Consider the following 84,286-nt stretch of genomic DNA (forward strand, 5'->3'; position numbering starts at 1 on the left):
ATCTCCTGCTCGTGTCCCAAACGGCGCGAAACGTCCGAAATCGAGTAGAATCAATGTCATGCAACCTGTCCAGCCAATTTAACCGGACAGCAGTGAGCCTGACGCAGGCATCTTCATCAAAATCCCGAACTCGACTTTGCTGCGCATGAAACGGCAGGCTTTGTTGCGGACAAGCTGGCCTCGTTTGGGATCAACCATATAAAAACGGGCATAGCCGGCATTGGCATAGTCGCTTTCATCCAGGGGCATAGTCGCTCTTATCCAGGGCGAAGGCGGCGAAGGGCCGACCATTGGCCTCCGTGCAGAGATGGACGCCTTGCCGATCCATGAAGCGACGGGAAAGAATTGAACGTCACGGATCCCCGGCAAGATGCACGCCTGCGGTCACAACGGCCATACGGCAATGCTGCTTGGTGTTGCAAAGTACCTTGCCAGGAGACGGAATTTCAGCGGGTTTTCGATGAAGCGACGCAGTTGGGATCTGCTGCGGCGTTGATCGCGTACTCCCGTAGATCTTCTCCAGCTTGATGGTGAGGAGACGGTCAAACGCATGATCGAGGTGGCCGCTGCGATCATTTGGAGCCGGAAAGAGCTACCCACCACATTCAGGTGGTGGGTGAGACGCTCATTCGTGCTTCATCAGAGGCTTACAACTGACGCCGAAGGGGACCTAGCATGCTAGCGATGCTGAAAACTTTATTTCTTTTTGATCGAGCTCGCGTCGTCCACTTAAAGCTTAAGCCCAAGCAAGAACAGTATTGTCGACCCGTTGGATTTGGTGTTCTCCGGCTTCAAGTAACGCGCGCCCGGACCTGGCGCACCATTTTCAATCGTTGTCCACCATGAGATCATTGGCTTCCTTGTCCTCGGCAAAAAGCAGCCTTGCTTGAATGGGCCCTTTCCAGGCATTATTACTTTTCACTACTTGCGGACCGGCCGGAAGATACCGAGGTTACGGGTAAAAAAAAGCGGAGACTGGACTTCCCTCCCAATGGATTTCGAGAAATCGCCCATCTGTTCGCCGTTCTATGCTTACCGCTGAAGAAGGTAATATTATCGGTAAGGCATTTTCAATCCAAAGTTCGTTTTTACACGATATCGATTACTACGGCGAATTTATCTTCCAAAATGTTTCTAACGTGATATAGATGCCGTCTGAATTTGTGACTTCCTTTGCCGGCGTTTGCCTGATATCGCAGCGGTCAAGTCGTTCATGCTATACCGTTCACACTCTCCAACTGCCCCACCACCCTGAGCATGGAAAGACGAAGCCGAGGGTCGAGGTGTCGTGTAGCGATAACTATAGCGGAGCTGTGACGGCTGACTTTACCTTTTCCATTACAACAGAAGCTCGAAAGCTTTTCACGTTTCCGTCTGTCAAAAATAATTGTCTTGCAATGGCAGTATACTCGTCTATATTTCTGGTATTAATAATAAGAATGAAGTCTGATCCTCCAGTAACATGGTAGCATTGCTGCACCTGATCGCAGTTCATGAACCGTCTTTTCATCTCGTCGAGCAGTTCCAGTTTTCCGTTTTTAGCGGTCACCTCGACGAAGACCGTCTGAGGACGCCCTACCGCTCTCTCGTTTACGATGGAAATGTCCTTTCTGATTATCCCAGTGGAACGAAGCCGTTTTAAACGTCTCGCTACCGCCCCTGCTGAGAGGCCAACGCGGTCGGCAATTTCGCGCTGCCGCATGAGGTTGTCGAACTGGACCAATTGCAGGATTTTTATGTCGAAGTCGTCGAGCCGCGTTTTACCAGCCTGTATCATGTAGGCATTCTCCAGATATACGTAGCTCTCAGCGCAAATTCTGCGCCATGATAGTAGTCGTGTTGGAACGTCTGGAGGGTAAGGAGCGCCGAATTTGGAGTCTCTAACGGCATGAGGCTGCTATATCAGGTTCTGAACCACGCGGCCGAAGAGTGGAAACGGCCACCGCGCGAATGGTTCGAGGCCAGGAACCAGTCGCCGGCGAAAGGTTCGTTCAGTCATTACGAAAACGGCCTCGCGCACTGAATTCCTGCCAGTCCCGAGAACCGTTGACTTGAACATGGGAGGGGACCCTGAACCGCGCAAAACCTGCCTACGAACCCACAACGGATACCGTCCTTCACGCAAAGTCAGTGATGTCGTTCAATCCCGATACGATCAGGTCGGTTAGCGCTCCGAAGGGCAACCCCTATCGGTCCCCAGAAACCCGCCAGACTCTGTCCACATACTCCACTCCTTCAAGTGGATCGGTGTTTATCGATGAGTTCTTTCACCCTCCCTTCGCAGTGCGCCTTGGCGTGGGCCCTGCGTTCCGATATCTCAGCGCATTTCAGCTGCATGTCCCGAAAATGCGTTTTTGCTACGGAAAGCTGGTCATCGGTTGATCGTTTTCCGGGCCCTCCTCCGAACTGCAGAGCATCCCTGCACTCTTCAAGACTCGCCGGGAATACGCCAGCGAGTTGGCTGGCAAGCTCGCTTCGGCGCCGTGTGGCGCAGCTATCCTGAGACAGGCGCTGGGCCATCTCGCCAATTTCTGTATGGGCCTTCCTGAAGGGGATGCCTCGCGACGCCATCCGTTCGGCGGCGATGGCCGTCATTGATGACCCGTCTTCCAGATGTTCGCGCATCGACCTCACGTTGAACGACATGTACTTCACGATAAGCGATGTGAGGATGATGGCCCTCTTCAGGGCGTCCTCTGAAAGCCTGAGAGGAGAGCAGCCGTAGTTGCTTGCTTCAATCGAGTTGCTGAAAGGCGCTTTGCAGGTAGCCGTTACCGCAGAAACGTATGCGCCAATTACGGTGCTTGCCGACCCCTTGATGTGTTCAAGTAGGAACGGGTTCTTCTTTTGCGGCAGCATGGACGAGCCGCCGGCAAGATTTCGAGGAATCTCGATAAGAGCGAACTCACGAGTCGTCCAGACCTGTAGATCCTGGGCCACACGACTGAGCAAGGTTGAGATGCTAGCAAAGATTGAAAGCCCGTGCAGGTGATGGTCTCGGCTCGCGACCGCATCAAGTGAGTTGAACGACGGCAGTTCGAATCCCAAAAGATTCGCGGTCTTCAAGGGATCTATAGGGATGCTGGTGCCTCCGCCAGCACCAGCTCCCATAGGACAGTTACTGATGTCTTCCAGCAGGCTATGGAGGCGCTGGCGTTCGCGCCCCAGAGCGAAGAAGACGCCAAGCAGATAGTGCCCTGGCGATCCGGGAAGTGCGATCTGGTACTGACTGTACAACGGAGCGACAAGGCTCGATGCTTCCTCCACTCGCTGAAGCAGGGCATCTTGTGCAGTTCCTATCTGGTGTGAGATGGAACATGCAGCCTCCCGAAGCACCAGGAGAGAAATGGTCGCATTCAAGTCGTTACGGGACCTCGCAAGGTGCAGCCAGCCGGCCTTTTCCGGGCCAGCTCTGGCCGCAAGTTCGGCCTCATAGGCCAGATAGACGCCACGCGGGGCATCGCGGCCCTCCAAAGACTGAAAGCCCTCGTCCCGGAGTTCCAAGATGTGCTTGAGGAGATCAGCAGCGGCGGCCTGGCTGACCAAGCCCTGGTCCGCAAGCATCACCAGATGTGCTTCGTCTATGGCCGCCTGGTGTTGCAGAAGGCGGCCATCGCGCGAGATTTCGATGGGCGGAGCGAGCAACTTCATTGCTTCGGGATGTAGGTTCCCCCCGCCCTCGTTTGACCCAGCGACTTGCATGTTGGCCGTTTGGTCAGTAGCTGTCTCGATTTCGATTACAATAGAATCGATCATCCGTTGCGCTGCCGCGACGGCGGCATTCAGTTCATCAGCGACGCCTACGGAGTAGGCTACTCGGTCTCTGAAGTCGCCATTTATTTTGACTTCCGCACCCTCAGATTTCAGGAGCCCCGCCTCGGGCACTGTCGGGTCTGGATTTCGTGAAAAGCCCAGGCGTATGAGCTTACCGGATTTATGAACGAGTTGGAAACGAATGGCTCCCGCCCTTGCACTCCTGCGTGGAGGCGTGAACCCTTCTCCCGCGTAGAGTCTAATCACCATGTCAAGGATTGACGTACCCAGGGCGTGGGAGAGCATGACTGGAATCATCCCTCCAGCCAGCCTTGGGTTGACCTCGATGATGACGGGGCCCGATTCCGTTATCACGAACTCCACATGAGCCGGCCCGAAATTCAGGCCCAGAGCCGAGACCGCGCCTGCGGCAAAAGAAGCCAATTCCTTGAGGGATGGCTCCGGTAGCGGGGCCGGGAAGTCGTGCCCTACCTCGACGAAGCAGGGAGCCGGCCCTTTGTGCTTGGCAAGAATTCCAAGGCAATGCAGCGTCCCATCACACGCAATTATCTCTGCAGAGTATTCCTTACCCTCCACATACTGCTGGATCAGGATGTCTGGGCTGGGCAGATCCACTTGATCGAGCAAGGCACCCCTTGCACTCTCAAACGCCTTGATGGCGGCTGCGGCACTGTCGCACAACCTCACGCCGCTACTACCACTGCCGGACACCGGCTTGACGACCACCGGCAGAGTGGATTGGGCAAGTATATTCTCGACGTCTCTGGCGGAAGTGGCCAGCCGAGTTTCAGGGACCCTGATTGATTGTCGCCGCAATTCGGCCGCCTGCTTCCATTTGTGGCGGCACGTGGCTATGGCCTCCGAATTCGCTGCTGGCAGCCCGATCGCCGTCGCGACACGTGACGCTGATTCCACAAAATAATCCGACGACGAGTATATACCTGCCAGCCTGCCTAATTTGGCGGCGACCCCGATGAGTTCATCCGGGCTGCGGGTCTCAGCTTCGATCACTTGGGCGACTGAGCCCTTAAGAAACGGATAGCGCGCAGGATCGCGCGTGACGAGATAGGGCTCGAAGCCTAGGACTCGGGCCCGCTTCATCAACAGTTCGCCAGTGCCCGTCGTGTTGCTTTCCACGAAAAGGAAGCTACCTCGGTTCATCATGACGCGTCCTCCAGAAGGTTTAGGACAGCTTCCAGGCTTCTCCGCTCCCAGAGATATCGGTTCCATGGTGGGAGAGCGGTCGAAGGGTGGTCTTCGGTTGCCGGCGCGTCCAGCAGAACACCTTCGTGTAGACATCCGTGCTGCTTCAGCCACTCGCGGTCGTAAACGGCTTCGACGTACCGGTGACCTTCATCAGGACATATGACGATCACGGTCTCTTCTGGATACCGCCGAGCACGCCAGCGCCCTACGATGTAGCTCGCTCCGGAGGTCGGACCGGCGAAAACGGCGTGCCGCTCGTGGAGCGTTCGCGTTGCAGCAAATGCGAGTCGTGCCGAGATGAGATGCACCTCGTCATAGAGTTCATGTTTCACGTTTTTGGGGACAAGACTGTTCCCAAGCCCCCGCAGTTTCCGTTCGCCGTCGTGTTGACCAAAAATGACGCTATTGAAGGTGTCCACTCCAACCAGGCGCGCGCCATGGGCCTTTTGGCGGAGGCGCTCTATCGTTCCGCAAGTAGAGCCGCCTGACCCAACAGAACCGACCAATGTTACGTCGGTACCCAACATTTCCGATATCTGATCCGCAAAGAGTTTATACGCTGCGGGGTTGTCGGGTGTTTCGTATTGCTGCGGCCAGAAACAGGAATTCCCCAACTTTCTCATCCTAGCGTGTAATGCGTCGAGGCGGCTTCTTTGATAGCCACCCTGCTTCGCCTTTTCAGTTATTATGAACACTTCGGTTCCCAAGGAGCGCAACCTGTTTTCCAGACCTTTGTCCATCACTGGGTCCGTGAAGATTTCGAGCTGGAATCCACGTTCTCGGCAAACCACGGCCAAACCCAGCGCGAAAGTTCCGCTCGAGGTCTCGAGAACTTTCATGCCGTGCGTCAGGGTTCCTCGAGCCAGCGCCTGCTCAATGATGTACTTCGCAGGGAGAAGCTTCATGAATGCGAACTGCGCAATATAGAGGTTTTTCTCACACCTAATAACGCTGGGAAGAGCATAGGCGTCAGAATAGGTGGTGAATGGCAGGCGTTTGCGGGCGGCGTCCATATTGCTTACCTCACCGGCAGCCAGTCATGGTCAGATATATTTTTGGCGAGTTGTCGAACGGCGATACATGGGCGAGCACGGATCGAAGCTTCCTTGGGAAGTCAGCCGCTGTTCGCTCAAGCAGGATTCCAATCATTGTGCCGCTGTGCGCGACTATGACCCCGAGAGCGCCGGTGGTCTCGGATGCCTCCAACATCGAGTTCAAAAGCTTCTTTGGAGTTCGCTCCTGATGCAGGATAGCGCTGGCCGTAGCTATTCTGCCTATCGCGGCCGTGTCACCCTGCGGAATTGCTACCCGTGCACGGTCGAGTAATTCGTGATATTCTGCTCTGCGACTGGCGGAGATTTCACCTCGCCGTTGATCATAGTCGACGGTTTCGACCATCCCTCCTTCGTCGATTCCAACGATTGCAAGCGGTGGCATTTGCCCAAGGAAGGAGAGAAGGCCACATGTTCGCTGTTGATATGCGACCACGCCGGGATACATCACCCCGTCGGATGGCTCTATCTCCGCCATTAGCTTCTCGATCAACGATGTCCGGATTCTACGCTTGAAGCAGCAAGCGATTGACCGTGCCGTCGCGACAAGATCTGCGGACGAACTCGCCAGCCCTTTGCCTTCGAGGAGCTCAGATTGCAAAAGGAGGATTCCTCCCGAGGCACCGAGCGCAACCACGAGATTCTCAGCCAGTCGTTTTGCTTTGACTTTATGTGGCGGATAAACGGTTACGGAGCGTGTGCCTCCAACCGGCATGAAGTGAGCTCGCGCAAAGAGCGCAACGGGCATCGTGACCAAGAAATGGGAATCGCGGGAAAGGGTGCCAATCGATAACTGGCCTTGCAGCAACTCGCCGAATGTGCCGCAACAAAGAGCGCTACCCTCGCCGGAATGGTTCCCGGGCTTCTGCCCATCCTCCGGGATGCTTTCAATGGTACCTGCGCCATCGAACGTCTGGTGATACAGGTAGGGCTTCCAGACTTCATCCGCGGCTGCTTTTTTGAGTTCTGCGGTGGTGCTCGTCCTGCTGCCTGCAGGGCCGATGGGATGGGTGGGATTCTGGATTGGCATATCGCCTCCCCTTCAGGTTATTAAATGTGATTTGCCGCTAGGAGGCGAGATCCGGATCATTGGAAGAGGCTTGCGTTTCGGCGTCGACCACTGCGCTACGCTTGCGGCACTTGACTTTTCTGGCTGGATCATACCGGGTCACCTGCCGTATCGGCGGGCTTGACGCTCTGCTTATCGATTGCTGTCGCCGCGGCCCTGACCTCTCTGCAGATCCGCTCGTGATCAGCCACGACGAGGCGGTGGTGACACTCCGCGCTCGCACCCTCCACACGCGAGAGGAACCAATGCCGCTGCTGGGGGAATGACAGCGGGGCCCGTGACGCACGCCGCAAAGGTCCATTTGGCTGGACCCCACCCAGGAATGGAGCGACTGTCGGATCGATTTGAATCGTTCGAGCAAGTTTCTATAGACCTCCTCGGCCAGAGACGGATCATTCACCCTATTCGACGCAATCGGCGTGCCACCTGAGAGGCCGTGCGTGCAAGAGGCGCAAACGCTATGGTTCGCCCGCGCCGTAATGTCGGAACACATGCGCCTTAATGGGTCGGTTCCGAACATGGACGTCTTGAACCGGACAGGGCTGTCACAGAAGGTAACATCCGGGACCTGGAGTAGTTCTCACAGCACGGTGGTCATCGTTCTGGCGCCGTCCCGGGAGTGGTTGGAATTGGGAGTTGGCGTTATCTCTGGATGTCAAACCTCGACCAATCCGGACTTACAGCGCCGGACAGCAGACTACGCCATGACAAGGACTAGAGGTCATGTTCCGAGCGCCTGAGATCGGTGGCCCGCCCTTTCGTGCGGTTAAGAGACGAGGGTTGCATGGATAAGGCCGAGCCGATCCTCACGCAGGAGGACGAGCCATGGGAGAGTATAGCGAAGCACTTGTCGCGTATGATGTAGCCAAGAAAAAGCATGCTGTGGCGATCGCCGAGGGCGGCCGTATGGGCGGGCCCGGTTTCTCGGTGAGGTCGCGAATAGGCCGGCACCGATAGAGCGGACGATCAATGTTGGGAAAAGGCACAATGGGTTACGGACTTTGCCGTCAGGTCCGCGATCCTGGTCACAGCTGCATGGTGGTTGCGCCGGCCCTGATTCCGAAGCGGGCGGGCGAGCCCATCAAGACGAGCGACGGGACGTGGTCACTCTGGCGCGGGTGCATCGGGGGGCTAACTGACCCGAGTGTGGGTGCCGGACGTCGTCCACGAGGCTGTCCGCGATCTGGTCCGGGCTCGGGAAGCCGGAGCCGACGACCTGCGCCGCAAACGCCAGCAACTATCTCCTCCTTCTGCGCCATGGTCGGATCTACGAGGGCGGCGGTCATTGGACATTGGCGCACCGGCGCGGCTTGCCTGCAAGAGCTTCGAGAATCCAACGCAGCAGATGGTGATCCAGGAGAAGATCGACGTGAACCTGATGTCCATGGCGCGGGTCGTCGAGGCCTATCAGGCGATCCGCGGTGCCTCGTTTCTGGTCGCAGTGGTCTTCGCGGCCGAGATCGGCGATATACGCCGCTTCGATACGCCGCCGCAGTTGTCCTCGGCCTGGTTCCGGGGGAGCGTGCGACCGGCGACACGGTCCGCCGGTCGAGTCTTACACTCGCCGGCAATCGACGTGCCGCCGCGCCTTGGTCGAAACGGCCTGGACTTGCCGCTATCCCGCCAAGGTCAGCGAGGCCCTGAGGCTCCGGCTCGAGGGGTTACCCAAAGCTGTCCGCGAGATCGCCTGGAAGGCGCAGGTCCGGCTTTGCGCTCGCTATCGCCGCCTCAACGCTGCTGGCAAGCCACCGGTGGTGGTGGCCGCGATCACTCGCGAGATGGCGGCCTTCCTGTGGGCCGTTGGGCAGGAGATCGAAGCGAAGACGAGTCTCGACCCTGCGCAGTTCCATCCAATCCGACTGCTTTGCACACTCGCGCCAAGCAGTTGTTCCCTCTCGACTTCAGCCTGACCTGGCTCAAACAGATAGGAGACGGATTGATTGAAGGGAGGGGTTCTCCGAAGCTCGGGTTGCTGACTCGAGAACAAGGAGAACCCCATGCAGGTTTTTAACCTGCGCGGCCATGTTACACGCAACGGCCGGCGTGCGTCGCGTCTTCTCGACGCTGAGCCCCCAAATATCGAAATCGAGAGAAGACGCGACGCGGTGGCACGATGGCGTGGCGCCAGGCGAGCTGGCTTGACGGCCTACCAAGCGGCCGCGGCGGTGGGCGTGCCGCGAGCCACGCTCTACCGCTGGCAGAAGGCGCCGGTTGCGAAGAGCCGGAAGAACTGGAGCCCGGCGCTGCGCGCCGAGGTCGAGCGGCTGCGGCTCGACTTTCCCATGTGGGGCAAGGAAAAGCCCGGCCGATCCTGCGCGGCCAGTGCTTCACCGCTTCCAATGCCACCGTCGGCCGCATTATCGAAAGTCTTATCGCCAGGGGGCGGGTGCCGCGCGTCGGCGATCTCATCGGCAAGGCGACGCGTAAAGCGTTGCCCAAGCAGCGGCCGCATGCCATCCGCAAGCCAAAGAAGGTCTCGTTCGAAAAGCCCGGCGACGTCGTCCAGATCGACACCCTTACCGTGGCAATGTCCCCCAAGCTCGCCGTCAAGCACTCGACGATTACGACGTTCATGCCAAGTGGACTGTCGCCAAGCCCTATCGCCATGCCACCGCCCAAAACGCCGCCGACTTCCTCGACAAGGTCACAGCTGAAATGCCATGGCCCGTCAAGGCCATTCAGATCGACGGCGGAGAGGAACATGGTGGGCGAGACGACCGAGGCTTGGCGGGCCGCGCCCGGACGGGACAGGGCAATTGCCGCGCTGTGGGGACGGGGTGCCGATGCAGAGACGCACAGTTCACAAGCACAGGAATCCGCTTGCCCATGCTCCGGAACGGCTGCACGAGGAGACATGATCTAAGCGGCCACGCCGCAGGAGATCGACACCCGCCGCAAGGCGTTCCTCCGCAAATGGCGGCTCAAGTGCTGCGCGGTGGCCGATAGCCTCGACGAGGCCGGCGAAGGCTCTTCGCCTTCACCGGCTGCCTCCGAGTCAATGGAAAAGCGCCAGAACAACAAATGCGGTCGAGCGTTTGCATGAGGACTTCAAGCGACGCATCAAGACCCAGACCGTGCTGCCTTCGGCCGAAACCGCGGCCATGCTTTTCTGGGCGTTGATGGCGTCCGGCCAATCTCGATGCGAAAGATCGACGGCTGGCAGACCCTTCCTACCAAGCGACTCGATCAGCTGATTGACATCGCCCGCTGAACCGATAATCTCAAATTATCGGTGGCTGCTTCGCCGAATCCCCAACACGATCCGCTACGGCACCATGGTTCTTTCTGGTACCGTACGTGCTTGTTGATGCCGACCGGATGCAGAGACCACCGGACCGACGCCATGATAACCTGCGGGAAGAAGAGCATGGATTTCATCTTCTACGCGCGATGATAGCCTATGCCGCCAGGCCCCTGATGGACTCGGAACGCCAGTAGTGCGCGTCCTCGTTCCCGATGTATCTTCCGTTGCTCAGGTATTGTACTGGTGTAAGAACGCCCGCCTGATGGAGACACAGCACCTCATGTTCAAACGATGTTGCCTCCAAATAGCTCCTTTCAGTACTTATCACTACAAATCCTTTCGAGCGGGTCACGCGGGCCAACTCGCGCAGCCCATGCGGGCGGACATGTCCGAGTGTGAAGACGCCGGAGCACACTGTCATATCATAGCACGCGGTGGAATAGTCCGAGAGTGGTCTATTGAGGTCAACATCCCCTTCGACATTGCGATAGGTGCCGGTTTGCCTTGCCATTTCGGCCATCGTCTCGCAGAGATCAAAGCCGTCGATCAAGCGGAAGCCGAGATGATCCAGTTCAATGCCAACTAGGCCTGTACCGCAGCCAGCGTCCAGGGTCGCCATAGCTGCTCGGTCTCTGCCCATATAGGCCGCTTGCACGGCGCCCGCCAGTTCGGCCACGATCAAGGGGCCGCGGTAGTCTTCGCGCTCGAGGTCGAACTCGTAGGACCCAGCCCATTCACGATAATATCGGACCAAACGTTTGGCGTCACCGTCGAGCACATGTGATGCCTCGATCCGTTTCTGCGCGGCTTGGTGAAGTGCGTTTTGTCTGGCCAATGTGTTCATAACTTTCCTCCGTGTAGAGTAGGTGCAAGCTGGTCACCGTCAGAAGCTGAGGGCCAAGAACTGCCAGTTCACAAAACATGCTTGCTCAGTACTTGGTCACCCCTGCTTGAAGCTCGTCGTTGCCAAATTTGAAACCTGCCTTTGCCAGCCTCTTTCCTTCGCCATTGCCCGTCCTTCCGTCTACAAGCGAAGCCGGCTCAAGAGCGGACTTTGTCGAGGATTGCCACCTGCGCGCAGCCTATCGTCCAGCTGTGGGACATTTCATTGGTTATTTCGTTTAATGCTGAGTTCGTCTCCGAGTGAACGGCACTACGCTACAACGACAGACGCCGCGCCAACGCCTCGCGCGCCGGACCACCCATGGCCGTCTCTCGAATCCAAGGAGGCGCCGTCGCTAGCGCTCGCCGGTCTCAACTTCGACAAGCCGTCATCCAGCCGCTGATCTCCGACAGGCCGCGGACGTTGACTGGCAAAATTCACGGCAGCAAGTTGCATGCATACCTCGGTCGAAGACCAGATGCTGCATCGGAACCACCAATCGCTGATCTAATCCCATCAGCCGCTCTGCGCGACGCTTTGCCTCGGGCGTTCGGTGTCAACGGTTGTGCCAAATTCTCGAGGGTGAGTAGCGCCCCGAGCAATGCGGTTTGGTCCCAGAACTACTGATCTCGATCGAATTCGGAATCTTTGCAATCGAAGACAAGTAAACTATCGGCTTTTACAGCCGTCGACGGAGAAATCTCCAAACGTCGCGATCTACCTGTTTTGTAAGTTACGTCCCCGACATAGACGAAGCCGATCTTCATATTTTTTACAATAGAACGTGTGTTCTTTTGGCGTACGAACGAAGTCACTTTCTCAAGCTTTAAATGTTCGAAAGCAAATTGGACTACTGCCCTGCCGGCCTCGACCGCGAACCCCTTCCCGGAGGCCGCAAGGTGGAGGCAGGTCACGATTTCCACGTTATTTGGATCTTCGGCCAGAGAATTCGGATCTTCGGCCCGATACGTGCCGATGCACATCAATCCACAATAGCCAGCGAACTTTCTAGCTTGGTCTTCATTTTTGACGAACACCATCCATAAGCCGAAACGATTGCGCTGCCAATGATTGATGAACTGAAGCAGTGCAGCTTTCGACTGCTGTATCGTCGGATAGACTCCATCCCTCATGGCGTTTACCACGAACGGATCGCTATGAAGTTCATGTAGACGAAGCTCGTCACTGTGCGACGGTGGCCTTAGGATTAGGCGCGGTGTTTCTAGGATGTGCATGAGTAGATTCCCTTTCTGAGCCGACACCGAAAAACGTGGGACTATGATCTCCTAGAGTGCGTGTTCCTTGGGTGAAATTTTTTAGAAATCTCTGCAAAAATCTTGTTTCCGCGATGCTGAAGTTCCTTTAAGAGGCGCGGCCATTGCGCGCTGATGATGTTGCTGAAGCACCCAAGGAGGTTACATGCCCTGCCTGGGCGCGAAAAGTCGAGAATGGCACCTTTGTAGGCGACTATGTCGAGGGCATGTGGCCCATCCTGCAGCACCCGAGCCTGGCGATTTTGTGCTTGCAACCGGCGAGACGCATTCCATTCGGTCCGCACTTTTGTCGAGGCTGCTTTCAAGCGAGCCGAGGTCGTCTGGGAGGTGAAGGCGTTGATGGGCTGGGCCGCGAACGGGGAGTAACCAGGCAATGATCCGTATAGACAAGGGTTACTTCGGTCCGACCGAGGTTGACCTGCTGATTGGCGATGCCACTCCCCAATGAAGCAACGTGAGGGCACGCGCCATTTTTACGGCAACGATTCTCTCTTGGATTTACCGCGTGTGTGCCGCCAGTCAACTGACTGGTCGAGAACGTAGGACCGTCATTTCCCGTCACCGCGATCGCAAAGAATGCTCTCAGAAGGTAGCAAACGTAGGTAGACCGGCCTCTTGGTCGATGCGTCAATCCAGCCGCCATCAACGCGCTGACAGGGGAAGACAAGTGGGTGTAGACCGTTTCGATCCATGACCGCGGTTCGAGACCCCGGTCGAAGGGGCGCTGGAAATCAGTCTCTACATTCGTCTGGTTACACTGCCAACGCTTCATATTGTTCCGGCTCAAGATGATGCGACGGTGTGCCCCGAAGCGGACGCCCGGCATAGCCATGAGGCGGGCCTTGCCTGTCCGGCTTTTCAGTTTCGATCCGCCGCACACTTGGCGATGGACACGAGGCAACCTTCCTCAATGCGGCCAAAAAATATCTGAGGACAAGCAAAATCTGCGACTAGGTTCCGCCGACCGGGGTTCACGCGAAACAGGTGGTTGAGGCGGCTCGCCTTATGCAGTCTCAAGAGGATCAACATTCGCTCGCGCGCTTTCAGACGGTTGCCGACCTCCAGTCAGCATAAGGACGCCTTTGAATGGGCATATTCGCACATCCTACAAAGCAGAAGCCATCCGTCCCATTCATGCGGTCGACGATTTGGCTAGACTGGCCCTTCAAAAAGATCTGCGTATTCGTCGCGCAGAAGATTGCCCAATACGTGGCGCCGTTCAAAATCCGTGCAGCAGAGCGTAACGTCACCGTTTGGGAGAAGAACATTCCGATACTGCCGTGACGTCAACGCATATCAGCGCGCCGCCGACTGGCTGCCGTGGTTCGACGACCTTCGGATTGACGCTTCCACCCCTGCTGCTCAGAGGCCGCGCGCGAGCTAGCGCTTCGGCGGGAATTTTCCCGGCGATATCCGGATGGACGTCGCCCAGGACTATAAACCTCATCGAGGCGATGTCTGTGTAGACCACTTGACGAATCAAAGTGAGATACTTGTCTCCGACAAGACGGCTATTCATGTATGCGCCATCACCGAGAACATGGACCACGAATACCGTTGAGCGCGGCGCTTTCAAGCGGTTTAGATCACGCCCCTTCATTCCTACAAGCGTCGTGAAAATCCGGATGCCATGGCTTCTGGCGTAAGCGTGCTCGATCATTTCGGTGCAATCCGGATTGAGCCAAGGCTCGGAGTACCCGGCGAAACTAATGTCGACGGAAGTTGGTACGCGCGCCAGGCACCGCTTGAAATCTTCAAGACGAAGATGCTTCACATGAGAGACCGCTCTTTGCCGATGGGCGAATTTGTCCTGCGGACAATAAGAACATTCGACGATGCAGCCGGTGGTCGTGGTTATTTCTAAAACGCTGCCGCCCGGGATGGCAGAACCCAGTTCCTATAAGATTATCGGATATGCCTCCTTTTTTAGCTCAGTCACCTTCGCGTTGGGTGGCAATTACCCCCTGCTAGGTTTGCTGGGCGGCCCTCGCACCTAGTTTGGGCGCTTCGCCGGGGCACGGCAGGACGGCGAAATCGCAATCTGCCGAGGCGTCGGCCGTTGCGGAAGGTGTAGCTGTAACCGTTGATAGCCGGCGCGCCGCCGAGACGCGCGTAGAGCACCCTCGATCCCTCTGGAAAGAAGCCGGACGAGGTCGATCATCCCTTGCATGGATTTGCCCTCGTAGACGGGGATCGGTAATTATATCCTCGAGCCGCGCAAACAGGCGGATGGCCTGCTTCGTAGCCTCGGAGGGAAGGCCATAGCCGGGAGACGCGCAACCCTCAAGCAGCACCACATCATCATCCACGATTTCCATGCCGAGCTTGACGAGCTTCGCAGTATACCGGGCAATACTTAGCACCTGCGCCTTGGTCGATACCGACCACATTGCGCTGTCGACCGTGCTTGGCGAACCCGACCAGCATGCCGGCATGTGTCGAGCCCGTGACCGTGCAAACGATGATGTAGTCGAAGCCAAACCCAAGCTGTTTCTCCTGGGCGCGCACCTCCTCCGCGAACCCCACGTACCCAAGCCCGCCATATTTGTGAACTGAGGCCCCGGCCGGTATCGGGTAGGGCCTGCCGCCCCTTGATTTGACTTCATCGAGCGCCTGTTCCCAACTGCGGCGGATGCCGATATCGAAGCGCTTGTCGACGAGGCGCACCTCTGCTCCCATTATGCGGCTCAAGAGAATGTTCCCGATCCGGTCGTAGACGGCATCCTCATGTGGTACCCAGCTCTCCTGAACCAAAACATTTCATGCCGATCTTAGCGGCGACCGCGGCGACCATCCGCGTATGGTTGGATTGCACGCCCCCGATGGCGACGAGCGTATCAGCGCTTGACGCGATCGCGTGAGTTTCAATCCTCGCGTTTGGCGTAGATTTCCAGCTTGCCCCCGAGATGCTTGGAGAGGCGGTCGAGCTTCTCGATGGGCGTGGGTCCAAATGTGAGCGGATAGCGTTCGTACTTTTCCAGCATTTTCTATCCGGCAAGACGCGATGGAGCTGAATGAACCATTCACGATTCATACTAGTTGCGTCGTTGATTTGACTTCATCTGCGTTATCTGCCGCCAGAACAGTCCCATTACTTTTTTCAGCGCCTGATTCGTCATCGAGAGGTTGCAACCGCACGCCGGCGTGGGAGAGACTATCCGAATGCGTATGGCATTCGAGAACTGTATCTCCTTGATTAAATCAAATAAGCTGGATTGCGGTCGCCATCGACTTCTCGAGCACACAATACCCGTTCAATGTTTATTTGGTCCAAAGTGTCTGCGCCAGCTTGACCACTGACCTTGTCATCTCAAGGCAGCAGCAGCGATATGGCCAGCGTTTGATCCCGCTGGGCCAACTCTGGGGATTCATTCGTCACCTCAAGGTTTGGAGGCTCGGATCCAACGTCCTTGCAACTGCCGAAATGCTCAGCCCTTTGGCCAGCTCGGCTATCGCAGCCAGACCGCCAGATCAGAAAGAGCACGCTTGCGAAATAGGCCAACTGAAGGAGCAGCGAACAAGCCAACGTCGTGACGACTACTGTGCTGATGGAATGAGAAGCGAAGTAGACAATCAGAGCGTTGTTGCACAGGACCAGCCCCATGACGCGACAAAAGATTTTTAACGACAACGCCATTCTCCTGGTTTGTCTCCTCAGATCATGCTGCGACCTGGTCGGCCGCAATACGGGTCTGGCAGTTCTTCGGGCAGACGCGGCCGCAGGCTCCGCAGCCAATGCAGCGGCCGGCATGGTCGACGACCATGATGACGCGATTGAGCTCGCCGTCGAAATCGTCGTCTTCGCCGTCGCAGGGGCCGAGGATTTCACCCGCGTCATCGACGCCGTAAAGATGCATGACCTCGCGCGAGCAGACTTTGAAACAGCGGCCGCAGCCGATGCAGGTCGTGCCGTCTATAGCGGTGAGATATTCCGGCATCCATCGGGAGCCGTCGCGGGTGGTGAATGTGCTCCTCATCGAAACTTCCTCATTGCAGTGAGCTCTCGCTTGGCACCATCCAACTCGGCAAAAACGGCCGACGTTTCCTCGGCAACTTCCTCTATCTCCGTCCATTTTCCCGGGAGATTTTCTGCAAGGTCGCGCAATTTCATCTTGGCAACTGCCGCGCGCAGCTGAAGCTTTCGGACTTTCTTCCCCATCTCATCTAGCTTTGACATAAATCCTTCCTCGAAATCGGTTTCATCACGCCGGCGCCACGCCGGGATAGGCTTCAATGGCTGCAGTCGCATCGTCGACCAGTTTCGTACCGGCCTCCGCGAGCTTCCTGAAGGTCTCGAAGCCGAACCGGTGGATGTCTCGACAGAGCGACCAACCGCCCGGCCGTGAACACCAGGCGTCCGAAGTCCCCATGGGTTTCATCTCCGTCATTGGCGATGTCATCAGACCGGAGCGCTCCTCGATCGCGAGCCCGACGGTGGTGTAGAACATGTCGAGCCTCCACAGCACGTCCGGCTCGGGATCGCCGATGACAGGCATCGCACGGCGCTGTTTTCTGGTGACGATGAAGTCGGCCAGCAGTTCGGCGTCCGATTTGCCTTCCCGCGAGCGTCGGAGTCTTGAGCACGGATCAGCCGCACAAGGTATCTGACGAGCGGTATGGCAAGGGCCGCCTCGTCCTCGTTGACGGTAGGGCTCATTGCGGTATCAGACATTTCGCCTTCTCCTCATTTCAGTCCTCTTCCTCGAAGCACGATGTCTGGAAATGGATGAACCGGCCAGTAAAGATTCCGACCATATTCTTCTCGCCCGGCCGCGCTTTGGCACCTCCGGGAGGCTTGTTTTGTGGAGTCGCACAGAGAGCGCCGTAACAAACCTTGCCGCTTCTGTACTTGGCCAGGGCCTGCAGCAATCGAGCAGCTGCTGCTCTTTCTGTTCGTCCGGGGCAGGCTCCGGACCGTCCAACGACTGCAGTGCCAGTTCGACCAACTCGATACGCGATCGTTGTTGCCGTTTTCGTGGTAGTACCTGCGACAGCCGGATAAGACCGGTACTTAGGGCTGTCGCCTTGCGGGGGATTCAGTGCCAGAATGTGTTCGGACAGTTCCTTGCCCATCGCGAAACGCTCAGCAGGGGGAAGGCGCGAATGGTCATTGGCCGCATGGAAAAGTTGGTCTAGCGCCGAAACCATCCAATCCTCGGAATTTTTGTCGATCGCGTCGCGAACCAATTGGCGCATCACGGGCAAGCCGTTCCACACATCTTATATTTTGTGAAGCAACAGATGTGCTTGAGCCAGGCGGAATTGAGCTCGTCCGGCATCAAGGCAATGCCCTCTTCGATCGCCCAGAGCGCCGTCGTCCAATCTTCCAACTTCACCGCCGCCCAGAACCTGTCATCGATCGGCTTCTTCAACGCTTGTTCACGCGCCATGGATACGCTTCTGGCGATCCGCTCCTCATCGGCGGCTTTCGCTTTGTCGCTGGTGCGCCAACTGCCGTTGAGCACCTTCGGCAAAACCTCGTCGAGTTCCATCGGATGACCGGCAAAGGCGATGTGGCCGTCTCGGTCGACCACGAACGAGGTCGGAAACCCGACAGAAAAGCTGGGTTTTATCCAAAGCTTGTTCATTTCGCCTGTGTAGTCGAACGCGATCCGATAGTTCAGATTCGAGCACTTTTCGGTCAACCACGCGTCCAACTTGGTACGAGCCTCAACGGCCGTTGGAGCGTCTTCATTAGCCGCGACTGCGACGACCTCAAGTCCGCTGTCCCTGTATTTCTCCTGCAGCCGCATCAAATGGAGCATCTCCGCCACACCTGGTCGGCACCAAGTTGCCCAAAATTCGACGATATAGACATTGCCGGGCTGGAAGTTCGCAAGGGGCTCGCCACGCAGCCAGTCCTCCACTTTGATCGAAGGAGCCGGTGACTCCATCCGCAACACCATTTTGCTCTCCAAAGCTGTTGCCAAAGGTTGCGTGACCTTATGCGCAGGCTTGTTCCCCTTTGAGACGGGGCACGAGGGTTCAAGGGACGTAGAGCATCGCTCGTTTTGCGCATCTGCGTGCAGTCAGCCTTCACTTAGTGTTGCTGAGTCTCAGTTCGCAAAGGCCGTGCCAACGCGCTCAGCGCGCAGTAAACGCTTGGTTACACTTTAAAAAACTTTAGGGGTGCCCAAAATAGCCGGTTGTATTGGACAGGACATGTTTTCTGCCACTGTCAGGTCTTGAACACGCATCACGCGCTTCGCGTCGCCCGAGAAGCGTGGCCACGGACGACTCGACAGGATATTCGGCGGAGGGACGTGATGGACATTATGACTGTGTTGGTTACCGTCAGGCTCGTGATCATCGTCCGCCTCAAGCCTTGCTTGAGCTTCTTGCCGTTTGGGTCGCTCAGGTGGTAGCGGAACGCCATTGCGATTGCAGGGGAGCTCCCTCCGAGCATCGCCTCTGCCCTACCTCTTCCGCTTTGCGATTGAAATTAATGGCTGGCGACGCCGGAGTTCTTCACGTCGAGGTCATGTCCCGCTGCGGGTCGCGAGTACCGTGATCAGCAGATTGACGAAGATGATCTTAGCGAAGAGGTGCGCCGGCCCGGTGAACTCTCCCGGATTCCTGCTTTTGCGTTCTGTGTCCCTGTTCACAGGCCCTACAGGGACTGTTAACAAGCCCTACAGGGACCGCCTGGTGCGAATGTGAGCGTTGTCGGAATTGACCCGGCCAAAGACCACTCGGGCGCCACGCGGGTTGGACCGGACCGAGAAAAGGCTGAAGATGCGGCCGTACTCACCCCTAACCCGCCTGCCATTCCAGACCATGGCAACGTGATTATGCGATCGATTCCCGCCGACCGCGGCAGGAGCTCGACCGTTCCGATTCGAAGTGGAGGGCGTCGGCCACGGCACGGTCGTTGCGTTGTTAAGCTCCCGGCTGGTAATGAGGAGATCGTGATAGCGCGCATACGATGCCGCTACGGGTCCGAACTCGGCCTGTTGCGCTGAACGACTCTCTTTGACCTGACGCCGACCTGCGCCGTGACTGTGGCTGCATTGAGGACTGCCCATACCTCTGCCCGGCCGTTGGTCTCAGCATCACGGACCAACTCGGGCGAGCAGAAACACCCCGCGCGCGCGTTAGCGGCGTTCGCGGATGTTCTCGGGCGGCGCGTGCAGATTGGCTCCGAGAAGCTTCGCGAAGCTTGCACGTTTGCCGCGATCTTTCTCCGACTTGGCATCAGGGCTCAGTGGGTAGAGTTCGAACAGCGTCGGTGCTGCTTCGGAAGCCGTCAGCGAGCCAAAAACAGCGGCAATGACGGCTTCCCAACTATCCATTTTGTCACGCCGCCGAAGAGTCGCGCACGTAGCCTGCGCTTGCCATAAGCGCCCATGACTATCATGCCGGCAGACATGACGATTGCGTGCTGCGTGAGCACCATAGCCACCGTTTGCCGGCGCTCGCCAGCAGGTCAACCGACACCCGAGCACCGTGCTTAGTGAGATAGGCAGCGATATCGGCTCCGGGCTCGGAACCGTTCCGGTGCAGGTCGCCTCAGGATCGACTAGTGCGACATGAACTTCCTCAGCACCGGCTAGCAGATCCAGCGCTTCCCGAACCGAACGGGACGCCTCGACTCGAGAACCCCAGCCGACCAGCACGCGCCGTGGAGACAAAGTCGCGTCAGTGCCCTCCGGCACGACAAGCACCGGCTTTCCGGTGTCGGACAAGCTGCCGTTGATAACAAGGGGACCGACGTTGCTGTCGTTGGAAGTGCGGGGCCTACGATTGTCAGGTCGTTGCAGAGCGCCCGCTGTCGCACCGCGTCACCGATGCTGGCCTGATCGCAGTTGGCAATATCGCATCATAGCACCGCCACGTGGCTCTTAGCAGTTTGTGAATTTCCCTGGATGTTTTTTCCAAACTGGCCGCGTGCTGTGAAAATCTCTCGATTTGCCTATACCGTTTTTCCAGTGCGGCGATGGCGTGGGCGCGTTGTCTAGGCCATTCGGGGATGCCATCACCCAGCGGCGGAGGCGACATAACGAGAGGCGGAGGCGACAAAATCAGGACGGACAAATGTGCGCCAACCTCGGCGCACAAGCTTGCAGCTGTTCTGACGTCCCGATCGGAGTGGTCAGCTCCCGCTACACTGAGTAAGGCTTTTGTAGGCCATCTGACTGCTCCCCTGAGTATGCCGCGCCCCTAGCGCGTTTCGAAGCCGCAAGACTTGCCTTCGCACAACGAAGATACACCATCCTTCGCCATTCAGTCGTCCGGCTTCTCGAGCGAGTAGCCGGCAGACCTGACGGTACGAATGACGCTACCTGGCGAGGCCGCCTTCAGCGCCTTTCTGATCCGGCTGATATGGACGTCGACAGTGCGTTCACCGATATGGATATTGTCCGGCCAGGCCGCGTCGATCAGCTCGTCTCGGCTGAATACCTTGCCGGGAGCCTCAAGAAATTGCCGCAGCAGGTTGAATTCGAGAGGTCCAAGATGGATGTCGTGGCCATTGCCTCGAACCCGGTGAGCATCGAGCTTCATCTCAAGGCTACCGCAACGGAGCCAGCTGCCGTTTTTTATCCCATTTGAACCCGGCTGCGGCAGCGCCAGCTTCGTGCGGAGACAGTCAAGCAGCTTGGCCGGCGCGAAGGGCCGCACAAAGCTCTCGTCAATACCTGCCTTCAAGAGATCGAGGTGCTGGTTCTCGGCGCCGGGCGCGATCAACGCAATGACGGGCAGGCGGCCGGTCCGGGGCTCCTCCTTGAACCGGGCGCAGATTGTGGAGCCTGCCGCGCTTGCTGGCCCGCAGTCCAGGACTACCGCCTGGAGCTCCCGTTGATCGGCCAATGCAAGTGCTTCCTTCACGCCGCCTGCCGGCTCGCTCGTGAAGCCATCCACCCCCAGAATGTGGCTGAGGAACAGATACAACTCCGCATCTTGCGAACAGATCAGCACCACTGGCTTCATCAGCGCTACCCCAAGAACCACATCGGCCTCGACCGCCTCGATTGAGAGGGCTGGCCATCGCATGTCCTCAAAACCTGACATGATCCCCTCGACGAAAATCGGTTCCATCACGCCCGCGCCACCTCGGGATAAGCCTCAATGGCTGTGGTGGCATCGCCGGCCAGTTGGGTACCGGCCGCGGCGAGTTTCCAGAACGTCTCGAAGCCGAACCGATGGACGTCGCGCAGGGTCTTGGACAGAACGACCAGTCGCCCGGCCGTGAAGAGCACGCGCCCGAAGCCCTCGTGGCTTATCTCCATCATCGGCGATGCCATCAGGCCGGAGCGTTCCTCAATCGCAAGCCCGACGGCGGTGTAGAACTTATCGAGCCTCCACAGCACGTCCGGATCGGGATCACCGATGATTGGAATTGCACGGCGCTGTTCCCTGGTGATGATGAAGTCGCCCAGCAGCTCGGCGTCCGATTTGCCTTCCCATGACCCGTGGGAATCATTGGCACGGATCAGCCGCACGAGGCATTTGACGAACGGGGTGGCAAGGGCCGCCTCGTCCTCGGTGGCGGCAGGGCTAACAGCGGCTTCAAACATTTCGCCACTCCTCATTTCAGCTTTCGTCCTCTAAGGAGGGTTTCTGTTCAGCGACACCTGCCTGCGCCAGCACCTTGCGCAGCCAAGGGGGAGGACACGTCCTGAGCATCATCTGCGTGCGCAACAGCACCTCTTGGATGGTCTGGGGCTGCGGCACTTTGATCGGATGGATCTTTGCGGAAACAAGTTTGGCTGCCGAAGGTCCGCCGATCGCCAGACAAAACAGGAGATGACAGCCCTTCAGCGCCTCCACCTTCGGGGTGATGCGGTCATCGCCCTCGGTTCGGTGCTTCCCGCTCTCGTCGGAAACGTCGTCGAAGGCCACGGCTTCGACGAGATTCCACTCCTCGCGCATCACGTCGTAGACAGCAAAGCGCCTGGCCGACCCGAAATGGGCGTTGAGGTTCTTCATGTCCTGCGTGGCGATTGCCACGCGCAATGCGCCGGCTTGGCGTTTCGGCGCCGGTGCGCGAACCTCGTCAGTGACGAGCGAGAGGCGACGAACGGAGCTCATCTGGGATTTCTCGCTTACGGAGTGGATCAAGCGCCTCAGGCGTTGGCGCGTGCCGGTTGGCTTCAAAAATGTTGGCAACCTCGAAGATCAGGTCGCGGGTCCCCTGGTAGAGGATTGTGAGCTTGTGCTGGCTGCCGAGCCGGTCGAAGATCGGGAAGCCGACCCGCATGAGCGGAATGCCGAGGCGCTGCGCCGCCTGGCGGCCGTGGGAATGAGTAACGAAAAGATCAGCGCCGGCGCCAAGAGCTTCCAAATCGCCGAGATCGCCAATTTGAACCGACTGCGCCGGTACTTCCTCCAGAATTTTCGACATAGCGGCCGTTGTGACGGCCGCCGCGATTTCGGAGCCCATGCCGGTGAAGAAGCTCGCGAGTTGGTAGAGTTGGTCTGGTTCTGCAGCGATCGCAATTTTCTTGCCTCCAAAGTGGAAATGTCCGTCGAGCAACGCGTCCTGCAACTGCGCCCGGTGACGTCGCACCCCAGCCGGCGCCGCCTCGCCCGAAACCGCGGACAGCAGCGAGACGAACCGGTCGGCATCCTTCAATCCAGTCAGCGACCGGAACAGCACGTATGGCACGCCGGTCAACCTCTGCAGCAGCTCGGCCGGGCGGCGCATATGCTCACCGATGACGATGCATTGCTCGGCCGTGCCAAGCTCGCGGATATCCTCGACACTGGTGCCGCCATAGGTGGTGGTGACCCAGCGGTTGGGCACCGTACCGTCGAGCGAGCCGGAGACGTCCGGCAGAATCACCGGCTTCAGTCCAAAGCTTTCAACCATCTCACGCAAATGCTCGATATCAGCCACAGTGAGGTTCCAGCCAGGCAGGATCACGATCTTCTTCGACTGCCGCGCCTGCTCGCCGGGCCGCGTAATCCTTTCGATCATCGCTGTGACAGCCTTGGCCCAGCCCTCTTCGATCGCGCCATCGAAATCCGGTGTGTTGGCCAGCACCACCTCCGTACCTGCGAGTTCTTCCGTGCGCTTCAGCCTGATATTGGCGATATCTCCTGCGCAGTCTTCGCCCCGGGTTTCCACCAGCGCCGTCGTGCAGACCCCGATCAGCGTTGGCTTTGTGCGGGCCTTGAGGTTGAGGATCGCCTCTTCCAGATGGTCTGCCCCGCCAAGGATCGTCGCCACCTCGTCCATCGCCGTGGTCTGCAAGGGGATGGCTTCCTTGAAATGTCGCACGAAGAGCACGAGCGCGAAGCTGGTGCACCCCTGGCTGCCGTGGAACAACGGCATCGCGCCGTCGACGCCAAGAAAGGCCAAGGCGGCACCCAGCGGCTGCGATGACTTCAGCGGATTGACCGCTGCCGCTTTGGTCTGGGGAAGGATGCGGCCCATTGGCTTCCTCAACACTCGCCGAAATCAGCGGCCGTCGTGCCGGAGAATTCCTGGACAGCATGCAAGGTCACGGTCTCGCTTTTCGTGCGCGGCAGTTCCTCCCTCACCGCAGGCTGGCAATCCCATGGTGCCGGCTCGCGTACCTGGCACCAGATGGGGTTTTGAATGGCCAGGTCGATCTGGCGTACGAGTTCCACCATGCCGTCATAGCCGGCGTAAGGGTGTTGGCGCTCCTGGTTGATATCGAGCCAGGGTGTCTTGGCCTTCAGAGCGACGAATTGCGTGCGCCCGCCTGATAGCAGGATATCGGCCTTGTGTTCGGAGAGCATGGTGTAAAGCTCGCGCGCTGCCATCTGCTCGAATATATGGTTGTCGTCCTTGAGGATCTGCTTGACCCGCTCTTTGTCTTCGACGGTCGACTTCTTGACAGAGGTGCCGACGATCTCGATCCCGATCTCCATCAGCGCATGGACGACCGACCAGGACTTCACGCCGCCGGTGTTGAGCAGCACGCGCTTGCCTTCGAGCCTCGGCCGGTAGGCGGCTAGCTTCTTCCAGGCGATCGCCTCTTCCTCTGCAATCAATAGCTCGGTGCGGCCGAGGATCTCCGGATCGGCACCCTGCTTCACGAGCAGCTCAGCTATGTTCCGGAGTGCATCCGAGGTATCGGTGATGCCGTAGAAGGAGCCCTCGAAAAACGGGATGTCCCAGCGCTCGTCCATTTTGCGGGCGAGATTGATGAGCGCGGTCGAGCACGCCACCATAGCCGCCCGGGCGCGGTGCGCGCAGGCAATGTCGACGTAACGGGCGTCACCCGGAATGCAGGCGCGCACCCGGATCCCGAGCCGATCCAGCAGCGGCTTCACCAGCCAGAATTCGCCCGAGAGGTTGAATTCGCCAAGAATGTTGATGTCGTAAGGGCCGGCATCGTCGGGCTCGACCGTGCCGATGACATGCTCGAGCAACGTCTCGCCGGCAAGCTTGTTGCCGAGATTCTTGGAGCCGACGAAGCCCGGCGAATTGACCGGTACAACGGCCAAGCCGAACTTTTCCGCAGCGCGCTTGCACACGGCCTCGATGTCGTCGCCGATCAGCGCCGTCACGCAGGTCGGATAAACGAAGATAGCCGGCGGCCCATACGCTTCCTTGATCTCGAGGATCGCTTTGAAAAGCTTCCGCTCGCCCTGCCCCATCACGACATCGAGTTCGGTGAGGTCGGTCGTGAAGCTTGTGCGCCACAGGGCTGGCCCGGACGAAGCCGCACCGCGGTTGTCCCAGGAATTGCCCTCGCAGGCGAGCGGCGCATGGATCAAATGCGCAACGTCGGTGATCGGCTGCAGCACGATCTTGGCGCCATCGAAGGCACAGCCGCCGGCCGCCGCCCCGGGGGTCAGTGGCTTCGAACAGCCCTCCTTGCGCGCCTTGGCATCCTTGCCGCGGTTCTTTTCGCAGCCAGGCTCGTTGAAGACATCCTGGATTTTGGCTCTGAGCAAGGACATTGCGTCGGTCTCCAAAGTCCCTCGGGAAGATGACCGGCCAAAGCCGACGGTCAAGCTTAGCGGGTGAGGTCATACGAATAGTCCGTCACGCCCGTCTCGCTTGTCTCGCGATCGAGCTTGTCGAAGATCTTGTCGAGGATCGTCGTCAGCACGCGCAACCCGCCTTGGTAGCCCATCAGCGCAAACCGATGGTGATGGTGGCGATCGAAGATCGGAAACGTCAGCCGGATCAGCGGCGTGCGGGTGTCGCGCTCCAGATACTTGCCATAGGAGTTGCCGATCAGCAGGTCCACCGGCTCGGTGAAGAGCAGCGAGCGCATCGCCCAGAGGTCCTTGCCCGCCCAGACTTGAGCATCCTTGCCGAAGGGCGATGATGCAAGCAGTTCCTTCAACTCCGCTTCCCATGCCGAGGTGCCGTTGGTGGCAAGGCAATGGGTCGGCTCGCCGCCCGTCTCCATGATGAAGCGGGCCATGGCGTAGACAAAGTCCGGATCGCCGTAAATGGCGTATTTCTTACCGTGCAGCCAGGATTGGCTGTCCGCCATGGCGTCAACAAGTCGGCCGCGCTCCAGGCGGATTGCCTCGGGGATTTGCTTGCCGGAAATCGCGGAGACCTCCACGAGGAAGTCGTCGGTTGCCTGGACTCCGAGCGGGTAATGGAACGAGGACGTCGCCTGCCCCACCCCCTCGCAATACTCCAGTGTTTTTCGGGTGTTGTAATGCTGCAGCGACAGCGTCGCCTCGGCGTTGAGTGCCTTCCTCACGTCTTCGATCTTCGTGCCGCCGTCATACATGCGGTATTCGCCGTCGGACGGCGTGTCGAACTGGTCAGAGGCGTCTTGGATGAAGGTGTAGGATACGCCTATCAGGTCGAGCAGGCGCTTGAGTTCCCGGTTGTTGCCAACACAGAATCCGTCGAAGCCCGGAATGACGTTGATGGTCCCCTCGGCTTCCGTTCGCTCCTCCCCTTTCCAGAAATGCTCCAAAATGCCCTTGACCGTAACGTCATAGCCGTCGACATGGCTGCCGACGAAGGCCGGCGTGTGGGCGAAAGGCACGTCGAAGTCGCGCGGGACCGAGCCTTCGTCCTTGGCGTTCTCGATGAAGCTGTGCAGATCGTCGCCAATGACCTCCGCCATACAAGTGGTCGAGACGGCGATCATCTTCGGGCCGTAGAGTTGGTACGTGTTGGCGAGCCCATCGACCAGGTTCTTCAGGCCGCCGAACACTGCCGCGTCCTCGGTCATCGAGGAGGAAACCGCCGAAGCAGGCTCCTTGAAATGGCGCGACAGGTGCGAGCGGTAATAGGCGACGCAGCCCTGGCTGCCGTGGACGAAGGACATGGTTCGCTCGAAGCCTGCGGCCGCGAACACCGCGCCGAGCGGCTGGCAGGCCTTGGCGGGGTTCACGACCAGGGCTTCGCGAGCAAGGTTCTTTTCGCGGTATTCCCACGTCTTGGTGAATTCGCCTTGGTCGGTAACGATCTGGTCCGGGTGAGGACATTCGAAATTCAGCCTCTTCTCGGCGAGCATCTGCCTGTATTCCGGCTCGCGGAACAGGGGGGCGTGGTCAAGAACTTTTTCAGCCGACTGCGGCATGGGTGGTACCTCTTTCCATCTGGCCCCGCCATACGGCGGCACAGGGACGTCGAAACGTTTCAGGTCTCCCGCGGACAAAGGGCCACAGGCGTTAAACGGCCTCCCGGCTTCCGGGAGGCCAGGGTTTCATTCGGCTGCGATCGCCGCCGACGGCTCGGCTTTTTTCTTCCAGGGGGCGTCGTAGAGGTTCCAGACCGGGTTGTTGATGGCCAGATCCATATCGCGCGCGAAGATGGCGAACCCGTCGTAGCCATGATACGGGCCGGAATAATCCCAGGAATGCATTTGACGGAACGGTATGCCCATCTTCTGGACCGGGTACTTTTCTTTGATGCCGGAGCCCACGAGATCAGGACGGATCCCCTCGATGAACTTCTCCAGCTCGTAACCAGTCACGTCGTCATAGATCAGTGTGCCCTTCTTCACGTAGTGGCCGGTGCGCTGATAGTCGTCGTTATGGCCAAATTCGTAGCCAGTGCCGACGATCACCATGCCGAGGTCCTCATATGCCGTGACGACGTGACGGGGGCGCAGCCCGCCGACATAGAGCATCACCGTCCTGCCTTCGAGGCGCGGCCGGTACTTGGCTATGACCGCTTCGACCAGCGGCCGGTATTTGGCGATGACCGCCTCGGCCTTGGCCTCGATTTCCGGCCCGAAGTAATTGGCTATCTTGCGCAGAGAGACTTCGGTCTGGGAGGGACCGAAGAAATTGTACTCCATCCAGGCGATGCCATACTTTTCCTCCATGTGCCGGCAAATGTAGTTCATCGACCTGTAGCAATGGATGAGATTGAGTTTCGCCTTTGGCGCTCGCTCTATTTCGGCCAGCGTAGCGTCGCCCGACCAGTTGCCGACCACGCGCAGACCCATCTCCTCGAGCAGGATGCGCGAAGCCCAAGCGTCGCCGCCGATATTATAGTCGCCGACCACATTGACATCGTACGGGCCGGCCTCGAACTCGAGATCCTTCTTCTCGAACACCCAGTCGCGGATCGCGTCGTTGGCGATGTGGTGGCCGAGGGATTGCGAGACGCCGCGGAAGCCCTCGCAGCGCACCGGCACGATTGTCTTTTCGTGCTCCTTGGCCTTGTTGCGGGACACAGCTTCGGTGTCGTCGCCAATCAGGCCAATCGGGCATTCGGATTGCACAGTCATGCCCTTGTTCAGCGGAAACAGTTCCTCGATCTCGTCGATGATCCGTTCGAGCTTCTTGTCGCCGCCGAAAACAATGTCCTTCTCCTGGAAATCGGAGGTGAACTGCATGGTGACGAACGTATCGATGCCGGTCGTGCCGACGTAGTAGTTGCGGCGCTGAGACCAGGAATATTGCCCGCAGCCGACCGGGCCGTGCGAGATATGGACCATATCCTTGACTGGACCCCACACCACGCCTTTCGAGCCGGCATAGGCGCAGCCGCGAATTGTCATCACGCCGGGGATGGACTTGATGTTCGATTTGACCTCGCATTCGGAAAGGACCTCGCTTTCCTCGCCAGCCTCGTCGCCGCTTTTTGCGACGCTGAGGTGCTTTTTGCGGCGCTTCGCCGACTTGTCAGGATATTGCGACAGCACTTCCTCGATAAGCCTCGCATGGAGGCCACCGTCATTCTCGTATTCCAGGCTCATGGGACCCCTTTCAAGGTTCAGGGTGACGCCTCACCGACGAGGCGCCGTTCTTTGAAAGACGCACCAGATCAGGCGGCGCCTCGTGTCGGCAGCGGTCGCTACTGTGCGGCCGCCTTAGCCGCTTCCTTGACCTGAAGCTCGGCAAGCATCTGCTCGTCCGTCTTCATGATGCCGAAGTCGAGCAGCATGTCCTCGAGCTCCTCCATGGTGATCGGGGTCGGGATGGTGCCCTGGCCCGAATTGCCATGGATCTTCTCGGCCAGCGCCCTGTATTCCCCGGCCTGCTTGGAGTCCGGCGCATACTGGATCACAGACATCTTCCTGAGCTCGGCGTGCTGGACGATGTTGTCGCGCGGCACAAAGTGGATAAGCTTGGAATTGAGCCTGGAAGCCAGCGCTTCGGCGAGGTCGAGCTCGCGGTCGGTTTGGCGCTCGTTGCAGATCAGGCCGCCGAGCCGCACGCCGCCCGAATGGGCGTATTTCAGGATGCCCTTGGCGATGTTGTTGGCGGCATAGAGCGCCATCATCTCGCCGGACATGACGATATAGATTTCCTGGGCCTTGTTCTCGCGGATCGGCATCGCGAAACCGCCGCACACCACATCCCCGAGCACGTCGTAGGAGACATAGTCGACATCGTCGTAGGCACCGTTCTCCTCGAGGAAGTTGATCGAGGTGATCACGCCGCGGCCGGCGCAGCCGACACCCGGCTCAGGGCCGCCCGACTCCACGCATTTGATGCCTTTGTAGCCGACCTTGAGCACGTCCGCGAGTTCCAGGTCTTCCACCGAACCTTCCTCTGCCGCGAGATGCAGGACCGTATCTTGCGCCTTCGCGTTCAGGATCAGGCGGGTGGAGTCGGCTTTGGGGTCGCAGCCGACGATGAGGATTCTCTGCCCGAGGTCGACCAGGGCGGCGAGCGTATTTTGGGAGGTGGTGGACTTGCCGATGCCGCCCTTGCCGTAAAAGGCGATCTGACGCAAACCTGACATGTAGCTTTCCTTCCTTCGTTCCCATTCATCGCGGCTGCCGCGACTTGAATGCCGGTCGGGCAGCTGTAGCCGCCTCGCACCCAAGGATCTCAAGACTCATGCCAATTTGGCTGATCCAACCGAAGAATAATTTCATGGTTGCTTTTCAGGGGTTTAGCTTGAGTTCCAAGAAAGGATCGTCGGAACAGCCCGTGTAGCGGACGCGACATTGGCGACACAAAGCGTCGGATCGCGATCCTCAGTCACCGCATTCGGTTGAACCGCATCGTTGTATTGAGGTGGATGAACAGCATCTCGACCCTCTGCGGGATGCTGCGAACTCTTCTGTGCCCGCGAGCTGACGTGCTTGCTCAACGCGTGTCCAAGTGGACACTCCGCCGACTTTTGCGCGCGATCCTAGCATGCCACCGATCCACGGCCACTCATCCGGGGCACGGGCGAATAGTTCCGCTATATCAACCCGAGGGACTCGGTTTACTTCTCGGCGCAGGAGTTCAGTATCGGCGTCATCGCCTTCACATGTTCGTCGATCCGCTCGAGCACTTTCGCTGCGACGACATCACGCTCAGGCAGATGCCACCAGTGTTCGTTGACGAGTTTGACCGTCTCGACCACTGCCTTCAGGACTGCTGGCTCCGGAAGCCGTGCACGGTTCGCAAATGCTTTCCATCGCGGTGCTGCTAGCGCCTTAAACGAGCGCTCTCCTCCAAGCGACAGCGCCATGGCGTCGGCGGGAATATATGGCACGGTGGACAGGAGGTCGTAGATTGGTGCAAGCGCCGGCTTGTCGCCGTTATCGGGATAGATCAAAGACCAGTTCTTCAGGTGCATGTCGCCATTGCCAGTAATGGCGGTCAGTGCCAGGCGGCGGACGAACGCGAGAGCCGCCGTAGGCGAGACGGCCACGCCAAGAGCCAAGGCTATGTCGTGATAAGCAGCCCCCTCATATTTGCGCGAGGGGTAGATACCGAAGACCTGAGCGAAATCCTCGATGTGTATCCTCTCGCCACCGGCGCCGCGATCGAAGCGTTTGACGAGAAGGACCTTGCCGTCAGACAGCGTGTTGAATTCTTCGGGAACGCCGTCAAAATCGGACTTCTCGACCAGTTCGCATTCAGGAACGTCCATGCCGATTGCTGCTGCCAGCGCCAGGTTGGCGAATTCGTTCTCGGAAACGCCCGGAAAGGCCGTCGAAGGGAACTTGGCAATGTACCGGCCCTGCTCGTCGTCCATCGGCAAGGTAAGGCCGCCGCCTTTTCCAATGTTCTTCATGACCGACAGCTTCATCTGCACGCCGGCAAGCGAGAACCGTGCCTTGGGCTGATCCTTTGAAGCGTCCTTCGAAACCGCTATCGCGCCGTCACTGGGCAACGCCCGTACGGCTCCCGGCAGATCGGCGCCCAGTGCCGCTAAAAGGTCGAAATCATTGCCTGGCCGCACATTGCCTTCGTGGTGCCTTTCCATCGCCTCGCGCAATTTCTCCTCGGGCAGGAGGTTCGCGAAGAAAGCGGGCAAGGCGCTTGCCAGAGGCTTCGGATCTTTCCGCAATCCTCCCGTCGCTGCCCGGAACGACAGGCTGAAAACCGGAAAGCCGCCCGTCGCGCGGTAGGCCTCATCGAAGTTGAATGCATTGAAATCGCCCGGCGTCCTGACGATCGTGCCGATCTTCACTGCGTTCAAGAGCACGTCCAGCGACGGGATCGTCTTAGGTGCGCGAAAGACTGGAGGCATGATCGTCATCGTCAGGTTGAGAAACAAAGGCGGGTCGATCGTCATCATCATGCGGACGCAATAGAGCCTGGACAGCCGGCACCATGACTTGCGGAACCAGCATCATTTCCAGACCGAGCGCGCGAGCGATATTCATGAGGGTCGTCGCACGCGCCGCTGCGGCTCCCTTTTCGATGTCGCGATATCGGGGACGGGATATACCCGCCAAGTCAGCGACCTGCTCCTGCGTCATGGCAGCGGCCAGCCTCGCCTGCCTGAAAAATCCACCGATTTCGCGCAGAACTTCCGATTGAGAGTCCATATGATACGTAAACGATCCATTCCAATGCTAGATGATATGGCAGAGTACCTTATCCAGCGATCGAGTCAACACGTTACGATCTGTTCGAGTATCATGCATCAGCTCTATGACACGAAAAGAGATCAATTATCCTGCATTTAGCGCCGCCCGACGGTGGACGCCGTCCGAAATTAGCGCCCGATCAGCGCTCCGAAATTCGAAATGTTAAATCAAGGCGGGTCCGGCGGCTGAAATCGGTTCCCTCTTCTCGTTCATACGGCCGACCGCGCTGACTCGGGGTCAATGTGGATCGCGACTCCTTTATTGCAATGGATTTGCACCATCTACTCCCTGCCGGCCTCCCGGCGCACCATGTTCCGACCCCTTCAGGGGCTCGGCTCGGTCGGCGTGACCGATCGCCCTGATCAAAGCATCGACATAGCCTTCGAATACAGCTTCACTCTCGGCTGTCCAGTCCGGCATGGCGGGGCGACTCCCTGATCACGAAGCAGCACCCGAACAAATCCGCGACCAGCGCGAATCCCCCGCGTCCGAGACTCTCTGACTCAGTAAGACTAGGCGCCCGCCGCACGTACGGGCGCCGCCGGCGTCAACCGGTGGGCAGGTGCGCCGAGGGCAACAAGCGCGCCTGACGCAACGCCACCAGATCAGCCGAGCCGGTGCAGAAGCAGGCGACGGCCAACTGGCGGATGACGATCTCGAAATGCGCGACAACGGCCTCGGTGGATACCGTAGCCGCGCGCAGCACGCCGGCTGCCTGCCCGGCGATGTCCGCGCCCAGGCGGATAGCCTTGGCCACGTCGACGCCGTCGCTGACCCCGCCCGACGCGATCAGCTTCACCGCTGGCAGCGCCCGACGTACCGCCTGCACGCTGGCCGGGGTCGGGATCCCCCAATCGGCGAACGCCATCGCGACTGTACGGTCGGCGGCATCGGGGGCCCGCTCGCCCTCCACCGCGGCCCAACTGGTGCCGCCGGCGCCGGCGACATCGATCACGGCCACGCCCGCCTGAACGAGCGCACAAGCCACCGAGGCAGAGAGGCCCGACCCCACTTCCTTGGCCACGATCGGCACCCCCATGCTGCGCGCGGCGCGAGCGATCTGGGCCAGGACGCCGCGCCAGTCGCGGTCGCCCTCCGGCTGTACCGCTTCCTGCAGCGGATTGAGATGGACGATGAGTCCATCGGCCTCCAGTGCATCCACCGCCCGGCGCGCCAGGTCCAGGCCGTCGGCCTCACGCAGTTGCGCGGCGCCGATATTGGCCAGCAAGGGAACGTCTGGGGCATGGCGGCGCAGCGCGAGCGTCAGCCCTTGTGAGTTGCGGGATTGCAGGCTCACGCGCTGCGATCCTACGCACATGGCAATCCCCAAGGCTTGCGCTGCCTCGCTTAGATGCCGGTTGATGGCCTCGGCGCGTGGCATGCCGCCGGTCATGGAGCTGATCAGCAGCGGCGCGCGCATGGTCTTGCCCAGCAGCGAGGCGCTCAGGTCGATCTGCGTCAGATCCAACTCGGGCAATGCGCAGTGTTCGAAACGGATGTACTCCCAGCCGGCGGCCTTGGCCCGTGCCGTTCGCCGATTCAGCACTATGTCCAGATGGTCGTCCTTGCGCCGGCTCAACTTGGTGTCGCTGATGCTCGATCCATCCGCGTCATCGGGCGACGGCGTTGCGTCGGGTCGGACCGACGGCAGCGGGCGCACGCCGCCGTTTTCCGCTCGTTCAGGCCGGCGCACGCTGGGCTGCCCCCGCAGCGTCGCTGCGGTAGCGACTGTTTGAGGTCTGGTAGTACTGCACGCGGATGGCCGCCATGGCTTCGATCAGCGGTCCCCACGGCGGGGGAAAGCGTTCTTGCGCCATCACCCGGTGCAGCATGCGTGTGTGGCCGACCAGCTCGTCCTTGAGGAACTCCACGACAGGCATGGCCGGATAGCGCTGCAGCAGCAGGATCGCCGCGTTGTCGGCCTCGCCGGCCGACCTATCCTTTTCGCGTCCATGCAGATCGTTCTGCAAGCGCCCTATCGCGGAGATGAGCCGCAGGACCTGGCGAAACGCCGGATGCGCGCGCAAGGTCGCCATGTCCAGCCCCCACAGCAACGACAGGCAACAGAACACGTTCGTGTAGGCGATCGAGTCAACGCCGTTCTGCAAGTACTCGGCGTAGGACCATCGCTCCGCCCCTACCGCCTGCGCGTGTCCGGTGCGCAGCGCCGCGCAGTAGCACCGGGTATCCTCGAGAAGCTGGGCATAGTCGCGACGATCGTAGGCGAGCGCGGCGAGCGAAGCGCGCAGCACAGCACAGCCCTCGAATCCTGGTAGCGCGCACGCCACGCCCTGCCCCAGCGCCTGCTCCACCGCGGCGAGCTGCTCCGGCGCGATCAGGCCAAGGTCGTTGCAATCGTCCAGCCAGAACAGCAGCGCCAGTTCGCGATAGAACGCCACGATCAGCGTTTCGTCCAGCGGATCGCGGCCGGTGCGGGCGCTGGTGTCGCGCAGGCTCGGATGGATGCGCTGCAGGATGTACTGGCCGCCCCGGACTGCTTCCACGCCATGCTCGTCGGTGAACCCGGTCAGGGAACGCCCCCATTCCAGCACCTGCTGCAGCGCGCGATGGGTCGGGATCATGGCCCGGCTCCTGTTCCCTCGGCCGAAACACGCCGCCCCCAACGAAGCGCCAGCCACAACCCGGCGAGTTCGGCCACGCGCACCACCCGGGTCGGGCAATACAGTTCCTTGCCGATCCACAGCGGCGTCTGGGGCAGTGAATGCGCCGCGTGGCGGGCGAGCATCCACTTCAGCGCCCGCGCCACCGCCTGCGCGATGCCCCGGCGCCGGGTCGGCTCTTCGCTCCCGTCCATCACGTCTAACGCGAACAGCGCATAGGCGGTTTCCTCGAATGTGGACGCGCGACCGGCGCCCCAGCCGCCGTCGTCGCGCTGCGCCTGCAGCAGCGCTGCCAGCGCGCGCTCGTCGCGCCACTGGGGGTTGCCTTGCGCGAGCGCAGCGACCGCATGCGCGGTTGGATATAGCCACGAAACGTGCCATTTTTCGTTGTCCCATAGACCGTGCGGGTTGCGATTGGCCTCGACGTAGGCGCTGGTGCCGGCGGCGGGTTTTCCCAACATTCGCAACGCATGCAGGGCATGGATGTTGGTCGACACCGAGGCATTGCGCTCACCGGGGAAGGTGACGAAGAGCTCGCCGGTTTCGAACTGGCGCAACGCGTCGGCCGCCGGGTCGCGGCCTGCAAGGCTAAGGACGCACAACGCAACGGCGGTGTCGTCCGCATCGGCCGCGAAGTGCAAGGCAGGGCCCAGACCGCGCACGCCGAGCCGGGCGTCGAGCTGCGCGATGATCACTTGCACCGCCTCGGCGAGCGCGGGATGCGCGAACAGACCGCCCAGATGCAGGGTGTACAGCGACCAGCATGGCTCGAACACATTGATTGGCCAGACGTTGGGAACGACACCTTCGATGCCGGTGCGCGTCGCCCGCGATGCAGCCTGCAGATACCCGCCCGTGCGCCCGACGTGCGGCGTGTTCCCCTGTGTCACGGCGTGCGCACGCCACGCGGCGGTGGCCGCCGGACTGATGCCGATGCTGCCGTCGTCGTCCGGGCATGCCGTGGCCGAAGACGTCCCCCAGGCTTCCCAGGAGTGCAGCAACGGATGGCCGCTCGGCAACGTCGCCACAGCCCCCAGCTTGACCAGGCGTGCTTGCCGCAACGGCAACAGCGCCGGGTGGTGCGAAAACGCCAAGCCGCCCAGCAAGGATGCGGCCTCGTCGCACAACTGCGGCAGGATCAGCTCCGCGCCGATGGGCGCGTCTTCCGGCACCGCATGCGCGTAGGGATCGGGCTGGCGCTCGAGGAATCGGGTTGCACCCTGGACTGCGTCGGCAGCGCCGGGAAGAGGATCGGCACGCTGCAACGCCAGCAACGCCGCCCACGTGGGCGCATGGCGAAACAGCGGGAAGTCCGCACTTCCCCATCCGCCATCGGCCTGTTGCTGCGCAATGAGCCACGCGTATGCGTCGTGCCGACCGGTGACTTTGCCGTCGAACTGCAGAGCTCGCGCCGTGTCGTATACGGACGGACCGACGCTGCCGCCGTCGCTCATCTCGCTCAGCAGGTGGCGCAATTCGGAAAGGATCTGTTCGGACAGCGCGTTCACGCGGGGGTTCCTTCTGCAGAGGGCTAATGAGAACAGAAACGGGCAGACGCCGCGCACGTCGCCGCCGACACGGACACAGTGCAGCATGCAGCGCCCGCCGGCCGATCGCAGCAGCACAGCGGCGAGTTCTTAGAGATGGGCGCGCTCATGCGTATGGCCCGGACAGATAGACGTTGGCCCGCTGCAGCATCTGCGCCAACCCTTCCGCACGCGCCCCCAGAGGGGCGATGGCCTCCCCGGCGTCGTGCAACAAATATAGCGCGAACTGGCGCGCTGCCTGCAGCCCCATGATCGACGCGCAGGTCGGCTTCTGCGCGGCCGCGTCCTTGCCGGGGGTCTTGCCAAGAGTCGCGGTATTCGCCGTCGCGTCGAGAATGTCGTCGGCCACCTGCAACGCCAAGCCAAAACAGGCGGTGTAGCGATCGAGCGCAGCATACAGCGCAGCGTGCGCGGCATCCTCCGTGATGGAGTATAGCGCGCCCATGCGAACCGACGCGCGCACTAGCGCTCCGGTTTTCATCCGGTGCATCGCCAGGATCCTGTCCAGCCCGGCGTGCTTTCCGACCAGCGACAGATCCATGGCCTGCCCGCCTGCGGCACCCTCGGCGGACACCGCCTGCGCCAGTTCGCGCACGAGCGCTATACGATTGTCGCCCGGCGCATCCAGGCTCGCCAGCGTCAGGAAGGCGTGGGCCTGCAGCGCATCGCCGACCAGGATCGCAGTGGCTTCGCCGAACTTTACGTGCACGGTCGGAAGGCCGCGGCGAAGCACGTCGTCGTCCATGGCGGGCAGGTCGTCGTGGACCAGGGTACAGGCGTGCATCATCTCGATGGCGGCGCCGACGTCGTCGAGCATGTGCGCCGGCGTGCCCGCCAGTGCGCCGGCAGCCAGACAGAGCAAGGCTCTGGTGCGCTTCCCGCCATGCAAGGTGGCGTAGCGCATGGCTGCCATCAGCTCTGTCTTACCGTCGTCTTCGGCGCAGAGCAGACGCGCCAGCGCCTGTTCGACCCGCTTTGCGCCGTCCTGCATCCAGATCTCCGGGAGCAGCCCGCCGGATGCGCCGCGCGCCTGCGCGCCCAACCCGCCGAATGCGGAAACGCCAGTTCGGTCATCGTGTATTGTGGAACCGGTTTGCATGTTGTTCATGTCCTTGTAGCTGAGACGGCCACGGCGAGCGCAAGTCGTCACACGAGTGCGTGCGCTGAGTGCAGCAATGCCGCGCCCCGCCGGCGCCGCTGCCTTGCCACACAGGGCGTGCGACGGCAGCTCATGAGAAGCCTATGCGGATTGCCATGGACGGATGTGCGGTCGGGTAATAGCGCCGGCCTTTTTCGACGTCGCTCAGCAACTGCGGCCGCACCCCGGCCTTGTGCATGATCAGCGCCAAGGCGATGCAGAACTGCACCATTTCCAGCCATACCAGGTGGTAGCCGATGCAGACGTGTGGGCCGGTACCGAACTGCAGCATGTCCACGGGCCGGATCGGTTCTGTGCGTAGCAGCCACCGCGCCAGGCGGAACTGATCAGGCGCCTCGTGCAGCAGCGCCGAGGTCGAGAAATGCAGCAGCGGGATGCATAGGTGGGTGCCCGCGGGAATGCGCCGTTGGCCGAGTTGCAATTCCTGCAGCGCGCGACGCGGCAGGAGCGTGGTCGCCGGATGCAGGCGCAGTGTCTCGCGGAACAGCGCCTCGGCGAGCGGACACTGCGCCAGGTCCGCGTGCCGGGTCGGCACCGCGCCCACGCGTTGCGCCTCCTCGACCAGGGCGTCCCACAGCACAGGCTGCCGCGCCAGCTCGATCACGATCCAGGCCATCGTCGAGGCAGTGGTGTCGTGACCGGCAAGCAGCAGCAAGCGAATATTCGCGACCAGGACGTCATCGGAGAGCGGACCGTCGCTGCTGTCAAAAGCGCTCACCATGTCGTTGATGAACCCGGTGCGCGCGGCATGCGCGCGCGCATCGCGGACGAACCGGCGCAACTGCGCGTCGATCCAGTCGCGGGCGGAGCGGCCGCGCCGCAAAGGCAATCCGGGCAGGTCGACCGGTGGCGCGATGATCAACTGCAGCAATTGCCGGTACTTGCGATGCCATCCCGGCAGGTCCTTCGCGGGGATTCCCATGAGGCTGAAGATGAGCTTCAGCATCAGGTCGCCGGTCTCGCGCAGGATGGTTACCTCGCCGTGGGCGCGCCACGCCTGCACCCGCGCCTGGATGACCGGTGCGAACAGGTCGCCGATCCCGGCCTGGGTCAGCCCCTTGGGCAAGAACGCTGCCTTGATGGCATCGCGCGCCTGCCGGTGCGCGCCGCCGTCCAGGGCAACCAACGTTCCGCCAAGCAATTCGGGCGCGATCTCTTCGATCAGCGCCGAGGACACGTCCTTGTGCTTGAGCAGAGAGAATGCGTCCGGATCCACACAGGTCATCAGATGTCCGGCAGGGCCGAAATCCAGCCAGAAGTGGCTGCCCAGCGTCCGTTCTGCGCGTTGCAGCAGGCGCGGCAGGTCGCAGACAATGGCGGGAAGATGCCCGACCAGGGGGAAAGCGCCGGGCATGACCGGAATGTCGGATCGCAGCCGGTGCCGACGGTTGAGTGGGTTGAGCAGTATGTCCATCAGCAGCGCGCCGCCGTCGCCGATTCGGTGTCGCCGGCAGGGCGCGCGGCGCAGCTGTTGCCACCGTCGGCGTATGTCGGCACATGCGCCAGCATGCCGCCATCGATGCACACGACCTGGCCGGTGATGAACGCAGCATCGGCGGAGAGCAGGAACGCCACGAGCGCGGCCACGTCCTCGGGGCGGCCCACGCGCTGCAGGAGCTGGTGCCGGCGCAGATGCCGTTGCATGCACTCGTCCAGCTTGGCGAGGAGACGCTCGGTCATGATAAGACCCGGCGCAACCGCGTTGCAGCGAATCTGCGCATGACCGTACTGGGTGGCGAGCGAAGCCGAGAGCATGTTCATCGCCGCCTTCGACGCGCCGTAGGACGTCTGCGCCGTGTCACCGCTGAGCCCTTGGCACGACGACATGTTGACGATCGCGCCACCGCCGCGGTCGATCATCCGTGGGATGGCCTGCCGGCAGCAGAGCAGCGTGCCGCGCAGATTGGTCGCCATGGTCTGGTCCCAGACTGCCAGGTCCAGGTCGAGGATCGCGCAGTCGCGCGGGGTCAGATGCATGGCGCTCGCATTGTTCACCAGCAGGTCGACCCCCCCGAAGTGCCGCTCCGCCGTCTCGAACAGCGCTGCCACCGCCTGCTCATCGGCGATATCCATGACTATGGGCAGCGCGTGGCCTGCTTCGGCCGCGATCTGCGCGGTGCAGGCGATGGCCGCCGAGCCATCAATGTCGGCCACCACCACTCTGCCGCCCCCGCGCGCGATGGCGAGAGCGCATGCCTTGCCGATGCCGGCGCCGGCGCCGGTCACCACGGCCACCTTGCCTTCAAACCTTGCCATCGTGTCTCCTGAATTGCATTGTTCTTTCGCAGCATGCCGCTCGGCCTGCGCCGGAGAAGGCGCAGGGTCCGCGCTGGCGCGCTCGTCATGGCCAGCATCGCTTTCGATGACCCGAATGGCGGCGACCGGGCACTGGTTGGCCGCAAGCCGCACGGCGGCGTGCAGCGCCTGCGGGACCGTCGCCACGCACACTTCGGCCACCCCGTCCGGTTCGCGCTGGCGAAAGGCGCCCGGCAGCGTCAGCACGCACTGCCCGGTAGTTCCGCACAGATCCTGATCGACCACGACGCGCATCTCAGCCCTCCTGCCGATGCAGCCGCACCGGCAGCGCGCGGAACGTCCTAAGGAACGCGGAGGGCTCCCGGGTCGGCTGCTCGGCCAATGCCAGCGTGGGGAAGCGCGCCTGGATCCGCGGCAGGCTCTCGGCCAACTGCACCCGGGCCAGTTGCGCACCAAGGCAGAAGTGGATGCCGTGGCCGAAGGCCAGCATGATCTTCCCGTCGATCGAAATCCCAGGACTGGTGCCGTAGAACCGCACGGGATCGAAGCGGTCCGGATCGGCGAAGGCGTCCGGGTCGCGATTGCCGGCCGCGATCAGAACGCGCACGTCCGCGTTCTTCGGGATCACCACGCCGCCCAGTTCGATGTCGCGCTGGGCGATACGCGGAATGGAGCTGAACATGGCGGGCGCGTCGTAGCGCAGGGCTTCTTCGACGAATGCCTTTACCCCCATGGCATCTCCTTTCAGCCAGTGCCGCTGTTCGGGATACGCCAGCATCGCCAGGACAGCATGGCCGATGGCCGCGGCAGTGGTGGCGAAGCCGCCCAGCAACATGCCCCAGAGCATGCTGATCAATTCCGTATCCGACAGCATCTCGGCATCGCCGTCGTGTGCGCCGACCAGCATTGACACGATGTCGTGGCTGGAATCGGAGCGCTTGCGCTGTATGAGGTCGCCGAAGTAGGCCTGAACCCTGGCGCTGGCCGAGTCCGCCGCGGCGAGCTGGGGATCGCTGGCGTGCGGGCTCAGGCCTTCCAGAATGGCGCTGATGCCGGTGACGAGCCCGAGAATGTCGTCCGGGGGCATGCCGAACAGTTCGCCGAAAACCAGCATGGGCAAGGCCAGCGCGAATTCCTGATGCAGGTCCACTGCCTCCCCGCGCTCCAGTGCGGGCGCCATGCCGTCCAGGCGCGCTGCGACAATGCGAGCGATGGCCGGCCTCAGCTTGTCGATCTGGCCGATGGTGAAATCGCGCGAGATCAGCCGGCGCAGACGCGTATGCGTTGGAGGTTCCTTCATCGCCAAAGTGGACGCCAGCAGACTTAGCGACAGGCTGGTCGCCGCACGCGGGAAATAGCGCGCCAGTTCGCCTGGCGCCGGCCCCCGAAAAGCATCGCCCGTGGCCTTGAGCGCCCAGTAGATGTCGGCGTGGCGGCTCAACAGAAAGAGGCCCGACGCCGCGCGATGTACCGGATCGTGCTCGCGCAACCACCGCATGAATGGATACGGGTCCTGAATGCACGCTGGCGACGCCAGTTCGGCGAAGGCGTCCCGGCATGCTGCCGTGGTTTCTTGCACGTCCATCTTGGTCACCTGTTGGTTGGCTGATCTGATCGGCGCGCGGCAGTCGCGCGGGCAATTCGAGGACATCGCGATTCCTCGTGGCGTCCGCGCATCACCAGAGCACCGGGAACTCCTCGAACCCGCCAGTGATGATCTCCTTGCGCAACTTCAGTTCTTCGGGCGCCACGGCCAGGCGCAGCGCGGGAAAGCGCTGGAAGATCGAACCGAACACCGCCTTGAGTTCCAGCCTGGCCAGCGCCAAGCCTACGCAGTTGTGGGGTCCGTAGGAGAACGCCAGGTGCGGGTTTTCGTCACGTCCGATGTCGAAGATTTCCGGGTCGTCGAAATGGCGCGGATCGAACGACGTCGCCGGCAGGCCGACCAGCACCTTGCTTTCCGCGGGAACATGCACGCCCGCGATGGTCACGTCGGTCCTCGGATAGCGCATGATGCCGTCCCAGCCGGCGCCCGGCGGGTACATGCGCAGGATTTCCTCTACCGCCTTGTCCACCAGCGATGGATCGCCGACCAGGCGTTCGCGCTGTTGCGGATGGCGGAACATGGCCAGCAGGCCGAATTCGATCTGCGCCACGGTGCTCTCGTGCCCCGCCACCAGCATGCCCGCCGCCAGGCCGATCGCCTCTTCCTCGGTCGCCCTGCCCTGGTCGACCGCCGCGAGCAGATCCGTCAGCACGTTGTCACCCGGATCCTGGCGCTTGTCCCGCATCTTGCCGCGAATGTAGGCGCGGAGTTCTTCCCAGGCCAAGCGCGACGCGCTTCGCGGGCCGCTTTCATGCTGGTGCGTCATCACCTCGTCGGACAGCCCGGCGAAAAAGGCGTGATCCTCGTAGAGCACGCCCATCAGCGCGCCAATGACCATGGCGGGAAGCGGAAAGGAGAGGTGGCGCCGCAGATCGGCGGGCTGGGGCTGGGCCGCCAGTGTCTCGAACAACTGCGCGGCGATCGCCTCGACCTGCTGCGCGAGCAGCTTCACTCTGCCGTTGCTGAAGGCCGGCGCCACGATCGTGCGTAACCGCGTATGCTCGCCCCCCTCGTGCGAGACCAGCCATCCTGGCGAACCGAGAATCACCGAATCCGGGGTGAATGCCGCCGGCGGCATTCCCGCGGGCCGGAACGCCGCGTCGGACAACACCGCCTTGGCCTCGTCATAGCCTGTCACCCACCAGCCTTCGTGCCCGGACGGGAAGCGCACGCGGTGGATCGGGCCGTTGGCCCGTAGCGCCAACATCTCGGGCGAGGGCTCCATGTGATCGACGCGCCACATCGGCAGCGTCGGCAAAGGTTGTTCGGACATGGGTGGCACTTCACTCAATAGCGAGGGCGGAAGGTGACCGGCGGGCGCTGCGGCAGCGAAGACCTAAGACGGCATATAGATGACGTCCTCCGAAGGCAGACCGATTATCAAGAACGGCTAACGCGTAACTGTCTAGGCACATCGCGCGGCGAGATGCGGAACGTTATCTTGCACCTTCGAGGTCAGGATAAAGTCGGCGCGGTGGGCCTTTGAGCCGCCGCCGGCCAAGCTTTCCTGCGCAAGGGTCGACAAGGGCGGCGAGCTGTTGGGTAAGGGCCGTTTCGCCGAGGGGCCCCTGCCCATAGACGCTATCCAACGCGGATTTGACATTTTGCTTTCTTTCTTCGTTCCATTCGTGTCATCCACGAAATGAAAGTCGGTCGGGCTCCCGGCCCGCAACGAAGGTGCTTCAAATCTCGTGCCAATTTGGCCGCAGCAGAAAAAATTGGGGCAGCTTCTCAGCGGCTTAGCCTGAGGCCAGAGAAGAGCTAGGCGAAATAGGCCGGTGTCGCGGACAACAAAGGGGACAGCTGGGCAACGTTTCGGTCGGGCTAGCGACATTCTGGTCCAGTTTCGAACATAAGAGGGCGGCAAACAGACACGATTGGGGAATTCGATCCTCACGGGGCCAAGGCGCTTGCCCAAGAGCGCCCGCTCATGGTCGCTGCGACAGGCGCATGTTCGCGATAGCCGTGCCGGCGCACCCATGAACGCTAGCGCCACATGCTACGCAATGACTGGAGTGCCCTCCAGCCTCAGGTAATGCATCGGCTCGGCTTCCAGTTCGTCTTTGCCCAGCCGGGGCTGAAGCGCCGAATCCGCACCATACAGCATCGTTGTTGCCTGTGTGACGAGGCGGTTATAGCGCGCGCCCGATCTTCTAAGACACGGCCTCCGAGAAGGAGGGGCGGTCCAACAGCCCCTCTATTCCAAATGGCACGCCGCTTGCTGCTCCTGGTTAGAGCACCATCAAATCACGATGAAAGCGACTTGCACCATGCCCGACACGCGAAGCTCTAGACCGTGGCCTGAGGAGACGGTGCCCCTTCCAGCTGAACATCGGGGCATCGTCTCCTCCGGAAGTCCGTTCTGGGTGGCCGCTTTGCGCATGGGGGGTCCGATGCCGGCACGCCAACACGGGCCGCGCGCGCAAATGCGGTTTGCCGGTTCTGTTCAGCATGTGAGTGCCGAAAAGCTTTGTCAAAGGGTCACCCAAGCCAAGGCCGGCGGGTCACTGCCACATATCGACAACACGCTGAACCAGTCCAGTGACTCGGAGTCCTGTGACGCGGGTGTGTTGCATGAAGACATTTCAGGCCCCCACATGCTTGCGATATTGGCTCCTTCCGGCCGCTATCCTTTTTCGAAACGCACGATCGCTAGTGACCGATCCCGCTTCCTGCGCCATAGCCGTGGAAAGCAACCGGCTCGACGGTGTCCAGATCGCTCAGATCGATTGCGTTCGGGTGGCCAAGACACCGCTAAGACGTTCCCATACGTCGGGAGGGAAAAAGGAGGTTACGAGCCGCGAGGCCCTCATTCCGTGCCGGGCATACGAGCCTTTGCCCGGTATTGCGCCAGCCTCTGCCAGAATTCAGCGCAGTCTTCTTTAGGAGCAACTTGATGACAGTTCAAAAGAAAGTTCCCTTCGTCACCTTTCTCACGCGTGTTCACGATAAGTCAGTCCAAGGGCCAAATCCATATCGCTGGCAAGAAAAGACATCTGACGACTACTTTGCCGGCAAGCGGGTCATCCTGTTTTCGCTGCCTGGCGCCTTCACGCCGACCTGCTCGACCTACCAATTGCCCAAGTTCGAAGAGCTCTATGATGAGTTTGAGAAAGAGGGAATTGACGCGATTTACTGCCTCTCAGTCAACGACGCCTTCGTCATGAATGCGTGGGGGAAGTCCTTGGGCCTGAAGCAGGTCGAGCTCATCCCCGATGGCTCAGGCGAGTTCACACGCAAGATGGGCATGCTGGTTGCCAAGGACAATCTCGGATTCGGGATGCGCTCATGGCGCTACGCCGCCCTGATCAACAATGGCGTGGTGGAGCACTGGTTCGAGGAGGAAGGTTTCTCCGACAACTGCGAGGCCGACCCGTATGGCGTCTCATCCCCGCAAAACGTTCTCGAAACGCTGAAAGCCGCCGCATGACCTAGAAAACGTCTCTCTGGCGCCATTGCAGGCCCCAAGAGGCTCCTCGACAGGATTATCGCACTCACCATGCAATCTTCAGCAAGCCTGTTTCAGCGCCAGAAGCAATCCATCGTCGCATCGCCTCAACTCATTGAGTCGATTCGCTTGCTGCAACTGGCGCATACCGAACTGCATCAGTTCGTGGAGCGGGAAATCGAGAAGAACCCGCTCTTGGAATCTGCGTCAAACGATGGCGGGCCTTTTGACGATGCTTCGATTTCGGGAGCGGATCAGCCTCTCGGCCCTGGTGCAAACGCCGTTGAAGGACTGACCGGGGCAGGGTCGCCTGAACGGCTCGGGCAATGGAAATCACTTCGCAACACGACCAACAACCCGCCGGGCAATGGCCCTTCCCTCGACGAGTTTGCCACCCTCGCCGAAACATTGCACGACCATGTCGCTCGTCAGATCGCCCTCACTGCGTTCACACCACAGGAGCGGCTGATCGCTGGCCAGCTTGCCGCCGATCTGGAAGACACTGGCTATCTTCGGGCAAACCTTTTGGAGCTGGCCGAGAGCCTTAATGTCCATGAGGCTGTTGTAGAACGGGTTCTCGGAACCTTGCAGCAATTTGATCCACCGGGAGTTTTTGCGCGAAGTCTCAGAGAATGCCTCGAGATTCAGTTGCGCCAGCGAAACCGGCTCGACCCGGCAATGGCAGCTTTGGTTGCCCATCTTGAAATGCTTGCGCGACGCGATTTTGAGGCACTAAAGCAGCGTTGCGGCGTCGATGAAGAAGACCTTCTCGACATGATGCATGAGATTCGGGCGCTCGATCCCAAGCCTGGGAACAGATTCCAATCCGGTGCGTCTGAATCAATTATACCCGACGTCTGGGTCACGCCATCGCCGCAAGGCGGGTGGCAGATCGAACTTGATCCCGCCACACTGCCGAAGCTGCTGATCAACCAAACCTACTATGCCGAAGTCACGCGTCAAACTGCCCAAAATTGGAAAGATAAAGCATTTCTCGACGAATGCTTGCAAAACGCGAACTGGCTAATCCGCAGCCTCGATCAGCGCGCCAAGACGATTGTTAAGGTTGCGGCTGAAATCGTGCGTCAGCAGGATGCCTTTTTGGAACATGGCGTCGCCCACCTGCGGCCTCTCAATCTCAGAACCGTCGCTGACGCGATCGGCGTGCACGAGTCGACGGTAAGCCGGGTGACCTCGAACAAGTACATGCTTACCCCGCGCGGCGTCTTTGAACTGAAGTATTTTTTCACCGTTGCGATCGCGTCCTGCCAAGGCGGCGATGCGCACTCCGCCGAAGCTGTCCGCCATCGGATCAAAGCGATGATTGCCGCAGAATCTCACGGTGACGTGCTTTCCGATGAGGACATCGCTGCCCGGCTGAAGGAAACCGGCATCGATGTTGCGCGCCGCACCGTCACAAAATATCGCGAAGCAATGAACATCCCCTCCTCCGTGCAACGCCGCCGGGAAATGCGCTTGTGTTTTTAAATTTGGGTCAAGGCAGCCAACATCAGGTTGCATTGCATCAAAGTGGAGACTTCGTTCATGACCCAATCCGCGGCAAGCGTCGTGGACGCTGTTCTGCACGACTCAGAAAAGCCCGTCCCACCGTCTGCTCCCGCATGGGGTGCGGTCATTTCGCTTTCCTTGGGCACCTTCGGGCTGGTGACCGCAGAGTTTCTGCCTGTTAGCCTGCTCACGCCGCTCGCACTTGATCTCGGTATCACCGAGGGAGCGGCTGGACAGGCGATGACGGCGACCGCTGTCGTCGGGGCGATCTCGGCGCCGACGGTGGCCATCATCACAAAGCGCCTGGACCGCAGGATCGTCATGTGGGCGATGACGCTGCTGCTGATCCTGTCGGACGTTCTGGCGGCCGGCGCGTGGTCGCTGGCGGTTCTCCTGACTGCACGCATCGTGCTCGGCATAGCGCTCGGAGGCTTCTGGTCGATGTCGGCAGCACTGGCGATGCGGCTCGTTCCAAGCCACCTCCTGCCGCGCGCTATGTCGATCATCCTCACCGGCGTTTCTGTGGCTACCGTTTGCGCAGCTCCAATCGGCGCTTATGTCGGCGATATCTGGGGATGGCGAAGCGCCTTCATGCTCGCCGCAGTTGGCGGCGCGGCTACACTGCTGGTGCAACTCATAACCATTCCGAGACTGCCTCCGATTGGAGTGGCTAGCTTCCGCAGCCTGCTGGATGTGGCTAAGATTCCGATGGTCAAGGTCGCGCTTGTGGTCGTCCTGCTGGTCGCTTCCGGCCACTTCGCCGGAATCACTTATATCCGCGCCTTCCTCGAGAAGATTCCCGCGCTTGACGTCGAGACGATCTCGCTTGTGTTGCTTGCTTTTGGCATCGGCGGATTCTTCGGCAATTTGGCCGGCGGGCTTCTAGCCGAGTACAGTCTCAAGGCAGTCGCGGCCCTTGCACCGCTGCTCATAGCGATAGCCGCTGTTTCGCTGCTGACGACGGGAGCATCGGCCTTCGCCTCGGCGATTGCGGTTGCAGCGTGGGGCTTTGCCTTCGGCGCGGTGCCGGTGGGATTACAGACGTGGATGGTGCGGCGGGCAGTTCCCGAGCAGGCCGAAAGCGCCGGTGTCCTGATGGTCGTAGCATTCCAAGTGGCAATCGCAGCCGGCGCGATTTTCGGCGGACTATTGGTGGAGAATGCGGGGATTACCAGCGCCATTGCCTACAGTGCTGTTGCCACGTTCGTGGCTGCCCTCATAGTTATCCTGCTCGGCCCGAAGCGCGAAACCTAGGCCGCCTGACAGGAGAGATCTCAGCAGCGCAGCGGACGAGAGGTACAATCGCATGCACGGCGCGGCGCGATCCTCTGCTTGTATGGACCCGCGGAAGCGCTTCGCCGGCTTCACCTCCGGGCGATGGCGACCGACACCGCCAGACAAGCGAACCTCGCCGGCACCGGTTTCCATTTGGCGACGGTGAGCGCTGCCGGCGCGATGGAACGCTTGCTGGCGGTCATATCCTTCACGACAAGCCCGCCTTCCGGGCAAGCGACAGCTACGCGCCGGCTACGCCCGTCAGAACGCCGGTGACGATGCCGCTCGATAGCGCAGACAGGTCGCGAATTGCCCGTCGTGTCAACGGCGACCGGATTATCGTCGACCGCGCGTACCTTGTTTCGGCCGATGAGGGGACTAGCGTTTCGGCAGCTTGATGATGTTGACCACATAGCCTAGGAGCTATATATGACTTGGGAAGTCGTTTTTGGCGATGAGTTCGATGGGGAGTTCGAGGCGTTGCCCCAGACAGTCCAAGATGAGCTATTGGCCTCGGCTAAGCTGCTCGGTGTGTTCGGGCCCCAACTGGGGCGACCGCATGCGGATACCTTGAATGACTCGTCGTTCGCGAACATGAAAGAACTTCGCTTCGACGCTGATGATGGTGTCTGGCATTGCGTTCGCATTCGACTGGAAGCGGAAGGCGATCCTGCTCGTCGCCGGCGATAAGTCGGGCGTGAGTGAGAAGCGCTTCTATAAAAGTCTGATCGCCAAGGCGGACAAGCGCTATCAAGGGCATCTCGACCGTTTGGCGGCGGCGAAGAAGGAGAAGAAGTGATGGGACGCAAGCTTGACGACCTAATCGCTGCGCTCCCCGAGGACCGTCGGGAGCGGGTCGACGCGCGTTTCGAAGAGTTAAGGGGAGAAGTCGAGAGTCTCGGCGAGTTGCGGCGTGCCGCTGGAAAGGCCCAGGCCGAAATCGCTTCGGTCCTCAAGATCAAGCAGCCTTCGGTCTCGAAGATCGAGAAACAAGCCGACATGTACTTGTCTACCCTTAAAAGCTACGTCGAGGCGATGGGGGGGCAACTCGAACTCGTCGTTCGCCTTCCCTCGCGCGCGCCCCTCCGTATAGAGCGGCTCGGCGACGTCGTGGCTCCCAAAGCCGTCTCCATGCGTAGCGTTAAAAGAGCGGCAGGTGGACGTAATCGCACAAAGGCCGCACGCGCCGGCTGACCTCACTCTGTTTCGGCTAAAGACTACCGATGGGGCGAGATGGTCTCCTCGATGCAGGGAGTAGGTATGAGCAACGTCCCAGTTAAGCCAAAGACCGATCTGCCCGCCGTCACACTGCCCGACGTGACCCCTCTCTCCTCGCCCATGCTAGCCCAACTTACCGCCGCGTTGGGAGTCCCCCGCAATGTGCTCGCCGAGGACGACCAGATCGCCCATGCTTGGTCCCAGCTCCCACGCCTGATCAAGAGATCCCTCCGCACGTGCGCGATGACCGGATCGTCAAAATGTGTGTCGCCGTCGCCAGCGGTCTGTTCGACGCAGCCATCAACTATGTTTGGAACGCGGCCGTGGTGGAACTGCGTGACAAGGTTCGACGGTTCGGCATCAACGTCGTCCCTCAGATTCTCGACGACAAGTCCTTCGACGAGGACACGCTCCTCGACCTCAAGGAGGCCGAGCTGCTCGACCTCTGCCGTAAGCTCAACCTGATTGGTGACGACGACTTCTTCTTCCTCGACCAGTGCAGGGCCACACGCAACAGTTTCTCTATCCTTGCGCCTGAGCGCGTAGAACGCCGTCCGAAGCGTGTCTACATTGATATGGTGGAAGAGCGCGGTGAACCGTTCCTTCTTCCCCAGCCTTGCGGCTTTCCGTACGCGGTCCAACGACTGGGACATGCGAGCCCGACTCTGTGTCCGGTGCATGCGTTGCTGTTCCGCGTTCCCCTTGGTCCCCGGCCTTGGTTCCACCAACTCTGCTGCCGGTTGTCCGGCTTTGTTCGTCGGCTTCACGGCTACTATGCCGGAGTCAGACTTCTCCTGTCCGTTCATCATCGGCTACGGCTCCTCGCCTTCCCGATGCGGACCGGTGCGGCTTGACGCCGCCCTGCCGGGCAGGAGATCTCCCAGGTTCCGACGCGTTCCTTTTTTCATACGTGATGTGGCCCTAGACCCGGGCAGTGCCGCGGTGCCTCGCTTATCGGCTCCGCACATATTGCTTTCGACCGATGAGAACGTCTCGGCCCCTGCAATTTTATCACTATCGTGGCTCAACTCCCCCCGCATAATTGGAAACTTAGATCAGCCGCGTTGTCCCCATGTTGTCTGTTTTTCAGACATGTGCTAGATTTGAGTCGGATAAATGGACATGCGAGGTATCATCATGTTCCCTGCTAGAGCGTTTGAAGACGCAATCCGAAATGAAATCAGTACGGCTATCAATGACCGTCCTGCTCCACGCGCGGCATGGGAGCCTGCGGTTGACTCGCTAGTGATGGTCCGGGTTGTTTTGCGTATCGAGGAAGAGTTCGCACTCAATCTTCCGGACGACGTAATGCCAGCTGGTGGCTTCCGTAGTGTCGAACACTGCGTAGTGACCGTCATGGAGACATGTCGTGAGGCGTGGAGAGTGAGCCAGCATGAAAGCGAGGAGGTATAATATGGCACGGACCCCTGTTGGATTTGCCGGTCCAAACCCCGAGGCCGTTCAGCTCGGCAAGCGCCTCAAGGACGCGCGTGAATATGTGGGCATTACACAAGAAGAAGCGGCGAACCATCTGAACGTCCGGCGCTCGGCAATTTCGGAAATGGAGGCAGGCAAGAGGGGTGTCGGCGCCCTTGAAATGAAAAGTCTAGCCGCTCTCTACGAGCGACCCACGTCCTGGTTTACCGGCGAATCCGAGCAGCACGTGCCCGAAGACGTCGCATTCCTGGCGCGCACCGTGAGCGATCTATCAGAGAACGACAGAGGTGAGCTGGCAAGCTTTGCGGAATTCCTGCGCTCCCGTTCGAAGGTGACCAAGAATGGCTAGGGCGCCCACGCGCGACGCAGTCCTGAAGGGCATGCGGGCAGCGCTTCGCCTGCAGCGCGACCTCGGCCTTGATCAAGGCACCGCGCGAGGGCATCGCGTGGACGTATTCGGCTCGATTTACAGACAGAATGTCCCCTTGCTTTTCCGGAAGCTTGAACCGCTCTTGGGGGCTTATCTGCGCGAGGGGGGCAATCCAGGGATCATTCTGACGACGCGTCGCCCGCTCGGCCAACAGCGCTTCACCGCGGCCCACGAGCTTGGACACCACGTGCTGAACCATGATCCCCATGCGGACGATGATAGTATTCTGCGCCGGTCGCCGGATCATGCTCGGGACTACATCAACCTTCCACCCGCCGAGCAAGAAGCCGATGCTTTCGCGTCATACTTCCTCGTGCCTGACTGGCTGATTACGGCACTCATGCAGCGTCACCATTGGACGCCGCAGCATCTTCAGAATGCTGACATCGTCTACCAAATGGCATTGCGCGTTGGCGCAAGTTATCGCGCGACACTCTACGCGCTAGTGCGCAACAGGGTTATTGCGACTGGAATCCGGAAGCAGCTTGTTAAAGCGCAACCAGCGACGATCAAGCGTGCACTCGTGCCCGACTATCCAATTGGGTCCACGCAAAACATCGATGTGTGGCACCTGACGGAGCGAGACGAGGGTACGGTGATCGAAGCCGGCCGGGACGACTTGTTCGTGGTCAAGCTGCGAGAAGACAGTAACGCCGGTTACGTCTGGAATTTCGACGAACTGGAAATGGCTGGTTTCGCGATACTCAAAGATGGTCGCGAACAGGTTGCCGAAGGGGTCGTCGGGGCTCCGACGATCCGACATGTGCTCGCGCGTGCTTCCGACGCGACCGTGCACGGTGTCTATACTTTGTGGGAGCGCCGGCAGTGGGCGCCGGAGGACGATCCCAAACGCTGGTCGTTCGACTACAGGCCTGTCTATTCGCACGATGCAGGACTGTTTCGCCCCTCGTTCAAACACGCGGGCGGTGCGCGCTGATGTTGAATGTCGTCGCTGATCTGAGAAAGAGGCTTGAGCCGGCCCGCGATCAAGGCCGCCGCCCAACCTGCCTGTCTTTCGCGGCGAGTGCGACCCACCGTGCGGCGCATAAGCACCCAAGCCAGTTGTCTCCTGAATGGCTCTATTACCACGCAACTCGACGTGACGAGTTGCAGCCGGACCAAGGTTCGACGATTGAAGCGACCTGTGTGGCGATCTTGAATGACGGTCAACCGGATGAGGTGTTCTGGCCTTACCAAGATCGCGACGTTTGCCCCAATCCCTATCAGCCGCCCGGCCAACGCCCAGTCGTCGTCCGCTGCGATACCGGCCAACGCAGCAGCGATGCTGATCGCTGGCGCTCTGAGATCGATTCGGGCTCACCTGTCGTCATCGCATTGTTCATTTCGCCCGCGTTTTACCGGGCGGCACGGTTCATCGGACCGGAGGCGCTGATGGCGGAGGATCATATTCCGATCGATCCTGCACTGGCGCATGCGGTCGTGCTAGCCGGACACGGCTACGTTAATGGCGTATCGCATTTTCTGGTCCGCAACTCCTGGGGACTGGGATGGGGATGGGCAGGCTACGCCTGGTTCTCCGAAACCTACCTCACCCGCCGCTTTGCCGGCGCCTTCGTCATCCAAGATGGAGCATCCGACGATGTATAATCCCATGACGCCCGCACCCACTCCCGTCTCCGCATGGGTTAGAGCTGCCCTCCGGCTTAAGGCCGACGGTGATCAACACGGGCTTATGCTTCATATCGAAGATCCGACCGGATTTTCGCCGGGGGAGGACGAGATTGTGTGTCAGGTCGACGCGTTCCTGCGCGATCATGACAAATGCGGCGTCAGCACGGTCGCAAATACGATCTTCCCCGCCGCCCTTGATAGAGGCGACGGCATCGATGCGCTGACGAAGCGCTACATGCAGATCTACGAGCGCCGCATGCATCGTCAGGGCGAGTGGGGTCGCTATTTTCAGCGTATGGTCGCCTGGCCGACCGGCAGTGGCAAGGGTGCGGGAACCGTCAATCAGCTTTCCGCGAATATCGATACGCTCCGGGCGATGAGAAGCGGAGAAGCGAAGTTCTTCGGCAACGTGACAGAGATCGCACTCTTCGATCCGGCTCGCGATCTGCGCAAGAAAATGAACCGGCAATGCTTGAGCTTCATCGAGCTGAAGCCCGAGCGCGAGGGACATATGTGGCGGCTCAGCATGATGGCCGTCTATCGCAACCACTACTACGTCCAGCGGACGCTTGGTAATCTCATTGGCCTCGGCCGCCTGCTGCAGTTCATCGCCAACGAAACGGGTTTTGACATTGGGACGCTGACAATCCAGTCCACGCATGCGTGCCTCGATCCAGACCTGCAACGTGGCGAGGTTTTCGATCTGATAACAGCTTGCGACGATCCAACTGCCCTGACTGCCTCGTCGAGCCGCAGCAGTGTGCAACATCTGGTTGGCGCTCGATAGATCCGCGCCCGTGGACGAAGGCTGCGAGCGCTCCAATAAAAAAAGGATTGATTCTATGAACGACGCAAAGCTCCCGGCCTTTGAGGGTATCGGACAGATCGAAGTCGATTTTCTCGGCCAACGCATCGTTATCGGATGTATCGAGGGAGAAGAGGAAAAGGCTCGTCGGCTTGCCAAGCGCTTTGAAAATGACGCTGGCGAAGTGACTAAAGCGGTCTCCGCGAAAATCGAGCCGATCCAGGCCATGCTGATGGCTGGCATCCTGGCATATGAGCAACTTGAGCAGGCGGAGGCGGGCTTCAACGATGGCGCCGATCACAGATAAGAATCGACAAGCAAGCCCGAAGGAACCCCGCATTTCGATGCGGACGCGACAGCGAGCACAGCATGAGCACGATTTGCACAATCATTTCGACATATTGTCGATGTCGCGCCTGGATCGGCTGAAGCATTACGGTTTGCATTTCGCGAAATACTCGGGACGGTTTGCTCGGGGTGATGCCGAAGTCAAAACCAGAAGGGAAACACTTGTCGACGCGTTTTTAGTTGCGCTGAGCGCTGCAAACGCCCTGAACCAAGCGTTGCCGGACGTAGGAACAGGAGGATTGATCGGGGATGCGATCTCCGACCTCGACTTTACCGACCACGCTGGACGTTTCGCCGACGCATGCGAGAAGATTGATCATCTCGAGGAATTCCGTGCGATCGCCCTTGCCGCAAACGCTGCGCTTTCAGAGTGGATCGTGTGCAGCGCGAAAGCGGCTGGCTTTGATCTCGACGCTCTCGTAGACGATCGTCGACGACAGCTTGCGCGCAAGCAGGTTTACGCACAGGAGACGTAGATGTTTCTATCGGGTGACCTCATCGCTGAACATGGCGGCGGCTGGATTGCGCCATTCGACCCGCAGCGGGTCGATTGCGCGGCCTATACTCTGCGGATCGGTGACGAGGCTTTCATCAGCCCCGAAGGTCGAGACACCCGCAAGCCGGGCCTGGTTGAACGCTTAGAGCACAAGGCGCCTATCGTGATACCGCCCGGGCAGTTCGCCTATTTGACCACGCGAGAGTTCGTAACACTCCCGCATGATATCCTCGGCTTCATCAACATGAAGAGTACGCTAAAAAATAGCGGTCTTGTGAATGTAAGCGGATTTCACGTCGATCCGGGCTACAAGGGAAAGCTTCTGTTCGCTGTTTTCAACGCGGGGCCGCAGACAGTGACGGTGCGGTGCGACCAAGACGCCTTCCTGATCTGGTTTGCGCGTCTCAATGGCGCGACGGAACAATATGCCCGGAAAAAACCCGGATTTCGCGGGATCGACACGACTCTGATGGGGTTACTCCCGACCGAGACCGCATCGCTCAACTCGATCAACAAAAGGATGGATCAAATCGAGCGACGCATTTCCTACGCACTCGGAATACTGACACTTGCTGGCGGTGTCGCGGTTGCTGCGATATCCGGCGTCATTGCGAGCATGGCCTTTAAAGCCTTAGGAGGATCGTGAATGGCAGACGCTTACGTTTTCAACGAACACCTCAATAACGACGACCGCGCAAAAATCGAGGCGATCCTGCAAGCGGCAGGATACAATCCACGATACGATGTTCCCTACGCTGTTTCCTCGATCGACCCGCACACTGACATCGGCGTCATCGGGCTTCCGGCCGCCCCAGAAGACGGCGGTACCATTGATGCTCGGACGATGGCGTTTGCCGGCGCCGGCATTCGGGTCGTGGCAATTTGGTTGCGCGCGGACGAGGAAGGTCCAGGCGGTGTCCCCGAATCGATCGGAAAATACGCCACCACAGTTGACAGCGATTCCAAAGTCTTGACCCCGACGCTTAAGGGCGAGACGGATGTCTGGGAACAGCCAGGCGGGGTGCAAAGGTCAAAACCTCGCATCAAACGCAATAAGTGCTGAGCCGTGACCCGAATCTACTCCTACGTCGTCGAACATGACCTTGGCTTTGCGCCGAACCCCTTCTGGGGCGTATGTACGCTAGCAAATTGCAAGCCGATGATTCGAAAATTTGCGAGCGCAGGCGACCTCATAATCGGAACAGGCTCGACGGACCTGCAGGCTACTGACCGCCTCGTCTACTGGATGCGAATATCGGAAATCACCTCCTTCGACGGCTATTGGTCAGATCCGCGCTTCGCGCGCAAAAAGCCAAACATGAACGGCAACATGATGCATCGCTATGGCGACAACATCTACCACACCGGGAACGACGGCACATTCCAGCAGATCGACTCTTTCCATAGCGAAGACGATGGCAGTCTGAGTGTCGGAAACAGGGAACGCGATACCGGTAAGACGGAAAAGGTCATGCTTGCGACCGACTTCGCTTATTTCGGGAAATCGGCTCCAATCATCCCGGAGCACGTGCGTTTTCTGATCAAAAAAGGGCCATACCACAAATGCCAATTTTCCGACGGACAGCGAGCCGCTATAGAGGGTTGGCTGGAGACGTTGCCCGAGCGCGGGTATGTCGATGAGCCTGGGCATTGGTGACGCTGAGCGTTTGGCGCCTTCAGCGCAACTGCGGTTCTCTGATCAACCGAGCGTACCGCCCCGAACTGCCTGTTACCGACAAGCAACAGCCCGCCGAAGTTCCGCCTCTGTGATTCCTTACGCTGCGATCATCTGACAATCTGGTCTGGCGGGGGATTCGCGATGGATGGATCAACTCTATCACTAAACGAATATCAAGATTTAGCGGTCAAGACGGATCGAACAGGCCTGAAATCCAGAAATTTGAGCCTGCCAATCCTCGGACTGTTTGGTGAAACCGGCAGTCTCCTTAGCGAGGTGAAAAAGAAGCAGCGAGACTCCAAGGCCTACGACTCGTACGAAAGCGGTGTCATCGAGGAGTTCGGTGATGCGCTTTGGTACCTCGCGGTTATTGCAGCCCATGCCAATATCCGGCTAGCTGATATTGCAGAGGAATTCGAATCCGGCTCCACCGAGGCGCTTCGCTTCGTCAATCTGCAACCGCAACAGACGCTTAACCTTGCAGCGCCCACGACGGAATTCGCACGAACGCTTCTGAAACTGGCTAATTCGGTAGGCAATCTTACCAATAGCGACGGTGAAGCCCTATCATACGTTGACCCAACCGCTTTTGCACAAAAGCTTAAGATCATTTTCCGCAATTTGGTGCACGCAGCCAACGAGGCAGGCGTGACATTGGGAGACGCGGCGGTTCACAATCTGCGGAAGGCGCAGGATCGCTGGCCAACGGACCGCATTCCGCCTCCGCTGTTTGATCTGGAATTCCCCTCTGAGGAGCAGCTGCCTCGAAAGCTCGCGATTGAGATTTTCGAGCGCAATTCTGGCTCCAAACAATACGTCTATCAGCGTTGCAACGGCGTCAATATCGGGGACCGCCTGACTGATAATAGTGTCGTGGAAGACTTCTATCGCTTTCACGACGCTTTTCACTATGCCTATGCAGCCGTCCTCGGTTGGTCGCCGGTAACTCGGGCTCTATTGAAGCTCAAACGAAAGAGCAAGACCAAAGTCGATGACGGCGAGGACGGTGCCCGCGCGATTATTCTGGAAGAAGGTGTTGCGGCCTACGTTTTCGCGAGAGCCAAGGAACATCAGTTCTTCGAGGGACGCGATGAGGTTGATTTCAACCTGCTGAAGACCGTGAGGAGTTTCGTCCAAGGTTTTGAAGCGGAGCAGTGCCCGCTGTGGCTTTGGGAAGAAGCGATCCTGAAAGGAAACGCCGCCTATCGCTTTTTGCGCCAGTATCGACGTGGGCGCCTCATCCTTGATCTAGACAAACGTGATATGATGGTGGAGGAGCTTGCGCCATGAAACCAGCTGACTTTGTCGAAGAACTCGCGTCCTACCATTTTGCCAACGCGTTCAATCCCTACGCCGACGCGTGCCCAGAGTGTGACGCCAAAGATGCGCCAGCCGTCCGCCGTCGGAACCTGCAAGCCGTCTTAAATGCAGCAATCGAGAGGGGGGTTCAGTCCTTCTGGATTGCTCGAGATCTTGGCTATCGGGGTGGCCGCCGAACGGGCCTGGCATTAACTGACGAAGCGCATCTTGATTGGCACGCAGAACTTCTCGGTACCGAACCACTTATGAGAGCGACCAAAGGCCCCCCCGTGGCCGAGCGCACCGCTACCGTTGTGTGGCAGATGCTGCGTTCAATCGAACAACCGATCTTTCTCTGGAACGTCTTTCCGTTTCATCCGCATGGCCCCAATGAGCCGATGACAAATCGGTGTCATACCCGTAGCGAGCGACTGGCGTGCAAGCCCATTTTGGAAGCGCTGATCGACACCTTACGGCCGAAACATCTTGTTGCCATTGGACGCGATGCCCAAGCAGCTTTGGCGGATCTCGGCCTTGAGGCAACTGCGGTTCGTCACCCTAGCTATGGGGGGCAGAGTGAGTTTATAGGCCGCCTTGAGGAATTCTACTGCGTCCGCTCTAAGCCCGCTCGGGAAGCCCAGTTACATCTGCTCTAAACGTTTCGTTCTCTCTACAGGCTACAGGGTCGGGCGCTTGCTTGTCTTCGGCATGGCTCTGCGATGCACCGGCATCTTCCTGAGCCGCATGCCGGCTGAGGAGCCTGCGTCTTCAAGCGCCTTACTGTTCTATAGATCCGAGCGTCTCCGTGCTGGGGCCGAAACAAAGTGCGGCGTCGTCACGTGTGTGTAGAACGCGCCTGGCGCAGGCTCGCTGGTGCTTCTTTTGCGATCCGCTTGTAAGACCTGGAAATAGCCCTGCTAGGCGTCCAGTATAGGGCGCATAGCTGCCAATACGACACGTAGAGTTAAACGCCTTCGTGCTGACGTGAACGACCTGCGAGGTCGCGAGCGTTAGAAATTCGAAGCCTCCTGAATCTATCCTCAATCCGAGTCTGGTGACCTAATTTGTCCAAACAAGTACACGCAATTCGGGTTGAGGCGTGATCCAGAAAGTTCGAAAAGCTTCCAGGAACCCCAGCGCGCGCCCTGCCGGAACCTGGCCGAGAATGATGGCGGAGCCGGCAGCAACGAAATTGATGGCCACGCCGGAGACAATCTGGTCGCCCCAATGGGTGAGCGAGGCGAAACTGTGCACCAGCGCGAACAATGACGTCGGTGAACCGCGGCCGCCCAGGCGCCGCAACCGCGAGGCAGGCGAGCAGCAACGGCCCGGAGAACACCAGTTGCTCGGCGGCGATGGTGCGGGTCGCATCCTGCACCGCCATCATGACGGCGCCCGCCGAAGCGAGCATCGCGAGCAATCGGACAGCAGGCACAGCATTCAAATCCTCGAAGGGGGCAGTCGACATTCGACAAGAGACATATGGCGCGGCGCGAGCGCTGGCGCTGTACAATTGACGAAAGCAGCTCTCAATCCGAGGCGACGCCGTTCTTGATCCGTGTGAGGCGGCTTTCGCCTTCCTCCGGGCCGAAGCAGCTTTCGAAATCATTGCAGTCCCGGCAACTGGGGGAGCTGCACAGCGAAAAGCCTTCGGCCTCGCAGAGCTTTCGGTAAAAGTATTTTTTCCATTTCATGTTTTGGGTGTTGCCGGCCGCCAGCGTCGGAAAATGCGAGGCGAGCAGGCGGCCGAGGTCGCTTCGACTAAAAAGGCTAAGGTCTTGCCAGAGGTGGTCATTGCGCATGGCACGCCGGGCGATGATCTTGGCGAAGCGGGCGCTTGCCTTGTCGTCGGGCCGGGCATGCGCCAGCAGCAGTCCGCGCAGAAGTTCTTCTTCCAGATCCGGCTCAGGCTCGCTCCCCTCTTCCAAGGCAAACGCGTTGATAGGAAAAGCAGGGAAACAGCGGGACAGGACATCGCGCAGCTCGGCGCGCGAAAGTCCGGTTGCCTCCGTCGCGGTCGCCTCGCCGGCCTCGATCTCCTCGAGCGCACGTGAAAGCACACAGGCAAGCACATGCTGGTCGAATCTCCTCTCCAGCTCGATCTGCGGCCATCGGCCGGTGCTAAGCCGGGCATAATGTTGGGCAAATATGGTGCGTTCTCCTGGTTTGTCCTATCAATCATGCAGAGATCCGGCCTGCCGCAACATGGGTTCGGCAATTTTCGTCTGGTCCATCGGCTCTGTTGCAGATTCTGTGATTGGAAGAGGCGTTTCGCGAGCCCCCGCCCTGCCGTTTGCGCCTCATGGGGAACACTGGCGCCGGAAATGCCCCTGCAGAGTTGGACGTGAACCGTGCGGGACAGAGGTCGCGTGCTGAGTGCGGCCACATGGTTCAAGCCCGCCAGACTCTCAGTTGAATGACGTCTGATCCAAAGGCCTCAGCGAGTGAGTTCCAGCGCACGTTCAGGACAGGATCGCGCGCCTCGGGATGCAGGCAGTTCCTCCCCTTCCGCAACTTCAATGTCACCAGGCAGGATGTAACCGTCATTATCGAGTTTGAAGATGTCCGGCGCTTGCGCCGCGCATCGCGCGTGGCCCTGGCATTTGGCCTTTTGGACGATGATGCGCATGGCGCTGCCTCCATTGTCTGTGCCCGGCTCGGGGCGGGCCTAAGACCAGTCCAGGACCAAATTTTCGATCCCGAACACATGGCCGCCAGAAGTTATCGGCGCCGTACCCTGCTTGATCCTGAAAGCCGGGATGCGCGCCAGCCACTCCTCCAGGCCAATGACAATCTCCCGCCGGGCAAGGTGTGAGCCAAGGCAACGGTGGGGACCATAGCCAAACGCTGCGTGGCGGTTGTCCTCCCGCTCCAAATCAATCGTGTTGGGGCATTCGAATTCCGCCGGGTCACGATTGGCAATCATCGTGGCGCAGGAAACATAGTCCCCCTTCCGGATCGGCGCGCCTTCGAAGTCGATATCTTTCGTGGCCACGCGGATCAACTGAATGGGCGGATAGGCCCGCAGCAATTCTTCGGTTGCGAGCGGGATGCGGTCCGGTTCGCTCCGCAGCAATTGCTGATCTTTGCGGTTGCGTGCGAGGTACGCCAAGTCAAAGCCTATAGCTGCTGCGACCGTGTCAAGCCCAGCGACGAAGACAAGCACGCCGATGCCGCGGACTTGGGTGTCCGTCAGCCGGCGGCCCTCGACCTGTGCCTGCACGATAAAGGTCATGAAATCGTCAACCGCCTCGTCGCGGCGCATGGCTGCAAGTTCGTCGATGAATGCCACGATCGTCCGGGCAGCCACAGGTCGTTCCTTATCGTCGCCGTGGAGCAGATCTTTCCCCCAGCCAACGAATGTATCGAGTCGGTCATCAGGCAACCCCAGAAAGCGAAGAAAGGTGCTCACCGCGAAAGGAAAGGCAAAATCCTTCATCACCTCGCAGCTTGTTCCCGACGCGGCGATCCTTTCGATCAGCTCGACCGCCCGTTCGCGGACAGCCGGTTCCAAAGCCAACACCCGCTTTGGCGAAAGCAGCGGATTGAGCAGTGAGCGAAAGACGCCATGGGCCGGTGGATCGAGCTCAAGCGGGATCGTCGGCCAGTTTTCACCCAGAATCGAGGAGAAGATGCTGCGATGGCTGGAAAAAGTCTCTGCGTCCTGCAGCACCTTCCGCTGGTCCGCGGCACGGGTGATGACCCAGGTACCCCGGCCATCTTGCGTGTTGTAGCGGGAGTAAAAGATCGGAGGCCCGTCATGTACGCAAGCGACAGCTGCGTGTGGATCCCCGTTGGGTGTTGGTGGCATCCCTGGCGATGTAAACAGGCTGAAGTCCCTCACCATTTCGGGCGGGACATGATCTGGAACGAGGTTGGTCGCCATTTTGTTTTCTCTACATTGGCGTTCATGGCTCGATTGAGATTGCACCGCTGTTCATAAAGTCGATTTCCAGCATGGGCACGTCTCTTGTCGGGTGCCTTCTAGATTCTGTCGCCTGATACAGCCCACCTGCACCAGCGCGGATGAGATGGGTTGCGAAGTCGATCAGAGGGGCATCTCCGCCGCGCTCCGGTCATGAAGCAAAGCGGCCGCTTATCCCCGTTAGGGTTGAGAGACTGGTCAATCACCTCTGCCCTGCTGATCAAATTGTCGAAGCAAGTCGCGTGCCGGATAGGGGTAGCCATGGCGCTGCACCAAGCAATGCCAGCCTGCGCTGGGTCCACCGCTGATGATCACCTGTCCATCATTCTTATGACAACGTCCGACAACCGACATCCGTGGTCGGTTTTGTCGAGCCCGCGACATCGGCCTGTTCGGCTTGGCTGTTGCTGCACAGCCTGCCGGTCGACGAGCGAGTAGATCGCTCGCACGGCCCGGATTGAGCAACGACGCGATCCAGCGCAAGGATCGGGTGCGGTCCGAGAAGACCCGACGGCGCTTGCGCGAGACGATCGGAAATATCAAAAAGGTCAAGCCGCGCTTCGGTTCGGCGCTGATGGCGTATGCGTTTTTTCGCTCGCAGGCGCTGCAAGGCTTTTCGGTCAGACGGCGATGCACTCGTGCGCACCGGTGCCGACCGGCGACCAGCTTGACTGTATCGATGCGGTCCATTCCGGCGTGCATCACCTGACCATGCGCATGCGCTACGACGGCATCCTTTCCGCTCATGGACCTAAATTTGCTCGCGAGCCGCTGTCGGAATGTGGTGCTGAGTCCTATCGCGGCCGGTTCAATCCGAGGACCTGTCGGCAGTCAACACACCCCTGGAGGTCGGACCGGGAACGCGTGGCAGACTCTCGGCCAGAAACCGCCAGTCGCTGCCCTCGCGTTCGCCTTCCTTGCGCGTGCCGAAGAACTGGATGATCATCTTGCCGTCCGCGCCATAGGCTTCAATGGACGTGACGTGACCATCCCTCGTCGGCTTGCGCACGGCCCAGACCTCGCTGATGCGATGGGTCCTAAGGTGCAGATGGAAGGTCTCTTCGAGCACATTGATCCGCGGCCCGATCTGCTTGACCGACCTGATCGGGCCGGAATGGATCTGAATGCAACCACGATTGCCGACAAAGCACATGATCGGCATCTCGTCTTCCGCCGCCTGTTGGAACAGGGCGCCAACGGCATCATTGTCGAGTAGCCAGGCGTCATCCTCGTCGGCCATACGCATCGCCTGGCAGCGGCTGAGCTTCAGTGTCTTCAACATATGGTAGAACTGATGCACGTCGCTTAGCCGGCCCCAGTGCTCGCGTAGGTCGTCGACCGTGGTGGCGTGGTCTGGACTCACTGCGTTATCGCGCGCCCCGCTCGCCTCGAGCGATATGATCGGCTCCTGGTCGCAGGATACAAGCTCTGCCGTCAGATCCTGATAGGCCTGCAGGTTCGAGGCGGGCGTGAGATGAGCTTTGTGCATCGCCTCGCCGGTGGCATCAAAGAATTGCAGGCTGCGGCGGATCTCGGCTCCCTCGCGCTTCTCGACGGCGAAGCCATACGCCCACGCTTTCGGGAAGATGCGCAGGTCGATCTGGTCGCCGAGCAGTATGGCATGCTGGTTGCCGGTGACCACTTTGCCGTAGACGCCAATCTTTTGGTGCACGGCACTTTCGTTGCTGGTGACCGCCATCACCTCGCCGACCGCTTCGAGGCCGGTCAGCAGATCATCGACGCGCGGCTCGATGCGCACCGCGCCGTGACCACAATGCGCCGCGACCAACTCGGCTTCCGAAATGCCCAATCGAGCGGCGAGATCATGCTCCCGGATCTTCGGATTGTCTTTGCACGCCCGCCGGATTTCGTCGGGCGACGGTTTCTCGCGTTGGTCCATGCTTACCCCTGTTTCTACGACGTGTGAGGATCATCTGCCCTGCCCGGGAATCTTCAGCCGATTAGGCGCGCCGAAATGCTCGATCCTGATCTGCTGCTGGCCCATGAACAAGGTGTCGCTGGACGGCGTGCGCACGACGTCGCACCGATGCGAAAACCAGCGAGCAGCCACATGCCGATGGCATGCCATCGAGCCGGTCGGCGGCTACTGGGCGGTGGTGAGCGAGTGTGGATGTTGTCGCAATCGGCCAAGCGGGCATTCGGATGCCATGGGCGGCGCTGCTTTGCCAAACAACGCGTATCTGACCACGGTCCTGACATGTTGCTCCCCTGCTTCGCCCCATCCATCGCGATGGCACCCATCGCATGATTGTGGATCGGCATGCTCTTGCCGTCTCGCCAAACGGAGCTTCAAAAACCGTGCCAATTGCGCCGAGGCAAGCTCAGAAGAAGTTCTGTATTTGGTGATGTGAGTTCAACCAAGAACTCAGGCCCAACATCCCTCGTGGCGGACCCGACAAACCCGACTGTCGATTGGCCGACACCTTCGCAGCAATGCACTCACAAGAAGCACCAGTGTGAGAGATGCCGCGCTGTGTTGAAAAGTTTTTTCGCTTTGGCACGGTGCATGCGACGTGATGGGCAAGCAGGTCCCGGACTGAGGAGAATGGAGCCATGATTACGCTCACCGACAACGCTGTTGCCGCCTTCAAGACTGCTCTTTCCCGCGCCAGCGAGCCGGCGGAAGGCTTTCGCATTATGGTCGAGGCCGGCGGCTGCGCCGGCTTCAAATACTTAATGGGCCTGGAGAGCGTGTCGCGCGAGGGCGACGCGATCACTGACATAGATGGGGTCAAGCTGTTCGTGGACGCGGGCTCCCAACCCCATGTAGCCGGCATGACCGTCGACTTCCTCACCGGGCTCCAATCTTCCGGTTTTGTCTTCGATAACCCCAATGCGCGCGAAAAGTGCGGCTGCGGCAAGTCCTTCAGTTAAACGCCCGAAGCGCCTGTGCGGCCGACAGAGTGATTTTGCGGCAGAGGAGACTTATATGGCCGGCACAACAGATGTCCCCGTCCTAAAAAACAAGACAAGGTCAAAGCCGATCTCGGGACCGCCATTCGCTCCCAGTAGGATTCAAAGAACGTCGCCTCCCGAAGCAGCTCGGTTCCTGGTGGCACCCGAGCTGCTTGCGGACAAATCGCGCCGCTGCGCCAAATTCGGCTCATCGGTAGCGTTATCGCGTTCGGGCGTCCTTACCTGCGGGCTGACCTACGGCCACTGCGAACATGTCCATATCGACGGAGATCCGGTTTACGTCAAACACTCCGGGCGCCTGCGCGCGCTGCCAGTTCAAATGATCATCAACGGCATGCGCCAGAGGCTCAACGAGTCGGTCTGGCGCTCGCGTCATTCTGTTTAACTGAGGATCGCACCTATGAAGCCTGTCTACCTCGACAACAACGCAACCACACGGGTCGATCCTGAGGTCGTACAAGCGATGTTGCCGTTCTTTAGGGATCAATTCGGCAACCCTTCGTCGGCACACGCTCTTGGCGCCTCAGTCAGTGCGGCGGTGAGAAAGGCGCGGAGGCAGTTGCAAGCGCTGATCGGCGCGGAATTCGAGGATGAGATCACTTTCACCTCGGGTGGGACAGAAAGCGACAATGCAGCGCTTCTTTCAGCGCTCGAGGCGGCGCCCAACCGAACCGAGATCGTGACGTCCGCGGTCGAGCATCCCGCCGTGCTGACGCTCTGCGCGCATCTTGAGAAGACCCGCCGCCTCAAGGTGCACAGGATCCCGGTGGATTGCCGTGGTCGGCTCGATCTCGACGCCTATATGGCCGCCCTCACCCCACAGGTTGCAATCGTATCAATAATGTGGGCGAACAACGAGACTGGTGTGATCTTCCCCGTGGCAAGGCTTTCCGAGTTGGCCAAGGAAGTGGGCGCCCTATTCCATACCGATGCTGTGCAGGCGGTCGGCAAGCTTCCGATGGACCTGAAGTCGACGGCAATCGACATGCTGTCGCTCTCCGGCCACAAGCTGCACGGGCCGAAAGGGATCGGTGCGCTTTTCGTAAAACGTGGCGTCGATTTCCATTCGCTGATCAAGGGGGGTCACCAAGAACACAACCGGCGTGCTGGCACCGAGAATACGCCCGGCATAGCCGGGCTCGGCACGGCGGCCGAACTCGCCTTGAAATTCATGGACGACGAGACCACACGGGTAAAGTCGCTCCGCGATCGCCTGGAGGGCGGGATCCTCCAACGCATCCCAAGCACCTGTGTCACTGGTGATCCCTTGCAACGGTTGCCCAACACCGCAAACATCTCCTTCGAACATGTCGAAAGTGATGGAATTCCACTTCTCCTCAGCCGCATTGGCATCGCGTGTTCCTCTGGCTCGGCCTGCACCTCCGGCTCTCTGGAACCAAGCCATGTCCTAAGCGCGATGAAAACGCCACACGCGGCAGTCCGCTTCTCCTTGGCGCGGGAAAACAGCGAAGAGGACATCGACCGGGTGCTCGAGGTCATGCCGGGAATCGTGGGGAAGCTGCGCAGCTTTTCCGGTTCTGGGCCGGGTAGTCCGGTCTATGCGTGAGCCGCAGAAGAACAGGCTGCCTGTCATGACCGGTCATGTCTCCCTCAACGATACGACCTTGCGCGATGGCGAGCAGGCGCCGGGCGTCGCCTTTACCACGACGGAAAAGCTGGAGATCGCTGAGTCTCTTGCGGCGGCTGGCGTGACAGAGATCGAGATCGGCACGCCGGTCATGGGCGTCGACGAGATGGAAACAATTCGCGCCGTGGTAGCGCGGCGTCTTCCGGTTCGGCTCATGGCCTGGTGCCGGATGACGTCGTTGGATCTCGATGCAGCGATCGAGAGCGGCGTCCAAGCGGTCAATTTGTCGCTGCCTGCGTCGGACATCCAACTTGCCGCCAAGCTCGGCCTCGACAAGGCGGGAGCGCTCCAGGTCATCGATCATATGGTCAGGCGCGCCGCCGCCGCCGGCTTCTTCGTCGCGGTGGGCTGCGAGGATGCCTCGCGGGCCAATCGGGATCATCTCGCCCGCGTCATCGAGACGGCCGCACGCGCCGGCGCAAGCCGCGTGAGGCTGGCCGACACAGTCGGTGTTCTCGACCCGTTTTCGACCTTCGAACTTGTCGCCCAGCTCGTGGCGCGGTCTCCAATCGACCTTGAATTTCATGCGCACAACGATCTCGGACTTGCTGGCGCCAACACGCTGGCCGCGATCCGCGCAGGCGCGCGCCATGCCTCCGTCACCGTCCTGGGGCTCGGCGAGCGTGCGGGCAATGCCGCGCTGGAAGAGGTGGCCGCCGCGATGGCGGTCTTCGGCGGCGCGGATACCGGCATCGAGCTGACCGCGTTGCCCGGCCTCGCCGCCCAGGTGGCTTGGGCCGCCCACCGGCAGACCGCGGCCACTAAGCCGGTCGTCGGCGCCGATGTTTTCACCCACGAATCCGGCATTCACGTCGCAGGGCTGCTGAAGGACTCGCGTACTTATCAGGGGCTCGATCCGACTCTCGTGGGCCGCTGCCGGCGGATCGTCATCGGCAAGCATTCCGGCGCCACTGCGATTGCCCATGTGCTGAGCGAAAGCGGTCGCGATCTCGACCCGGATCTGGCAGCCGCGATGGTGGCCCGCGTCCGGCGCGAGGCGACCGAGACCAAATCGACCGTCACTGCAACTCGACTGGTCGAGCTCTACGATGGAATGTGCAGCGAGGCATCCCTCATCGAGCTGTGCGGGTCCAAGTCAGCCGTGCGCGAGCGCACAGAGGCCACAGTTTTGCGACCAGGAAGAATGCAATGAATTGTTCCGCTGACAGCCGCCCCACGGATGTCACCGACATCCTCGCACGACTGAAGCGCTTGTCGGCTGCAGAGGAATTCTTCTCAGTCCTAGGCGTCGCCTATGACCCGAAGGTACTGAATGTCTCGCGGCTCCATATCATGAAGCGTGTGGGCCAATACCTCGCCGAAGAAGATTTCTCCGGTCTGCCCGACCAGGTGATTGCCGCGAGGGTGCGCGCGACGCTCGAACGAGCTTACGAGGACTTTGCGATTTCCTCGCCGCTCACGCATCGGATTTTCAAGGTGCTCAAGGACCACGATCCGAACAAACCTGCCGCGCCGGGTCACACCTTTGTTCCGTTCGAGTCGGTACTGAAGCGGTTCGGACGGGAATGATCGGCGACAAGGGTGCGACGCGACAATGTCGAGCAGCCGCCAAATGCGGTCATCACCACAGCGCCGTCAGAAGCAACCAGCCGAAGTTGTAGGAAAGGGGGAGCGCAAGAGACTTGGCACGAATAATGCGGACAAAGGAGATAACCGCAATGCCGGACCCGGACAGGAGCCTAGAGAAACCGCCAATGCACATCGTAATCTGCATCAAGCAGGTGCCGGACTCGGCACAGATAAGGGTCCATCCGGTCACGAACACGATCATGCGCCAGGGTGTTCCGACCATCATCAACCCTTACGACCTGTTCGCCCTCGAAGAAGCGCTCAGACTGCGCGACGCACATGGCGGCGAAGTCACTGTGCTCACCATGGGTCCGCCCATGGCAGAGGACGCGCTGCGCAAGGCGCTCGGTTACGGCGCCGACCGAGCGGTGCTCTTGACCGACCGCTATTTTGCCGGCTCCGACACGCTGGCAACCTCGTTCGCCCTTTCCCAGGCAATCGCGAAGATTGGCGAGACGTTCGGCACGCCAGACCTCGTCTTCACCGGCAAGCAGACGATCGATGGCGACACCGCCCAGGTCGGGCCCGGCATCGCCAAGCGCCTCGGACTCCTGCAACTGACCTATGTCGCGAAGATCCCTTCTGTCGACCTTGCTGCACGCGAGATCAAGGTCGAGCGCCGTTCCGAAGGCGGCACACAGATGCTGAAGAGCAGGCTCCCTTGCCTCATCACCATGCTGGAAGGCACAAACGAGATCCGCCGGGGCTCGATCCAGGACGCCTTGTGCGCCGCGCGCAGCCAGGTCTTGAAATGGAGCGCGGCCGACGCCGGCATTGAGGATCTCACCAAATGCGGCCTGCGCGGTTCACCGACGGTCGTCAAACGTGTTTTCGCCCCTACTGCTCGAGCTGAAAAGGCGGCACAAATCGACACCGCCGAGAAGGCCTTGCGCGATGTCGCTGACGAACTCATCACCGCAATCTTCACCCGCCAGCCGGCGCTGGAACATGAGCTCGCCTTTAACGGCGGCGCGTGACGGCAAGGAGCAAAACGATGTCGACCGCGAACGGAGAAACCCCTCGCCCTGCCGCCGGCCGCGCCGGCATAAAGAAGGAGTTGCCCGCCCATTTCAAGGACTATCGGCACGTTTGGGTTTTCATCGAGCTCGAACGTGGCGAGGTCCATCCGGTATCATTCGAACTGCTCGGCGAAGGCCGCAACTTAGCAGACAAGCTTCAGGTCCAGCTTGCAGGCGTCGTGCTTGGACCGCCGGGAGAGGCCGTCGGGAACGCCGTTGCCGAAGCATTCGCGTATGGCGCTGACCTTGTCTACATCGCCGAGGCGCCCCTGCTCGCCGACTATCGGAATGAACCTTTCACCAAGGCGCTGACGGATCTGGTCGATACCCACAAGCCCGAAATCCTTCTTCTCGGTGCCACCACACTGGGCAGGGATCTTGCCGGCTCCGTGGCGACGACCTTGCAGACGGGGCTCACGGCCGACTGCACCGAACTCGATGTGGATACCGACAGTTCGCTCGCCGCCACGCGTCCGACTTTCGGCGGTTCCTTGTTGTGCACGATCTATACGCTCAATTTCCGCCCGCAGATGGCGACCGTGCGGCCGAGGGTCATGCCCATGCCGCAGCGGACGGATAAACCGGTCGGGCGTGTCATCCGGCACAAGCTTTCGCTTGCCGAGGACGAGATCGCTACCAAAGTCCTCGGCTTCCTGCCGGACAATCAGTCGGCGAAGGCAAACCTTGCCTATGCCGACGTCGTGGTTGCCGGAGGCCTTGGTCTTGGCGCGGCGGAGAACCTGCAGCTTGTGAAGAACCTCGCACGAGCAATCGGCGCCGAGCACGGCTGTTCGCGTCCGTTGGTCCAGAAGAGCTGGATGCCAGCTGATCGGCAGATCGGCCAAACTGGCAAGACGATCCGGCCGAAGCTTTACATAGCGGCCGGGATTTCCGGCGCCGTCCAGCATCGGGTTGGCGTGGAGGGGGCGGATCTCATCGTGGCCATCAACACCGACCCGAACGCGCCGATTTTCGATTTCGCTCACCTCGGAATCGTCACCGACGCGATCCGCTTCCTGCCCGCACTGACGGAAGCCTTCACCCGGCGGCTGTCGCCCCACAGTCGCGATAAGCTTTCGAGCTAAGGGGATGGACATGATCGAGGAAAACTTCGACGCCATTGTTGTTGGGGCAGGCATGTCCGGAAACGCAGCTGCTTACACCATGGCCAGCCATGGCCTGAAGGTGCTGCAGTTGGAGCGGGGTGAATATCCGGGCTCCAAGAATGTCCAGGGTGCGATCATGTACGCAAACATGCTGGAGAAGATCATCCCGGATTTCCGGGATGATGCGCCTCTCGAGCGGCATTTGGTTGAACAGCGGCTTTGGGTGATGGACGACACATCCCATACAGGGATTCACTATAGGTCGGACGACTTCAATGAGGCGAAGCCCAACCGGTACACGATCATCCGTGCCCAATTCGATAAATGGTTTTCGCGTAAGGTGCGCGCGGCCGGCGCGACCGTTCTGTGCGAGACGACCGTGACGGAACTCATCCGTGATGCCAAGGACAGGGTGATCGGCGTCCGCACAGACCGGGCGGGCGGAGCCATCTACGCGGACGTGGTCGTTCTCGCAGAAGGTGTCTGCGGACTGCTTGGCACTCGAGCCGGCCTGCGCGAGATGCCAAAGCCGCAAACCGTGGCCCTCGCCGTTAAGGAAATGCATTTCTTGCCCGAAGAGGTCATTGAGCAGCGGTTCGGCGTAAAGGGCGATGAGGGCTGCGTGATCGAGGCGGTGGGCACGACCTCCCGCAGCATGGCCGGGCTCGGCTTCCTCTACACCAACAAGGAGTCCATCTCACTGGGCATTGGCTGCCTCGTCTCCGATTTTGCCGCGATGGTCGAGAGCCCCTACCTTCTCCTTGATGCCTTGAAGAGCCATCCTTCGATCCGGCCGCTGATCGCCGGCTCGGAAGTGAAAGAATATTCCGCACACCTCATTCCCGAAGGCGGCTACAAGGCTATTCCGCAGCTCTTTGGCGATGGTTGGGTCGTGGTCGGCGATGCCGCGCAACTGAACAACGCCATTCACCGCGAGGGTTCGAACCTCGCCATGACCTCCGGCCGCATTGCGGCTGAGGCAATCGTCGAGGTCAAGACCCGCAACGGTCCGATGAACAAACGGAATCTCGGCCTTTACAAAGCCATGCTGGACAAGTCCTTCGTGGTCAAGGACCTGAGGAAATACAAAGACATGCCGGCCTTGCTCCACACCAATTCCAGCAATTATTTCACGACTTATCCGCGGTTGATGTCGCAAGCTGCGCAGAACTTCATGCGTGTCGACGGCACGCCGAAGATCGAGAAGGAAAAGGCGACCACGGCGGCCTTCATCAAGGCGCGCTCGCGCTGGGGGCTGGTCAGCGACGCGGTCCGCCTTGCATTGGCGTGGCGCTGAGGGGAGACAATATGACCAGCGCAGCGACGAAGTCACGTGTCGAGGACAAGCTTTACCAGAACCGCTACTTGGTAGATTCAGGCCGCCCGCACATCAAAGTGCGACCGCACCAGAAGCCGAGCGCGAATTTGCTCGCGCTGACCCACGTCTGCCCGGCGAAATGTTATGAGTTGAACGACAAGGGTCAAGTGGAGATCACTGCCGACGGCTGCATGGAGTGCGGCACCTGCCGGATTTTGTGCGAGACGAGTGGTGAGATCGAGTGGAACTATCCACGCGGCGGTTTCGGAATCCTCTTTAAATTCGGATGACCGGCGCACGCACACTTAAGGCGGCGATCATCCAGTACAGCTGAGTCTCGGCCATGCCAATCTTTGCTTTAATCGCCTCTAAATGAAGAGAAATTGCACGAATACTGTTCTTGCATAATTCAGCCTCAGATAAAAAATGCAGGTTCACTCTGGACGACAACCGCTGAAGTCGTCTCTATGAGCCACCGGGCCGCAGATCGGGTCGACGAGGCCTGAACCGCCCATCGAGCATGCCCTAAGCAGATACCCGCTCAGGGACTCTACGATATGTGAAGGTGCTGACCGCCCCGAGCGAGCTGGAGATTACGCTCGCCACACGCTGGCCAATTGTCGTGAACGTCCTGCCCACGTTTCTGCAGACGGGTAATTGAGCGATCGTCGTCCTGGACGCTGAAGGAGAGCCGGAGATTGCCGCCACTGCCGGCAATACCCACGCACCTCAATCAGGCACTCGCCGCCTCATATCACAGGCCGTAACAGATCAAGCGAATTGCGGCTGCCGGCCAGTCGCATCGGCGCCTCCGCAGCAAGGTATCTCCTCTTACGGCCGCATCCGAACCATGCCGCTTGTCGCCCGCATCTGACGGCACGCAACCGGCTGATCGACGCAATTGACAAGGCCGGTTGGGTTCTGCCAGGGCGGCTCGTATCCTCGGCCTCACGCCATGGCAAATCGGCTACGCCCTGGGCCGGCATGGTATCAAGGTGAAGAAATTCCAGACGTCGCGATGACGTCAAGCGTAAGCAGCCCGGAGTGGTCTCGCTCACACTCTGCGCGCCCGAGGCTGCTAGCCTCGCGACCCTATTTGCTTGTCCACTGTCGTAAGCCCGACAAAGGTGTGTCGGAGCAATCCGAAGGAATCTGACACGAGAAGCCTATTCGTGAACCGAAACAGCTCTTTGAGCTGGCATAGCTCTTGCGCTTTGAACTGCGACGTCACGCAGCAACGGAGCCGTTCATGTCTGCACCGGCAATTTCGCTTGAGAGCCTCAGCACGACGTTCGGTGACCAGTTGCTTGGCACCATAAAACCCGGTGGCTGCGCGTCTTCGTCCTGCGGCTCGTCGACAAAGCCCGACGACACGGATCCGGCTGTCTGGGAGAAGATCAAGGATCACCCCTGCTTTTCAGAAGAGGCGCATCACTATTTCGCGCGTATGCACGTCGCGGTCGCGCCGGGCTGCAACATCCAGTGCAACTACTGCAATCGCAAATATGACTGCGCCAACGAAAGCCGGCCTGGGGTGGCCTCTGAAAAGCTGACGCCCGATCAGGCGCTACGCAAGGTGATCGCGGTCGCCAATGAGGTGCCGCAGCTTTCCGTGCTCGGCATCGCCGGACCGGGCGACGCCTGCTACGACTGGAAGAAGACGAAGGCGACCTTCGCCAGGGTCGCCAGGGAAATCCCAGACATCAAGTTTTGCATATCCACGAATGGGCTGGCGCTGCCCGACCATGTCGATGAGCTTGCTGACATGAATGTCGATCACGTGACGATCACGATCAACATGGTCGACCCTGAGGTCGGTGCAAAGATCTATCCTTGGATCTTTCACGATCATCGCCGCTACGTCGGCATTGAAGCCACCCGGATCCTGCACCAGCGGCAGATGTTGGGCCTGGAGATGCTGACCGCGCGGGGCATCCTCACCAAAATCAACTCGGTGGTGATCCCGGGCGTGAATGATGAGCATCTGATCGAGGTGAATAGATGGATTAAGGAGCGAGGCGCGTTCCTGCACAACCTTATGCCGCTGATTTCGGACCCGGCCCACGGCACGCACTACGGTCTGACCGGGCAGCGCGGCCCAAACGCAATGGAGATGAAGGCTCTTCAGGATCGTGTCGAAAACGGCGCCCAGTTGATGCGCCACTGCCGGCAGTGCCGGGCAGATGCCGTGGGCCTGCTCGGAGATGATCGTGGCCAGGAATTCACAGTCGACCGGATTCCCGGCGAGGTCACCTACGATGCCAGCAAACGCAAGGCCTATCGGGAGCTGGTCGCGGAGGAGCGCCGTGATCACGTCGAGGCTAGGAGAGAAGCGATCGGATTGGTCAAGGCAGCGAGCCCCGGCAAGTCCCTTCTCTTCGCGGTGGCGACCAAGGGCGGCGGCCGCGTCAATGAGCATTTCGGCCATGCGAAGGAATTCCAGGTTTATCAAGCCTCGCTGAAAGGGATCAGCTTCGTCGGGCATCGGAAGGTGGACAAGTATTGCCTTGGCGGCTGGGGCGCAGAAGCCGCCCTCGATGGCGTCATCGCAGCGCTTCAAGGCGTAGATATCGTGCTGTGCGCCAAGATTGGAAATTGCCCGCAGGATCAGCTCGCGGAGGCTGGAATCAGAGCCACCGACGCCTGTGCCCATGACTATATCGAGACAGCAATCAGCGCGATTTACATCGCCGCATCTGGGACCCCCACACTCGCGGCGACGGCCTGAGCTGTCTCATTCATTCGGACCAGGAGTTAAAATGGCTTTCAAGATCATCGCATCCCAATGCACCCAATGCGGCGCCTGCGAATTCGAATGTCCTTCCGGCGCGATCAAGTTCAAAGGCGAGAGCTACGTGATCGAGTCACAGAAGTGCACCGAATGCGAGGGGGTCTTCGATGCGCAGCAATGTGCCTCGGTATGTCCGGTGCCGAAGACCTGCGTTCCTGCGTAACGGACATTGGACTGCCGACATGGTTGGGGGCTGCCTACGCAGGACGCCTGGAACGCCTTGTTCGCAATCTCAGCCGCAAGAGAAATCAGGGAACGGACATGTCGCTCGGACGCGAAGAGGAGATCGAAATCCGCAGGCCTCCACGATTCATGCCGGGAGAGCGGGTACGTGCCACTCGCCACATAAAGAATGACGGCACCTATCCTGGCAGGGAGATCGGCGAAAATCTCGTGCGGAAGGGGGACGAGGGATATGTGCGCGACATTGGCACCTTTCTCCAGCAGTTCTTCATCTATGCGGTCGAGTGGATCGACCGTGGCACCGTAGTCGGTATGCGAGCGCGTGAACTGATGAGCCTCGACGAGGCCGAGGCGCCCTGCAGTGCTGAAAGCAATACCAATGAAGGGACGGCCAGATGAAAGTCATGATCCGCAGGACCGATGCTGGTTTGTCAGCGTATGTCCCCAAAAAGGACCTCGAAGAGCCGATCATCAAACTCGAGAAGGAAGAGTTGTGGGGCGGAACGGTCACGCTCAGGAACGGGTGGCGGCTCCTCCTACCCGATCTCCCACATGATACGCGTCTGCCGATCACCGTCGAGGCAAGGAAGATTTCCGAAGAGGGCTGATGCTGCCCCTAGGTGCGTCGCGAGGAAACGAGATGAACACGATCCTGACATCGGGCCACCTCGTCATTGTGCGGGACAGTTTTGCTGAAAAGCTGCTTGACCTGGCGAAGGAAGCGCTCGCCGCCGATGAGGTGATCCCCTATCTCGGTCCGGGTCTTCTTGAGTTGAACTGTGTGGAACCGCCTGTGCCGCATACCCCGGAGGTTGTTGCCGCGGCACTCAATGCACGGGCTCCAGCCCCTTCCAGGATCCGCACCAATATGTGGTCGGTTGCACAGTTCATCGAACAGCGCCGGCATCGCCGGACGCTTCAAGCTTGGATGACCGACATATTCGCAGCGCCGGTGGGGCCGACCCCCTTCCACGCCTGGCTCGCAAGGCTGCCACTCTCCCTCATCATCGACAGCTGGTATGACAGCGCGATGCGCACGGCTCTGGTAGAGACCGGTCGAACGGACGTCCTTGAGATACAAGGCGTCACGCGCGCGAATGAAATCGGCAACATTTGGACGAAAACCTACGATTTGTCCGGGAGGGAGCTCGACCCCCGATTGGGGGCCAACACGGTTCTCTATTCACCTCACGGGAGTATTACGCCCGCGCAAAACTTTCTCGTCGCAGATTCCGACTACGTCGAAGTCCTGTCCGAAATTGATATCCAGACACCGATCCCAGACGCTGTGAAGGAACGGCGCATCACCCGTGGATTTTTCTTCGTTGGCTGCCGCTTCAACGATCAGATGCTGCGCACCTACGCCAGACAGATCATGAAGCGCTCCCGCGGTCCCTATTGCACCGTAATGGACGCGGAAACCCTGACCAGAAACGAAGCGCGTTTTCTTGCGGCAAGCGGAATCACGGTGATCGACATGCCACTAAGTCAAGCGGCGGCTCGGCTTGTGGGAACGGGCACGGCTGCAGGTTGAGGACGGGATTAACAATGGCGGATGCCTTTGATGATGTCTGCTTCGGCTTTCCTCGAAGGCGCAAAATGCAGTCGGGAATACACCCGTGAACAGTGAAGCTGTCAGCGGCGCAACGAACGCACTGAATTCGTTGGCCCATGTTGAAGCGGCGCGCTGGGGCCGGGATTTGAGTACGCTGTTGCGCATCACGCGTATGAATCTGCGCCATCCGTGGCAGGTCGCCCTCGCTATGGGCTCGACGATCATGGCGGCAATCCTCCAGTTGCTCATTCCCCAGCTTCTCGGCCGGGCTGTCGACCAGACCCAGACAGCTATCGGGGGCGGTGTCGCGGGGGCTGCGGCAGGACAAGCGCTCTGGGCCCCGGCTCTCCTGCTGCTCGCCGTCAGCGCGCTACGCGGCGTTTTCACGATGGCGCAGAACTATTTTGCCGAAGCCGTCGGGCATCATGTCGCGTACGAATTGCGGCTCGCCTACTACGACAAGATCCAGCGTCTCAGCTTTTCCTTTCACGACCGGGTCCATTCAGGCGATCTGATAACCGCCGGAATGCTCGATCTCGAAGGCGTGCGGATGTATTTTTCCACCGGGCTCATGCGGGTGCTCCTGCTGACGATGCTGATCGGGATTGGCGCTTACATGATGATCTCGACCGATCCGATGCTCGGCTTGGCCGCGCTCAGCTTCGTGCCTTTTGTCGCTTGGCGCTCATCGACCACACAGCTTAGGCTGCGCGCCACCTGGCTCGACCTCTATGAGCGCCTTTCGGTACTAAGCCGCGTGATGAAGGAAAATCTCGCAGGTATCCGTGTGGTCCGCGCTTTTGCGGCTCAATCCTATGAGATGCTGAAGTTCGACGGCGCTTCCAAGAACGCGCTCGACCTCGCCAACGATCTCGTTGACATCTACGTACCCAACACGTCGGCGATGACCTTGTCCTACTTTTTCGCAATGGGATTGGTGCTTGGGATCGGTGGCAACAAGCTCGTCGCTGGCGAGATCAGCGTCGGAACCATGGCGACCTTCCTGACCTTCATGACCATGCTGCAAATGCCAGTCCGCCAGATCGGTCTCATGGTCAATGCGTTTGCCCGCGCTTCTAGCTGCGGTTCGCGGCTTTTCGGTCTCCTCGATCAGGAGATCACCATCAGGGATGCTCTCGAGGCCAGACCGCTTGAGATAAGTGACGGCACTCTGCGCTTCCACAATGTCTCATTTGCCTACCCCAACGCCGAAAACCGCGCCATTCTGAAGAACCTCAGCTTTGAGGCCCGGAGAGGCGAGACGATCGCGATCGTCGGTCCGCCGGGTTCCGGCAAATCGACGATGGCTCATCTGGTCCCCCGCTTTTACGACGTGACCGGTGGCGCCATCACGTTGGACGGCCAGGACATACGCAATGTCACCCTCGAGAGCCTTCGCAAGGCGGTCGCGGTTGTACAGCAGGATGCGTTCCTATTCACCACAACGATCGAGAACAACATCGCTTATGGCGATCCCTGGGCGAAGAGACAGCGAATTGAACGCGCTGGAGAATTCGCCCAGCTCCACGACTACATCCTCGCACTCCCGGCAGGGTATGAGACGGTCGTGGGCGAACGCGGCGTTTCTCTCTCTGGCGGCCAGCGCCAGCGTCTCACGATTGCTCGCACCATGATGCTGCGCCCCTCCGTCATCATTTTCGACGACTCGATGGCCGCGATCGATGCCGGCACCGAGCTGCGCATTCGCGCGGCGATGCGGCGCTTCGCAAAGGATCGGGTGACGATCATCATCGCGCACCGGCTGAGTGCGCTTAAGCATGCCGATCAAATCCTTTTTGTCGATAAAGGCGAAATCGTAGAACGCGGCACGCATGAAGAGCTTCTGGCGAAGCGGGGACGCTACAGGGCCCTTTACGATCTCCAGACGCGCCCGGGTGATAGCATTATTAGCCAGGATGGGGGCGCCCGCTGATGGACCAGGGCCGCGGCGAACTCGAAGCCGAACGTGACGACGGGAGACGCCCTCCGCGCGCGGTCGTCGGCTCGCACCGGATCGAGGAGGAGATGTTCGGCCGGGCTTTCGACAAGAGCATCCTCCGTCGCATCTGGGGCTTCGTCCATCCCTACCGGGCAAAGGTAGTTGTCACGATTGTCGCGATGCTGATCTTCACCGGGACGCAGCTTCTCATCCCCTTGATCATCCGCTACGCGATCGACCTCGGCATGAACCCGGCAAGGCCCGATCGCTCAGCCCAGCTTGCGGCCGTCGGCGCGTTCCTTTCGGCGATTTTGGTCAATTTCGCCGCCGGCTACATGCAGGAAGCCTTGGATGGGAAAATGGCCGAAACTGTCCTGTTCGACATCCGCCGCGCCATGTTTGGCCATCTGCAAAAGGTTTCGCTCTCTTTCATGGACAAGACCGAGGTCGGACGCCTGATGTCGCGCCTGCAAGGCGACGTTAACTCCATACAGGAGTTCCTGGAAACCTCGGTATATTCCCTAGGCGATGTTGCGCTTCTCTTCGGCATCGTTTTCGTAATGCTGTGGCTCGACTTTCGCCTCGGCCTCCTGACGCTATCGGTTCTGCCGATCCTGGTGATCGTCCGCATTGTCTGGTTGCCGCGTGCCCGCGACGCCTTCATGGCTGCACACGAAACCAATTCCGTCGTCAATGGCGCGCTGGCCGAAGCCATTCACGGCGTGCGGACCATACAGTCAATGGACCGCCAGCAGGTGAATTTCAGTCTTTTTGACGATCGGGCCCATGCCAACCTCAGGACCCACCTGATCGCTGCCAGATATGCACTGGTCATGGTGCCCATCGTCGATGGCATCACCGGCCTCGCCTTGGCCGCCGTTATTGTGGTCGGCGGCTCGATGGTCATGAATAGCCGTATAGATGTGGGCGTGTTGGTAGCCTACCTATTTTACATCCAGCGCTTCTTTGACCCGATCCGCTCACTCACCCTGCAATATTCGGTCATGCAGCGCGCCATGGCCTCAGGCAAGCGCCTGACCGATGTGCTCGACGTCAAGATCGATGTTAAGGACAAACCCAATGCCGAGGTGCTTTCGCCCGAAATGGACGGCTCGGTCGAGTTTAGGGACGTCACCTTCGGCTACGATCCGAACCGTTCGGTTCTGAAAAATGTCTCGTTCAAGGTCAATCCGGGCGAGACGGTCGCACTAGTCGGACCGAGCGGTTCTGGCAAATCGAGTGCGATGGCCCTGGTCCACCGCTTCTATGATGTTCAGCAGGGTCAGGTGCTGGTCGGCGGACATGATGTACGCGACCTCACCCAGGAATCGCTCGGCCGCCAGGTCGCCATGGTGCTGCAGGAGCCATTCCTGTTCACCGGGACGGTCTTCGAGAACATTCGATACCAGAAGACGGAAGCCACGCGCGACAAGGTGATCGAGGCGGCCAAGGCTGTCGGCGCGCATGACTTCGTCATGAGCCTCGCCGACGGGTATGAGACCCAACTTGGCGAACGCGGCGACAACTTATCTCTCGGCCAGCGCCAGCTTATCAGTTTCGCCCGCGCCCTCGTCGCTGACGCCAAGATCCTCGTGCTCGACGAAGCTACCGCCAATATCGACAGCTACACGGAATTGCAGATTCAGAAGGCTCTGATCAAGCTGCTTGAAGGGCGGACTGGCCTCGTCATCGCCCACCGTCTCGCCACGGTCCGGGGGGCCGACCGCATCATCGTGCTTCAGAATGGCCAAGTTATTGCGACTGGCAACCACGATGAGTTAATAGCCATGGGCGGCCTGTATTCCAAACTCTACTATCTCAACTACGCCTCCTTCGACCACCTTCCCGAACACGATACCACCGTCCAAGCTGGCTCTCAGACCTGACATCTTGGCGGCCTTGTGGTAGTGGCGTTGACTTTCGGGCGTGTCGGCAGACCACTCAGGCCACCGCATCCGGCAAGCAGCCAGCATTCAAGAACGAGCACTCCTCGCAATTCGTGAAGACCGGCTGCGAACGATTTCCTCCAGCATCGTATCCGACCGCGGTGCACCACCATCATCGGGCGAGCTCGCTGGAGGTGTTGGCTGGGCGTCGCAAAGCCGCTCGCGAGCGCGCCCTCAATAGCGCCGTAGCGAGTGACGGCTTTGCCACCGACGGGCCGCTGATGAAGCTGGATTAGTGGGCGCCGCACCGACGCCGCCCCGGGCGAGAAGAACCTCCTGCGGCTGGCTATGGGCAACGACTAGCGCCAGCGCGACGAGCAGACGCGTGCCGGCATCGTGACGCGCTCGGCTACCCTCTCCTTAGGATCGTGCATGTTCACACGATGGCCCAGCCGCCAGCCAACGCACAAAGCTGGTATTCTGTGCCGCCTGCTCGTCGTCAGTTGGCCGCCTCCCGATTGCCCGCCCCACCACGTGCAAGCTCGAGCACATGAGTGTGAGAGCGCTGCACAACGATTTAACCTCAGACCGCGAATTTCATGGTCAGCCAAGTCGAGCCATGATTTCGGACTGAATCGTCCTCGCGGTGTAAAGGGAAGCATTTAGCGGCAGATTTCCAAATGCCATTTGACAAAGCAAGTAGTTGGCACCTGCCTCTTCCAACTGATCTAGCAGAGCTTTTCGCACAGACTCTGCTGATCCTACCACGCACAATTCACTCTCGACTGCCGCATCGAAGGTCAGCGGCAAGTTTGGTGGAGTGGGGATAGCGTTAAGCTCGTAAAGGAATTGGAAGCTCTTGAGCCAGCGTGCGTAAGCAGGTGCCGCGAGCGAATAGGCATGTGTGTCACAACGCCCAATCACGACCATGCGGAGCAATCCGACAAATCGCCCTTGATCCCCCCCGCCTGCGTTGTCCTCTCGATAGGCGCGGAACGCATCAGTAGTTTTGCGAACGGAAGAGGAAGGTCCTACACACGCGATATTTGTTCCATTCGCAGCGGCCCAAGCTGCGGACTCGGGTCGATTGGCAGCGACCCATGTGGGCGGATGTGGACGCTGATGAGGTCTTAGCGTCAAAGGAACGTCATTGAGATCGAAATGGCGGCCTTGATAGCATAGCGTGCCGACCTCCCTAGAATTAACAAGTATTTGCATAAGAATTTCGCTGGCTTCGGCATAACGGCCCGGCACCGCGTCCGCACCAATCCCGAAGTAGCCCAATTCGGTCGGGAGAGCACCGCGCCCTATGCCCAGTTCGAGCCTGCCACCGCTCAACTGGTCCAGCATACAGATCTCTTCGAACGCACGCAGCGGATGATAAAGCGCAAGCAGCATCACCAAGGGTCCGAGACGCAAGCGCCGGGTGCGCTGGGCGACGCTCGATAAGAACAGATTCGGCGATGGACCTCTCCCATGGGGAGTACAGTGGTGTTCTGCGAGATGGTAGGCATAGAACCCTAGCTGATCGCACGCCTCTGCTAAGATCAGGCGATCTTCGTACTGCCGGCCTATATCGAGGCCATCCTCATCCAAATGATCGAAGATGCCGAAAGCTAGGTTTGAAGGAAAGACGTTTGTCACTCTTTAAGTCCCCGATTTTAAAAGCAGGCTGTTTTCTTGCTGGGATCACCAAGCAAGTCGGAAGAGATGTGTGTGATCGCCGATTAGCGTCAGCGTAACGAAGAAGGAGAGCCTGACGCTTCCCTGCCCCTGGAGCTTGGCACCCTTAAGCTTCCAGCAATGTCGCCAGCGGCAGCAAGAAATTCATCCATCTGCTCTTTTGTGCCGATGCTGACGCGGATACAGTGTTCCAAGCCTTTGTCCGGAAAAAACGCGACAAGTATCTTTTGCCTCTCCAATGCTGCTTGCCACCATGAGCCGTCCTGTCCCGCGGGCACACGGGCCAGCAAGAAATTTGCGCGGGAGGGTGTTACGGAAAATCCGAGTTGCGATAGTGCAACTGTCACTCGCTCTCGTTCATCCTTGATGTGCTTGTGGTTGTCTGCGTAGGCGCCGCGATGCGCAAGCACGCTGATACCAACGGCATGCCCGATCACGTTCATGTTGAAGACGTTCTGGATGTTTCGCAGCCTTCCAATAATTTCAGGGTGACCGAAACCGAAACCGACGCGAATGCCGGCGGCGGCATAGCTTTTCGAGAATGACCTCAAGATCAGAAGGTTCGAATACCGGTTGATGAGGCGCAGTCCGTGATCGGGTGCAAAGTCGACGTATGCCTCATCAAGGACAACCAACCGGTCCGATTGTGCTACGAGGCGTTCGATATCGCTGATCGGGAGGAATGTTCCGGTCGGATTGTTTGGATTGGCCAACATAATAAACTTGGCGTCTTTTGCCGGACCGGAAAGCAATTGCTCCATTGGCAGGGAATGAGCTTGACATCCGATTTCGAGGAACTCAGCGCCCTGAAGCATGGCAAGTTTGCGGTTGAACGAAAACCCTGGCGACATCATCGCAACCTTGTCGCCGGGTGCGAGGAAAGCTCTGTAGATCAGTCCGAGCAGTTCAGACGACCCGTTGCCAGCGATGACCTGATCCCTGGAAACGCCATAGGTGCTGGACGCTGCTTCCCTCAATCTGAAGTTATCGTCATCCGGATATAGATACTGGCGCTTGAGGGCCGCCACTGCACTTTGCATTATGATTGGCGGCAACGGAAACGGGTTCTCATTCGTATTCAGCTTGATAAAATTTGCGTCCGGCGCTGGTCCGTTGGACGGCAGAGCATCCAACTGTCGTGTCACTTGCGAAAGAGCCGAAAGCACAGTTTGCAGTTTTGCATCGGACATATTTAACTCCGTTTCAGTCACACAGGGGCATCCGTATGAGCTCGCAACGAGAGCAACATGGCGGACGGGATTGACGATGGCAGGGTTGCCTTTCACACAATGGTCGCAGCGCCGGCTGACATGGGAATTCAGCCAGGCTGTCCTCGGTCGAATCGAGTTGACGCGCACGCGGATCTGCATCGCTGCGCGGCGCCAAGGCGCTAAGCGGCTCAGCTCATGCCCAGGGTCATGCTTTCAAAGACGCTTGATCTCGACGCCGTATTTCCTCAGCACGTAGCCAATCTGTCGCGGGGTCAGCCCAAGCAAGCGCGCTGCCTTTGCCTGCACCCAGCCACATCTTTCCATGGCAGCAATGACGCGCTCTATATCGGGCGTCCTCGCGCCAATTGGGTGGGTTGCGCCGGCAAGCGGGTTAGTCGCGGCCGAACTGGCGGCCTCGTCCGGGGGCGTGGCCAAATTCGCTGACTCCGGCAGGATCGGCGGTGGTTGCAGCGCGGCCTTGCCCGATCTGCACTTCCACAGCGCCTCGGCAAAGCATTGGCCTTGGGAGCAGGCAAAGTCGTTTCTCCCGATTGACAGTCCCTCGGCCAGGATCGCTGTCCGGTGCACGCAATTTTCAAGCTCGCGAATGTTGCCGGGAAACTCACATTTCATCAGCACTTCAATCGCACGCGGATCGAAGGTGAGCGTACAGCCGTTCTCGTCGTTGAACTTCTTGAGAAACTCAGCTGCGAGGAGCGGAATATCGCTGCGCCTTTGGCGCAATGCTGGTACCAGCAAGGGAACCACGTTGATGCGGTAGTACAGGTCGGCGCGGAACTCATTCCTTGCAACCGCCTCTTCCAGGTTCCTGTTCGTGGCGGCAATCACGCGAACATCGACCTTGATGGTCTGATTGCTGCCGACGCGCTCAAACTCCTGCTCCTGCAGCACGCGCAGTAGCTTTGCCTGGAACGAGGCCGAGATCTCGCCAATCTCATCCAGAAACAACGTCCCCTTGTCAGCGAGCTCAAAGCGCCCCTTGCGGGAATTGAATGCGCTTGTGAAGGCACCCTTCTCATGACCGAACAATTCGGATTCCAGGACTGTCTCTGGGAGCGCTGCACAATTGAGTTTAACGAAGGGCCGCTTGGCGCGCGGCGACAACTCGTGAATTGCCTTGGCAGCCAGCTCCTTCCCGGTACCGGACTCACCTCGCAACAGAACTGTGGTTTTTGCCTTCGCTACGACCGCGATCTTCTCCAGCAGGGCGCTTATCGCCGGACTGTCACCAATCATCCCCTCGACGTGAACCTTATTGCGCCGGGGTGCAGGGTGCTTAACATCAGAAAATTTCGTTTGCAGCCGATGTTCCAGCTCCGGCGCTCGCTCGCTGTCGGCCGCGGAGAAGCGATGCAACTTGACTGTCTGTCCCACCATGTTGGCAATCATGGTGAGCAGCCGGACATCATCGTCGAGCCCATAGCTTGACCTGCTTTCCAAAACCCGGTCCAAAGTCAGCGCGCCTATGGCGTTCCCATCAACACGAATGGGAACGCCGATGAACGACACGGTGTCGGAGGCCCCAAGCACCTCGATATCAGTGGCAGTGAAGGTCGGATGCATCGCTATGTCGTCGGCGACGAGCGGCGTGTCGGTCGTCACAATCTGATCGATGGCGTTGCGCGGCAGGCGCGACCGGGAGGGCTCATTGCCGTTCGTGCCGCAGCCGCTGGCCACTGTGATGTCCAGTCCGCCCTCGGCATCGCAGAGAGCGATGATGCCGTGCCGCATCTGCACAAACGAGTGCAGGAGGTCGACTACCTTGGCCAACTTGAGTTCGAGCCGGGCGGCATCGGCGAGTACTTTCGATATTTCGAAGATGCCGGTTAGCGCGCGCTCGTGCAATGCCACATTCGCAGGATTCGTGTCGGGCTTTGGACAACCCTTTATCGCATTCGGCAGCGATATGCCGCAGTCGCGGGCATTCTGTTCTGACTTGCTAATGTTGTGGTGCATGTGATCCTCGATCTCGCGCCATCAAATCTAGGCTGGCGGCATGTGCGCCCGCGACGTCGCGGGCACGCGCGAATATGCTCCGACGTGAACTCGTGCCGCCGCCGTGTGGTCCAGTGCAAAGCGGGTCTAGCCCTGACGCATCGCTTGGCTACTCCCTCCACGAAGCTTGGCCATGTTATTGGCTTGCCCCGGGCAAACACACGTTGTTTTCAAAAGACTGGAGCGAGGCGGCATAGTCAATCGAGCTTTCTTTCATCTGTGAAAGGAAACCTCGCGGCCTATGATAGGATTCATCAGTTCTATCTTTGCGTTGAAGCAGAAATACCTGGGCCGGCCATGGGTTGCCCGAGCGGCTGACCGCGCGGAGTGTAAATGCGGGGCCGTGCCATTCACCAGCGCCCGCGAAGGAGGGGCGGGAGCGAGAATAACCGCCAACGGCACTGGTCGGTTGCGGCAACCGCCATCTTTCTCGAGTTGATCAGGCGGCGGCGATGTCGGGTGTGAAGGCGCGAAGCTGGCGTCGAGTACGACTTCGTAGGCGGTGCTCGCAACTTCTGAATCGCATCGTCGTGGTCAGCACCATCACCAGCCTGGGGCCGAAATCGGCACACTCAATGAGCGTATCGAAAAGTCTGAACAGATTACGATGCGACCGCTTGAAAACGGCTGCCCCTGCTGCGGGCGTTGATTTGCAAAATGGGTCGTCCAAAGGACCGTCCGAATTTATTCTGTGCATTGCAGTGGCTGCACGGTCGTAGGCTGTCCAGAAACGAGCGCTTCCGAACAGGGGTAAGTTAGCCTGTCATCTGGACGGCCTTGAACAGGCGACACGATGGGGCCCGGTCCAAAGCCGGCTAACGAGGAACCCACCACGCTCTGTGCAGCAAACCGCTAGCCAGAGGGATCGACCGGCAGCACTCTGCCACAGACCATCAAGGGCGGGTTGTGTGCGTCAAGTTCTGCAAAATGGGGCAGCCATGATGCTGGTCATGATGCTGGTCATGCGGCTTGGCGCAGAGCGAGCTTCTTGTGCTCGCGCAGGTCGTCCATGTTGATGTATCGGTTGGCCTCCATCCAGTTTTC

75 protein-coding genes and 8 pseudogenes are annotated in these 84,286 nt (G+C 59.9%); 38 read left to right on the forward strand and 45 right to left on the reverse strand.

All coding sequences use genetic code 11. The annotated features are described in order from the left end of the window. Positions 1-102 precede the first annotated feature (102 nt). Positions 103-454 (forward strand): annotated as a pseudogene (locus NKI15_RS26510) (M20/M25/M40 family metallo-hydrolase); the annotation flags it as partial. Between the two features lie 846 nt (positions 455-1,300). Here NKI15_RS26510 and NKI15_RS26515 read toward each other — a convergent pair. The 4 genes from NKI15_RS26515 to NKI15_RS26530 all read right to left on the reverse strand — a co-directional run bounded on the left by NKI15_RS26515 (position 1,301) and on the right by NKI15_RS26530 (position 7,062). Beyond that, positions 1,301-1,777, reverse strand: a complete 477-nt coding sequence (locus NKI15_RS26515) for an Lrp/AsnC family transcriptional regulator (protein ID WP_352887396.1) — start codon at positions 1,775-1,777, stop codon at positions 1,301-1,303. A gap of 458 nt (positions 1,778-2,235) precedes the next feature. Next, the gene (locus tag NKI15_RS26520) at positions 2,236-4,938 is read right to left on the reverse strand and encodes a lyase family protein (RefSeq protein ID WP_352887398.1); all 2,703 of its coding nucleotides are present in this window, start codon (positions 4,936-4,938) and stop codon (positions 2,236-2,238) included. Continuing rightward, entirely contained in the window at positions 4,935-5,993 is a 1,059-nt protein-coding gene (locus NKI15_RS26525; RefSeq protein ID WP_352887400.1) for a cysteine synthase family protein, read from the reverse strand. The genes NKI15_RS26520 and NKI15_RS26525 overlap by 4 nt, the downstream gene beginning before the upstream one ends. A gap of 10 nt (positions 5,994-6,003) precedes the next feature. After that, complete coding sequence (locus tag NKI15_RS26530) at positions 6,004-7,062, reverse strand: GHMP family kinase ATP-binding protein (protein WP_352887402.1); 1,059 nt, start codon at positions 7,060-7,062, stop codon at positions 6,004-6,006. Positions 7,063-7,926: 864 nt separating this feature from the next. Here NKI15_RS26530 and NKI15_RS26535 point away from each other — a divergent pair. Both NKI15_RS26535 and NKI15_RS26540 read left to right on the forward strand, forming a co-directional pair. Continuing rightward, positions 7,927-8,912 (forward strand): annotated as a pseudogene (locus tag NKI15_RS26535) (transposase); the annotation flags it as partial. An 884-nt stretch (positions 8,913-9,796) separates the two neighbouring features. Further along, positions 9,797-10,312: pseudogene (locus NKI15_RS26540) on the forward strand (transposase); the annotation flags it as partial. 187 nt (positions 10,313-10,499) lie between these two features. Here NKI15_RS26540 and NKI15_RS26545 read toward each other — a convergent pair. The 30 genes and pseudogenes from NKI15_RS26545 to NKI15_RS26690 all read right to left on the reverse strand — a co-directional run bounded on the left by NKI15_RS26545 (position 10,500) and on the right by NKI15_RS26690 (position 42,133). After that, positions 10,500-11,189, reverse strand: a complete 690-nt coding sequence (locus NKI15_RS26545) for a class I SAM-dependent DNA methyltransferase (protein WP_352887404.1) — start codon at positions 11,187-11,189, stop codon at positions 10,500-10,502. A gap of 659 nt (positions 11,190-11,848) precedes the next feature. Then, complete coding sequence (locus NKI15_RS26550; protein WP_352887406.1) at positions 11,849-12,463, reverse strand: GNAT family N-acetyltransferase; 615 nt, start codon at positions 12,461-12,463, stop codon at positions 11,849-11,851. A 1,191-nt stretch (positions 12,464-13,654) separates the two neighbouring features. Further along, a complete protein-coding gene (locus NKI15_RS26555) occupies positions 13,655-13,792 on the reverse strand; it encodes an SPASM domain-containing protein (RefSeq protein ID WP_352887408.1) in 138 nt (45 codons plus the stop codon). Then, positions 13,749-14,276, reverse strand: a complete 528-nt coding sequence (locus tag NKI15_RS26560) for a hypothetical protein (RefSeq protein ID WP_352887541.1) — start codon at positions 14,274-14,276, stop codon at positions 13,749-13,751. Before NKI15_RS26560 ends, NKI15_RS26555 begins: the two co-directional genes overlap by 44 nt. Positions 14,277-14,437: 161 nt before the next feature. Next, positions 14,438-15,486 (reverse strand): annotated as a pseudogene (locus tag NKI15_RS26565) (1-aminocyclopropane-1-carboxylate deaminase). A gap of 326 nt (positions 15,487-15,812) precedes the next feature. Further along, entirely contained in the window at positions 15,813-16,133 is a 321-nt protein-coding gene (locus tag NKI15_RS26570; protein ID WP_352887411.1) for an exopolysaccharide production repressor protein, read from the reverse strand. 28 nt (positions 16,134-16,161) lie between these two features. Further along, positions 16,162-16,479: a ferredoxin III, nif-specific gene (gene fdxB / locus NKI15_RS26575; protein ID WP_352887414.1), complete on the reverse strand. Its 318-nt coding sequence runs from the start codon at positions 16,477-16,479 to the stop codon at positions 16,162-16,164. Then, complete coding sequence (locus NKI15_RS26580) at positions 16,476-16,679, reverse strand: CCE_0567 family metalloprotein (RefSeq protein WP_352887416.1); 204 nt, start codon at positions 16,677-16,679, stop codon at positions 16,476-16,478. The genes fdxB and NKI15_RS26580 overlap by 4 nt, the downstream gene beginning before the upstream one ends. A gap of 25 nt (positions 16,680-16,704) precedes the next feature. Next, positions 16,705-16,998 carry a DUF269 domain-containing protein gene (locus tag NKI15_RS26585; protein WP_352887420.1) on the reverse strand — a complete coding sequence of 98 codons (294 nt, stop codon included), beginning with the start codon at positions 16,996-16,998 and terminating at the stop codon, positions 16,705-16,707. Positions 16,999-17,191: 193 nt separating this feature from the next. Beyond that, positions 17,192-18,408, reverse strand: a pseudogene (locus NKI15_RS26590) (TlpA disulfide reductase family protein). A 1,188-nt stretch (positions 18,409-19,596) separates the two neighbouring features. After that, positions 19,597-19,794 carry a hypothetical protein gene (locus NKI15_RS26595; RefSeq protein ID WP_352887422.1) on the reverse strand — a complete coding sequence of 66 codons (198 nt, stop codon included), beginning with the start codon at positions 19,792-19,794 and terminating at the stop codon, positions 19,597-19,599. Positions 19,795-20,725: 931 nt separating this feature from the next. Further along, positions 20,726-21,511: a response regulator transcription factor gene (locus NKI15_RS26600; RefSeq protein WP_352887526.1), complete on the reverse strand. Its 786-nt coding sequence runs from the start codon at positions 21,509-21,511 to the stop codon at positions 20,726-20,728. A gap of 26 nt (positions 21,512-21,537) precedes the next feature. After that, entirely contained in the window at positions 21,538-22,017 is a 480-nt protein-coding gene (locus tag NKI15_RS26605) for a NifX-associated nitrogen fixation protein (RefSeq protein WP_023694353.1), read from the reverse strand. 16 nt (positions 22,018-22,033) lie between these two features. Then, complete coding sequence (gene nifX, locus NKI15_RS26610; RefSeq protein WP_352887425.1) at positions 22,034-22,531, reverse strand: nitrogen fixation protein NifX; 498 nt, start codon at positions 22,529-22,531, stop codon at positions 22,034-22,036. Next, a complete protein-coding gene (gene nifN / locus NKI15_RS26615) occupies positions 22,497-23,879 on the reverse strand; it encodes a nitrogenase iron-molybdenum cofactor biosynthesis protein NifN (protein ID WP_352887428.1) in 1,383 nt (460 codons plus the stop codon). Before nifN ends, nifX begins: the two co-directional genes overlap by 35 nt. An 8-nt stretch (positions 23,880-23,887) precedes the next feature. After that, positions 23,888-25,378 carry a nitrogenase iron-molybdenum cofactor biosynthesis protein NifE gene (gene nifE, locus NKI15_RS26620; RefSeq protein WP_352887430.1) on the reverse strand — a complete coding sequence of 497 codons (1,491 nt, stop codon included), beginning with the start codon at positions 25,376-25,378 and terminating at the stop codon, positions 23,888-23,890. Positions 25,379-25,434: 56 nt separating this feature from the next. After that, positions 25,435-26,976, reverse strand: a complete 1,542-nt coding sequence (gene nifK, locus NKI15_RS26625; protein WP_352887432.1) for a nitrogenase molybdenum-iron protein subunit beta — start codon at positions 26,974-26,976, stop codon at positions 25,435-25,437. 126 nt (positions 26,977-27,102) lie between these two features. Continuing rightward, positions 27,103-28,605, reverse strand: a complete 1,503-nt coding sequence (gene nifD, locus NKI15_RS26630) for a nitrogenase molybdenum-iron protein alpha chain (RefSeq protein WP_352887435.1) — start codon at positions 28,603-28,605, stop codon at positions 27,103-27,105. Positions 28,606-28,703: 98 nt separating this feature from the next. Then, positions 28,704-29,597, reverse strand: a complete 894-nt coding sequence (gene nifH / locus NKI15_RS26635; RefSeq protein WP_023706403.1) for a nitrogenase iron protein — start codon at positions 29,595-29,597, stop codon at positions 28,704-28,706. Positions 29,598-30,071: 474 nt separating this feature from the next. Continuing rightward, on the reverse strand, positions 30,072-31,328 hold the full coding sequence (locus tag NKI15_RS26640; RefSeq protein WP_352887529.1) for a type II toxin-antitoxin system HipA family toxin: 1,257 nt from the start codon (positions 31,326-31,328) through the stop codon (positions 30,072-30,074). Further along, positions 31,303-31,629 carry a helix-turn-helix domain-containing protein gene (locus NKI15_RS26645; RefSeq protein WP_352887437.1) on the reverse strand — a complete coding sequence of 109 codons (327 nt, stop codon included), beginning with the start codon at positions 31,627-31,629 and terminating at the stop codon, positions 31,303-31,305. Before NKI15_RS26645 ends, NKI15_RS26640 begins: the two co-directional genes overlap by 26 nt. 589 nt (positions 31,630-32,218) lie before the next feature. Further along, positions 32,219-33,322 carry a type 2 isopentenyl-diphosphate Delta-isomerase gene (gene fni / locus NKI15_RS26650; RefSeq protein WP_502898720.1) on the reverse strand — a complete coding sequence of 368 codons (1,104 nt, stop codon included), beginning with the start codon at positions 33,320-33,322 and terminating at the stop codon, positions 32,219-32,221. A gap of 28 nt (positions 33,323-33,350) precedes the next feature. Further along, entirely contained in the window at positions 33,351-34,253 is a 903-nt protein-coding gene (locus NKI15_RS26655) for a terpene synthase family protein (RefSeq protein ID WP_352887439.1), read from the reverse strand. Continuing rightward, positions 34,250-35,800 carry a hypothetical protein gene (locus NKI15_RS26660; RefSeq protein ID WP_352887441.1) on the reverse strand — a complete coding sequence of 517 codons (1,551 nt, stop codon included), beginning with the start codon at positions 35,798-35,800 and terminating at the stop codon, positions 34,250-34,252. The genes NKI15_RS26655 and NKI15_RS26660 overlap by 4 nt, the downstream gene beginning before the upstream one ends. Positions 35,801-35,945: 145 nt before the next feature. After that, a complete protein-coding gene (locus NKI15_RS26665; RefSeq protein ID WP_352887443.1) occupies positions 35,946-36,947 on the reverse strand; it encodes a polyprenyl synthetase family protein in 1,002 nt (333 codons plus the stop codon). A gap of 121 nt (positions 36,948-37,068) precedes the next feature. Further along, a complete protein-coding gene (locus NKI15_RS26670; RefSeq protein WP_352887445.1) occupies positions 37,069-38,412 on the reverse strand; it encodes a cytochrome P450 in 1,344 nt (447 codons plus the stop codon). Continuing rightward, positions 38,412-39,254 carry an SDR family oxidoreductase gene (locus NKI15_RS26675; protein WP_352887535.1) on the reverse strand — a complete coding sequence of 281 codons (843 nt, stop codon included), beginning with the start codon at positions 39,252-39,254 and terminating at the stop codon, positions 38,412-38,414. Before NKI15_RS26675 ends, NKI15_RS26670 begins: the two co-directional genes overlap by 1 nt. A gap of 168 nt (positions 39,255-39,422) precedes the next feature. Then, positions 39,423-39,548 (reverse strand): annotated as a pseudogene (locus tag NKI15_RS26680) (ferredoxin); the annotation flags it as partial. A gap of 1 nt (position 39,549) precedes the next feature. Then, positions 39,550-40,839: a cytochrome P450 gene (locus NKI15_RS26685; protein ID WP_023829755.1), complete on the reverse strand. Its 1,290-nt coding sequence runs from the start codon at positions 40,837-40,839 to the stop codon at positions 39,550-39,552. A gap of 91 nt (positions 40,840-40,930) precedes the next feature. After that, positions 40,931-42,133: a cytochrome P450 gene (locus tag NKI15_RS26690; RefSeq protein ID WP_352887448.1), complete on the reverse strand. Its 1,203-nt coding sequence runs from the start codon at positions 42,131-42,133 to the stop codon at positions 40,931-40,933. A gap of 1,623 nt (positions 42,134-43,756) precedes the next feature. On the opposite strand from NKI15_RS26690, the gene NKI15_RS26695 reads away from it, so the two are divergent. The 3 genes from NKI15_RS26695 (at position 43,757) to NKI15_RS26705 (ending at position 47,071) form a co-directional block, all read left to right on the forward strand. Next, positions 43,757-44,290 carry a peroxiredoxin gene (locus NKI15_RS26695; protein ID WP_352733958.1) on the forward strand — a complete coding sequence of 178 codons (534 nt, stop codon included), beginning with the start codon at positions 43,757-43,759 and terminating at the stop codon, positions 44,288-44,290. A 69-nt stretch (positions 44,291-44,359) separates the two neighbouring features. Continuing rightward, complete coding sequence (gene rpoN / locus NKI15_RS26700; protein ID WP_352887451.1) at positions 44,360-45,796, forward strand: RNA polymerase factor sigma-54; 1,437 nt, start codon at positions 44,360-44,362, stop codon at positions 45,794-45,796. 57 nt (positions 45,797-45,853) lie between these two features. After that, entirely contained in the window at positions 45,854-47,071 is a 1,218-nt protein-coding gene (locus NKI15_RS26705; RefSeq protein WP_352887453.1) for an MFS transporter, read from the forward strand. Positions 47,072-47,181: 110 nt separating this feature from the next. Here NKI15_RS26705 and NKI15_RS32010 read toward each other — a convergent pair whose 3' ends face one another. Continuing rightward, positions 47,182-47,304, reverse strand: a complete 123-nt coding sequence (locus NKI15_RS32010) for a hypothetical protein (RefSeq protein ID WP_502898718.1) — start codon at positions 47,302-47,304, stop codon at positions 47,182-47,184. Between the two features lie 217 nt (positions 47,305-47,521). On the opposite strand from NKI15_RS32010, the gene NKI15_RS26715 reads away from it, so the two are divergent. From NKI15_RS26715 to NKI15_RS26785, 15 genes are all read left to right on the forward strand, one after another. After that, positions 47,522-47,782: a type II toxin-antitoxin system RelE/ParE family toxin gene (locus tag NKI15_RS26715; protein ID WP_352887456.1), complete on the forward strand. Its 261-nt coding sequence runs from the start codon at positions 47,522-47,524 to the stop codon at positions 47,780-47,782. Beyond that, entirely contained in the window at positions 47,715-47,891 is a 177-nt protein-coding gene (locus NKI15_RS26720; RefSeq protein WP_352887459.1) for a type II toxin-antitoxin system RelE/ParE family toxin, read from the forward strand. The genes NKI15_RS26715 and NKI15_RS26720 overlap by 68 nt, the downstream gene beginning before the upstream one ends. After that, a complete protein-coding gene (locus NKI15_RS26725; RefSeq protein ID WP_352887462.1) occupies positions 47,891-48,286 on the forward strand; it encodes an XRE family transcriptional regulator in 396 nt (131 codons plus the stop codon). Before NKI15_RS26720 ends, NKI15_RS26725 begins: the two co-directional genes overlap by 1 nt. A 260-nt stretch (positions 48,287-48,546) precedes the next feature. Further along, positions 48,547-49,164: a hypothetical protein gene (locus tag NKI15_RS26730; protein WP_352887465.1), complete on the forward strand. Its 618-nt coding sequence runs from the start codon at positions 48,547-48,549 to the stop codon at positions 49,162-49,164. A 560-nt stretch (positions 49,165-49,724) separates the two neighbouring features. Then, positions 49,725-50,096 carry a helix-turn-helix domain-containing protein gene (locus NKI15_RS26735; protein WP_352713227.1) on the forward strand — a complete coding sequence of 124 codons (372 nt, stop codon included), beginning with the start codon at positions 49,725-49,727 and terminating at the stop codon, positions 50,094-50,096. Further along, positions 50,089-51,114, forward strand: a complete 1,026-nt coding sequence (locus NKI15_RS26740) for an ImmA/IrrE family metallo-endopeptidase (protein WP_352887469.1) — start codon at positions 50,089-50,091, stop codon at positions 51,112-51,114. Before NKI15_RS26735 ends, NKI15_RS26740 begins: the two co-directional genes overlap by 8 nt. Then, positions 51,114-51,785, forward strand: a complete 672-nt coding sequence (locus tag NKI15_RS26745) for a C1 family peptidase (RefSeq protein WP_352887472.1) — start codon at positions 51,114-51,116, stop codon at positions 51,783-51,785. The genes NKI15_RS26740 and NKI15_RS26745 overlap by 1 nt, the downstream gene beginning before the upstream one ends. An 85-nt stretch (positions 51,786-51,870) precedes the next feature. Continuing rightward, entirely contained in the window at positions 51,871-52,596 is a 726-nt protein-coding gene (locus NKI15_RS26750; RefSeq protein WP_352872358.1) for a hypothetical protein, read from the forward strand. A gap of 55 nt (positions 52,597-52,651) precedes the next feature. Next, positions 52,652-52,921, forward strand: coding sequence for a cell division protein ZapA (locus tag NKI15_RS26755; protein WP_352887474.1), 270 nt, complete (start codon positions 52,652-52,654; stop codon positions 52,919-52,921). Next, a complete protein-coding gene (locus NKI15_RS26760; protein ID WP_352887476.1) occupies positions 52,902-53,438 on the forward strand; it encodes a hypothetical protein in 537 nt (178 codons plus the stop codon). The genes NKI15_RS26755 and NKI15_RS26760 overlap by 20 nt, the downstream gene beginning before the upstream one ends. After that, entirely contained in the window at positions 53,439-54,104 is a 666-nt protein-coding gene (locus tag NKI15_RS26765) for a dCTP deaminase (RefSeq protein ID WP_352887478.1), read from the forward strand. It abuts the gene before it with no gap. Beyond that, complete coding sequence (locus NKI15_RS26770) at positions 54,105-54,521, forward strand: hypothetical protein (protein WP_352887481.1); 417 nt, start codon at positions 54,105-54,107, stop codon at positions 54,519-54,521. Between the two features lie 3 nt (positions 54,522-54,524). Next, positions 54,525-55,115 carry an Nmad2 family putative nucleotide modification protein gene (locus NKI15_RS26775; protein WP_352713254.1) on the forward strand — a complete coding sequence of 197 codons (591 nt, stop codon included), beginning with the start codon at positions 54,525-54,527 and terminating at the stop codon, positions 55,113-55,115. A gap of 162 nt (positions 55,116-55,277) precedes the next feature. Beyond that, positions 55,278-56,426 carry a nucleoside triphosphate pyrophosphohydrolase family protein gene (locus NKI15_RS26780; protein ID WP_352887484.1) on the forward strand — a complete coding sequence of 383 codons (1,149 nt, stop codon included), beginning with the start codon at positions 55,278-55,280 and terminating at the stop codon, positions 56,424-56,426. Further along, positions 56,423-57,091, forward strand: a complete 669-nt coding sequence (locus NKI15_RS26785; RefSeq protein WP_352872366.1) for a uracil-DNA glycosylase — start codon at positions 56,423-56,425, stop codon at positions 57,089-57,091. Before NKI15_RS26780 ends, NKI15_RS26785 begins: the two co-directional genes overlap by 4 nt. Before the next feature lie 499 nt (positions 57,092-57,590). On the opposite strand, the pseudogene NKI15_RS26790 reads toward NKI15_RS26785, so the two are convergent. The 6 genes and pseudogenes from NKI15_RS26790 to NKI15_RS26815 form a co-directional block, all read right to left on the reverse strand. Further along, a pseudogene (locus NKI15_RS26790) lies at positions 57,591-57,698 on the reverse strand (ABC transporter permease); the annotation flags it as partial. Positions 57,699-57,964: 266 nt separating this feature from the next. Then, positions 57,965-58,585, reverse strand: coding sequence for a nitrogen fixation protein NifQ (locus NKI15_RS26795; RefSeq protein WP_502898721.1), 621 nt, complete (start codon positions 58,583-58,585; stop codon positions 57,965-57,967). Positions 58,586-58,872: 287 nt separating this feature from the next. After that, on the reverse strand, positions 58,873-59,064 hold the full coding sequence (locus tag NKI15_RS26800; protein WP_081725572.1) for a ferredoxin: 192 nt from the start codon (positions 59,062-59,064) through the stop codon (positions 58,873-58,875). 39 nt (positions 59,065-59,103) lie between these two features. Then, positions 59,104-60,321, reverse strand: coding sequence for a cytochrome P450 (locus NKI15_RS26805; RefSeq protein ID WP_352887487.1), 1,218 nt, complete (start codon positions 60,319-60,321; stop codon positions 59,104-59,106). A 237-nt stretch (positions 60,322-60,558) separates the two neighbouring features. Continuing rightward, positions 60,559-61,107 carry a hypothetical protein gene (locus NKI15_RS26810; protein WP_155921675.1) on the reverse strand — a complete coding sequence of 183 codons (549 nt, stop codon included), beginning with the start codon at positions 61,105-61,107 and terminating at the stop codon, positions 60,559-60,561. Positions 61,108-61,168: 61 nt separating this feature from the next. Beyond that, the gene (locus NKI15_RS26815) at positions 61,169-62,260 is read right to left on the reverse strand and encodes a hemin-degrading factor (protein ID WP_023822620.1); all 1,092 of its coding nucleotides are present in this window, start codon (positions 62,258-62,260) and stop codon (positions 61,169-61,171) included. A gap of 674 nt (positions 62,261-62,934) precedes the next feature. Here NKI15_RS26815 and NKI15_RS26820 point away from each other — a divergent pair. From NKI15_RS26820 to nifW, 5 genes are read left to right on the forward strand one after another with little or no spacing between them, the layout of a single operon-like run. Then, positions 62,935-63,255 carry a HesB/IscA family protein gene (locus tag NKI15_RS26820; protein ID WP_352887490.1) on the forward strand — a complete coding sequence of 107 codons (321 nt, stop codon included), beginning with the start codon at positions 62,935-62,937 and terminating at the stop codon, positions 63,253-63,255. 55 nt (positions 63,256-63,310) lie between these two features. Then, positions 63,311-63,682, forward strand: coding sequence for a hypothetical protein (locus tag NKI15_RS26825; RefSeq protein ID WP_352887492.1), 372 nt, complete (start codon positions 63,311-63,313; stop codon positions 63,680-63,682). 15 nt (positions 63,683-63,697) lie between these two features. Further along, positions 63,698-64,864: a cysteine desulfurase NifS gene (gene nifS / locus NKI15_RS26830; RefSeq protein WP_352887495.1), complete on the forward strand. Its 1,167-nt coding sequence runs from the start codon at positions 63,698-63,700 to the stop codon at positions 64,862-64,864. A 25-nt stretch (positions 64,865-64,889) separates the two neighbouring features. Beyond that, a complete protein-coding gene (gene nifV, locus NKI15_RS26835; RefSeq protein ID WP_352887498.1) occupies positions 64,890-66,098 on the forward strand; it encodes a homocitrate synthase in 1,209 nt (402 codons plus the stop codon). Beyond that, a complete protein-coding gene (gene nifW / locus NKI15_RS26840; RefSeq protein ID WP_352887500.1) occupies positions 66,095-66,475 on the forward strand; it encodes a nitrogenase stabilizing/protective protein NifW in 381 nt (126 codons plus the stop codon). The genes nifV and nifW overlap by 4 nt, the downstream gene beginning before the upstream one ends. A 52-nt stretch (positions 66,476-66,527) precedes the next feature. Here the strand turns inward: nifW and NKI15_RS26845 are convergent, their stop codons facing one another. Continuing rightward, positions 66,528-66,737, reverse strand: a complete 210-nt coding sequence (locus tag NKI15_RS26845) for a hypothetical protein (protein WP_023708822.1) — start codon at positions 66,735-66,737, stop codon at positions 66,528-66,530. Here NKI15_RS26845 and NKI15_RS26850 point away from each other — a divergent pair. From NKI15_RS26850 to NKI15_RS26900, 12 genes and pseudogenes are all read left to right on the forward strand, one after another. After that, a complete protein-coding gene (locus NKI15_RS26850) occupies positions 66,661-67,512 on the forward strand; it encodes an electron transfer flavoprotein subunit beta/FixA family protein (protein ID WP_352887504.1) in 852 nt (283 codons plus the stop codon). The genes NKI15_RS26845 and NKI15_RS26850 overlap by 77 nt on opposite strands. Positions 67,513-67,529: 17 nt before the next feature. After that, the gene (locus tag NKI15_RS26855; RefSeq protein WP_023685019.1) at positions 67,530-68,639 is read left to right on the forward strand and encodes an electron transfer flavoprotein subunit alpha/FixB family protein; all 1,110 of its coding nucleotides are present in this window, start codon (positions 67,530-67,532) and stop codon (positions 68,637-68,639) included. Positions 68,640-68,649: 10 nt separating this feature from the next. Further along, positions 68,650-69,957, forward strand: coding sequence for an FAD-binding protein (locus tag NKI15_RS26860; RefSeq protein WP_352887507.1), 1,308 nt, complete (start codon positions 68,650-68,652; stop codon positions 69,955-69,957). 11 nt (positions 69,958-69,968) lie between these two features. Further along, a complete protein-coding gene (locus NKI15_RS26865; RefSeq protein ID WP_023687351.1) occupies positions 69,969-70,268 on the forward strand; it encodes a ferredoxin family protein in 300 nt (99 codons plus the stop codon). A 574-nt stretch (positions 70,269-70,842) separates the two neighbouring features. Continuing rightward, positions 70,843-71,000 (forward strand): annotated as a pseudogene (locus tag NKI15_RS32015) (helix-turn-helix domain-containing protein); the annotation flags it as partial. 227 nt (positions 71,001-71,227) lie between these two features. After that, a complete protein-coding gene (gene nifB / locus NKI15_RS26870; RefSeq protein ID WP_352887510.1) occupies positions 71,228-72,706 on the forward strand; it encodes a nitrogenase cofactor biosynthesis protein NifB in 1,479 nt (492 codons plus the stop codon). A gap of 31 nt (positions 72,707-72,737) precedes the next feature. Further along, complete coding sequence (locus NKI15_RS26875; RefSeq protein WP_023672218.1) at positions 72,738-72,932, forward strand: 4Fe-4S dicluster domain-containing protein; 195 nt, start codon at positions 72,738-72,740, stop codon at positions 72,930-72,932. Between the two features lie 98 nt (positions 72,933-73,030). Further along, positions 73,031-73,351, forward strand: a complete 321-nt coding sequence (locus NKI15_RS26880; protein ID WP_023672219.1) for a nitrogen fixation protein NifZ — start codon at positions 73,031-73,033, stop codon at positions 73,349-73,351. Beyond that, on the forward strand, positions 73,348-73,560 hold the full coding sequence (gene nifT, locus NKI15_RS26885; protein ID WP_023672220.1) for a putative nitrogen fixation protein NifT: 213 nt from the start codon (positions 73,348-73,350) through the stop codon (positions 73,558-73,560). The genes NKI15_RS26880 and nifT overlap by 4 nt, the downstream gene beginning before the upstream one ends. Positions 73,561-73,592: 32 nt before the next feature. Then, positions 73,593-74,486, forward strand: coding sequence for an SIR2 family NAD-dependent protein deacylase (locus NKI15_RS26890; RefSeq protein WP_352887513.1), 894 nt, complete (start codon positions 73,593-73,595; stop codon positions 74,484-74,486). 85 nt (positions 74,487-74,571) lie between these two features. Continuing rightward, the gene (locus NKI15_RS26895; RefSeq protein ID WP_352887516.1) at positions 74,572-76,440 is read left to right on the forward strand and encodes an ABC transporter ATP-binding protein; all 1,869 of its coding nucleotides are present in this window, start codon (positions 74,572-74,574) and stop codon (positions 76,438-76,440) included. Beyond that, positions 76,440-78,332, forward strand: coding sequence for an ABC transporter ATP-binding protein (locus NKI15_RS26900; RefSeq protein WP_352887518.1), 1,893 nt, complete (start codon positions 76,440-76,442; stop codon positions 78,330-78,332). The genes NKI15_RS26895 and NKI15_RS26900 overlap by 1 nt, the downstream gene beginning before the upstream one ends. Positions 78,333-78,935: 603 nt before the next feature. On the opposite strand, the gene NKI15_RS26905 is transcribed toward NKI15_RS26900, so the two are convergent. The 3 genes from NKI15_RS26905 to nifA form a co-directional block, all read right to left on the reverse strand. Next, positions 78,936-79,976 carry an LLM class flavin-dependent oxidoreductase gene (locus NKI15_RS26905; protein ID WP_352887521.1) on the reverse strand — a complete coding sequence of 347 codons (1,041 nt, stop codon included), beginning with the start codon at positions 79,974-79,976 and terminating at the stop codon, positions 78,936-78,938. 89 nt (positions 79,977-80,065) lie between these two features. Further along, positions 80,066-81,205 carry a histidinol-phosphate transaminase gene (gene hisC / locus NKI15_RS26910; RefSeq protein ID WP_352656562.1) on the reverse strand — a complete coding sequence of 380 codons (1,140 nt, stop codon included), beginning with the start codon at positions 81,203-81,205 and terminating at the stop codon, positions 80,066-80,068. Between the two features lie 234 nt (positions 81,206-81,439). Further along, positions 81,440-83,203, reverse strand: a complete 1,764-nt coding sequence (gene nifA, locus NKI15_RS26915) for a nif-specific transcriptional activator NifA (protein ID WP_352887524.1) — start codon at positions 83,201-83,203, stop codon at positions 81,440-81,442. Positions 83,204-84,286 lie beyond the last annotated feature (1,083 nt).

The sequence above is a fragment of the Mesorhizobium sp. M0862 genome (genome assembly GCF_040319795.1).
Taxonomy (GTDB): Bacteria; Pseudomonadota; Alphaproteobacteria; order Rhizobiales; family Rhizobiaceae; genus Mesorhizobium.

Excerpts from the sequence above, each read along its gene's own strand:
- NKI15_RS26515 (WP_352887396.1), bottom strand. The coding sequence starts at position 1,777 with ATGATACAGGCTGGTAAAACGCGGCTCGACGACTTCGACATAAAAATC.
- NKI15_RS26520 (WP_352887398.1), bottom strand. The coding sequence starts at position 4,938 with ATGATGAACCGAGGTAGCTTCCTTTTCGTGGAAAGCAACACGACGGGC.
- NKI15_RS26525 (WP_352887400.1), bottom strand. The coding sequence starts at position 5,993 with ATGGACGCCGCCCGCAAACGCCTGCCATTCACCACCTATTCTGACGCC.
- NKI15_RS26530 (WP_352887402.1), bottom strand. The coding sequence starts at position 7,062 with ATGCCAATCCAGAATCCCACCCATCCCATCGGCCCTGCAGGCAGCAGG.
- NKI15_RS26545 (WP_352887404.1), bottom strand. The coding sequence starts at position 11,189 with ATGAACACATTGGCCAGACAAAACGCACTTCACCAAGCCGCGCAGAAA.
- NKI15_RS26550 (WP_352887406.1), bottom strand. The coding sequence starts at position 12,463 with ATGCACATCCTAGAAACACCGCGCCTAATCCTAAGGCCACCGTCGCAC.
- fdxB (WP_352887414.1), bottom strand. The coding sequence starts at position 16,479 with ATGAGGAGCACATTCACCACCCGCGACGGCTCCCGATGGATGCCGGAA.
- NKI15_RS26580 (WP_352887416.1), bottom strand. The coding sequence starts at position 16,679 with ATGTCAAAGCTAGATGAGATGGGGAAGAAAGTCCGAAAGCTTCAGCTG.
- NKI15_RS26585 (WP_352887420.1), bottom strand. The coding sequence starts at position 16,998 with ATGCCTGTCATCGGCGATCCCGAGCCGGACGTGCTGTGGAGGCTCGAC.
- NKI15_RS26595 (WP_352887422.1), bottom strand. The coding sequence starts at position 19,794 with ATGGATAGTTGGGAAGCCGTCATTGCCGCTGTTTTTGGCTCGCTGACG.
- NKI15_RS26600 (WP_352887526.1), bottom strand. The coding sequence starts at position 21,511 with ATGTCAGGTTTTGAGGACATGCGATGGCCAGCCCTCTCAATCGAGGCG.
- NKI15_RS26605 (WP_023694353.1), bottom strand. The coding sequence starts at position 22,017 with ATGTTTGAAGCCGCTGTTAGCCCTGCCGCCACCGAGGACGAGGCGGCC.
- nifX (WP_352887425.1), bottom strand. The coding sequence starts at position 22,531 with ATGAGCTCCGTTCGTCGCCTCTCGCTCGTCACTGACGAGGTTCGCGCA.
- nifN (WP_352887428.1), bottom strand. The coding sequence starts at position 23,879 with ATGGGCCGCATCCTTCCCCAGACCAAAGCGGCAGCGGTCAATCCGCTG.
- nifE (WP_352887430.1), bottom strand. The coding sequence starts at position 25,378 with ATGTCCTTGCTCAGAGCCAAAATCCAGGATGTCTTCAACGAGCCTGGC.
- nifK (WP_352887432.1), bottom strand. The coding sequence starts at position 26,976 with ATGCCGCAGTCGGCTGAAAAAGTTCTTGACCACGCCCCCCTGTTCCGC.
- nifD (WP_352887435.1), bottom strand. The coding sequence starts at position 28,605 with ATGAGCCTGGAATACGAGAATGACGGTGGCCTCCATGCGAGGCTTATC.
- nifH (WP_023706403.1), bottom strand. The coding sequence starts at position 29,597 with ATGTCAGGTTTGCGTCAGATCGCCTTTTACGGCAAGGGCGGCATCGGC.
- NKI15_RS26640 (WP_352887529.1), bottom strand. The coding sequence starts at position 31,328 with ATGCCTCCAGTCTTTCGCGCACCTAAGACGATCCCGTCGCTGGACGTG.
- NKI15_RS26645 (WP_352887437.1), bottom strand. The coding sequence starts at position 31,629 with ATGGACTCTCAATCGGAAGTTCTGCGCGAAATCGGTGGATTTTTCAGG.
- NKI15_RS26655 (WP_352887439.1), bottom strand. The coding sequence starts at position 34,253 with ATGATCCCGACCCATCGCGCGCTGCAGCAGGTGCTGGAATGGGGGCGT.
- NKI15_RS26665 (WP_352887443.1), bottom strand. The coding sequence starts at position 36,947 with ATGAACAACATGCAAACCGGTTCCACAATACACGATGACCGAACTGGC.
- NKI15_RS26670 (WP_352887445.1), bottom strand. The coding sequence starts at position 38,412 with ATGGACATACTGCTCAACCCACTCAACCGTCGGCACCGGCTGCGATCC.
- NKI15_RS26675 (WP_352887535.1), bottom strand. The coding sequence starts at position 39,254 with ATGGCAAGGTTTGAAGGCAAGGTGGCCGTGGTGACCGGCGCCGGCGCC.
- NKI15_RS26685 (WP_023829755.1), bottom strand. The coding sequence starts at position 40,839 with ATGGACGTGCAAGAAACCACGGCAGCATGCCGGGACGCCTTCGCCGAA.
- NKI15_RS26690 (WP_352887448.1), bottom strand. The coding sequence starts at position 42,133 with ATGTCCGAACAACCTTTGCCGACGCTGCCGATGTGGCGCGTCGATCAC.
- NKI15_RS26695 (WP_352733958.1), top strand. The coding sequence starts at position 43,757 with ATGACAGTTCAAAAGAAAGTTCCCTTCGTCACCTTTCTCACGCGTGTT.
- rpoN (WP_352887451.1), top strand. The coding sequence starts at position 44,360 with ATGCAATCTTCAGCAAGCCTGTTTCAGCGCCAGAAGCAATCCATCGTC.
- NKI15_RS26705 (WP_352887453.1), top strand. The coding sequence starts at position 45,854 with ATGACCCAATCCGCGGCAAGCGTCGTGGACGCTGTTCTGCACGACTCA.
- NKI15_RS26715 (WP_352887456.1), top strand. The coding sequence starts at position 47,522 with ATGACTTGGGAAGTCGTTTTTGGCGATGAGTTCGATGGGGAGTTCGAG.
- NKI15_RS26720 (WP_352887459.1), top strand. The coding sequence starts at position 47,715 with ATGGTGTCTGGCATTGCGTTCGCATTCGACTGGAAGCGGAAGGCGATC.
- NKI15_RS26725 (WP_352887462.1), top strand. The coding sequence starts at position 47,891 with ATGGGACGCAAGCTTGACGACCTAATCGCTGCGCTCCCCGAGGACCGT.
- NKI15_RS26735 (WP_352713227.1), top strand. The coding sequence starts at position 49,725 with ATGGCACGGACCCCTGTTGGATTTGCCGGTCCAAACCCCGAGGCCGTT.
- NKI15_RS26740 (WP_352887469.1), top strand. The coding sequence starts at position 50,089 with ATGGCTAGGGCGCCCACGCGCGACGCAGTCCTGAAGGGCATGCGGGCA.
- NKI15_RS26745 (WP_352887472.1), top strand. The coding sequence starts at position 51,114 with ATGTTGAATGTCGTCGCTGATCTGAGAAAGAGGCTTGAGCCGGCCCGC.
- NKI15_RS26750 (WP_352872358.1), top strand. The coding sequence starts at position 51,871 with ATGCTTCATATCGAAGATCCGACCGGATTTTCGCCGGGGGAGGACGAG.
- NKI15_RS26755 (WP_352887474.1), top strand. The coding sequence starts at position 52,652 with ATGAACGACGCAAAGCTCCCGGCCTTTGAGGGTATCGGACAGATCGAA.
- NKI15_RS26760 (WP_352887476.1), top strand. The coding sequence starts at position 52,902 with ATGGCGCCGATCACAGATAAGAATCGACAAGCAAGCCCGAAGGAACCC.
- NKI15_RS26765 (WP_352887478.1), top strand. The coding sequence starts at position 53,439 with ATGTTTCTATCGGGTGACCTCATCGCTGAACATGGCGGCGGCTGGATT.
- NKI15_RS26770 (WP_352887481.1), top strand. The coding sequence starts at position 54,105 with ATGGCAGACGCTTACGTTTTCAACGAACACCTCAATAACGACGACCGC.
- NKI15_RS26780 (WP_352887484.1), top strand. The coding sequence starts at position 55,278 with ATGGATGGATCAACTCTATCACTAAACGAATATCAAGATTTAGCGGTC.
- NKI15_RS26785 (WP_352872366.1), top strand. The coding sequence starts at position 56,423 with ATGAAACCAGCTGACTTTGTCGAAGAACTCGCGTCCTACCATTTTGCC.
- NKI15_RS26800 (WP_081725572.1), bottom strand. The coding sequence starts at position 59,064 with ATGCGCATCATCGTCCAAAAGGCCAAATGCCAGGGCCACGCGCGATGC.
- NKI15_RS26805 (WP_352887487.1), bottom strand. The coding sequence starts at position 60,321 with ATGGCGACCAACCTCGTTCCAGATCATGTCCCGCCCGAAATGGTGAGG.
- NKI15_RS26810 (WP_155921675.1), bottom strand. The coding sequence starts at position 61,107 with ATGAGCGGAAAGGATGCCGTCGTAGCGCATGCGCATGGTCAGGTGATG.
- NKI15_RS26815 (WP_023822620.1), bottom strand. The coding sequence starts at position 62,260 with ATGGACCAACGCGAGAAACCGTCGCCCGACGAAATCCGGCGGGCGTGC.
- NKI15_RS26820 (WP_352887490.1), top strand. The coding sequence starts at position 62,935 with ATGATTACGCTCACCGACAACGCTGTTGCCGCCTTCAAGACTGCTCTT.
- NKI15_RS26825 (WP_352887492.1), top strand. The coding sequence starts at position 63,311 with ATGGCCGGCACAACAGATGTCCCCGTCCTAAAAAACAAGACAAGGTCA.
- nifS (WP_352887495.1), top strand. The coding sequence starts at position 63,698 with ATGAAGCCTGTCTACCTCGACAACAACGCAACCACACGGGTCGATCCT.
- nifV (WP_352887498.1), top strand. The coding sequence starts at position 64,890 with ATGACCGGTCATGTCTCCCTCAACGATACGACCTTGCGCGATGGCGAG.
- nifW (WP_352887500.1), top strand. The coding sequence starts at position 66,095 with ATGAATTGTTCCGCTGACAGCCGCCCCACGGATGTCACCGACATCCTC.
- NKI15_RS26850 (WP_352887504.1), top strand. The coding sequence starts at position 66,661 with ATGCACATCGTAATCTGCATCAAGCAGGTGCCGGACTCGGCACAGATA.
- NKI15_RS26845 (WP_023708822.1), bottom strand. The coding sequence starts at position 66,737 with ATGATCGTGTTCGTGACCGGATGGACCCTTATCTGTGCCGAGTCCGGC.
- NKI15_RS26855 (WP_023685019.1), top strand. The coding sequence starts at position 67,530 with ATGTCGACCGCGAACGGAGAAACCCCTCGCCCTGCCGCCGGCCGCGCC.
- NKI15_RS26860 (WP_352887507.1), top strand. The coding sequence starts at position 68,650 with ATGATCGAGGAAAACTTCGACGCCATTGTTGTTGGGGCAGGCATGTCC.
- NKI15_RS26865 (WP_023687351.1), top strand. The coding sequence starts at position 69,969 with ATGACCAGCGCAGCGACGAAGTCACGTGTCGAGGACAAGCTTTACCAG.
- nifB (WP_352887510.1), top strand. The coding sequence starts at position 71,228 with ATGTCTGCACCGGCAATTTCGCTTGAGAGCCTCAGCACGACGTTCGGT.
- NKI15_RS26875 (WP_023672218.1), top strand. The coding sequence starts at position 72,738 with ATGGCTTTCAAGATCATCGCATCCCAATGCACCCAATGCGGCGCCTGC.
- NKI15_RS26880 (WP_023672219.1), top strand. The coding sequence starts at position 73,031 with ATGTCGCTCGGACGCGAAGAGGAGATCGAAATCCGCAGGCCTCCACGA.
- nifT (WP_023672220.1), top strand. The coding sequence starts at position 73,348 with ATGAAAGTCATGATCCGCAGGACCGATGCTGGTTTGTCAGCGTATGTC.
- NKI15_RS26890 (WP_352887513.1), top strand. The coding sequence starts at position 73,593 with ATGAACACGATCCTGACATCGGGCCACCTCGTCATTGTGCGGGACAGT.
- NKI15_RS26900 (WP_352887518.1), top strand. The coding sequence starts at position 76,440 with ATGGACCAGGGCCGCGGCGAACTCGAAGCCGAACGTGACGACGGGAGA.
- hisC (WP_352656562.1), bottom strand. The coding sequence starts at position 81,205 with ATGTCCGATGCAAAACTGCAAACTGTGCTTTCGGCTCTTTCGCAAGTG.
- nifA (WP_352887524.1), bottom strand. The coding sequence starts at position 83,203 with ATGCACCACAACATTAGCAAGTCAGAACAGAATGCCCGCGACTGCGGC.